The sequence below is a fragment of the Pseudomonas salomonii genome, assembly GCF_900107155.1.
Classification (GTDB): Bacteria; Pseudomonadota; Gammaproteobacteria; order Pseudomonadales; family Pseudomonadaceae; genus Aquipseudomonas; species Aquipseudomonas salomonii.
The window spans coordinates 1-89,574 of the sequence record NZ_FNOX01000018.1 but is presented as its reverse complement, the minus strand read 5'-3'; the positions used below and the strand labels follow the sequence as shown (position 1 = coordinate 89,574).

At 59.3% G+C, this 89,574-nt stretch carries 71 protein-coding genes, 1 tRNA gene and 1 pseudogene; 41 read left to right on the top strand and 32 right to left on the bottom strand.

Features of this window, described 5'->3' with window-relative positions; translation table 11 throughout:
• Positions 1–9 precede the first annotated feature (9 nt).
• On the bottom strand, positions 10–1,395 hold the full coding sequence (locus tag BLV67_RS30050; protein ID WP_069786347.1) for an IS4 family transposase: 1,386 nt from the start codon (positions 1,393–1,395) through the stop codon (positions 10–12).
• A gap of 169 nt (positions 1,396–1,564) precedes the next feature.
• On the opposite strand from BLV67_RS30050, the gene BLV67_RS30045 reads away from it, so the two are divergent.
• From BLV67_RS30045 to BLV67_RS30035, 3 genes are all read left to right on the top strand, one after another.
• On the top strand, positions 1,565–1,984 hold the full coding sequence (locus BLV67_RS30045) for a hypothetical protein (protein ID WP_068931698.1): 420 nt from the start codon (positions 1,565–1,567) through the stop codon (positions 1,982–1,984).
• A gap of 43 nt (positions 1,985–2,027) precedes the next feature.
• Complete coding sequence (locus BLV67_RS30040; RefSeq protein WP_069786423.1) at positions 2,028–2,297, top strand: DUF6966 domain-containing protein; 270 nt, start codon at positions 2,028–2,030, stop codon at positions 2,295–2,297.
• 291 nt (positions 2,298–2,588) lie between these two features.
• The gene (locus BLV67_RS30035; RefSeq protein WP_068932619.1) at positions 2,589–3,146 is read left to right on the top strand and encodes a DUF6990 domain-containing protein; all 558 of its coding nucleotides are present in this window, start codon (positions 2,589–2,591) and stop codon (positions 3,144–3,146) included.
• Between the two features lie 383 nt (positions 3,147–3,529).
• On the opposite strand, the gene BLV67_RS30030 is transcribed toward BLV67_RS30035, so the two are convergent.
• Positions 3,530–3,784, bottom strand: coding sequence for a hypothetical protein (locus BLV67_RS30030; RefSeq protein WP_017136667.1), 255 nt, complete (start codon positions 3,782–3,784; stop codon positions 3,530–3,532).
• 813 nt (positions 3,785–4,597) lie between these two features.
• Between BLV67_RS30030 and BLV67_RS30025 the strand changes: the two genes are divergently transcribed.
• Both BLV67_RS30025 and BLV67_RS30020 read left to right on the top strand, forming a co-directional pair.
• Complete coding sequence (locus tag BLV67_RS30025) at positions 4,598–9,481, top strand: RHS repeat domain-containing protein (RefSeq protein ID WP_069786420.1); 4,884 nt, start codon at positions 4,598–4,600, stop codon at positions 9,479–9,481.
• 953 nt (positions 9,482–10,434) lie between these two features.
• Positions 10,435–12,999 (top strand): autotransporter family protein, encoded by a 2,565-nt coding sequence (locus BLV67_RS30020; RefSeq protein ID WP_069786419.1) that lies wholly within the window; start codon positions 10,435–10,437, stop codon positions 12,997–12,999.
• Between the two features lie 136 nt (positions 13,000–13,135).
• On the opposite strand, the gene BLV67_RS30015 is transcribed toward BLV67_RS30020, so the two are convergent.
• Positions 13,136–13,723, bottom strand: coding sequence for a hypothetical protein (locus BLV67_RS30015; protein WP_069786418.1), 588 nt, complete (start codon positions 13,721–13,723; stop codon positions 13,136–13,138).
• A 16-nt stretch (positions 13,724–13,739) separates the two neighbouring features.
• The gene (locus BLV67_RS30010; protein ID WP_065930912.1) at positions 13,740–14,351 is read right to left on the bottom strand and encodes a hypothetical protein; all 612 of its coding nucleotides are present in this window, start codon (positions 14,349–14,351) and stop codon (positions 13,740–13,742) included.
• A 429-nt stretch (positions 14,352–14,780) separates the two neighbouring features.
• On the opposite strand from BLV67_RS30010, the gene BLV67_RS30005 reads away from it, so the two are divergent.
• Genes BLV67_RS30005 through BLV67_RS29995 form a run of 3 tightly spaced genes read left to right on the top strand, consistent with a single transcriptional unit; the run spans position 14,781 to position 16,500 of the window.
• Complete coding sequence (locus BLV67_RS30005) at positions 14,781–15,461, top strand: CsgG/HfaB family protein (RefSeq protein WP_065930911.1); 681 nt, start codon at positions 14,781–14,783, stop codon at positions 15,459–15,461.
• A 29-nt stretch (positions 15,462–15,490) separates the two neighbouring features.
• Entirely contained in the window at positions 15,491–15,853 is a 363-nt protein-coding gene (locus BLV67_RS30000) for a DUF4810 domain-containing protein (RefSeq protein ID WP_017136673.1), read from the top strand.
• Entirely contained in the window at positions 15,850–16,500 is a 651-nt protein-coding gene (locus BLV67_RS29995; RefSeq protein ID WP_017136674.1) for a DUF799 domain-containing protein, read from the top strand. The genes BLV67_RS30000 and BLV67_RS29995 overlap by 4 nt, the downstream gene beginning before the upstream one ends.
• Positions 16,501–16,581: 81 nt before the next feature.
• Here BLV67_RS29995 and BLV67_RS33055 read toward each other — a convergent pair whose 3' ends face one another.
• The 3 genes from BLV67_RS33055 to BLV67_RS29980 form a co-directional block, all read right to left on the bottom strand.
• Positions 16,582–18,174: a M10 family metallopeptidase C-terminal domain-containing protein gene (locus BLV67_RS33055; protein ID WP_244160798.1), complete on the bottom strand. Its 1,593-nt coding sequence runs from the start codon at positions 18,172–18,174 to the stop codon at positions 16,582–16,584.
• 62 nt (positions 18,175–18,236) lie between these two features.
• Positions 18,237–19,622, bottom strand: a complete 1,386-nt coding sequence (locus BLV67_RS29985; protein ID WP_167365898.1) for a M10 family metallopeptidase C-terminal domain-containing protein — start codon at positions 19,620–19,622, stop codon at positions 18,237–18,239.
• A gap of 101 nt (positions 19,623–19,723) precedes the next feature.
• The gene (locus tag BLV67_RS29980) at positions 19,724–21,640 is read right to left on the bottom strand and encodes a M10 family metallopeptidase C-terminal domain-containing protein (RefSeq protein ID WP_244160797.1); all 1,917 of its coding nucleotides are present in this window, start codon (positions 21,638–21,640) and stop codon (positions 19,724–19,726) included.
• A gap of 515 nt (positions 21,641–22,155) precedes the next feature.
• Here BLV67_RS29980 and BLV67_RS29975 point away from each other — a divergent pair.
• The 3 genes from BLV67_RS29975 (at position 22,156) to BLV67_RS29965 (ending at position 25,092) form a co-directional block, all read left to right on the top strand.
• Positions 22,156–23,784 (top strand): vWA domain-containing protein, encoded by a 1,629-nt coding sequence (locus tag BLV67_RS29975; protein WP_069786416.1) that lies wholly within the window; start codon positions 22,156–22,158, stop codon positions 23,782–23,784.
• A 151-nt stretch (positions 23,785–23,935) separates the two neighbouring features.
• Complete coding sequence (locus tag BLV67_RS29970) at positions 23,936–24,508, top strand: RNA polymerase sigma factor (protein ID WP_069786415.1); 573 nt, start codon at positions 23,936–23,938, stop codon at positions 24,506–24,508.
• Entirely contained in the window at positions 24,505–25,092 is a 588-nt protein-coding gene (locus BLV67_RS29965) for a hypothetical protein (RefSeq protein WP_069786414.1), read from the top strand. Before BLV67_RS29970 ends, BLV67_RS29965 begins: the two co-directional genes overlap by 4 nt.
• A 57-nt stretch (positions 25,093–25,149) precedes the next feature.
• Here BLV67_RS29965 and BLV67_RS29960 read toward each other — a convergent pair.
• Positions 25,150–25,226 (bottom strand) — tRNA-Arg (locus BLV67_RS29960).
• Between the two features lie 371 nt (positions 25,227–25,597).
• Here BLV67_RS29960 and gabD point away from each other — a divergent pair.
• The 3 genes from gabD to BLV67_RS29945 all read left to right on the top strand — a co-directional run bounded on the left by gabD (position 25,598) and on the right by BLV67_RS29945 (position 29,842).
• Positions 25,598–27,040, top strand: a complete 1,443-nt coding sequence (gene gabD, locus BLV67_RS29955; RefSeq protein ID WP_069786413.1) for an NADP-dependent succinate-semialdehyde dehydrogenase — start codon at positions 25,598–25,600, stop codon at positions 27,038–27,040.
• 182 nt (positions 27,041–27,222) lie between these two features.
• The gene (gene gabT / locus BLV67_RS29950; RefSeq protein WP_069786412.1) at positions 27,223–28,500 is read left to right on the top strand and encodes a 4-aminobutyrate--2-oxoglutarate transaminase; all 1,278 of its coding nucleotides are present in this window, start codon (positions 27,223–27,225) and stop codon (positions 28,498–28,500) included.
• A gap of 139 nt (positions 28,501–28,639) precedes the next feature.
• Entirely contained in the window at positions 28,640–29,842 is a 1,203-nt protein-coding gene (locus BLV67_RS29945) for an HDOD domain-containing protein (protein ID WP_065930895.1), read from the top strand.
• 121 nt (positions 29,843–29,963) lie between these two features.
• Here the strand turns inward: BLV67_RS29945 and BLV67_RS29940 are convergent, their stop codons facing one another.
• Positions 29,964–30,965, bottom strand: a complete 1,002-nt coding sequence (locus tag BLV67_RS29940) for a sensor domain-containing diguanylate cyclase (RefSeq protein ID WP_069786411.1) — start codon at positions 30,963–30,965, stop codon at positions 29,964–29,966.
• A gap of 188 nt (positions 30,966–31,153) precedes the next feature.
• Positions 31,154–32,338: a delta-9 fatty acid desaturase DesA gene (gene desA, locus BLV67_RS29935; protein ID WP_017136693.1), complete on the bottom strand. Its 1,185-nt coding sequence runs from the start codon at positions 32,336–32,338 to the stop codon at positions 31,154–31,156.
• Between the two features lie 166 nt (positions 32,339–32,504).
• On the opposite strand from desA, the gene dibA reads away from it, so the two are divergent.
• The 6 genes from dibA (at position 32,505) to BLV67_RS29905 (ending at position 38,751) form a co-directional block, all read left to right on the top strand.
• Positions 32,505–34,418, top strand: coding sequence for a phosphodiesterase DibA (gene dibA / locus BLV67_RS29930; protein WP_069786410.1), 1,914 nt, complete (start codon positions 32,505–32,507; stop codon positions 34,416–34,418).
• 300 nt (positions 34,419–34,718) lie between these two features.
• Positions 34,719–34,901 carry a sulfur starvation response protein OscA gene (oscA, locus tag BLV67_RS29925; protein WP_003170956.1) on the top strand — a complete coding sequence of 61 codons (183 nt, stop codon included), beginning with the start codon at positions 34,719–34,721 and terminating at the stop codon, positions 34,899–34,901.
• 74 nt (positions 34,902–34,975) lie between these two features.
• Positions 34,976–35,986 carry a sulfate ABC transporter substrate-binding protein gene (locus tag BLV67_RS29920; RefSeq protein ID WP_003170959.1) on the top strand — a complete coding sequence of 337 codons (1,011 nt, stop codon included), beginning with the start codon at positions 34,976–34,978 and terminating at the stop codon, positions 35,984–35,986.
• Between the two features lie 76 nt (positions 35,987–36,062).
• Positions 36,063–36,881: a sulfate ABC transporter permease subunit CysT gene (cysT, locus tag BLV67_RS29915; protein WP_056858136.1), complete on the top strand. Its 819-nt coding sequence runs from the start codon at positions 36,063–36,065 to the stop codon at positions 36,879–36,881.
• A 13-nt stretch (positions 36,882–36,894) separates the two neighbouring features.
• Positions 36,895–37,767: a sulfate ABC transporter permease subunit CysW gene (cysW, locus tag BLV67_RS29910; protein WP_017136696.1), complete on the top strand. Its 873-nt coding sequence runs from the start codon at positions 36,895–36,897 to the stop codon at positions 37,765–37,767.
• A 3-nt stretch (positions 37,768–37,770) separates the two neighbouring features.
• A complete protein-coding gene (locus tag BLV67_RS29905) occupies positions 37,771–38,751 on the top strand; it encodes a sulfate/molybdate ABC transporter ATP-binding protein (protein WP_065930891.1) in 981 nt (326 codons plus the stop codon).
• A 131-nt stretch (positions 38,752–38,882) separates the two neighbouring features.
• Here BLV67_RS29905 and BLV67_RS29895 read toward each other — a convergent pair.
• A pseudogene (locus BLV67_RS29895) lies at positions 38,883–39,395 on the bottom strand (Mpo1 family 2-hydroxy fatty acid dioxygenase); the annotation flags it as partial.
• Between the two features lie 83 nt (positions 39,396–39,478).
• On the opposite strand from BLV67_RS29895, the gene BLV67_RS29890 reads away from it, so the two are divergent.
• Positions 39,479–40,165, top strand: a complete 687-nt coding sequence (locus tag BLV67_RS29890) for a Crp/Fnr family transcriptional regulator (protein WP_069786409.1) — start codon at positions 39,479–39,481, stop codon at positions 40,163–40,165.
• 38 nt (positions 40,166–40,203) lie between these two features.
• Positions 40,204–40,563 (top strand): response regulator, encoded by a 360-nt coding sequence (locus tag BLV67_RS29885; protein WP_069786408.1) that lies wholly within the window; start codon positions 40,204–40,206, stop codon positions 40,561–40,563.
• Between the two features lie 84 nt (positions 40,564–40,647).
• Here the strand turns inward: BLV67_RS29885 and BLV67_RS29880 are convergent, their stop codons facing one another.
• Entirely contained in the window at positions 40,648–41,652 is a 1,005-nt protein-coding gene (locus BLV67_RS29880) for an AraC family transcriptional regulator (RefSeq protein WP_065930888.1), read from the bottom strand.
• Positions 41,653–41,753: 101 nt separating this feature from the next.
• Here BLV67_RS29880 and BLV67_RS29875 point away from each other — a divergent pair, with 101 nt between their 5' ends.
• Entirely contained in the window at positions 41,754–42,824 is a 1,071-nt protein-coding gene (locus BLV67_RS29875; protein ID WP_069786407.1) for a fatty acid desaturase, read from the top strand.
• On the opposite strand, the gene BLV67_RS29870 is transcribed toward BLV67_RS29875, so the two are convergent.
• Positions 42,811–43,626, bottom strand: coding sequence for an ABC transporter ATP-binding protein (locus tag BLV67_RS29870; RefSeq protein WP_069786406.1), 816 nt, complete (start codon positions 43,624–43,626; stop codon positions 42,811–42,813). The genes BLV67_RS29875 and BLV67_RS29870 overlap by 14 nt on opposite strands.
• On the bottom strand, positions 43,623–45,209 hold the full coding sequence (locus BLV67_RS29865; RefSeq protein ID WP_069786405.1) for an ABC transporter permease: 1,587 nt from the start codon (positions 45,207–45,209) through the stop codon (positions 43,623–43,625). The genes BLV67_RS29870 and BLV67_RS29865 overlap by 4 nt, the downstream gene beginning before the upstream one ends.
• A gap of 279 nt (positions 45,210–45,488) precedes the next feature.
• On the opposite strand from BLV67_RS29865, the gene BLV67_RS29860 reads away from it, so the two are divergent.
• On the top strand, positions 45,489–46,490 hold the full coding sequence (locus BLV67_RS29860) for an ABC transporter substrate-binding protein (protein ID WP_069786404.1): 1,002 nt from the start codon (positions 45,489–45,491) through the stop codon (positions 46,488–46,490).
• A gap of 100 nt (positions 46,491–46,590) precedes the next feature.
• On the opposite strand, the gene BLV67_RS29855 is transcribed toward BLV67_RS29860, so the two are convergent.
• Complete coding sequence (locus BLV67_RS29855) at positions 46,591–47,511, bottom strand: LysR family transcriptional regulator (protein WP_065930883.1); 921 nt, start codon at positions 47,509–47,511, stop codon at positions 46,591–46,593.
• A 181-nt stretch (positions 47,512–47,692) separates the two neighbouring features.
• Between BLV67_RS29855 and BLV67_RS29850 the strand changes: the two genes are divergently transcribed.
• A complete protein-coding gene (locus tag BLV67_RS29850) occupies positions 47,693–48,598 on the top strand; it encodes a TauD/TfdA dioxygenase family protein (protein ID WP_069786403.1) in 906 nt (301 codons plus the stop codon).
• Positions 48,599–48,723: 125 nt separating this feature from the next.
• On the opposite strand, the gene BLV67_RS29845 is transcribed toward BLV67_RS29850, so the two are convergent.
• The 3 genes from BLV67_RS29845 to BLV67_RS29835 all read right to left on the bottom strand — a co-directional run bounded on the left by BLV67_RS29845 (position 48,724) and on the right by BLV67_RS29835 (position 52,306).
• A complete protein-coding gene (locus BLV67_RS29845) occupies positions 48,724–50,331 on the bottom strand; it encodes an alkaline phosphatase family protein (protein ID WP_069786402.1) in 1,608 nt (535 codons plus the stop codon).
• Positions 50,332–50,484: 153 nt separating this feature from the next.
• Positions 50,485–50,964, bottom strand: a complete 480-nt coding sequence (locus BLV67_RS29840) for an HIT family protein (protein WP_069786401.1) — start codon at positions 50,962–50,964, stop codon at positions 50,485–50,487.
• Positions 50,965–51,361: 397 nt separating this feature from the next.
• Positions 51,362–52,306 (bottom strand): LysR family transcriptional regulator, encoded by a 945-nt coding sequence (locus BLV67_RS29835; protein ID WP_069786400.1) that lies wholly within the window; start codon positions 52,304–52,306, stop codon positions 51,362–51,364.
• Positions 52,307–52,461: 155 nt separating this feature from the next.
• Between BLV67_RS29835 and BLV67_RS29830 the strand changes: the two genes are divergently transcribed.
• Positions 52,462–54,777 carry a TonB-dependent receptor gene (locus BLV67_RS29830; RefSeq protein ID WP_069786399.1) on the top strand — a complete coding sequence of 772 codons (2,316 nt, stop codon included), beginning with the start codon at positions 52,462–52,464 and terminating at the stop codon, positions 54,775–54,777.
• Here BLV67_RS29830 and BLV67_RS29825 read toward each other — a convergent pair.
• A complete protein-coding gene (locus tag BLV67_RS29825; protein ID WP_068932031.1) occupies positions 54,748–55,947 on the bottom strand; it encodes a CynX/NimT family MFS transporter in 1,200 nt (399 codons plus the stop codon). The genes BLV67_RS29830 and BLV67_RS29825 overlap by 30 nt on opposite strands.
• Before the next feature lie 109 nt (positions 55,948–56,056).
• On the opposite strand from BLV67_RS29825, the gene BLV67_RS29820 reads away from it, so the two are divergent.
• From BLV67_RS29820 to BLV67_RS29770, 11 genes are all read left to right on the top strand, one after another.
• On the top strand, positions 56,057–56,908 hold the full coding sequence (locus BLV67_RS29820) for a LysR family transcriptional regulator (protein WP_069786398.1): 852 nt from the start codon (positions 56,057–56,059) through the stop codon (positions 56,906–56,908).
• A 239-nt stretch (positions 56,909–57,147) separates the two neighbouring features.
• Positions 57,148–57,963 carry an energy transducer TonB gene (locus BLV67_RS29815; protein ID WP_069786397.1) on the top strand — a complete coding sequence of 272 codons (816 nt, stop codon included), beginning with the start codon at positions 57,148–57,150 and terminating at the stop codon, positions 57,961–57,963.
• A gap of 54 nt (positions 57,964–58,017) precedes the next feature.
• On the top strand, positions 58,018–58,737 hold the full coding sequence (locus tag BLV67_RS29810) for a MotA/TolQ/ExbB proton channel family protein (protein WP_069786396.1): 720 nt from the start codon (positions 58,018–58,020) through the stop codon (positions 58,735–58,737).
• 1 nt (position 58,738) lies between these two features.
• Positions 58,739–59,140, top strand: coding sequence for an ExbD/TolR family protein (locus BLV67_RS29805; protein WP_017136714.1), 402 nt, complete (start codon positions 58,739–58,741; stop codon positions 59,138–59,140).
• A 255-nt stretch (positions 59,141–59,395) separates the two neighbouring features.
• Positions 59,396–59,977: an alpha/beta hydrolase gene (locus BLV67_RS29800; protein WP_065930873.1), complete on the top strand. Its 582-nt coding sequence runs from the start codon at positions 59,396–59,398 to the stop codon at positions 59,975–59,977.
• 48 nt (positions 59,978–60,025) lie between these two features.
• Positions 60,026–60,964 (top strand): sigma 54-interacting transcriptional regulator, encoded by a 939-nt coding sequence (locus tag BLV67_RS29795; protein WP_069786395.1) that lies wholly within the window; start codon positions 60,026–60,028, stop codon positions 60,962–60,964.
• 124 nt (positions 60,965–61,088) lie between these two features.
• Positions 61,089–61,871, top strand: coding sequence for a MetQ/NlpA family ABC transporter substrate-binding protein (locus BLV67_RS29790; RefSeq protein WP_056858158.1), 783 nt, complete (start codon positions 61,089–61,091; stop codon positions 61,869–61,871).
• A gap of 475 nt (positions 61,872–62,346) precedes the next feature.
• The gene (locus BLV67_RS29785) at positions 62,347–63,012 is read left to right on the top strand and encodes an amino acid ABC transporter permease (protein ID WP_058422589.1); all 666 of its coding nucleotides are present in this window, start codon (positions 62,347–62,349) and stop codon (positions 63,010–63,012) included.
• Positions 62,993–63,652 carry an amino acid ABC transporter permease gene (locus BLV67_RS29780; protein ID WP_065930871.1) on the top strand — a complete coding sequence of 220 codons (660 nt, stop codon included), beginning with the start codon at positions 62,993–62,995 and terminating at the stop codon, positions 63,650–63,652. The genes BLV67_RS29785 and BLV67_RS29780 overlap by 20 nt, the downstream gene beginning before the upstream one ends.
• A complete protein-coding gene (locus tag BLV67_RS29775) occupies positions 63,649–64,425 on the top strand; it encodes an amino acid ABC transporter ATP-binding protein (RefSeq protein WP_065930870.1) in 777 nt (258 codons plus the stop codon). The genes BLV67_RS29780 and BLV67_RS29775 overlap by 4 nt, the downstream gene beginning before the upstream one ends.
• Entirely contained in the window at positions 64,422–65,273 is an 852-nt protein-coding gene (locus BLV67_RS29770; protein ID WP_056858162.1) for a transporter substrate-binding domain-containing protein, read from the top strand. Before BLV67_RS29775 ends, BLV67_RS29770 begins: the two co-directional genes overlap by 4 nt.
• 127 nt (positions 65,274–65,400) lie before the next feature.
• Here BLV67_RS29770 and BLV67_RS29765 read toward each other — a convergent pair whose 3' ends face one another.
• Entirely contained in the window at positions 65,401–66,561 is a 1,161-nt protein-coding gene (locus BLV67_RS29765; RefSeq protein WP_069786394.1) for an AAA family ATPase, read from the bottom strand.
• 120 nt (positions 66,562–66,681) lie between these two features.
• Here BLV67_RS29765 and BLV67_RS29760 point away from each other — a divergent pair, with 120 nt between their 5' ends.
• The 4 genes from BLV67_RS29760 to BLV67_RS29745 all read left to right on the top strand — a co-directional run bounded on the left by BLV67_RS29760 (position 66,682) and on the right by BLV67_RS29745 (position 74,177).
• A complete protein-coding gene (locus tag BLV67_RS29760) occupies positions 66,682–67,764 on the top strand; it encodes an efflux RND transporter periplasmic adaptor subunit (RefSeq protein ID WP_056858164.1) in 1,083 nt (360 codons plus the stop codon).
• Positions 67,761–68,831, top strand: a complete 1,071-nt coding sequence (locus BLV67_RS29755; RefSeq protein ID WP_069786393.1) for an efflux RND transporter periplasmic adaptor subunit — start codon at positions 67,761–67,763, stop codon at positions 68,829–68,831. Before BLV67_RS29760 ends, BLV67_RS29755 begins: the two co-directional genes overlap by 4 nt.
• The gene (locus tag BLV67_RS29750; RefSeq protein WP_065930866.1) at positions 68,828–71,881 is read left to right on the top strand and encodes an efflux RND transporter permease subunit; all 3,054 of its coding nucleotides are present in this window, start codon (positions 68,828–68,830) and stop codon (positions 71,879–71,881) included. Before BLV67_RS29755 ends, BLV67_RS29750 begins: the two co-directional genes overlap by 4 nt.
• Before the next feature lie 115 nt (positions 71,882–71,996).
• A complete protein-coding gene (locus BLV67_RS29745; RefSeq protein ID WP_069786392.1) occupies positions 71,997–74,177 on the top strand; it encodes a glycoside hydrolase in 2,181 nt (726 codons plus the stop codon).
• Between the two features lie 50 nt (positions 74,178–74,227).
• On the opposite strand, the gene BLV67_RS29740 is transcribed toward BLV67_RS29745, so the two are convergent.
• The 12 genes from BLV67_RS29740 to tcyJ form a co-directional block, all read right to left on the bottom strand.
• Positions 74,228–74,854 (bottom strand): class I SAM-dependent methyltransferase, encoded by a 627-nt coding sequence (locus BLV67_RS29740; protein WP_065930864.1) that lies wholly within the window; start codon positions 74,852–74,854, stop codon positions 74,228–74,230.
• A gap of 199 nt (positions 74,855–75,053) precedes the next feature.
• Positions 75,054–78,878 (bottom strand): Ig-like domain-containing protein, encoded by a 3,825-nt coding sequence (locus BLV67_RS29735; RefSeq protein ID WP_069786391.1) that lies wholly within the window; start codon positions 78,876–78,878, stop codon positions 75,054–75,056.
• A gap of 148 nt (positions 78,879–79,026) precedes the next feature.
• Positions 79,027–79,671: a methionine ABC transporter permease gene (locus tag BLV67_RS29730; protein WP_065930862.1), complete on the bottom strand. Its 645-nt coding sequence runs from the start codon at positions 79,669–79,671 to the stop codon at positions 79,027–79,029.
• Positions 79,661–80,773 carry a methionine ABC transporter ATP-binding protein gene (locus tag BLV67_RS29725; RefSeq protein ID WP_069786390.1) on the bottom strand — a complete coding sequence of 371 codons (1,113 nt, stop codon included), beginning with the start codon at positions 80,771–80,773 and terminating at the stop codon, positions 79,661–79,663. The genes BLV67_RS29730 and BLV67_RS29725 overlap by 11 nt, the downstream gene beginning before the upstream one ends.
• Positions 80,770–81,585: a MetQ/NlpA family ABC transporter substrate-binding protein gene (locus BLV67_RS29720; RefSeq protein ID WP_069786389.1), complete on the bottom strand. Its 816-nt coding sequence runs from the start codon at positions 81,583–81,585 to the stop codon at positions 80,770–80,772. Before BLV67_RS29720 ends, BLV67_RS29725 begins: the two co-directional genes overlap by 4 nt.
• A 145-nt stretch (positions 81,586–81,730) precedes the next feature.
• Complete coding sequence (locus BLV67_RS29715) at positions 81,731–83,083, bottom strand: LLM class flavin-dependent oxidoreductase (RefSeq protein ID WP_069786388.1); 1,353 nt, start codon at positions 83,081–83,083, stop codon at positions 81,731–81,733.
• Positions 83,084–84,277 carry an SfnB family sulfur acquisition oxidoreductase gene (locus BLV67_RS29710; protein ID WP_069786387.1) on the bottom strand — a complete coding sequence of 398 codons (1,194 nt, stop codon included), beginning with the start codon at positions 84,275–84,277 and terminating at the stop codon, positions 83,084–83,086.
• Between the two features lie 24 nt (positions 84,278–84,301).
• Positions 84,302–85,543, bottom strand: a complete 1,242-nt coding sequence (locus BLV67_RS29705; protein WP_069786386.1) for an SfnB family sulfur acquisition oxidoreductase — start codon at positions 85,541–85,543, stop codon at positions 84,302–84,304.
• Positions 85,544–85,730: 187 nt separating this feature from the next.
• Complete coding sequence (locus tag BLV67_RS29700; protein ID WP_065930856.1) at positions 85,731–86,516, bottom strand: hypothetical protein; 786 nt, start codon at positions 86,514–86,516, stop codon at positions 85,731–85,733.
• Positions 86,517–86,829: 313 nt separating this feature from the next.
• Positions 86,830–87,576 (bottom strand): L-cystine ABC transporter ATP-binding protein TcyN, encoded by a 747-nt coding sequence (tcyN, locus tag BLV67_RS29695; protein ID WP_069786385.1) that lies wholly within the window; start codon positions 87,574–87,576, stop codon positions 86,830–86,832.
• Between the two features lie 2 nt (positions 87,577–87,578).
• A complete protein-coding gene (gene tcyL, locus BLV67_RS29690) occupies positions 87,579–88,244 on the bottom strand; it encodes a cystine ABC transporter permease (RefSeq protein ID WP_069786384.1) in 666 nt (221 codons plus the stop codon).
• The gene (gene tcyJ, locus BLV67_RS29685) at positions 88,244–89,038 is read right to left on the bottom strand and encodes a cystine ABC transporter substrate-binding protein (protein ID WP_065930854.1); all 795 of its coding nucleotides are present in this window, start codon (positions 89,036–89,038) and stop codon (positions 88,244–88,246) included. Before tcyJ ends, tcyL begins: the two co-directional genes overlap by 1 nt.
• Positions 89,039–89,574: the final 536 nt, after the last annotated feature.

The following is an 89,574-nucleotide window of genomic DNA, read 5'->3' as shown; positions in this document are numbered from 1 at the left end:
GAATGGCACTTACTTAACCTTCTTCGGGTGTCCATTTTTCCTGACCTCGGCCCTTGCCGCCGAGCGCGTCTGCATCAACATCGGGTAAGGCTTGGGCCTTCGTTTTATGGCGCGAGGCTCAATCCGTCCCGGCCGGTTTCCGACACGTTTCCTAGCGATCAACTTGAGTAAATCCTGCACCCTATCGTCTTGTTCGTCGCAGCTGTACTGCCGCATCGCAAGGAATAATTGAAGGCTATGTTTAAAGCTAAGCTCGCGTGGCAAGCAATCAGCTAATAGCGCGGATTTGGCCATGATCATCCGAATCAAATTATGCGCCAGCAGATACACCCATAACTCTTTTACAGCCATGCCAGGCGTCTTGCAGCTCAACGTTTCAAGCCCCAGCGTTGTCTTGATATTGCGCAGATCCAGCTCAACATGCCAACGGTCTTTGTACAGTGATTTGAGCCCAGCTTTGGGTACTTGCTGCGGGCAGTTCAAGGTGGTTACCAGGATTTTTCCGCCGGTTTTCAGCTCACGTACTGTCAGTGTTTCAGGCGCATCGTCGTAATAAGTTTGGCTCATCCAGGAAGGTCGATTCCTAGGTTTTGTCAGCTCAACCAAATGATCTTCCGGCCCCAGCGATTGCCCGAGCCGAAAGTCGGTACTGCGTCGCCTAGCGCCATATTGTTCGAAAACACCGTCGATCCCACGACGTTGCAGTTCGCACAGCAAAAAGTACGTTGCGTAGTAGGCATCGCCCAACACAATGTCGCCTTGATTCAGAGTGTCGAGCATCGTCCTGAGCAACGTCTGCTCATCGCCACCTTTGCCTCGAAAACGTCCCAGCGAGGCATCTAAAACAGCACCGCTGGCCAGGCAAATGATTCCTACCAAACGGCAGATGGGGAAACCCAGTCCTGCTTTCTGACCACGCGATTGCGGATAGGCAGCTTGGTTCGCCGCAGTGTCTGGCAGGGTCACCGTGGTGCCATCTACGAGGCGCACCGGACGCCCCATCCAGCGCCAGGATGGTGACGCGTTGTTACTCATCGTTGATCCCGTGGAGCGCAACAATGTTGAAACCATCTCTACCGGTAACCGCGCCCGTGCTTTGCAATAAGCGCCGGTGTACACGCTGCTGGGGCTTAGCCCATCACAGCAGCGTTTGATCGAAAAATCATTCACGGCCTTCTGACAAGAACGGTCGGCATTCATGGCTTGAGCCAGAAACATCGACAGCGTTTCAGTCGGCGGGAACAACCGTTGACGATGCTTGGGCATCACTGACTCGACACGCTGTAGCAGCGCCGGATCGGCTAGCAGCTTAAAGAACGCATGGGCATTGCTGTTTTTTGCGTGCTGCTGAATGCGCTGCTGTTGATGCCTGACGATTTGACGTCTACGATTCACGCGGGCTGTCCTTGTTCTAGTGGTGTGTGTTCGCAACTATCACCGTAGACCAAGGGCGGCCTTTTTTCATTTTTTTGTAGTCAGATCAGCCGGTTAGCCGTTAAGTAAGTGCCATTCGGGGCAGACCACGTTTTTTGAATGAGCCGGCGCATATCGGTACGAGGTTCCCATGACACGTGAGGTTCAGATGGCAGGTTTAGCGGTAGTCGGATGGCGGTTGGTGCAGGGGTTGTGCCTGCTGCTGATGTTCGTCAGTGCAAGCGTTTGTATGTTGGCGTGGGGCTCCTTCGACAGCTCTACCGCCGGTGCTTTCGGAGCGGCGCTGGGCGGTTTCCTGATGTGTGGCATTGGGCTGCTGTTCGCATTTGTGTTCGAGCGCTTGCGCACGCCTCGGGCCACGGCGCGCTACATGGCGACGCGTGTGGCTGTGGTTCTGCTGCTGGCAGCGGGCGCGGTGTACTTGGCCGACGCGGTATGGCTTGCGCCTGAGCGCGACGCGCTCGACGCGAATTTGGAAGGGGCGACCTGTGGCAAGTACACCGGCACCATCGTGAAAGGCTGGGAGCAGATTTGCGCCAGGAGGAAATAGGGGGCGATTGAAGGAGTAAAGGTTTTGGACGAGAGGCCGTAAAATGAATAACTATGAGAGTGCTGTACTGGTTCTTGAGGAGATGGCTACCCTGCTCGATATGGCGGGAATTCGAGACTGGGCCGAAGGCCTGCGACGAGTCGGTAGCTATAGTGAGTCTGAAGCGACTGTTTTATATAGTGCGGTACTAAGGATGTATGGTGGTAGTGGTTCCTTAAGCGATATTGTGCTTTATCACGATGGTAAACTTCTAAAGGCAGAGAATGACAGATTTGATGAGTTGCGCTCTAAGCTGTATCTAATTTGCCGTTGAGTAGAGAAAAGATAAAATAGGGATAAGATCCTGAAAATAGTGAGAATAGGGGGCAGGCCCTGAGGGATTCCCAATTCTTCTTACGAAAAATCAAGAAGTTGGAATTATTGAAGGTAGTGCGGATCTAAGTATTCGTCAGTCCGAAATTTTCCGTCAAATTAAAGATGGGAGTTCGATTCCTAGGGGTAAAGTGGCTGAAAGCTTTGGCCTGAAGCCGGGTGTGCTGTTAAAGGAGCAAGGGTATCCTAATGGCATTCCTATTGAAGTTATGAAGTTTCCGGGTGCCAAGTAATGAAAGAAAAAGATGTGGTTTCAATCTTGAAGGAGCAGGGATGGACTTGTAGCAAAGATGAAGTTGGTGATTATTTTTGCGTCACTGACGTCGGAGGGGCTAAACTTCAGGTCATCCCATCGGTTAGTAAGCGCTCGGACCATTTTCGGGTTTCGCTTATGCCCTCCATTTCCTCAAAGGAATTCTCGGAGGCCGCTTCTTTTATAATGGGTAATGACGGTAGTAATGCACCGATCATAGTCAGCAATGAAGCTCCGGAGAAATTGTCTATTTTTTCTGGCGATGATGTTATTAGACTGTCCGAGAAGGCGTTGTCTTGGGCTCGCTCTCAGAGTATTGACGAGGGGTTGAGAGCTTATAGAGTGCTCCCAACAGATGCTAAAGGTGCAATGCCAGTTCGCCATTTGGCGGCTCTAGCACTGGCTGGTGATACGGTACGTTTGGATGAATATAAACAGAGCTTTGGGAAGGGCGACAGGCTCGGATTTGTGCCTTACATTACCTCCGATATGATTGATCGAGCACTGATGATAGCTAAAAAAATAAATAGGAAATAGGGGGCAGACCGGGCTTTTGCTTTTTCTAGTTCGGCGGAGTTGATCTTTAAAAATATGATTTATTTTTGAAATGTTTTTTCCGAGTGGTCGACAGCTAAGCTGTAATCTCTTATCAAGTTAGGGGTTTATATGGCTCGCCGTCCTAGGATTTTACCGCCGGTTATCCTGTTGCATATTATACTGCGGGGAAACAATCAGTAGAGGAAGGGGAAGGATTCATTTAATTCTCCGAGTCCTTTGTTAGTTAAATAAATCCGTCCCTTTTCCGCCCTTTTCACGCCAAAGTTGCATAGGCGACAGGCCACTTTTACTGCCCAAGCGTGGCCCGCACCTATTCACTGCCTCACCATTAACAGGGCAACTCGTCAGCCGCTCTGTCGTGGTCAGTTGACGCTGTTAAGCCTGCGAATGATGACATCCAGCAAATCACACCCATCGCGCAGCGGTATAGCCAGTAGTTGGGCGAAGTCTTGAAGCACCACAGCATCGCTGCTGAGCTGTTCGCGGAAGGCCAGGTTTTCCAATAGTTGGGTGACGGCGCGAATCCGGTACGCGGCGGCGTCGTGGAGCACGTCGAGGGGGGCGCTGGTGTCGATAAGCAGAGCAGGGACGGTGCAGTCGTGGCCCGTTAGGGGCATGTATTGGTTCATGGTGAAACCTCGGTCAGTAGAGTGAAGCTGTCACCTCTCGTCGCCAAACGAATGGGTGACAGCTGTACGCAGGTTGGCGAACCGGGACCGAGTTCCGGCAGACCCGAAGGTCTCCCGCGCACAGCTGCCATAAAGCAGCGATGCGGGTACGGAAGCCCCTGCAAGCAAGCAGAAAGCTTTCGCATACGGTCAACGGATCGCCAAATCCGATCGCCCTTGTTGGGCGATGGGCCGGACTATAAGCCCCCCACCCAAACCCACGCAAGGCACCAACGCCCTGACTCAACCCCTTTTCGCCTATCCCCAACCCCACCATTTCCAACGCATTCTGCCGTCTGCTCACGGATATCAGGCAAATCCCCAATAGTTTGGGGAAGCTTCCTGCCGCAAAAGGAACCATTTCCCTCAAGCCCGGGCCTTTAACCCGCCCGCCCGCCCGCCACCACCTGCGGTGCGATTGCTCGCGCCTGTGGTTCAGCAAGGCGCCTTGAGGGAGTGCATTCGGATCATCTGATCTTTCGCTCAGCAGGATCCCTCAGGGCCTGCCCCCTTTTTTGTGCTTTTGCCTACGCTGTATTCCGCGACCGTGCCCAACGATTTTCCTACTGCAGGAAATTTATTGCCGAACCCATTGTATGAAGTGGACGGTTAGGTTGATGGAAGTAAAAGCATCCTGGTTAGAACCAATAAATATAAACTACCTGTGAGAACTGACAGTTATCTCGTGATGTGGGGCAGTGTAGATTCGAGGTGGAAATAGACCCTCTTAAAAAGAGGCTGACATATTTATAGGAGATGAATATGAACAATCCTTACAATGTAATGGGCACGGACGCCAGCGATAGTGAAACAGACCCGATCTTCAATGCCACCACGCAAGAGCGCAATGCAGTGGACCCCCGCACTGGCCTGTTTGAACTTTACCTTCCACTGTGCACGGTTACCGGAAATGACGGCAACGGGCCAGCCGTTAAAGTCGATATCCTGTATACCCCCACTATCAACAATGAAGCAGCTTTAGGAGATGGTTGGTGCCCACGGATGAGCAGCTGGCGAGCAGCCCATGAGAAATTGACACTACACTCTGGGGAAACGATTGAACTCAAAAAAAATAAGAATATGAAGAACACTGCGGTTGCTGCAACATGGTCTGATGGCAAACTTACAGTGGCGCGCAAGGACGGCAGAACAGAAGTACTGGTGTTGCAGAGTGATTCTGGGGTTTACATGCCTGAGTCGTTGACCATGGATGGTAAAAACTTTGTATATTTTACGTGGGCGACAATACCTCACGTTATAAGTGGAAAAACTTATTATCAAGTTAAGTTGACCGGTATTAAAGATGGTCGAAGTCGCAGGCTGCTCGAGGTTGTCTACGTTCCCGCTGTGATGGGCTCTAATTATAAGCCCGAAATGGTCTACTTCGCTTTTTGGCCGGGTAGCCCGGAGACAATCACTTATACCCTGAGCATCGATGATTTTGCCTTGCGATCCGTGAGTCTTGAAGATGGCAGCAAAACCACCTTCAACTACTTGGACCATCCGGTGTGTGGTCGACTGCTGAACGAGACTGTCAACTTTGATGGCCTTACGGAAAGCGTCGAGTACAAAGACAATGGTCTGAAATTTCCGGACAATCCAAAGTTATCCGCATTGCCCTGTGTCAGCAGTCACACCTTGACGCCGACTGGCACGGGAACCCCGGTTATCACGACCTACGAGTATATGCGCGACGGAGAAAATTCGAAAAATTACGTGACTATTAAACGCGAAGGTGTCCCGGCTATTCGCTCAACCCATTATCGTTACGATGCACAGCACAATGTTAAGTCGGAAACAGTCACGCAAGGTGGGGGCGAGGTCGCAACAATTTATGATTATGTAAAAGGGAAGCCGATTGGTCTTGGTACCCGTTTTGGCTCTAGTATCGCTACCACCACGTACAAAAAAGAAGCAAAAGAAAATTCAATAGTTATTAAAAACTTTTTAAATGACGATGGCGGACTCATCAGGACTATACAGGATGGAGTGACTCATGAAGTAGGTTATGTCGATGAAACTCTCCCCTTAAATGAAACGTTATGGTATCCGCTATTCATTTGGCTGCGGAAAGAAATACCTAATCCCCTTTTGTTGGAAGAAAGTGCTCTCAAAAGCATATTTCCCTCAAGCAGAGTTAACGTCGATGCGATCTATGACAGTAATTTGTTCCCGGTAGGGATATGCGATGGCGATCAGTCCAACCTGTGGAATATAGCTCAGTGTAGCCTGTATCAATATGGAAGTATTGAAGGCCTGAGCGAAACAAAACTTACGAGCACTCTGCGCGTTACTTTCGCAGGCGATGATGCCAAGGAGGGTGCCTACGTGATTCAACAGAACAGCTATTTCGAGGGTCGAGACTTTCGCACCGGGCGCCCAAAAAGCATCAGCCAAGCGACCGTAAGGCCCGGTCACTTCACTGGCGAACCCGCACGCTATTTCGATTACACGCTGGGCGGCGTTGATGAAACCGAACTGACCACCACCACTACCGATACCGATGAACGGGGCAACCAACGCACCTCTTCAGAGACTCACAGTACCCTCAGTGGGCGCCTCATTCGCCAGGTCGACGTCGATGGCAACCGCACCGACTATGGTTATGACGCTTACGGCAAGTTGGCGACGTTAACCACCTGCGCACAAAGTCCGACCTATAGGCAAACGACGACTTATACCTACCCGGCGCCAGGGCAAGTGCAGGTCACCGGCCCTGAGGGGCTCACCCATCTGAGCCAGTACGATGGCCAAGGCCGCTTGGTCAGTGAATACCGGGTTGAACAGGGAAACAAGATACTCATCAAGGCCGTAAGCTATGACGCTCTGGGGCGGGAACTGCGTACCACCCACCATAAGCACACCAATAATCAGCTCAGCGAATGGGAGGAGTTGGAATACGACGAGTGGGGCCAAGTGCGCTGCCGTACGTACAGCGATGGCCGAAAAGTCTTCGATGTTTACGATCCCGTAGCGTTGACGCGCACGCATTGGGCCGGAAAAGACACTGACAAACACGCCATCGTCACTCACTACAACGCGAATAAGACCATCCGTAAGGTCGAATGGAAAAACCAGCAGGGCCATGTTTACCAAACCCAGACCGCCACGTACAACCGTGTCCGGCAGGTCAAAACACTCTACACCGAGGGCGAACGCGGGATCACTACCGTGGAGTACAGCTACGATGCATTCGGCCGCTTGCTCCGCGAAACCCACAGTGAAAAGGGCAAAGGGGCAACGGATGTGGCCACGGTCTACACCTACCGCTATACCCGCTCCAAACACTGGCTGCAGCCCGAAGCGGAGCAAGTGGACATCGAGTTCGACAATAAAACCTACACCCTGGGTAAACGCAGCTTCGACAGTTGGGGTCGCGTCACCTCCATCACCCGCGGGGCCAGCACCGAAACCTTCACTTACACAGGCGCCAGCGGGGTGCCGGCAAAAACGGTGACCGCGCAAGGCAGCATCCTTGAGCACGAATATATCAAGGAGCTGGGCAATCGCCTGGCCAGGACCCGAACCGCTAATGCAGGCGAAGAGAAGACATTTACTTACGCCTATGGGACTCAGGGTATTTCAACCGCCTCGGAAGGGGAGCACCTGCTGAGTTATTCCCATGACCTCTCACTGCGTGTCACCGAGCAGAGCGTACAAGCTGAGCCTGGTGTGACTAAAACAATAAAGTCTGATTATTCGCCGCAAGGGCGCCTGCTCAGCGTTACTAGCCCCTTGGATTTAAAAGCCGAATTCGAGTACGACTCGCCAAAGGGGTTGCCTTACACAACTACGGGAGCAGACGTTTTAACAAAACACCTAACAGACGACCAAGGTCGACTTAGGGAGGAGTCCGTTCACAAAAAAGATAGCTACGATGTGCTGTGTACGGTGAACTACGCCTACGATGGGAGCCTGGGTGAAGTCAGTCGCATTTTTTACGGCCCGAAAGACGTGGATTTTAAAGTGGCCAGTGCCTTTGAAAACGATGGAAAATTGAAATCAGTCGAACTTAGGCAGGGAAACGCCGACAACGCATCGAAATTACCCGAATCAAAAACATATGACACCGTATTGGGTCGGCGCGAATACATCTATACCCCGGGCGGGCGACTCGGGGCCTGCCTCACGACGGGCGTATGGTGCCCAAAGAACCCTAAGGGCAAAGACATCTCCAAACAAGTGTTCACTTATGATGCCCTGGGCAATGTCACCACCTGCGTCACGACGTTCAGTGATGGGGAGAACACCGCAACCTATACCTACGATGGCCTGAAGGGGTTTTGTCTGACTCAAGTGGACAATAGCCATGTGGACTACACATCGACGGCCAGTTTGAGTTATGACCCCGCCGGGCGCGTGACGCAGGACCAGACAGGTAAAAAGTATGAATATGATTGGCTAGGGCGACTGATAAAAGCCGGGAGCACCCGCTATACCTACGACCCGACTGATCGTTTGATGACCCGCGATCACGACGGCAAAAAGACCCAGCTTATGTATGACGGCAACAATGTCACGGGTGAGTATAAGTTGGACGGCAGCGGCGACGCCCGTGAGCTGCTTCCCGCAAGCAGCGCCTGTATCGTGCAACGATCCAGGATGTCCGGTGTGAACAGAACCCTGTATTTACTCTGCGATGCCAATGGCACCGTGATATATACCTACGACTCAACAGCGGGCACCGGCCAGCACCACGCGTATACGGCTTACGGCGAGCATTTTTCGCAAGATACTGACTCAATGCTGAGCTTTAAGGGCGAACATCGCGACCCTTCAACTGGCCATTTTGCGCTGGGCATGGGCTACCGTTTTTATGACCCGAGCGCCATGTGTTTTAACGCGATGGACGACTTAAGCCCCTTCGACCGAAGAGCTGGTCGTAACGTCTATGCCTATTGCGCAGAAGACGATCCCATCAACCATCACGACCCCAGCGGTCACTTCTCGGTGAGTGCGCGCTTGCGTGCCGAGTGGGGTGACCGTCTCCCGGGGCCTATGAGTCTCAAAGGCGCTGGGCAGCTGATCAATAACATACTTTGGGGGGGCATCGGCGTAATGGTGGCCATCATGAGTGGCGGCTTGGCATTACCGTTGTATGCCGCATTGATTGGGCTCGCGGTGATCTCATTAGGGGCAGGCGTTGCTTCAGTGCTCCTCAGCGAGACCCATCCAGAGTTGTCCAATGTTCTGGCATGGGTATCCTTGGGGGCGGGCGCGGCAGGCGGAGCGAAGGCGCTCGCTGGCAAGGTATTCAAGCTGGCGAGTTTCCTGGGGCGTACAGGGCTTGCAACTGCCAGCAGAGTTTTGGTTAAAGCGGCCCCCAGTCTGATAAACCCACTGAGACGAATGGGGCAGTTCAAGGACTATGGCAATCTATATGGCCAGTTCGCTACTCGTGGGGCTTCGCGTCTGATTCCAGCTATTCCTCGCAAAATAGGATCAGTGTTGGAGCAAGCCAAAGGTGCCACAAGACTCTTCGGCCTGGGTGACGCCAATACAATCGTGTTTGTTACCACGGGTGTTTTGGGAAATCTGGGCGTTCCTGAGGGCAGCGCTGACTTCGCCAATACTGCTGTCGGGGATGCCACGTGGTTACCTTGGGGCAGTTGGGGCAAATATTGGAGTAAGGTTCGATTCCGTTGAGTGAGTGCCAATATCAGCGCTTTAAAACCGCAGTCTATACCCGTTAAAACCAATGCCCCGACATGTCGGGGCATTGGTTTTTCGTGCCGGTTGAAAATTAAGGGGCTTTGCAGCCCACCCCCGTCGTCGTCCGGTTAGTCAGCGCTGTTAAGCCTGCGAATGATGACATCCAGCAAATCACACCCATCACGCAGCGGTACAGCCAGTAGTTGGGCGAAGTCTTGAAGCACCGCAGAGCGGGGACGGTGCAGTCGTGGCCCGTTAGGGGCATGTATTGGTTCATTTTCAGTACTCTGTTGGTGGATTAAGCCACCACGCATTCGTCGCCAAACGAATGGGTGGCAGCTGTACGCAGGTTGGCGAACCGGAACAGAGTAACCGGCAGACCCGGAGGTCTCCCGCGCACAGCCGCCATAACATTCACAGCTTTGCGGGTGCAAAAACACCTGCATGGACGCGGGTTGTTTTTGCACTCTGTCGTCAGGTCGCCAAACCTGATCGCCATATGGGCGACGGGCCGGACTATAAAAGCTCCCCACCCAAACCCACGCAAGGCACCAACGCCCTGACTCAACCCCCTTTCGCCTATCCCCAGCCCCTCCATCCCCAACGCATTCCGCCGTCCGCTCACGGATATCAGGCAAACCCTCGGTAGTTTGGGGAAGTTTCCTACCGCAAAAGGAACCATTTCCCTCAAACCCGGGTCTTTACCCCGCCCACCCGCAACCGGTCGGGCTGCATGGACTGCAGCGTTTTAAAACGACATTAAGGATTAATGTGAACTTCGCCTCCCCATTCCCTTGTCTGCCACCACCGGCTGCGGTGCGATTGCCCGCGCCTGTGGTTCAGCAAAGTGCCTTGGGGAGTGCATTCGGATCATCTGATCCCTCGCTCAGCACACCTACAGCCGCCGGGCGTATTGGCGGCTTTGACTGTAGTTCATGGAGTTTGAAATGAAGCGTAAGCCGTTCCAGAAAACCCTGTTGGCCCTGATGGTCAGCGCAGGCGCCGCGCATGTTGCTGCGGTGGAATTCGACGTGAGCAGCGGCCAGAACAAGTGGAAAGGCCAGGTGTTCAACGAGCCTGTCACCTTGGTCGGGTCGCGCAATGTGGTGGCCACCCAGCGCAATGTCGATGGGGCCAGTGTTGCCGAAACCAATGTTCAGGGTTCGCTGATCAACCGCGCCGACTACACCATTGATGGCAGTGGCCTCAACATCCGTGGTTTTGTGGTGGATGGCGCGCTGGACTCTGATCTGCGCGCCCGTGGCGGCACGATCACCGGTGATGTCATCCAGGCTGGTACGATCAGGCTTACCAACCAGACCTGGGCCGAAGGTTTTGAGGTGGGCGCCGCGAACATCGGCGGCAGCGTGATCAACTCCGGAACTATCGTCGCCGTTGACGTGCCGGGGTCGGACAGTGACGGCGAGGGCATGTACCTCAATGGTACGACCGTTGGTGGTGACGTGATCAACTCCGGCCTGATTGATGTCACTTCCATCTACGGCTACGGCCTGATCCTGGATACCCATAACAACATGCCGGTGACCGTGGGCGGCAAAATCCTCAACTCCGGCACCATCCGCGTCACGGGTGAAGAGGCGTTGGGCATTGAAGTTGAAACCGACACCAGTGACCTGCGTATAGAAAACAGCGGTGTGGTGACGGTCAACGGTGGCATGGCCAGGGCCGTACAGTTCAACTCCGGTACCTTCGATTACGTGCTCAACACCGGCACGATTGAAGCCAACGGCGCCAATGCGGTGGCTGTGCATCTGACTGGGGCGACCTTTACCCAGAACCCGCAGCCGGGTGCGCGCGGCGTTATCAACCGTGGCCTGATCAGTGCCGACAGCACCGCGATCCTGGTCGATGCCCGCGACCAGACTTCGCCGTTCGAGATCAACCAGCAAGCAGGCGAGATCCGCAGCAAATCCGGCACGGCCATCGACGCCGCCAACCTTGCCACGCTGAACTGGACGGGCGGCAAAATCACCGGCGACCTGCTCAACTTGAGTGCAGTGAATGTCGCTGGCCAAGCTGATTTTGTCGGCAATCGCATTATCGCGCCGGTATCGATCAATTCCGGCTCGTTGAACCTGGCCGCGCCCGGTACCACGATCAGCGGCAACCTTAACGTCGCCAGCGGTGCGGGCATTGATATGCACTTGGCCGACAGCGTGGTGCCGACCACGCCGTATCTGTCGGTCAACGGTACGGCCAATTTCGCCCAGGCGTCGAAGCTTACGGTGAGTGCGCAGCCAGGCGACTTTGCGCGCACCAATAACGGCACTCAATACACCCTGTTGCAGGCCACCAGTGTGCAGAACAACGGTCTGTCGGTTGCCAGTTCGTCGTCGCTGCTCAACGTGCTGAGCTACTCGGCGGATGCGCAAACGGTCAAGGCTGTTGTCGCAGTTAAAGACAACCAGCAAGTGCAGCAGGAACTTGCCGGTGCAGGTGCCAGCGCCGCAGCGGCCACGGCGGTGAATACGTTCAAGAACGATGTGCTCGGCGGGCTCAACCAGAACGACCCAGTGTTCCAGTCCCTCGCCAACGCCGGGACTGCGCAACAGCTTGCTCAGGTGAGTGAACAGCTCAAGCCGGATGTGAACCGTGGCGCGCTGGATGTAGCGTTGTCGGGGCAGACTGTTATCAATGGCGCGATCTTCAACCGCCTTACCGACCAGCGCGAAGGCCATCAAACCGGCGGCGTGTGGGTGCAGGGTTTGAGCAGCAACATGGACCAGGATGGGCGCGGCGGTAACAACGGTTACTCGGCCAACAGCAGCGGCATGGCCGTGGGTGTGGACGGGCGTTTGAACGACACCACCACCCTGGGCGTGGCTTACAGCTACCTTAATTCCAACATCCATTCGGACCTTGGCAACAAGACCGATGTGGAGGGCCACGCGCTGTCGCTGTATGGCAACTGGGCGCTGCAAAACTGGTTTGTCGATGGCAGCCTCAGCTACGGTCATAACGACAACGACAGCAAGCGCCATGTGGCGGGCACCACGGCCAAGGGCAGTTACGACAGTAATGTGTTGTCGGCCAGCGTGATCGGCGGCTACAGCTTCAAGCCATCGCAGGCGGTGGTGATCGAGCCGCGCGTGGCGGCGCGTTATGCCAACGTGCGCATGGACAGTTTTGACGAGAAGGGCTCGGCCGCCGCGTTGAGCACGCGTTCGCAGCGCTATGAAGTGGGTGAGCTGGGCGCGGGTGTGCGTTTGGCCGGCAACTTGCCGATGGGCGCAGGCAGCCTGCAACCGGAAGCGACTTTGATGGCGTATCACGACCTGATGGGTGATCGCGTCGCGCAAACCTCCAACTTCGTGGCGGGTGGTGCAGCGTTCACCACCACTGGCGCGTCGGTGGCGCGTGACAGCTACGAGGCGAGTGTGGGCGTGAACTACCAGGTGTCGGACTTCACCGTGGGCGCCAGCTACACCCGCCAAGCGCGCAGTGGCTTTGACGCCGATGGCGTGATGCTCAAAGCGCGTTACGCGTTCTAAGCCCCAGCGCTGATCGTTCCCACGCTCTGCGTGGGAATGCCGCCCTGGACGCTCTGCGTCTGCCCTTAAGGCCGTGACGCAGAGCGTCACCGTATGCATTCCCACGCGGAGCGTGGGAACGATCAGCTTCCTGATGTCAGAACAACTTGCGCTGCACGGCCTCATCCAGCGTGCTGCGTGTCAGGGCTTCAACCACTTCAGCGGTATTGGCCTGGAACGGAATGCCCACGATCAGCACCAGGTGCATCCAGGTGCGCACGGATTCGCTTTTCTTCACGCGGCCCAACTCTTTGCCGTCCTTGTCCTTGAACACGGTTTCCAGGGTGAAGGTGTTCTTCGCCGTGGACGGGATGATGAAGAACGTGGCGCCGGTGATGATCGCCGAGGCCATGCTGAACTGTTCGTTGTTGTACAGCGTGGCATCGGCATAGATGTCCGAGTCGACCTTGTCGGTGCTCACCCGTGCAAAGCGGTTGGACTGGCGGAACCCATCGGCCACGGTTTTTTCCCACAGCGCCGCCGGTGCGCCGGCCGTGGTATTGCCGGGGCCGCCGTTGACCTGGCTCAGCGCCGTGGTGCGCACGTAGGCGGTGGGTTTCTGTGCCGGTGTGCTGGCGGTCGGCGGCCAGGTTTGCACGGCTGGCAATTCGTGTTGCGAGTAGGACACGCAACCGGTCAACAAGACGGCGGCGAGGACCAGGCTGTGTTTGATCAACCCTTTCATGTGTTGCTCCCTGAAATTACGGTTTGGCCAGTTTGGCAGTGGCGGTATCGAGCAGTTGCGCGACCAGTTCGTTCAACTGTTTGGCGCCCATGGTCGGGGCCCAGTATTCGCGGCCGTAGAGGCCCACGTTGCGTTCAAACTTGACCTCTTGCTTGGCGCTCGCCAGTTCCTTGCCGTCGCGGTCGACAATCACCAGGTCGCCGGCCACGTCGAAGGTGTCGACGAAAATCGGGCCGTTGACCCAGATCCAGATCGTCAGCGTCAACAGCGCGCCAGGCACGTAGGCGGGGTGAACGCCACGGTGGCCCTTGAGGGAGGTCATGTTGAATTTCAGCGCGACGTCGTTTTCGCCAAGGCGCACCGGGTACTCAGTGACCTGCTTGAAGTAGCCCGCCGTACGCACGTACTGATTGAGCTGGGCCGTGAGCGAACGGCTGATCGCGGTTTTGTTGGCGTCGTTGACGTCGGCGGCGCTCACTGTCACATCAGCGACTTGCGCACTGCGTGGGCTGCTGATGGGGGCCGGGTGGAGCGGGGCGCCAATGGGGCCGCTGACGGTGTAGGAGACGCAGCCGGTCATCGACAGCGTCGCGAGCAGGGCCGCAGCCCGAAGGAGGGTTTTCAACACGCAATATCCCTATTTAATGAACAAGCCAAGCCAATGTCTCGACCGATGGCTGTGTAACTTGAGGCGGGCGCGCAACGTAACAGAATGCCGTTGAGCGGGGAACGCTTGCGAAGCGGTGAAACCGCTTGAGTACACAGGGCAACCCCGTAAAATACCGCGCACTGGATACACGGCATTTTTCAAGGACGAATCAAGCAATGCGCCTCTCTGCTTTTCTCCCTGCCACCCGCCTCACCGCGGGCCGCATGTTTCAACCGCACTGCTGCATGGCAGTCACTCTTCCTGATACCGCTATTGGCGGGCTCGACATTATCGATGTTGAGGCCGTGTGTAAACGCGCGCGCTTTTTCAGCAAAATCTGATCGCCGCGACTTCGTTGATAACGTACACCACAGCCCTTTCCGTTGGTTTCACCCCTAGGAGCACCCTGTGAAAACACTGTCCAAAATTCTGCTGTCGGGCCTCACCGCCGCAGCGTTGCTGAACGTGGCCGGTTGCGCCACCGAGAGCAACCGCGCGATGCCGGTGGAGCAAGTTGCCAGCGCCCACGTCGCTTATTCCGGCGTGCGTGTGCCAATTGCCGTGGGCAAGTTCGATAACCGCTCCAGCTACATGCGCGGCATCTTCTCCGACGGCGTTGACCGCCTGGGCGGCCAGGCCAAGACCATCCTGATCACCCACCTGCAGCAGACCAACCGCTTCAGCGTGCTGGACCGCGACAACATGGGCGAAATCTCCCAGGAAGCCGCGATCAAAGGCGCCGTGCAGAAGCTTAAAGGCGCTGACTACGTGGTGACGGGCGACGTGACCGAGTTCGGCCGCAAAGAGACCGGCGACCGCCAGTTGTTCGGCATTCTCGGCCGTGGCAAAACCCAGGTGGCCTACGCCAAGGTTGCGCTGAATATCGTCAACATCAGCACCTCCGAAGTGGTGTATTCCACCCAGGGCGCTGGTGAATACGCGCTGTCCAACCGCGAAGTCATCGGTTTTGGCGGCACTGCCAGCTACGACTCCACCCTCAATGGCAAGGTTCTGGACCTGGCCATGCGCGAAGCGATCAACCGCCTGGTAGACGGCATCAACGCCGGCGCCTGGAACCCGCGTAACTGATAACAAGAACGCCAAGGAGCACTACACGGATGAGCAAGGCAGTTAAGTTGGCGCTGATGCTGACAGCAATCGCGACGGTCGCCGGGTGCCACACGGCGCCCCAACCCCTGTATCAGTGGGAAAGCTACCAGCCGCAGGTTTACGAGTACTTCAAGGGCGAGCCCAAGGAAGCGCAAGTGGAAGCCCTGGAGCGTGATCTGCAAAAGATCAACGCCAGTGGCCGCAAGGCCCCGCCGGGTTACCACGCGCACCTGGGCATGCTGTACCTGAGCATGGGCAAGGATGACCAGATGGTGCAGGAATTCCGTACCGAGAAGGCGTTGTTCCCTGAGTCCGCCGCGTACATGGATTTTCTGCTTAAAAACGCCAAGGCTGGAGTCGCCACTAAATGAACCTGTTAAAACTCACCGGCGCCTTGCTGGCCCTGGCGTTGCTCGGCGGTTGCGCGGCGCCCAAAACCATTGATTACACGGCCTTCAAACAGGCTCGGCCGAAGTCGATCCTGGTACTGCCCCCCATCAATGAATCGCCGGAAGTGCAGGCGTCCTACAGCCTGGTTTCGCAGGTCACCTACCCGTTGGCCGAAGCCGGTTACTACGTGCTGCCGATTGCCCTGGTGGACGAGACCTTCCGCCAGAACGGCCTGACCACCGCCAACGATATCCAGGGCGTGGCGCCGGGCAAGCTGCATGACATTTTTGGTGCGGACGCGGCGCTGTACATCACCATCAGCGACTACGGCACCAAGTACATGCTGATCTCCAGCGACACCTCCGTGACGGCCTCGGCCAAGCTGGTGGACCTGCGCACCGGCACCACGTTGTGGACCGGCTCGGCACGCGCTTCCAGCGAGGAAGGCAACAACAATGGCGGCGGCCTGGTGGGCATGCTGGTCTCGGCAGCGGTGAAGCAGGTGATCAACAGCTCCACCGATGCGGCGCACCCGATTGCCGGTATTGCCAGTGTCCGCCTGCTGTCGGCGGGGCAGCGCACCGGCATTTTGTATGGCCCGCGCAACCCAAAATACGGCACCGACTGAGTGCCTGTTCAACCGTGAACAGCCTTTGCTGGCCGCTTCGGTCCGCAAAGGCTTCGCGGGTTTGGTGCTCACGCGTTGCAGTCAGTTCACAAGTACATCCTGTGGCCTGATCACTTGCGTACTGGTCACCAGGAAGTCTGCTGTGCGGTTGCCGGTCAAGTCGATGGCGATGAAATGGCGCTGGGTCTGTGGGTTGAAACCCACGATCGCGTCGCCAATGCGCCCGCTGAATGCCTTGACGGGCTTGAATTGCGCCTTGGTTCTTCGCTCCAGCCCGCGCAGGTCAACCTTGTCGGTGCCGCTGGTGAAGTCCATGATGACGTCGGGGTTGGCAGGTGTGGAGTCGCTGGCGTAGTTGTAGACGAAACTGTCGGCGCCGCCACCGCCGCGCATGCGGTCCGCACCCGCCCCACCGGTGAGCCGGTTATCGGCCTCGTTGCCGATCATCACATCGTGGCCTGAGCCACCGATAGCGTTTTCGATGAGGCAGTTGCGGGCGATAGAAACGTTGCCTTTGCCGTTGCCTACATCAGAGAACGAGCCCGCCCTGAGGTTAATGACCTGGTTGGTGTGGTAACCCGATACGTCCAGTGTGTCGTTGCCGGCGCCGTCCCATACGCAGAAATTCGCCGCATCCTGTGGGTTTCTCAGGGAGTAATAGTCCCTGCCGGTATTGGAGTTGAAGCCATAGGTGTTGTTTTCTCTGCGGGTTTGGTAATTGGCGCCGTATTTGTGTTGGATGGCACTGATGTCATCCATCATGGGCGCGATGGGGGTGCCGTTGATCGCTTTGCCACTGTTTTGCGCACCGAAGTAGCTCATGACGGTATGGGCTTTAGAGTCTTGGGCATACACCCGTTTATTATCGTCCGCTAGACCGTCATAGGTGCCTGGGTGCGACAGGCCGAGGCTGTGACCGATTTCGTGGGTGAACGTGTGACGGTTCACATGTCTTGGGTTGTAGCGAGTATCACCGCTGAAACTGTCTTTGTATTGACCGTAAGGGTAGGTACCGTCGGCAGACCTGATGGTATCGGTAATGCGAAAGGTCAACCGTCCTTCTGCCGGGGCGCCATTTTCAGTGAAGTCCAGCTTGGCCACGTCACCCCAGGACTGGATGGAACGGCGGGCCTCTTGTTTCTGGTAGTCGTTAAACCCCAGACCCTTTTCGTTAAGGAAGTTGTAAGAAATTTCAATCTGCTTGTTTTGGTTCAAGTCTCGCCATGTTGTTGTATATCGCGTGAGCTGCTCAATGGCCTGTTGCTTATTAAAGGACTGCCTGTTGGCTTTGTGTATGTAAGGGTCGTCAGGGCGTAGAGTGGCGTCATAGTTGCCCCCAGTGCTGCTCGCAGAACGGACAGCGGGGGCGTCCCAGCGGCGGTATGCAGGGTTTCGGGTCGATTGAGCGCTGCTTGAATTTGGGTTGTACATCGGCGTTACAGGATTAATTCTCAAGGTCGTTATTCTCACAGGGTATTGGCAATTTTCCTTCTTGGTGAGGCAGGCAAGTTCCATTTTGCTGAGTAGAAAGTTGACAGCGTTGGCGTCACTTTCCAAAGCCTGATGTGTGTCCGAGTAAGTCGTTTTTCTTGTAGGTAAAGTGTTCCTACACAGCGTTAAGCCAATGCCCGGTCCTGGGCTGAATTTTCGCCCTGCATCAGAAAAAACGGCCATCGCCGATGACCGTTTTTCACACGCGTTCAGGTACAACCTTGAGCCCTGGCGCGACCGCGAGCTTATCCGGAGGCATACCGTGAGGTGGTCAGCCCACTGATATCCTGGGGCCTTATCAACCGCGTGCTTTTCAGCAGAAAGTCCGTCTGGCCGTTGCCGGTCAGGTCAATGGCGACAAAGTACCGATTACGGTAGGCGTTGAACCTCACCAGCGTGTCGCCCGCGCGGCCGGTGTAGGTGTGCACCCGTTGCAGTTGAGTACGGGTGTCCTGGCTCAACCCGGTAAGGTCGATCCTGTCTCGGCCACTGACAAAGTCGGTGATCAGGTCGGCGCTCGCCGGGGTGGAGTCGCTCGCCTTGTCGTACACAAAAACATCCGCGCCCCCGCCGCCCCTCAAGGTATCTGCGCCGCCCCCGCCCTTGAGGCGGTTGTTTGCGCGGTTGCCGATCAACGTATCGTCATGGCTGCCGCCAATGGCATTTTCGATGGTCACGCCCTTGGCAATGGAAACATTGCCTTTCATACCGCCCACATCAGAGAAGGCTTCGGCGTTCAAGTTGATGGTTTGTTTCTGATTGAAACCGGAGCAGTCCAACGTATCGTTGCCGCCGCCATCCCATATGCAAAAAACCGGCGCGTCCTGTGAGGACGTCAGGCTGAAATAGTCGCGTTCGGTGTTGGAGTTGAAACCGTAAACGGTATCGCCGCTACGGGTTTGATAGTTGGCGCCGTAGGCGGCCTGTATCGCGGCAATGTCATGCATCAGTGGCGCTACCGAGTAGTGGGTCCACTGTGCGTTTTTTGCGAAGTTTTGCCCGCTGCTGATTTCGGGGTTATAGCTCATCAGGCTGTAGGCTTGAGAGTCTTCAATGTATCCGCGCTTGGCCGGTTGCCGGTTATAGTCACCGGTATGGTCAAGGCCCAGCGTATGCCCAATTTCGTGGGCCATGACATGTTGGTCGTAACGGTCAGTCCTCGGCCGTGCATGTTCTGAGTCCAGCCATGCCTCACCGCCTTTTTTAAAGCTTTTGGGAAAGGGCAGGGTCGCATAGGATTCCTCGTTGCCTTCGTAAACACCCAAGGTCAGCCGCCCCTCGTTACTGGCGCTTTTATGCGAGAACTTTATACGGGCGACATCCGCCCAGGCTTGCATCGACGTAAGCGCCCGTTTCTTTTGTTGTTCATTCAACTCACGGGCCCCCTTGGGCACATGACTGACCCGGTGCGACTCATCCGGCGTAAAGAATTCAGAGGCAATATCAATGACGCCGTCGTGGTTATGGTCTTGCCATTTCAATCCCATTTCCCGGCTGGCGCGTAGCAGGTGCCTGGCGGCTTGGGCGGTGGTGTAGGACACCAATGGCGTGTCCTTGACGGCACCGGGTTGTTGATGCGCAGGCTCAAATAATGCAAACGTCCTATAAAGCTTGTTATTAACGGAGAGCATCTACCTGAATCCTTTTAGTAGGCGAGCGTAAGTGTGAACGTTGAAGCTCATGAGCAATGGGGTTTCTCTGGGTGGCTGAAAGGGTTAAATGTTTTGAGTTTCTACCGGCGTGGAAATACCTTGGCGTGGCTTTCAATGTTTTCAGTCAAACCCATAATATCCCTGGGGTCTAATAGCTGAGTGCTTTTTATCAGGAAGTCGGTCCGGCGATTACCCGTCAAATCCACCCCCACAAAGTATCGACCACTGTGTGAGTTAAACTTAACTACGGTATCGCCAACGCGGCCCGAATAGTTGTCGACCAGCCGCAGTGGTATACCGGTATTCTTTACCAGGTCGGCGAGATTGATCTTGTCTTTGCCACTGACAAAGTTCTCAATCAAGTCGGCATTGTGATAGGGCGAGTCGCTGACCTTTTCGTAAGCGTGTGTTATCGAGCGGTGGGGTGGTCGGGCCGGCGTGATTGCGGAGCGAATGCTCGGGGCTTCAAGCCGTTGATGTTGGGGCTCGGCGCTTGCGGAGGCGACAATATCTTCTGCTTTGACTTTCCCATAGGTGCGGATCAGCAGGTCGGCCTTGCCGTCGCCCGTCAGGTCAATCGCCAGGCTGCCCTTGCCGCTTTGCTCATCGTAGGTGAGCACCGTCTGACCGGCCTTGCCTGTCATCTCACTGACGAAGGCAAGTGCGCCGACTTTGGCATTCTTCATGGCCACGGACACATTGATTTTGTCCGTGCCGCTGACAAAATCCATGATCGTATCGGGGTTGTCGGGCGTGGAGTCACTGGCACTGTTGTAGTCAAACGTATCCGCGCCGCCGCCGCCGCGCAGCCGGTCACCACCCGCGCCGCCGGTGAGCCGGTTATCGGCATCGTTGCCAATCATCGCGTCGTCGCCTGAGCCGCCTATGGCGTTTTCCATGACGACACCGCGCGCGATGGAAACGTTGCCCTTGAGCCCGCCGACATCGGAATACGAGCCGGCCTTGAGGTTAATGGTCTGGTTGGAACGGTAGCCGGAAACGTCCAGGGTATCTTTGCCGTCCCCGTCCCAAATGCAGAACACCGCTTTATCCTGATTGGAATTGAGGGTGTAGTAGTCGCGCTGGCTATTGGAGTTGAAACCGTAGGTGGTGTCGTCATGACGGATTTTGCGGTTGACGCCATAGAGCGCCTGGATGGCGGAAATATCGTCCATCATTGCTGATGTTGGTTTGGCGCCGCCATGGTTTTTGCCGCTCAGTGACGCCCCGAAATAGCTCATGACGCTATGAGCCTGGGAATCCTGTACGTGGCTCCTTCGGTTCTCGTTATAGCCGCCATTGTAGTTGCCGGTATGGTACAGCCCCAAGGCGTGACCCGTTTCATGAATCAGGTCGTGGCGCGTGACCCTGTTGGGGTTATACAGGGTGGCGCCTCCTTGGTAATGGTTGCTTGGGTAATAGCCTACGGCGGTGCTGACGGCGTTCGATATGCCAAATGACATTTTGCCCTCTGTGCGTGGCCCATTCTCTTCAAAGGAAAGCTTGGACACATCGCTCCATGACTGCATGGCGCGTCGTGCCATTTCTCTCTGGCGACCATCGAATTGCCAGGCGTCGCTGTTGAACGAGTAGGAAACAGAGACCTTGCCATCGCCATTTTTGTCATGCCACTTATGGTTTCCCCGCGTGAGATTGTCGGTTGCCTGGCGTTCATCGAAAGAGCGCATTCTGACGTTAGCCGCATAGGGATCGTTGGGGCGCAGGGTCGGATCTTTACCGTCCCAGTTGCGTTTAGTGGCGGTGTCGAATGTCGTGGAACGGGTTGTTGTGGTTGGATTAAATGGTCGCCGTGTCGATGGCTGAACAGAGGGCTGTACGAACTTACGTACGAACGGGTGTTTAAAGAAGGGTTGCACGAAAGGCCGGAAGACCGGGTTTTTGAAAAAAGGCTGGGTAAACGACTGAACAAACGATCCAATAGTACTTTGGCTGTAGTCTGGTTGCGGGAAGACAGGCGGGCGAAAGTCGACTCTCATAAAATAAATCCATATTCTTGTTGAGGGATATTCATTTTGTAGGGAAGAGCATGTCTGTGTGCTGGAAATACCTTCGCATCCTATAAGTTGTTTTCCAATAGGGTATTTGTTTCTAGGGTGTGTCAATACGCGGGTATGAAATTGTTTGAAATGGGTGTTATGTTTATTTGTTTTTAAACGTTATGTCGACGGGGCGGGTTTTCTAAGCGTTGCTGGTCTTTTTGAAAGATGATCTTTTCAATCGTGTTTAATATGTTTTTTTTGGAAATATAGAATTGCTTACATTGTTGTTTTTTTTGTTCGGGCCATTATAGGTTTCGCGCGTAACAGTAACTTATTTCGGACGCTGCACTGTTTAGTGAACTACAGCGCTCGGTGGTTTTAGCTGACGAGCAATGGCGCAGTGCTCGGTAGGCCAAGCGTGTTGGACGCTTAAATTTTGAGCGTTAACCCGAATCCGCAGTGTTTTGCGTCTGAGCCTATGAACGGATTATTTACGGTTGAGGTTCTGCGCCATGTCACATGCTCGTTTAGTGCTGCATCCCCTTATCTGCAGCGTTGCGGTTGCCGTACTGGCTTCGCTGGCCGGCTGTGGGCTTTCATCGTCTCGAGAGGCGGCCAAGCCTCCCGTGCCAGCGGCCGCCGTGCCTCAGGCCGAGGGTGCCTTGAGCAAGCAGGCAGCGATGCCTGTGCTGATGGCCGCACCAATGGCCATGCGCGAAGCCGTGGCCCTGGCATATCGGGCCGAGCCTCAAGAACGCTATCAGGACCTGCCCGACAATCCGGTCTACAGCGTTGCACAAACCCCGGTCTCGACCTTCAGCGCCGATGTCGACACCGGCAGCTACGCCAACGTGAGACGTTTCCTTAACCAAGGGCGGCTGCCGCCTGACGGCGCCGTTCGACTGGAGGAAATGCTCAACTACTTTCCTTATGACTACGCGCTGCCCACTGACAGCTCGCCTTTCGGCGTGACCACCGAAGTTGCCGCCACACCCTGGAACCCGCACACACGACTGCTGCGCATCGGCATCAAGGCCTCCGACCGTGCAGTGGCAGACCTGGCACCGGCCAACCTGGTGTTCCTGGTGGATGTGTCGGGCTCCATGGACCGCCGTGAAGGTTTGCCGCTGGTGAAAAGCACGCTGAAATTGCTGGTGGACCAGTTGCGCGATCAAGACCGCGTATCGTTGGTGGTCTACGCCGGTGAATCGCGTGTGGTGCTTGAACCCACCAGCGGGCGCGACAAAACCAGGATCCGCAACGCCATCGACCAACTCACCGCCGGCGGCTCAACGGCAGGCGCCTCCGGCATCGAGCTGGCTTACCAGATGGCCCGTGCCGGCTTTATAGAGAAGGGCATCAACCGCATCCTGCTGGCCACCGACGGTGACTTCAATGTGGGCGTCAGCGACTTCGACAGCCTCAAGCAGATGGCTGTCGACCAGCGCAAAAGCGGCGTGTCCCTGACTACCCTGGGTTTCGGTGTGGATAACTACAACGAGCACCTGATGGAGCAGTTGGCCGACGCCGGCGACGGCAACTACGCCTACATCGACAACCTGCGTGAAGCCCGCAAAGTCCTGGTGGACCAGCTCAGCTCGACCCTGGCGGTAGTGGCGCGGGACGTAAAAATACAGGTGGAATTCAACCCGGCCCAAGTCAGCGAATACCGCTTGCTGGGTTATGAAAACCGCGCACTCAAACGTGAGGATTTCAACAACGACAAGGTCGACGCCGCAGAGATCGGCGCAGGGCACACCGTGACCGCCCTGTACGAAATTGTGCTCAAGGGCGAAAAGGGCTGGTTGGAGCCGTTGCGTTACGCCGCGGCGCCCGCGGCCGAAAACACCTCCGCTGAGCTGGCCATGCTGCGCGTACGCTACAAACCGGCGGCGGGCGGTGCCAGCCAACTGATTGAACGGCCTATCCGCAACGAAACCGCCCCGGCCAGCGCCGACCTGCGTTTTGCGGCAGCGGTGGCCGCCTTCGCCCAACAGCTCAAGGGCGATGGCCGCTACACTGGCAGCATGAGCTTAAAGGACACCGCCGCATTGGCCCGCTCGGCACGCGGTGATGACCCGTTCGGGTTGCGCAACGAGTTCGTGCAACTGGTGGAAGTGGCGCAGAGCCTCAAACGCTGATCCCGAACATGGCACCAATCAACTGTGGGAGCTGACTTGCCTGCGATGGCAGCCACGCGGTGTACAGGATGTACCGAATTGTCTGCATCGCAGGCAAGCCAGCTCCCACAGTCAATGTGCATCGATCCATCGAAAGGAGTTCGCGACCTACATGGCCGTAACAGATGACTCACCCAGCGACGAATCGCTGCTGGCCCGCTACCGAACCGGCGACGCTGCCGCGTTCGAAGTGTTGTACGCGCGTCACCGCCAAGGGCTTTACCGATTCCTGGTATCACTGAGCAACAAGGCCGAACTGGCTGAAGAGGTGTACCAGGAAACCTGGCTCAGCCTGATCCGCAGCGCTACCCAGCCACAGGGCCGGGCGAGTTTTCGTACATGGCTGTTCCAGATTGCCCGCAACCGCTTGATCGACCACTGGCGCAAGCATGGCATCCACAACCCCTTGCACGACAGCTACGACGAACACCTGCACGCCCAGGCCGACGACAGCGCCGGCCCTGAGCAGCAACTGGGCCTGAGCCGCGACCAGGCCCGCCTCGACGCAGCATTGCAAGACCTGCCCGAAGACCAGCGCGAAGTCTTCCTGCTACGCCTGCACGGCGACCTCGAAGTGCCGCAAATCGCCGCCCTCACCGGCGCCCCGCTGGAAACCGTAAAAAGCCGCCTGCGTTACGCCCAGCAGAAACTGCGCCGCCTGCTGGCCGAGGAGATACTCGTATGACCCACGACCCACACACCCCCGACGACGAACTGATCCAGCATTTTCGTCAACACAGCACCGGCGAGCCGCCCGCGTCCCTCGACGCCTTCATCCTCGCCACTGCCCGCCGCGAAGCCCCGGCGCCGCAACCCAGCCTGTGGCAACGCTGGCTGCAAGCCTGCCGCCAACCGCGCTGGCAAATGGCATTCGCCACCGTCGCCGGTGTGGCACTGATGATCGGCGTAGTGATGCGCGTGCCCGAGTCGCAGCCGGAGATATCCACCGCAACGTTTTCCGCGGCGCCGGCGCCCCAGATGTATGCCGCGCCTGCGGCTGCGCCCATGGCGCGGATGGCGATTGCGCCGAGGGCAGAGTCCGCGCCGGTTCAGGCTGAAATCGCTGGTGCGATGGCGGATGCGCCAATGGCAAAACTCAGCAAGCGCGCACCGCTGGCGTTGCCTTCGTTGGAGGAAGGGTTGCAGGAGATTTTGAACCTGCGCCTGGCGGGGCAAGCCAAAGCGGCGGATGAAAAGCTGTTGGCGCTGCATGAGCGCTTTCCCGAGGAGGATTTGCCGGCGCGGTTGGAGGCGTTGCAGAAGCGGTAAATCGGCAGGCACAAAAAAGCCCCAGGTCTTTCGACCTGGGGCTTTTTCATCTGTATCTGGTGCACCCGGCGGGATTCGAACCCACGACCCCTGCCTTCGGAGGGCAGTACTCTATCCAGCTGAGCTACGGATGCTTGTGCGGGCGACATCATACCCATGTCGACCTTGGGCGTCCATGCTGGTCTTTGGCCGTTTATGGGTAGGAATTTGCTGCCAAGAGGCTCTACACCGGCTACCAGTGATCAATACGTTGGAACCCGGCCGAAACACGTTGATCAGAAATATTCGGCAAATGCGCCGTTTTCGTTCTTTTTTTCGAACAGACTATTGCCCTGTACCCCCATTGATCCTAGGATTCGTTTGAGATTTCAAACGCTCTGTCTCCCGTGCGCTATTTCACTTATCTCGCGTGCTGGGGCTGATTTCCCTGACGGCAGCCCACAAGGCGCCTTTCAACAACTCTAATTCGCTCCGCGTGCGCGCGGTGCTGTTAAGGAAAGCCGACATGCAGCTCAAAGATACCCAGTTGTTCCGCCAACAAGCCTTTATCGATGGCGCTTGGGTCGATGCGGACAACGGTCAAACCATCAAGGTCAATAACCCGGCCACGGGCGAAATTCTCGGCACCGTGCCGAAGATGGGCGCGGCTGAAACCCGCCGTGCCATCGAAGCCGCCGACAAGGCCCTGCCGGCCTGGCGTGCACTCACCGCCAAGGACCGCGCCAACAAGCTGCGTCGCTGGTTCGAGCTGATCATCGAGAACCAGGACGACCTGGCGCGCCTGATGACCCTGGAGCAGGGCAAGCCGTTGGCCGAAGCCAAAGGCGAAATCGTCTATGCCGCTTCCTTTATCGAGTGGTTCGCCGAAGAGGCCAAGCGCGTCTACGGTGATGTGATTCCTGGCCACCAGCCGGACAAGCGCCTGATCGTGATCAAGCAACCGATCGGCGTTACCGCGGCCATCACGCCGTGGAACTTCCCGGCTGCGATGATCACCCGTAAAGCCGGCCCGGCCCTGGCCGCCGGTTGCACCATGGTGCTCAAGCCGGCTTCGCAAACGCCGTTTTCGGCGTTCGCCCTGGCTGAACTGGCCCAGCGTGCGGGCATTCCAAACGGCGTGTTCAGCGTGGTTTCCGGCAGCGCCGGTGATATTGGCAGCGAGCTGACCAGCAACCCGATCGTGCGTAAATTGTCCTTCACCGGCTCCACCGAAATCGGGCGCCAGTTGATGGCCGAATGCGCCAAGGACATCAAGAAAGTCTCGCTGGAACTGGGCGGCAACGCGCCGTTTATCGTGTTCGACGACGCCGACCTGGATAAGGCCGTCGAAGGCGCGATCATCTCCAAGTACCGCAACAACGGCCAGACCTGCGTGTGTGCCAACCGCCTGTACATCCAGGATTCGGTGTACGACGCGTTCGCCGAAAAACTCAAAGTGGCCGTGGCCAAACTCAAGATCGGCAACGGTCTGGAAGAAGGCACCACCACTGGCCCGCTGATCGACGAAAAAGCCGTGGCCAAGGTTCAGGAACACATCGCCGATGCCCTGAGCAAAGGCGCCAAGCTGCTGGCCGGTGGCAAGGTGATGGAAGGCAACTTCTTTGAGCCGACCATCCTGGTCAACGTGCCCAAAGATGCTGCGGTCGCCAAGGAAGAAACCTTCGGGCCATTGGCGCCGCTGTTCCGCTTCAAAGATGAAGCCGAAGTGATCGCGATGTCCAACGACACCGAGTTCGGCCTGGCTTCCTATTTCTATGCCCGCGACCTGGGCCGTGTGTTCCGTGTGGCTGAAGCGCTGGAATACGGCATGGTTGGCGTCAATACCGGGTTGATCTCCAACGAAGTGGCGCCATTCGGCGGCATCAAGGCTTCGGGCCTGGGCCGTGAAGGCTCCAAGTACGGGATCGAGGATTACCTGGAAATCAAATACCTCTGCCTGGGCATCTAAGCTCGGCACGAGATTGCAGCAAACGCAGAGGGCACGAGAGCGCTGACCCTTTGCGTGTTTCAAGACGTTATTCGTAGTGGCCGGGAAAGCTGTGGCAGTCGATCATCGCATGCTGCCGTAGTTGCCTCCCCTCCACGTATTCCTTGGACCACGCCACCCGATGAGTGGCGAATGAGGACTTTATGAGCAAGACCAACGCATCCCTGATGAAACGCCGCGAGGCCGCTGTGCCGCGCGGTGTTGGCCAGATTCACCCGATCTTCGCCGAATCCGCGAAGAACGCCACCGTGACCGACGTTGAAGGTCGCGAGTTCATCGACTTCGCCGGCGGTATCGCCGTGTTGAACACCGGCCACGTGCACCCGAAAATCATCGCGGCCGTGACCGAGCAACTGAACAAGCTGACTCACACCTGCTTCCAGGTACTGGCCTACGAGCCGTACGTGGAGCTGTGCGAAAAAATCAATGCCAAGGTGCCAGGTGATTTCGCCAAGAAAACCCTGCTGGTCACCACCGGTTCCGAAGCGGTCGAAAACGCCGTGAAAATCGCCCGCGCCGCCACTGGCCGTGCTGGCGTAATCGCGTTTACCGGCGCTTACCACGGCCGCACCATGATGACCTTGGGCCTGACCGGTAAAGTCGTGCCGTACTCGGCCGGCATGGGCCTGATGCCAGGCGGCGTATTCCGCGCACTGTTCCCGAACGAACTGCACGGCGTGAGCGATGACGATGCCATCGCCAGCATCGAGCGCATCTTCAAGAACGATGCCGAGCCGCGTGATATCGCTGCCATCATCATCGAGCCGGTGCAGGGCGAAGGCGGTTTCTACGTCGCGCCTAAATCCTTCATGGAGCGCCTGCGCGAACTGTGCGACAAGCACGGCATCCTGCTGATCGCCGACGAAGTGCAAACCGGTGCCGGCCGTACCGGTACGTTCTTTGCCATGGAACAGATGGGCGTGGCTGCCGACCTGACCACTTTCGCCAAATCCATCGCTGGCGGCTTCCCGCTGGCCGGTGTGTGCGGCAAGGCTGAATACATGGACGCCATTGCGCCAGGCGGCCTGGGCGGCACTTATGCCGGTAGCCCGATTGCTTGCGCGGCTGCGCTGGCGGTGATGGAAGTGTTCGAAGAAGAGCACCTGCTGGACCGCTGCAAGGCGGTTGGCGAGCGCTTGGTGACGGGCCTCAAAGCCATTCAAGCCAAGTACCCGGTGATCGGTGAAGTGCGTGCCCTGGGCGCGATGATCGCGGTGGAGCTGTTCGAAGATGGCGACAGCCACAAGCCGAACGCGGCTGCCGTGGCTTCCGTGGTGGCCAAGGCGCGTGACAAGGGCCTGATCCTGCTGTCTTGCGGCACCTACGGCAACGTGTTGCGCGTACTGGTGCCGCTGACCTCGCCGGACGAGCAGTTGGACAAAGGTTTGGCGATCATCGAAGAGTGCTTCTCCGAGCTGTAAGCGGCGCTTGATCTGATCGACAGAAAAAACCCGCCTCGGCGGGTTTTTTTGTGCCCGCTGCAGCACATTCAGGCCATGTTCATTGTACGCAGGCGGGGTGATTGACTAAGGTGCAAGCATTGCCGATGGAGCGTGCTGGATGACTGCTGTTGATTTACCCGCTGTACCCCGCGTGTTAATTGCCGAGGCGGACCCTTGGTCGCGGGACCTGCTCAAGCAAGTGTTGTTGAATGTGCGCTGTGACGCGCGGCTGGATGTGTGTGCCGATGGCCAGGAAGCGGCCACGCTGTTGCGAGACAAAACCTACGACCTGATCCTGGCCGATTGGGAGTTGCCGGGCATCGACGGCTTGAGCCTGCTGCGCAGCGTGCGCCAGAAGCACCGTTCGCTGCCGTTTATTCTGCTGAGCAGTCGCAATGACAGCGCCAGCGTGCGCGAAGCCTTGCCCCTGGCGCCCACGGCATATCTGACCAAACCCCTGAACATGGAAGGCCTGACCCAGCGCCTGCAAGACCTGCTGCTCAATGAAGGCGAAAGTGTGTATTGCGAGATACCGCCGCTCGCCCCGGGCATGGCCTTGCCAATGTTCCTGGAACGCCGCCGCGACGTCTGCGATGGCGCGCCGCTGCGGGTCGATGTGAAGGCCGCCGTGCAACACAGCCTGGCGCCGGACGGCCTGGACCTCAGGCAACTTGAAGAACAGGTAAAAACCGACCCGCAAATCACTGCTGTACTGATCGCCGCCGCCAACAGCGCCGGGCATCACGGCACGCCGGTGCAGACCCTGGCCGCGGCACTGCAAAAGCTCGCCGCCGGGCAGAGCATGAATCTGATTCTGGGCCTGGCGCTCAAGCACAACGTGGTGCTGGGTGACCCGGCGCTGGTGGCCTACGCCGAGCGCCACTGGCAGTTGTCCCAGGACACCGCCGACTATGGGCGCCGCCTGGCGCGCATGTTGGAGCTGGATCACGAACGCTGTTACTGCGCCGGCATCCTGCATCGGCTGGGTGATTTGGCGTTGTTGCGCTGCCTGGAAGACTGGCGCCTGGGTGGCGGGGCGCTGGATGACGAAGTGATTGGCGAATCCCTGTTCACCTTCGGCGCCGCTTACGGCTCGGCGTTGCGCACGCGGTGGCGCTTGCCGCTGGAGTTGCGGCAGTTGATTGCGGCGACCTACTCACTTGAAGGCGGGGTGTATTCGCGCGACGCGCTGGTGGTGAACCTGGCGGCGCAGATGGCGCGCCTGACTGAGCATGAGGGGCTGGAAGCGCTGGCCAAGGGCAAGACCGCGCGGCTGCTCAAGGTGGGCTTGTCGGAGCTGATGCGGGTGCGCAAAACCTAGCGGGCAGCGAGGAACCCATGTGGGAGCAGGCTTGCTCGCGAATGCGGTGGATCAGTCAATATTTTCGGTGGCTGGCACACCGCATTCGCGAGCAAGCCTGCTCCCACATTTTGATCGAGTGCTAGCCTTCTATGACGCGGTTCTTGCCTTGGCGCTTGGCTTCGTACATCGCGGCGTCGGCCCGTGCGAACAGGCTGTCCAGGGTTGAGTCGTCTTCGCGCAGGTTGGCCAGGCCTTGGCTGACGGTCACGGTAAAGTCTCGGCCTTCAAAGCTGAAACTCAGGCCCTGGATTTCCTTGCCCAGCCGCTCGGCCACCTGTAACGCCATCTGCGGGGCACAGCCAGGCAGTACGGCGGCGAACTCTTCGCCGCCAATGCGTCCGAACAGGTCGCCACGGCGCAGTACGCCGCGACCGCTCTCGGCGATCCGCCGCAACACCTGATCGCCTTCCAGGTGGCCGTAGCTGTCGTTGACGTCTTTGAAGTCATCGATGTCCAGCAGCAGGAACGCCAGTGGGGCGCCTTGGGCGCAGGCGCTGTCGAACGCCTGGTTGGCGCACTCGAAAAAGTGCCTGCGGTTGCTGCTTTGGGTCAGCACATCAGTGGTGGCGAGTCGGTGCAGCTCCAACTCCATGTGCTTTTTTTCGGTGATGTCTTCGGCCATGCCGACCACAATCACCGGCTTGCCGGGTTCGACCTGTTGGTTGATGTAGCACTTGTCGCTCAACCAGCGAATCTGACCGTCGGCAGTGATGATGCGGTACTCGCGGTCCTCCACGGCGCCGTCTTCCATCACGCGGGCCAGGCTGTGTTCGGCGTAGTCGAGGTCTTCGGGGTGAATGCTGTTACGCCATTCGCGGTAATCGGCAAGCAACAAACCGGCGGATCGGCCAAACACCCGCTCGTACGCTGGGCTCACGTAAAGCACACGCCGGGTTTCCCAGTCGATGGCCCACAGCACGGCATTCACGCTGACCAGCAGTGAACTGAGCAGTTGTTCGCGCTCACTCAGCCGTTCGACTTCACCCTGGGCATGCATCAGCGCCAGCAGGGTGGCCGCCGCAGCCGGGCGTGGGTGCTCAGCGACAGGGGCATCGGTTGAATAGGGCTTTTCGGGAACCATCGGCACAACTCTCTCTGGGCTCGCCGCAGGATGGAGCAGCGGTCAGTACAAGGGCCACCATGATGGCGAAGTGTTCCTTGAGAGAGGGGATTTGCAGTGAAGTTCCGTGAACGGGCTGACTAAGAAATGGCGTCAGAAACCAGTATGTAGTGAGCGGGCGTGCCCGCTCACTACAACAAGCCGGCCTGTCAGACCGCTGCAGGGCGCAGCGAGTAGGTCTTCAACTGGTGGGCAAAATCGCGCAGGGACTGAATGCCGCTGGCCTCAGCCTCATGCACCCATTCCTTGATTGCCGCCAACATGTCGTGGCCATTGGTGCTGGTCTTCAGCCAGATCTGTTGCAGCGCCAGGCGCTTCTCGTAGATCACGGTCAACGCGTGGCTGTGTTCGAGCATGCTCTGGATGCGCACGTGATGGCGGTCATCCAGCAGGCTGGTTTCACGCGACAGCAGGCGCTTGGCACGGTGGAACTGGTGGCGTACCGAATGATCGACCTTTTCCAGCTCCTGCTTGACCAGTGGGCCGATCACCAACTTGCGGTACTGGGCCATGATCTGGAAGCGGTTGTTGAGGATCGCCATGGCGGTGTCCATGTCCAGGTGGCCTTTGCCCTCGACGCGGTGGGCAATCGGTGCAACGCGTTGCACCTTGGCCAGGCGCAGGAAGCTGAACACTTTGATCCATGCCCAACCCAGGTCGAATTCCCACTTTTTCACCGACAGCTTGGCCGAGTTCGGGTAGGTGTGGTGGTTGTTGTGCAGCTCTTCGCCGCCCACGATGATGCCCCACGGCACCAGGTTGGTGGCGGCGTCACGGCACTCGAAGTTGCGATAACCGACCGCATGGCCCAGGCCGTTGATGACGCCGGCAGCCCAGAACGGGATCCACATCATCTGGATCGCCCAGATGGTGATGCCGATGGTGCCGAACAGCAGCAGGTCGATGACGCCCATGATCGCCACGCCCAGCAGCGGGTAAGGCGTGTAGATTTTGCGTTCGATCCAGTCGTCCGGGCAGTTTTTGCCGTAGATGCGCAGGGTCTCGGGGTTCTCGGCCTCGGCGCGGTATAGCTCGGCGCCTTTGCGCAGCACGGTGGACAAACCCTTGATCACCGGACTGTGCGGGTCGTCGACGGTTTCGCACTTGGCGTGGTGTTTGCGGTGGATGGCGGTCCACTCGCGGGTGTTCTGCGCCGTGGTCAGCCACAGCCAGAAGCGGAAGAAGTGTTTCAGGCCGGCATTGAGCTCCAGGGAGCGATGGGCTGAATAACGGTGCAGATAGACCGTGACCCCAACAATGGTCACGTGGGTCATCAACAGCGTGACTGCCACCAGTTGCCAGGCTGACAGGTCAAGAAAACCGTTGTACCACATAGGCTGTATGGCCCTCAGATAAAGAAAAAAACAGCTCACGCATTATCACTAAGCCTACAGAGAAAACCAGCCGCCCTTTCAGATAGGAGTGACTGGATGTTTCTTATTCTATAATCCGCAGCCTTTGTAGGGCGATTTTGTTTTTTGGGTAAGGATTACTGACCATATGCTGTTTTCATACCGAGGCGCCCTGCGTGCGGGGCTGGTATACCTGCTGATTTCCATTGTGTGGCTCCAGCTCAGCAATCACCTATTGATCAACTTTCTCGATGACCCATGGCAGTTAGGGCACTGGCTGCAGGTGCGCGGCTATGTATGGGTGGCCCTCAGCGCGCTGGTCATTTACCTGATCTGTGCCCGTTTTGCCCGCACCCACCGGCTGCAGCAACCCTTGAAAGAAAACCGCGAACGCCTGCAACAGGCCGCCGCCGTGTTCGATTGCACCCGTGAAGGCGTGCTGGTCACCGACGCCCAGGGGCTGATCGTGCATGTGAACCGCGCGTTCATGGAGATCACCGGTTACAGCCGTGAGGACGTAATGGGCCAACGGCCGAGCCTGTTCAAGTCCGGGCGCCATTCGTCGAATTTTTATCAACAGGTGTTCCAGACCCTCGAGCGCACAGGCGAATGGAGCGGCGAAATCTGGAACCGGCGCAAAAGCGGCGAGATTTATCCACAGTGGCAAACCATCCGGGTTATCCACAATGACCAGGGCCAGGTCAGCCATTATGTTGCGGTGTTTTCCGACATCAGCGCCATCAAAGACTCCGAGCACGAACTGGCGCACCTGGCCCACCACGACCCGCTCACCGACCTGCCCAACCGCCTGCTCTTTACCGATCGTGCCGAGCAGGCGCTGGCCTCGGCGCAAGTGCACAAGCGCGGCTGCGCGTTGCTGTTGATGGACCTGGACCACTTCAAAATCATCAACGACAGCCTTGGCCATAACGTCGGTGACCAGTTGCTCAAGGCCGTCGGCGAGCGGCTGAAAGGCCTGTTCGGCCCCGGCGTGACCCTGGCGCGCCTCGGCGGCGATGAGTTCGCCGTGCTGGCGGAAAGTTGTCCACAGGTGGTTCAGGCTGCCGCGCTGGCGCAGCGTATGCTCGATGCGATGAAAGAGCCGTTTGTGTTCGACGGCAACCAGTTGTTTATCAGCGCCAGCATCGGCATCAGCCTGTTTCCCAGTGATGCCCTGAGCGCCGAACAACTGCTGCGCAATGCCGACTCCGCACTGTTCAAAGCCAAGAGCGCCGGTCGTGAAGGTTATGCGCTGTACACCGAAGAACTGACCGCCCACGCCCAGCACCGCGTGGAAATCGCCAGCGAATTGCGCCGCGCCCTAGATCAGCAAGAGCTGCGTGTGTATTACCAGCCCGTGCACGACCTGCAAGGCAGCCGCCTGGTCGGCGTCGAAGCCCTGGTGCGCTGGCAACACCCGGAACGCGGCCTGGTGCCGCCGGGCGAATTTATCCCGATTGCCGAGCGCACCGGGCTGATTGCCGATATCGATGCCTGGGTGATGGACCAGGCCTGCCGCCAGATGGGCCAATGGCTGGCCGATGGCGCGCCGTTGAGCTTTATTGCGGTGAACGTCTCCAGCCGTTTGTTTGCCCGGCGTGAGCTGTATGAGCAAGTCGCCCAGGTGCTGCACACCACCGGCCTGGATCCGGCTTATCTGGAACTTGAAGTCACCGAAAGCGCGGTGATGGAAGACCCGGAAGTGGCCCTTGAACAACTGCACCGCCTGCGCGAGCTGGGCTTGCGCCTGGCGATCGACGACTTTGGCACCGGTTATTCGTCACTGCTGCGCCTCAAGCGCCTGCCGGTGCAGAAGCTCAAGATCGACCAGGGTTTTGTCGCCGGGTTGCCGTGGGATGAGGACGACGCCGCGATTGTGCGCGTGGTGATCGCCTTGGCAAAAAGCATGGGCATGCAGGTTCACGCCGAAGGCATTGAACAGGTGGAGCAGGCGCGGTTTTTGTTGGAGCAGGAGTGTGATTTGGGCCAAGGGTATTGGTTTGGCCGGCCGGTGCCGGCGCAAGAAATGGATTGGGCCAGGTCACCGACCATCATGACTTGAAATACAGGCCAATGTGGGAGCGGGCTTGCTCGCGAAAGCGGACTGTCAGTCAATAAATGTGTAGCTGATTCACCGCATTCGCGAGCAAGCCCGCTCCCACATTTGGATCTCGGCATGCCTTATTTTCTGCGCTGAACTCGTAAATACCCGCGCAACCCCACGTCCTGTCAGAAAATTCTTTCTGGTTATATAAACATTCTTAAATAGTATTTTTAAGAATATCCGCGCTTATCTACTATCGCCCTCACGCCGCAAGCAGTGCCGCCACTGCCGGGCACTATTCATTTCAGGAGCGAGACCATGAGCGCATCTCTACGTAGCGTCGACGGCCAGGACGAAGCAGCCATTTTGCGTGAGATCCAGAGCGCCTTGCGCGACCTGCGGTTTGGCGCGGTGGAAATCACGGTGCATAACGCCCAAGTGGTGCAGATCGAACGCAAGGAAAAATTCCGTTTGCAGAACCCCGGTAACAAACCGAGCTAAGCACCGACGGCGATTCGCATGCTGGACCCGCAACTATAAGAAAAAGCCAACACCCAAGAATTTCAGGAGCTTCTATGTCGTCGATTCGCCGTTACGCCCTGGCCGCACTGGCCAGCGCCGTGTTTGCCGGTTCCGCCGTTGCCAAGGACTACGAGTTGCTCAATGTCTCGTATGACCCGACCCGTGAGCTGTACCAGGACTACAACGCTGAGTTCACCAGCTACTGGAAACAGTCCCACCCTGGCGACAACGTCAAGATCCAGCAATCCCATGGCGGCTCGGGCAAGCAAGGCCGGGCGGTGATCGACGGTCTGCGCGCCGACGTAGTGACCCTGGCCCTGGCCGGCGACATCGACGAAATCGCCAAACTGGGCAAGACCCTGCCGGAAAACTGGCAAACCCGCCTGCCGGATGCGAGCACCCCGTACACCTCGACCATCGTGTTCCTGGTGCGCAAGGGCAACCCAAAAGGCATCAAGGACTGGGGCGACCTGATCAAGAAAGACGTTTCCGTGATCACGCCTAACCCGAAAACCTCCGGCGGTGCGCGCTGGAACTTCCTCGCCGCGTGGGCCTACGGCCTCAAATCCGGCGGCAGCGAAGCCAAGGCCCAGGAATACGTAAAAGAGCTGTTCAAGCACGTGCCGATCCTCGACACCGGCGCTCGCGGTTCGACCATCACCTTCGTCAACAACGGTCAGGGTGACGTGTTGCTGGCCTGGGAAAACGAGGCGTTCCTGGCACTTAAAGAAGACGGTGGCGCCGACAAGTTCGATATCGTCGTGCCATCCCTGTCGATCCTCGCCGAGCCGCCGGTTGCCGTGGTCGACAAAAACGCCGAGAAAAAGGGCAATACCGAGATCGCCACCGAATACCTCAAACACCTGTACAGCCCGGCGGGTCAGGAGATTGCGGCGAAGAACTTCTACCGCCCACGCGATGCAAAAGTTGCCGCCAAATACGCCCAGCAGTTCCCGAAACTGGACCTGGTGACTATCGACAAAGACTTCGGCGGCTGGAAAACTGCCCAGCCGAAATTCTTTAACGACGGTGGCGTGTTCGACCAGATCTACACGGCGCAGTAAGCCGAGAAACACACACTCACGAAGCCCGCATTCACCTGCGGGTTTTGTGTGTCAGTTCCGCTAACCAAGGACTCTTATGTCGCGTCGTATTTCCCCCGTCATACCCGGCTTCGGGCTGACGCTGGGCTACACCGTGGTGTACCTCAGCCTGATCGTACTCATCCCCCTGGCGGCGATGTTTGTACATGCCGCTCAACTCACTTGGGATCAGTTCTGGGCCATCATTACCGCACCGAGGGTGCTGGCGGCGTTGAAACTGAGCTTCGGCACCGCGTTCGTCGCGGCGATCATCAACGGCGTGATCGGCACACTGCTGGCCTGGGTGCTGGTGCGTTACACCTTCCCCGGTCGCAAGATCATCGATGCAATGATCGACTTGCCGTTTGCCCTGCCCACCGCCGTGGCCGGTATCGCGCTCACCGCGCTATACGCTCCGGCCGGTCTGGTCGGGCAGTTCGCAACCGACCTGGGCTTTAAAATCGCCTACACCCCACTCGGCATCACCCTGGCACTGACCTTCGTTACCTTGCCCTTCGTGGTGCGCACGGTGCAGCCGGTGCTGGCCGATATCCCGCGTGAGATCGAAGAAGCCGCCGCCTGCCTGGGCGCCAAGCCTTTGCAGGTGTTCCGCTACATTCTCGTACCCGCATTGCTGCCCGCCTGGCTGACCGGCTTCGCGCTGGCGTTTGCCCGAGGCGTGGGTGAGTACGGTTCGGTGATCTTCATCGCCGGCAACATGCCGATGAAAACCGAGATTCTGCCGTTGCTGATCATGGTCAAGCTCGACCAATACGACTACACCGGCGCCACCGCCATCGGCGTGATGATGCTGGTGGTTTCCTTTGTCCTGCTGCTGCTGATCAACTTGCTGCAGCGACGCATTGAAACCCCATAAGGAGGCGCGGAACATGTCCCAATCGTCTATTTCCGCCGCGTCCTCGGCCAACGCTGCCCGTCGTGGCAGCGCGGTGTCGCGGCGCATCCTGATCACACTGGGCTGGCTGGTGTTCGCGCTGTTTCTACTGCTGCCGCTGTTTATCGTGGTGTCCCAGGGCTTGAAGAACGGCCTCGGCGCGTTCTTCACCGCGATCCTTGAACCCGACGCACTGTCGGCACTCAAGCTCACGGTGATCGCCGTGGTGATCTCGGTGCCGCTCAACCTGGTGTTTGGCGTCAGCGCCGCGTGGTGTGTGAGCAAGTACTCGTTCCGTGGCAAGAGCATTCTGGTCACGTTGATCGACCTGCCGTTTTCGGTGTCGCCGGTGATCGCGGGCCTGGTCTACGTGCTGATGTTCGGCGCCCAGGGCTTCTTCGGCCCGTGGCTGCAAGACCATGACATCCAGATCGTGTTTGCCCTGCCGGGCATTGTGCTGGCGACCATCTTCGTGACGGTGCCGTTCGTGGCTCGTGAGCTGATCCCGCTGATGCAGGAGCAGGGCACCCAGGAAGAAGAAGCCGCACGCCTGCTGGGCGCGAACGGCTGGCAGATGTTCTGGCACGTGACCGTGCCGAACATCAAGTGGGGCCTGATCTACGGCGTGGTGCTGTGTACCGCGCGGGCCATGGGTGAGTTCGGCGCGGTGTCGGTGGTGTCCGGCCACATTCGCGGCGTGACCAACACCTTGCCGCTGCACGTCGAGATCCTCTACAACGAATACAACCATGTCGCCGCGTTTGCCGTCGCGAGCCTGTTGCTGATCCTGGCGCTCTTCATCCTGCTGCTCAAGCAGTGGAGCGAGAACCGTATCAACCGCCTGCGCAACAGCGCCGGTGAGGAATAAGTCATGTCGATCGAAGTCCGTAATGTCAGCAAGAACTTCAACGCCTTCAAGGCCCTGAACAGCATCAATCTGGACATCCAGAGTGGCGAGCTGGTGGCGTTGCTGGGCCCGTCCGGCTGCGGCAAGACCACCTTGTTGCGCATCATCGCGGGTCTTGAAACCCCGGATGACGGCAGCATCGTGTTCCACGGTGAAGACGTGTCCGGCCACGACGTGCGGGATCGCAACGTCGGCTTTGTGTTCCAGCACTACGCGTTGTTCCGCCACATGACCGTGTTCGACAACGTTGCCTTCGGCCTGCGCATGAAGCCGAAAAACCAGCGCCCGAGCGAAAGCCAGATTGCGGTCAAGGTTCACGAGTTGCTGAACATGGTGCAGCTTGATTGGCTGTCGGATCGCTACCCGGAACAACTCTCCGGCGGCCAGCGCCAGCGTATCGCCCTGGCCCGCGCCCTGGCGGTAGAACCCAAAGTGCTGCTGCTCGACGAACCCTTCGGCGCCCTCGACGCCAAGGTGCGTAAAGAGCTGCGCCGCTGGCTGGCGCGCCTGCACGAAGACATCAACCTCACCTCGGTGTTCGTGACCCACGACCAGGAAGAGGCCATGGAAGTCGCCGACCGTATCGTGGTGATGAACAAGGGCGTGATCGAGCAGATCGGCTCACCGGGCGAAGTCTACGAAAACCCGGCCAGCGATTTTGTCTATCACTTCCTCGGTGATTCCAACCGTCTGCACCTGGGCGAAGACAAGCACGTGCTGTTCCGCCCGCATGAAGTGTCGCTGTCACGCCATGAGCTGGAAGACCACCACGCGGCGCAAGTACGCGATATTCGCCCACTCGGCGCCACCACACGGGTAACGCTGAAGGTCGAAGGCCAAAGCGAGCTGATCGAGGCCGAAGTGGTCAAAGACCACGACAGCCTGACGGGTTTGGCGCGTGGCGAGACCTTGTTCTTCAAGCCCAAGGTCTGGCAAAAAGCCTGACCCTCCGATCGTTCCCACGCTCTGCGTGGGAACGCCTCTTGTGACGCTCTGCGTCACGCTTTGGGACGCGGAGCGTCCTGGGCTGCATTCCCACGCAGAGCGTGGGAACGATCATGTGGGAGCTGGCTCGACTTAAGGTCGCGGCGTTCTACCGGGCCGGACCGCGCCTCAATCTGCTCTTTAAGTTCATGCCGCAACCCCAGCAAAAACGCCAGCTCCGCCACCACAAACAACGGCCCCACAATCAGCCCCGACACGTCATCCACAAACGCTGGCTTCTTGCCTTCGTAGTAGTGCCCGACAAACTGAATCACCCAGCCCACCACAAACAGGCCGATGCCGCTGCTCAGCCACACCAGTGTGCTCTGCGCCGCCAGCGCATGCCCGGCCCACACCGACAAGCCCATCAGTACCGTCATCAGCACGCCCAACGCCAGTTCCAGGCGCAGGTAAAACCACGCCGACAACAACGCGAGCACCACCGCCGGAGATATCCACAGGCTGCCGACGGCCCATTCGGGGCGCGACAACAGCACCGCCACGGCGACGACGATCAGCGGAATGCCGATAAAGTGGCTGGCGATATTGCGCGGGTCGCGGTGGTAGGCGGCGTATTGGCTGAGGTGGTCGACGAGGCTTTTCATTGTTGTTCCTCCTGTAGGATGCTTGATCATGCCCTGCCAGCCTGGGATTGACTGTCAACTGGGCGACAATCTTCGGAGTGCTCATGGACACAGAGAAATGGCGTACTCGCTTGGCCAACGGGCATTGGTTCAGCCACTTGCCCGCGCCCTTTCAGCATAGCCTGCTGGCCCACGCCCGGCAGCGGCAGCTGGCGGCCGGGCAATACCTGTTCAAGCGTGGCGACCCGCCCTGTGGCCTGTACGCGGTGCTCGACGGCGCCTTGCGCATCAACGCGGTGAATGAGCACGGCAAGGAAGCCCTGTTGAGCCTGGTGGAATCACCGTTTTGGCTGGGTGAAATTTGCCTGTTCGATGGCCTGCCCCGCACCCACGACGCCTGCGCAGTCGGCCCGTGCACGCTGCTGCAGGTGCCGCAACAGGCGCTGCTGAACATCCTCAATGAAAGCCCGCAGTACTGGCGTGATCTGGCGTTATTGATGAGCCAGAAGCTGCGCCTGAGTTTTATCAATATCGAGCAACTGAGCCTGATGCCGGCCTCGGTGCGCCTGGCGCATCGGTTGTTGATGATCGTCGAGGGTTACGGCGAGGCCGAGTCTTCAAAAAGCGTGCTGCAACTGCCCCAGGAAGACCTGGCCGCCATGTTGAGCTTGTCACGCCAGACCACCAACGCCTTGCTCAAGGACCTGCAGGCCCAAGGCATCGTGCGCCTGGGTTACGGCGAGATCGAAATCCTCGATGCCCGGCGACTGCGTGAGGCGGCGCACACCTGAGGGTGTTAGCCTGCAAGCCTGATTAATCGAGGTGTGTTATGCGCGTGCTGTTAGTGGAACATGAATCCGAAGAGGCACAGCGGATGGCCCAGGGCTTGAACGAGGCCAGTTACAGCGTCGAAGTCGCGGCCAATGGCATGGCGGCGTTGCGCCTGGTTGAAAGCACTGAGTACGACCTGGTGATCCTGGATGTGATGCTGCCGGGCCTGAATGCCTGGAAGTTGCAGCAGGCGATCCGGTTGAAGGGTGAGACGCCGATGTTGTTCCTGACCACACCGGGCGGGATTGAAGACCGCTTGCGTGGGTTGGAACTGCATGAGGATGATTATTTGCTCAAGCCGTTTGATGCCAAGGTGCTTGTCGCGCGGGTGAAAAAACTCTTGCGGCGTGGTCGCTGAGCCACCGCTCTCGCAGGCAAGCCAGCTCCCACAGTTGGAATGCATTCCCCTGTGGGAGCTGGCTTGCCTGCGATGAGGCCCGACCTAACGCAACCCATCGCGAAACTGCCCCGGCGTCATCCCCGTCCAGCGTTTGAACGCGCGGCTGAAACTGCTGGTATCGGCAAACCCAAGCAAATAACCGATCTCGGCCAATGAGCAGTGCGGATCGCGCAAGTGCAGCAGTGCCAGGTTCTCGCGGCACTCGTTGAGCAACGCATCAAACCGACAGCCTTCATCCGCCAGATGCCGCTGCAGGCTGCGCAGGCTCAGGTGCAACGCCTGGGCGATGCGCTCGGCGCTCGGCTCACCCTCGGGCAGTTGGGCCTCGATGGCCGCGCGCACCTTGCGCTCCCACGTCAGCGGTTGCAGTTGGGCCAGGGTGCGCTTGAGTACGGTTTCATTGTGCTCGGCCAACTCCGGGTTGGCGTCGTCCAGGTGGCTGTCGAAGTCCTGGGCGGAAAATTCAAGGCGGTCTTCCTCGGCATCGAAAAACACCGGTGCGCGAAATACCGTGTGCCAGGGTTTTGGATCCGCCGGTTCCGGCCGCCGCAGGTACACCGCCAACGGCGCGTAGTCACGGCCCAGGCGATTACGGCAGGTGCGCACATAGATCGCTGCAAACGCATCAATCGCTTCCAGCGCGGGTGCCGGACTGTCCGCAGGTTGCAGCAGACGAAAGCGGTAACGCTCGCCATCTCCGCTAAGCTCCAGGGTCAGGGCATCGCTGACCACCTGGTGATACCGCACGATGCGCTCGAACACCTCACGCAGGCTGCCGCTGGCCACCAGTGCATAACCCAGCGCATGGAAGGTGGTCGGGCTCACAAACCGCGACACGCGCAAGCCGATCGCCGGGTCGCCGCTGGCCTGCACTGCCAGCGCCCACAGGCGCGTGGTGGCCGACAGCGGGTAACGCGCATTGGGGTCGTCCATCTGCTGCGGGTCGAGCCCGGCCTCGATGCACAGCGCGGCGCTGTCCAGGTTCAGGGCGTCGAGCTGCTTGCGCAGGGCGCGGGTCCAGCTGGCGAGGGAGGTGGGTTCAGTCATGGTGATTGGCGCTTGCGGTCAACAGGTTGGCGTCCGGGGCTAGCGTCCCGCCCGATCGCGTAGGGCAGGATGGACGTATCACTTAACAAGAGGATGGGAGCATGGACGGTACTTCTGCAAGTCCCCAACAGATGAACGCGCAACAGCGCTCGGCAAAAATCCGCGAAGTGGTGCTCGCCGAAGGCGTGCGGTTGCGCCAACAGCACCCCTGGCTATTGCATCAGGACGCGTTGGGCGCGGGTATCCTGGCCTTTGCCTTGCTCGGCATGCTCGGCTCGGCGGCGCTCTACATCACCGGCCATATGGCTTGGTGGGCGTGCCTGCTGCTCAATGCCTTCCTCGCTTCGCTGACCCACGAGCTGGAACATGACCTGATCCACAGCATGTATTTTCGCAAGCAACGCGTGCCGCACAACCTGATGATGGGCCTGGTGTGGCTGGCGCGGCCGAGCACCATCAACCCGTGGATACGCCGGCATTTGCACCTTAACCACCACAAGGTGTCCGGCACCGAAACCGATATGGAAGAGCGCGCCATTACCAATGGCGAGCCGTGGGGGTTCGCGCGGTTGCTGATGGTGGGCGATAACGTGATGTCGGCGTTTATCCGCATGCTGCGGGCCAAAACCTGGAGCCACAAACTCAAGATCCTCAAACGCGCGCTGCTGGTCTACGCACCGCTGGCGCTGCTGCATTGGGGCGCGTGGTATGTGTTCCTGGGCTTTCATGCCGCCAATGGCATCGCCAGCCTGATGGGCGTGCCAATCCAGTGGTCCGCCGGTACCTTGCAGATGATGCAGGTGATTGATATCGCCGCCGTGGTGATCATCGGCCCTAACGTGCTGCGCACCTTTTGCCTGCATTTTGTCAGTTCCAACATGCACTATTACGGTGATGTGGAACTGGGCAACGTGATCCAGCAAACCCAGGTGCTCAACCCGTGGTGGATGTGGCCGTTGCAGGCGTTCTGCTTCAACTTCGGCAGCACTCACGGCATCCACCATTTTGTGGTGAAGGAGCCGTTCTACATCCGCCAGATGACCGCCAAGGTCGCCCACCCGGTGATGCGCGAGATGGGCGTGCGCTTCAATGATATCGGTACGTTTACCCGCGCCAACCGGCTTGAACGCCAGGAACGGCCGGACGCCGAACTGGCGTTCAGCAAGCAATAAACGCCAGCGGCAGGTCGCGAATCTGTTCGCGCAACGGCGGCTGATAGTGGTCGTCGCTGATCAGCTCATGCAGCAGCTCTTCGCGCAGTTGGTGGAACTCGAAGCTGCTGCGCTGGCGCGGATGGGGCAGGGCGATGTCCACCACCTGCTTGATCCGCCCGGGTCGCGGCTCCATCACCACCACGCGGTCGGCGAGGAAGATCGCTTCTTCCACATCGTGGGTCACCAGCACCGTGGTGATTTGAGCGCGGGCGCGGATCGCCAATAGCTCGTCCTGCATCTGCTGGCGGGTCAACGCATCGAGGGCGCCGAACGGCTCGTCGAGCAACAGAATGCGCGGGCTGGCCACCAGACCTCGGGCGATAGCCACACGTTGCGCCATGCCGCCGGACAGCTGATGCGGGTAAGCGCGGGTAAAGTCGGTAAGGCCCACCAATTCGATAAAGTCACCGATGCGCCGGTTGCGCTCGGCCTCGCTCAACGGCTCGTTGACCAGGCCCAGGCCGATGTTTTCTGCGACGGTCAGCCAGGGGAACAAACGATGCTCCTGGAACACGATGCCCCGCTCGCCGCCGATGCCGCTGACAGCTTTGCCATCCACCCGGATCTCGCCACGAAACTGCGTATCCAGCCCCACCAGCAGGCGCAGCAGGGTGGATTTTCCGCAGCCGCTGGAACCCACAATCGCCAAAAACTCGCCTTCGGCAATGTCCAGGTTGAATTCGCGAATCGCCTCCAGCTCAAAGCCGTCGACGTCAAAGGTCTTGCCCACATGGTTGAAGCTGACGATAGGTGCGTTCATGCGTGTCTCCAGCGCGTGGCGCGGGTTTCGATGCGTTGGCCGATAAGGTTGAGCGTGGCGCCGGTGAGGCCGACCAGCAACATGCCGCCCATGATCAGGTCCATGCGCAGCAGCTGTTGGGCGCCGATCATCAGGCTGCCGATGCCGCCATTGGACGGCATGAAATATTCCGCGCCGATGGTGCCCAGCCAGGCATAGATCAGGCTCAGGCGCAGGCCGGCGAAGATCCCCGCCGCCGCGCCCGGCAGCACCAGGCGGCGCAGGCGCTGGAACAGATTCAGGCGCAGCACGTGCGCGGCTTCGCGCAGCTGTGGCGACAGGTTCAACACGCTGCGCTGGGTGGCGATAAACAGCGGAAAAAACGCCGCCAGGGCGATAAACACCCACTTGGCCAATTCACCCAGGCCGAACCAGGCGGTGAGTAATGGCACCCAGGCGAAAATTGCGATCTGGCGCAGTGCGGCCAGGGTGGGCCCGAGCACTCGCTCGCTGCGTCGCGACAAACCCAGCCACAAACCCATGGCAAACCCCAGGCTGCCGCCGAGCAACAAGCCTCCCAGCGTGCGGCCGAGACTTTTGCCCAAGGCGCCGGACAGGCTGCCATCCAGCACGCCGGCGGCGGTGGTTTGCAGCACGGCCCATGGGCTGACCAGAATATTCGGGTCTACCCAAGCCTGATCCGTCGCCAGCTGCCACAACGCTAGCAACAGCAGCGGCAACAACCACGGTTGCAGGCGTTGCCACCCCTCATAACGCGGGCCGCGGCGAATCTGCGCAGTGGCCGGGTGCGGCCAGTGCACCCATTTGCGGTCCAGCCAGCCGATGCCGCGATCCATCACCACGCCCAGCACCCCGATGACCACGATGCACACGAAGACACTATCGAGCATGAACAACTGGCGCGCCCAAACCATCAGGTAGCCGATGCCTTCGCTGGACGCCAGCAGCTCCACGGCCAGCAACGAGGTCCAGCCCGCCGCCAGCGCCAGGCGCACACCGGCCATGAAGGCCGGCAATGCAGCGGGCAGTATCAACCGACGAATCAGCAGATGGGTAGGCAGGCGCAGTACGCGGGCGGCTTCACGCAGAGTGGGTTGCGCGTCACGCACGCCGACCAGTGTGTGCAGGGTGACGGGCACCACAATCGCCTTCACCAGCACCACCAGTTTCAAGGTTTCGCCGATGCCGAAAAACACCATGAACAACGGGATCCAGGCCAGGGTCGGCACTTGTGATAACGCGCTGAACGTGGGGAATACCAGGCGTTCGGCGCGAGCGCTGAAACCCAATAGCGCACCCAATACGGCCCCCGCGCCGATACCGGCCAGCAGCCCCCAGAACAAACGCTGCAAGCTGATCGCCAGGTTGCTCCATAACTCACCGCCGGCCAGTTCCACAGCACTGCTCCACACCAGCGACGGCGCGGGCAAAATTTGTTCGCTCATCCACTGATGACGGCTGGCCAACCACCACAGCGCAAACAGCGCCAGCGGCAACAGCCAGGGCAGCAGACGCTCACCGAGCAAGGGCCAGCGCGGCATGGAGGCTGAAAGCGGCAGGCTCAACTGTGAAGTGCGGGCCATGGCTGACCTCCGTCGGCGTTATGTGATTTCGATCTTATAAAAATGGAATCAAGATGATTGTGAGATAAGAAAAATCATTTAAAGCCTCTGCCCGGCACGCATCCAATGCATTCGAAGAATATTTTTGATGCTGTTTATGCATACGCCGCTGGAGCCAGCGTTTTAGCTCGCATAGTCCAAAAAGCTATTAAATTGTGAATTTATAGTATTTAAAGTTTTGCTCGGGCTATGCCTACTTTCTGCTCCCCAGGCGACCGTCGCCCACCAGGAGCTGCGCTTATGAAACTGCCCTTCAAACGTCTGATCAGCCTGTTCGCGGGCACCGCCCTGGCCGGGTTGGTGCACGCTGCCGACCTCAAGGAAATCCGCATCGCCGTGCCTGACCTGAGTGCCGGCAGCCAGCACAGCGGCGGCGGTATAACGGATGTGTTGCGCGAGCAGCAGATCTTCGAAAAAGCCTTTGCCGATCAAGGCATCAAGATTCAGTGGAATTACTTCAAGGGCGCCGGTCCCGTGATCAATGAAGCCTTCGCCAATGGCCAGGTAGACCTGGCCTACCTGGGCGATCTGGCGGCGATCATCGGTCGCTCCAATGGGCTGGACACACGTTTGCTCAGCGCCAGCGCGCGTGACATCAAACAGTACCTGGGCGTGGTGCCGGGCTCGGGGATCAAAAGCTTGCAAGACCTCAAGGGCAAGCGTGTGGCGGTGTTCCGTGGCACGGCCAGCCAGTTGTCGTTCGACAGCGCATTGGCCAGCCAGGGCTTGAATGAAAAGGACCTGAAAGTCATCAACCTGGATTTCAACGCGGCGGGCGCGGCATTGGCCGCCAAGCAGATTGATGCGACCTGGGGCGGTTCGAACCTGACGGCGTTGCAGGCTAAAGGGCTGGCGGAAATACCGCTCACCACCAAGGACCTCGGCGGTGCCGGCAGCGTCCAGGCGGTGCTGGTAGGCAGCAAACAATTTGTCGACGAACACCCTGATGCGGTGGCCAAGTTGCTCAAGGCCCAGCAGCAAGCGGTGCAGTGGTTGACCACCGACAGCAACAAGCAGGCCTATATCGAGCTGGTGTCGGGGCGTGCCAGTTATCCGCCGGTAATCCTGACCAACGACTTGAAAGACCAGCAGCTCAGCGAGATTTTCCCGGCGACCCTGGATCCGGTGTTCCTGGGCAAGTTGCAGGGCGCGGTGGACTTGGCGTCCAAGGAACGGCTGATTCGCAAGTCGTTTCAGGTGAGTGACTGGGTGGCGCCGAACCTGGCCGCTGCGGGCCTCTGACAGAGGTGGTGTCTGGGCTGCCGTCTTCGCGAGCAAGCCCGCTCCCACATTTGGAATGCATTCCAATCTGTGGGAGCGGGCTTGCTCGCGAAGAGGCCCATCAAACCGCCACACTCACCTCCTGCCTATCTACCTCCACCAGCGTCTCAATCATCGCCTTCGCCGCCGGCGACAACCTCGACCCCGTGCGGCTGACAATCCCGCAGCGCGCGCTCATGGTCTCCATGTTCTGCGGCAGGTTGCGCCAGTGCAGCAGCACCAGCGAACCCTGTGCGATGTCCTCGGCAAAGGCTTCCTCGGTGCCCACACCGATGGCATTCGATTGCAGCACGATTTTTACCAGCGCCGGGAAGTGTTCAGTCTGAATGCTGGGTGAAAAATCCATGCGCCCACTCAGGTTCGCCAGCAGTTTGCGAATGCCCTGGGAGATCAGCGGCGAGGCCAGCGGGTAGTCGAACATGTCGTTGGTCGACAGGCTGTCCTTGGCCAGCAACGGGTGCCCTGGGCGGCAGAAAAACACGCCGCGCTTGGGCGTCAATGCGCGGGTCTGGAAGTTCGGGTCGGCCTCGAACTGGCGGATGTCGGCGATAAAAAATTCGATCTCTTCGCGGCTCAAGGCGCGGCTGAGTTTCTCCCAGTTATCCACCTGGAAACGGGTGCGGATTTTCGGGTGCGCGCCGATAAAACGCGCCACTGCGTCCGGCACCAGTTTTACCGCTGGCGCCGGGCCGCAACCGAAGCGCAGGTCGCCGGCGTCGAGCTTGGTCATGCGCGTGACTTCACTGCTCAGCAGCGCGGCGCCGTGCACCAGGGTCAAGGCATGTTGCAGCACTACCTGGCCCTCTGGCGTGGGGCGCAAGTCCTTGTGGCCACGGTCGACCAGCACGCAGCCGAACTCCTGTTCCAGCCCCTGGATGCTGCGGCTGAACGCCGGTTGGGTGATGCCCATGGCGTCGGCTGCACGCACGAAACTGCGGTGTTCGTTGAGGGCGATGAAGTACCGAAGTTGGCGAAGATCCATATGCTTTCCCGGCATTTGAAAAATAGGTCGAAGGCATTTGCGACCGTGGGAGCTGAGGTTTTAAATGCAAGCTCTTATTCCGTCAACGAAGCATTGATTCATTTGCTAGATCTAAATTGCATATGAATAGAGCGTTGCAGGAAAGCATCCCACCATCAGCAGGCACATGAGGGGCATCACAATGAGCAACGCCGCATTAGCTGTTCAACCCGTCGCCCAGACGCTCGACATCCACCCGGTGGCCGGCCGCATCGGCGCCGAGATCCGTGGCATCAAACTCTCCGGTGACCTGGATGCCGCCACCGTCGAGGCCCTCCAGCAAGCGCTGGTGCAGTACAAAGTGATCTTCTTCCGCGAACAAAACCACCTCGATGATCAGAGCCAGGAAGCCTTCGCGCACCTGCTCGGCGAGCCGATCGCACACCCGACGGTGCCGGTGCGCGACGGTACGCGCTTCCTATTGGAGCTGGACGGTGCCCGTGGCCAGCGCGCCAATTCCTGGCACACCGACGTGACCTTTGTTGATGCCTACCCGAAAGCCTCGATCCTGCGGTCGGTGCTGGCACCAAAGTCTGGTGGCGACACGGTGTGGGCCAACACGGCCGCCGCCTACAACGACCTCAGCGCCGACCTGCGCGCACTCGCCGATAACCTGTGGGCCGTGCACAGCAACGAGTACGACTACGCCGGGCGCAAGCCGGATGTGTCGCTGGAAAAGCTTGAGGAATACCGCAAAATCTTTACTTCCACCGTGTATGAAACCGAGCACCCAGTGGTGCGTGTACACCCGGTCAGCGGCGAAAAAACCTTGCTGCTGGGCCACTTCGTCAAACGCCTCAAAGGCTACTCCCAGACCGAATCTGCGCAGCTGTTCAACCTGCTGCAAGGCCACGTCACCCGCCTGGAAAACACCGTGCGCTGGCGCTGGAACACCGGCGACGTGGCGATCTGGGACAACCGCGCGACTCAGCATTACGCGGTGGACGATTACGGCACCCAGGAGCGCATCGTGCGTCGGGTGACGCTCAAGGGCGATGTGCCGGTGAGTGTGCAAGGGCAGCGCAGCCAGACCACAAAGGGATTATGAGCTAAGTCGCAGATCAAAAATGTGGGAGCCGACTTGCTCGCGAATGCGGTGGATCAGTCAGTATATTTGCAACTGACAGACCGTATTCGCGAGCAAGTCGGCTCCCACATTAGTTTTTTGTATGTTTACCAGACGCCGATTTTCACCACCTTTTCCGCTTCCGGCTCACCGTACCGGAACCACTGGCCACGCGAATCAACCTCCGCATGGCTGATGGTGGTACGCCGCTTCAACCCACGCAGCCATTCGAACAAATACCCCAAGTGCGTCTCGCGCACCGCCGCGTAGGCCGGGTCGGCGCCCAGGTCGTGTAACTCCTGCGGGTCATTCAGCAGGTCAAACAGCTGTGGACGAAAACCGTCATAGGCCAGGTATTTCCAACGTTCACTGCGCACCATGGTCATGCGGCAACGGTCGATGGGCTGCGCCAAACGCTCGCGCGCCGGGGCCTGGAAGGCATAGTCGTATTCAGCGATGGCGTAATTGCGCCAGCTGATCGGTTCGCCGTGCAGCAGCGGGATCAGCGAGCGGCCTTCCAGGCGATGGTCTGCGGCAGGCAAGCCCAGGGCATCGAGGAACGTTGGCAGGGCGTCGATGGTTTCCACCAGGCGCTCATCCACCGTGCCACGGCTGATATCGGCACTGGCCCGCGGGTCGCGCACGATCAGCGGAATGCCCACCGCAGGCTCCAGCAGAAACTCTTTTTCGCCCAGGAAGTGGTCACCGAGGAAGTCGCCATGGTCGCTGGTGAACACGATCAGCGTGTCGTCCCAGCGGCCGTTGCTTTGCAGAACGTCGAACAGCCGCCCGAGTTGATCATCGACCTGTTTGATCAGGCCCATGTAGGTCGGGATCACCGTGAGCCGCACTTCATCACGGGAAAAATTTACGCTTTCCTGATGCTGACGGAAAGCCTGGTAAACCGGATGATCACTGGTGTGCGCAGGCTGAATCGGGGCCTGGATATGCGCGGCGCCATAAAGCGCGTGATACGGCGCCGGGGCAATGTAGGGCCAGTGCGGCTTGATGTATGACAGGTGCAAACACCACGGCTGCTCGCCTTGTTCAGCGATAAAGTCGATGGCGCGGTCGGTGGTGTAGACGGTCTCCGAATGCTGCTCGGCTACCCGCGCCGGCAGCCCGGCGTTGCGCATATGCCAGCCGCTGAGTACCTCACCGTTTTCACCGGCGGCGGCGTTGGCCCATTCATGCCAAGGGTTGGTGCCGTCGTAGCCGTGCTCGCGCAGGTACTGGGTGTAGGGCGCGGACTCGCGTTTTTCTGCGAACAGCGGGCTGTCGGGGTAGATGCCGTCGTGGCGCAAATACGCGTCGAAACCCACCTCATTGAAGGGCTCGGCCTGCGGGCTTTCAGGGTCGATATTCAGGCGCTGCAACGCCTCCAGGTTCGGCGTGGCGTGGGTCTTGCCCACCAGTGCGGTGCGGATGCCATGGGGGCGCAGGTAGTCGCCGATGGTCAGCTCTTCCAAGGGCAGCGGCACCGCGTTCCAGGCCACCTGATGGCTGCTGACATAGCGCCCGGTGTACGCCGACATCCGCGACGGCCCGCAAATGGTGCCCTGGGTGTAGGCGCGGCTGAAGCGCACGCCGGCAGCGGCGAGGCGGTCGATATTTGGCGTGTGCAAATGCGCGTGGCCGTAGCACGACAGGTAATCGCGGCGCAGTTGATCGCACATGATGTAGAGCACATTGCGCACGGGGTTGGGTTGGGACATGGGGCTTCACCGGACTGAGGACAGGTGAAGGTTTTCGCTGTTCGGGTGGTGGGCTGGCAAGTGCATTTGAGGACTGGGTTTTATGCAGGGAATGCATGGGTGTTGCTTCTGGCGCCTTCGCGAGCAAGCCCGCTCCCACAGGGGGAATGCATTTCAAGTATGGGAGCTGCCTTGCCTGGCGAAAGATCTGATATGAACAGCCAGTTCTGCCAGCCCTTTATCGTCTGCCCGGGCTGCGTCATGGGAGGAGATATAGCCTTCATAACGCTCAAAATATTTGTTCACGTTCGAGCTGATTTTTTTGAAGGCGCTGTCTTCCCCGGTCCCGTGCATTGGGAATAATTTAGCGTGCAGGTGATCGACGCCATAACCCTCCAGAATCATTCCCGTTCTCGCCACACCTTCCAGCGCTTGGTCCAAAAGATTCGCAGTTTTTTTGGCCGCGATGACCAAGTCGCAAAGCACTCTGTCGGACTCGGCAAACGCATAGCTGCCGTGATGGGCTTTGGGTATAACGACACTGAACCCCGGTGTATTGGGAAATATGGAGAGAAACGCCATGTGGGTCTGATCTTCCCATAGGAGATGAGTGGGAGCAGCCCCGCGGGCAATGCTGCAGAAAATACAGTCCATTAAACACCTGCCTGATTGTCATCAAAATAGTGGGTGCTATATCCCAAAGGCCACTGGGCGGCATCCCACTCAATATAAAGCGATCGTTGTTCGCCGAAGAGATTGGACGCGATGGACGTTATTATTCCGGAGGCCATAAGCGCAGCAATATTGAAATTTAACGGGCCGAAGCTCGGCATGATTGACTGAGGGAGTCTCAGCCAGTGTGTGGTGCTATTCGGGCTGAGCGTCGAATACCGTCTTTCAGCTTGAGGAATTACTCGGTATTTAGTGATTAAAAAGGATATGAATGAGTTGTGAGGTGTTTATTTATTCTTTATTAATTTTTTGTTGCTGGCATGGATTCTATATTTTTTGAGGCTTTTGCTTGGGGGGAAATCGAGCTCGATTGTTCCGTTCAAACCGCAATATTTTCCAACGCGTAAGCATCCTCGTCTCTTTCATCGATCTGCTTGATCTGCTCAATCATCGCCTCCGCCAACGGCGACAACCGATACCCCGCCCGACTGACAATCCCGTAGCGGGTATAGCGCTCTTCCAAGTCCTCAGCCAGCCCATCAATCTTCAAACACACCAACTCACCCCGCGCCATGTGCAGCACATCGCTGTTGGCGCTGACGATGCCGATCGCGTCCGAGCGCAACACCACACCCATCAGGCTGTAGCCGTTTTCACACTCCACATTGGGCAGGTAATCCGGCCGGCCGCTGAGGTCGACGATGACTTTGCGCAGGTTCGGCGGGCGAATCGTCACCGCCAGTGGGTAGCTCATCAGCTCGGCGGCGCTGACGCTTTCGCGCTCGGCCAGCGGGTGCCCGGCGCGGCAGCAGAAGTACCAGCGCCGCGCGCGCAGGCGGTGGGTGTGGTAGTCCGGGTTGGCTTCGAAGTGGCGGGTGTCGGCGACGAAAAACTCGAACTCTTCGCTGAGCAGGCGTTTGCTCAAACTTTGCCAGTCATCCACCTGGAACTGCACGCGGGCCTTGGGGTAGCGCCCGATAAAACTGCCGATGGCACGCGGGATCAACCCGGCAGCGGGCGCCGGGCCGCAGCCGAAGCGCAGTTCACCGGCTTCCAGGCCATTGAACTGGCTGATCTCGTTGGCCAGCGCCTGCGCGCCGCTGACCAGGCGCCGTGCATGTTCGAGCAGCACCTGGCCTTGCTTGGTCGGCGCCAGGTCTTTGCGGCCACGGTCTACCAGTTGGCAACCGGCACTGTGTTCCAGCGCCTGGATGCTGCGACTGAACGCCGACTGCGACAGGTTCACGGCCAGCGCCGCCGCGACAAAACTGCGTTGTTCGGCAAGGGCAATGAAGTGGCGAAGTTGGCGTAAGTCGATATGCATTTTTCACATCAAAAATATCCGGGAAATGCATTGGCTATGCATTAGGTCGACTCCTTATAAAGGCTATCTCTTATGCAGTAAATGTTCGATAAAACATAAATAAATAACCTTTTGGAATATCTGATAGTTGATATTTCCGGGTTTCGGAGCCGCTTATGAGTCTGTTGAAGTCCTTGCCCCTGGCCATGTTGGTGGCCGGCAGCACCAGTTGGTCGCCGACCCAGGCCGCCGAAACACCTGCGCCTGCCGGCAAGGGCGAAAACGCCAGCGGCCAGCTTGAGACCGTCACTGTGACCGCACGGCGGCGTACCGAAAGCGCCCAGGCAGTGCCGACGCCCATGAGTGTCATCGGCGGCCAGGCGCTGGAGAGCCAGCGGGTCTACCGCATTCAGGATTTGCAGCAACTGGTGCCCAGCGTCAACGTCGCTTACATGCATGCGCGTCAGTCCAGCGTGTCGATTCGCGGGTTGGGCAACAACCCGGCCAGCGACGGCCTGGAAGGCAGCGTGGGGCTGTATATCGACAACGTGTACCTTGGGCGGCCGGGCATGGCGGTGTTCGACTTGATGGACATCGAGCAGCTCGAAGTCTTGCGCGGCCCGCAAGGCACCTTGTTCGGCAAGAACACCACGGCAGGTGTGATCAATATCAGCACGCGCGCGCCGAGTTTTACGCCGGAGCGCAGCATTGAAACCTCGTTGGGCGAGGACGGTTATTTCCAGACCAAGGGCACGATTTCCGGCCCGCTCACCGACGAGTTGGCGGGGCGTTTTTCCGCCTATCGCACACGCAGCGATGGCGACATCAAGAACGAATACGACGGCCATGACCTTAACGGCGGCTCACGCCAGGGCTTTCGTGGGCAGTTGCTGTACAAGCCCAGCGACACCTTCAACCTGCGCTGGATCGGTGACTACAACGAGGAGGATTCCAGCGCCGGCACCCGCGTGCTGTACAGCACGGGGCCGACCATCAATGGCACCAACCTCTATCAGTCTCGGGCCGCAGCGGCGGGCGCGAGCCTGGTGGACGGCACCCATCGCAAGGTCAATCTGGACAACGACCAGCATGTCACCGTGTTCCAGGGCGGCACTTCATTGGAGGCCAACTGGACGTTGCCGAGTGACTTCACCCTGACTTCGGTCAGCGCCTATCGCTGGTGGAATTTCACCCCGCGCAATGACGACGGCCTCAACGTGCCGGCGTCGTATAACGCCGGTGTGTCGGTGGAAGATAAGCAGTGGTCCCAGGAATTCCGCCTGGCCTCGCCCACCGGCGGTTTCTTCGACTATGTGCTGGGCGCCTATTACTTCGGCAACTCGCTGGATAACAAATCCTTCGCCTATTACGGGCCCAAGGCGGATATCTGGAATGGCACGCCAACCGGCGCCTTGAATGATGTGAGCAGCGTCGGCAACGGGCATATTCGCACCGACAGTTTTGCCCTGTTTGCCCAGGGCACCTGGCACCTCACGGAGCGCCTGGATTTCACCGCCGGTGTGCGCGGCACCTACGAAGAAAAAAGCGCCTGGGTCAGCCGCAATGCGCCTTTGGGTGGCGCTGCGGTCACCGGCGCCGCTGCCACGGCGCGGCGTGGGCGCACCGGCGCGTATGACTCCGGCGATCTCAACCAGTACAGCGCCACGCCGTCGGGGCTGCTCAACCTGAGCTATCACTTCAACGACAACCTGCTCGGCTACGCCACGTTGTCCCATGGCGAGAAGTCCGGCGGGGTCAATTTGGTGGTGGGCTCTGCGCCGACGGCCGGGGCGGATTCGCTGCTGGTGGGCACCGAGCGCGCCAACAACGCCGAGTTGGGGTTTAAAAGCACGCTGTGGGACCGCCGCCTGCAACTCAATGCCAACCTGTTCTGGACCCAGGTCAACGGCTACCAGACCAACGCCTACGACCAGGAAAACCGCGTGCAATACCTGACCAACGCAGGTTCCGTGCGCTCGCGCGGCGTGGAAGTGGAAAGCACGCTGGTGCCGATCCGGGGCCTGACGTTGAATATCAATGGCTCGTTCAACGATGTGAGTTACCTGTCTTACAAAGATGCGCCGTGCCCACCGGAAGTCAGCTTGCGCCCGGGTGCGCCGGCCTCCTGCGACCTGAGCGGCCACCAAGTGGTGGGCGCGTCCAAGTGGATCGCCAACGCCAACGGCGAGTACAAGTGGAACCTGGATAACGGCTTCGAACCTTACGTGACCGCCAGCTACGCATTTCGCTCCAAAGCGGTGGGCACGGTGGAGGATTCCGACTATGGGCAGATTCCGGCCTACGCGGTGGTCAACCTCTCTACCGGCCTGCGCGGCAACTACCAGCAAGGGCAGTGGGATGTGTCGTTGTGGCTGAAAAACGCCTTCGACAAAACCTACTACACCACCCTGTGGACCGGAGGCAACGGCGGCTACGAAGGCTTGCTGGGCACGCCGCGCACCCTAGGCGTGACGGGCCGCTACGACTTCTGAGCCAGTGCGGTAGGTGGCCGGGCTGAACACCCGCGTCACCGCCAGCATCGCCAGCACCGTGACCGTCAGCACCACCCAGGCGCTGACAAAGTTGCCGGTGAGTTCGCGCAGCCAGCCGGTCAGCCAGGGTGAAACCGCGTTGATCAAAAAGCCCACGCCCTGCACGAAGGCCGCCAGTTGCCCGGCTTGGCGTGGGTCGCGGTGGTGGTCGAGGGTCAGCAGCAGGCTCAGGGCGAAACACGCGCCCAGACCAAAACCGCACAAGGCTACCCACAGGTGCGGGTACTCCAGCGGTGCGAGGATCAGGCCGAGGTAGCCGACAGTCTGTGCCAACAGGCTGATGCCGAGCAGCGGGCGACGGTCGATACCGCGCTGGGCCAACACCGGCATCAGCAGCGCGGCGATCACCTGGAAAATGGTCATGAACGCCAGCAACGAACCGCTGGGCAACACGCCCCAGCCCAGTTGCTGATAGTAGGCCGGCAGCCACGCCACCATGCTCATGTAGCCGCAATTCACCAGCCCGAAATACAACGCCAGCAGCCAGGCCCGACGATTGCGCAGCCCCTTGAATGCCGGCGCGATTTGCAGGTTTCTCGCCGCGCCCAACGGCAGCCAGGCCCACAGCAGCAATGCCCCCAGCGCAGGTAACAGCCACACGCCAAGCCCCGCCTGCCATTGCTGAAAATGCGTAGCCACCAGCGGGCTGAGCAACGCCGCCAGGCCACCGCCCGCCATCAACGAGGCCGAGTACACACCCATCGCCACCGGCACGCGGTGATGAAATTCGCGCTTGATCATCGCCGGCACCAACGCCTGGATCAACGCCACACCGGCGCCGCCCAGCAACGCGGTAACCAGCAGCGCCGACGCCTGGCCCATCAACCAGCGCGCCAGGCAGGCCAGCAGAATCATCATCAGGCCCAATGCGATGCCGCGTCGTTCGCCCAGGCGCGCTTCCACGCGCACACCGACCAGCGCCACCAGGCCCATGCACACCACCGGCAGGCTGGTGAGCAGGGCGCTGCTTTGGAAACTCAGGCCGGTGGCTTGGCGGATCTCGCCGAGCAAGGGGCTGATAGAGCTGAGGATGGGGCGCAGGTTCAGGCCCAGTACGACCAAAAGGCCCCAGCCGGCGAGTTTTCCCGCGAATGAATGGTTGAGCGTCATGCACGGCCTGTCGTCTGCGCAAAAGAGGCGTGAAGTATGCCCAGCCGCCAGAGTATTCTGAAATTAAATATAACCATGCCAATCAGTGGCAAACGCAATGGTGACGAGCATGTTTGATCCCGTGTTATTGCGCAGTTTTGTCGCCGTGGTGGATTGCGGCAATTTCACCCGCGCCGCCGAGCGCCTGCACTTGACCCAATCCACCGTCAGCCAGCAGATCCGCCGTCTGGAAGACACGGTGGCGTGCCAGTTGCTCGACCGTGACCAGCGCCGCGTGGTGGCCACGGCGGAGGGCGAGCGTTTGCTGGCCTACGCGCGGCGCATCCTCGCGTTGCATGAAGAAGCCGCCGATGTGTTGATCAACCAGCAAAGCGACGGGGTACTGCGCCTGGGTGTGCCGGAGGACTTTGCCGCCGAGCGCCTGATGCCGCTGCTGTCGGCCTTCGTGGTGGCCTATCCGCGGGTGCGTCTTGAGGTGACCAGCGGCCTGGGCCCCGAGTTGCAGCGCCAATACCGTGCCGGCGAGTTCGACGTGTTGCTGGTCAAGCAGATGGGCGACAGCGAGGACTGCGTGGCCTCGTGGCCGGAACCCTTGTGCTGGGTCGACAGCCGCGACATGCCGTCCCTGGGGCGCGACCCGCTGCCCCTGGTGGCGTTTCCGGTAGGCGGTTTGTACCGCAATGAAATGCTCCACCACCTGGAAGTCGGCGGCTGGCGTTGGCGTATCGGCTATTCCAGCGCCAGTTTGGCCAGCGTGTGTTCGGCGGTGGCGGCGGGGCTGGGCATCAGCTTGTTGCCACGGCGGGTGGTACAGCCTGGGCATGTGGTGCTCGGCGATGACAGTGGTCTGCCGATGGTGCAGGGCGTGCACCTGGCGCTGTATGGCCGCAGTGGGTTGGGCGCGGCCGGGCAGACATTACAGCGACAATTGCTCGATTTATGTGCAAATAACCCGCACTGAATCATGCCTTTATTGAATATTTTGCATGCCTTAAATGCATTGCAAAACAGCACCTTGCTGCCAGACCTCGAAAGACGTGGCCTTGGCGTTTCAGGATGTTCGTTTATTCAATTTGGGTCTATGTATAACTTCAAAGATTACTTTAAGAGATAAGCGTCTAGCCCCGATGATTCAGCCCTCGACGGCCGCGTTGGCAGGCCTGTCGGTTTTTTTGTGTGAAAACCGTAGGGAGTGAATCAATGGGCAATGTCCAGACCGCCGCCAGTGCACCCGAGGCGCAGTGGCGCCAGGCACCGGGTGGTGAGTTGGTCGACCTTGGCCGGCCGCACCGCGCGCCGTTGGGGCAATTGCGTTTGCAGCAAACCCCTAAGCGTTTTTCGAGCCGTCGCGAAGGGATTCTGCTCGGGTTGCTGGTGCTGGCCCTGCACGGCGCGGTGATCTATTGGGTGAGCCAGAAGCCCACGCCGGTGCTGCCGATTGTGCCGCCGGAAATCCCGCCGATGACCATCGAATTTTCCCGGCCCGCGCCGCCGGTGGTCGAGCCACCGCCTGTGCCGCCACCACCGCCGCCACCTGTGGTCGAGCCACCGCCGCCGGTTGTCGATGAGTTGGCCGCCAAGCCTGCACCGCCAAAACCTGTTCCAAAACCCAAACCAAAGCCGGTACCGAAACCAGCACCCAAGCCCGTGCCGAAGGCAGTCGAGCAGCCGCCCGCGCCACCGATACCCGCGCCTCCGGCGCCCGCAGCGCCACCGTCGCCGTCACCTGCACCGGTGACACCGGCTTCGGCCAACGCTGCGTACCTGAAGAACCCGGCGCCGGAGTACCCGTCACTGGCCCAACGCCGTGGCTGGGAAGGCACGGTGTTGTTGCGCGTGCATGTGTTGGCCAGCGGCAAGCCGGGTGAGATCCAGATTCAGAAAAGCAGCGGTCGCCAGCAACTCGACGACGCCGCACTGGCCGCCGTGAAGCGTTGGAGCTTTGTGCCGGCCAAGCAGGGCGATGTGGCTCAGGACGGCTGGGTCAGCGTCCCGATCGATTTCAAGATTCACTAACTATTCGGCAGCGGTGTGTTGGACACGCCGCCACCTGCACAGAGGGGAAACATCATGGCATTAGCATCTCCACTTGAATCCATCGAAAGCGCGGTGATCTGGCTGCTGGTGGTTTTTTCGGTCGCCACCTGGGGCCTGGCGTTGTTGAAGGGCGTGCAGTTCGGGCGCCTCAAGGCGCAGGATCGCAAGTTTCACAAACGGTTCTGGGCGGCGTCGAGCCTCGATGCCGCCGCCGAATTGGCCGAAACCCAGCCCGGCGCCGCTGCCCGTGTGGCCCAGGCCGGTTATGCCGCGATCCAGGTCGGTGATGCACCGCACGCGGCAGACTTGAGCCAGGCCATCAATCACCAGGACCGCCTTGAACGCGCCTTGCGCCAGCAGATCGTGCGTGAGCGCCGCTCTCTGGAAACCGGCCTGGCCGTGGTTGCCAGTATCGGCAGCACCTCGCCGTTTATCGGCCTGTTCGGCACCGTGTGGGGCATCATGGAAGCCCTCAAGGGCATCAGCGCTGCCGGCTCGGCCAGCCTGGAAACCGTGGCCGGCCCGATTGGTGCGGCCCTGGTCGCCACCGGTGTGGGTATCGCCGTCGCCGTGCCGGCGGTGCTGGTCTACAACTACTTCCTGCGTCGCCTGAAACTCACGGCGGCGGACCTGGATGACTTCGCCCACGATTTCTACAGCCTGGCGCAGAAGAATGCCTTCCGTGTGCTGCTGCACCCGAGCTTGAGCAAAGCCACGGCCGGCAACCCGCAAAAAGTGAAGGAGGCATCCTGATATGGCCTTCTCCACGCAAGACAGTGATGAGGTGCTGAGCGAGATCAACGTGACGCCGCTGGTGGACGTGATGCTGGTGCTGCTGGTGGTGTTTATCGTCACCGCGCCGTTATTGACCAATTCGATCCCGATCAACCTGCCCAAGACCCAGGCCGTAGCCCCGGTGGAACAGAAAGACCCGCTGGTGGTGAGCATCGACGGTGCCGGCAAATTGTTTATCAACAAGGACGAAATCCAGCCCGACCTGCTGGAGTTCAACCTGCAGGCGGCCAAGGCCAAAGACCCGGAAGTGCGGGTGCAGCTGCAGGCCGATGATGGTGTGAATTACGGCGAAGTGGCGCGAGCCATGGCGTCTATCGAGCGCGCAGGCATTACCAAGCTGTCGGTGATTACTGCACGTTAAGTTTCAAAAGCCTCGACAATTTTTTGGCCGTCTCCTTGGCAGGGTGCGGCCTTTTTTTGCCTGCAATTTAGGCTCTGACACGAGTCTCGATGTGCAACAGGGTCCAGTGTGGGAGCAGGCAAGCCAGCTCCCACATTTTTAAGTATCGTGCGATTGATATTTTGGTTATTAATAAATAGCTTCTTATTCCTTAACGAATATAACCCTCGTCCCTATACTGACCAGCAACGTTAAACGCTGCAGGAGGGCACACCCATGCACAGCGAGTCGATTCGTTATCTGATCGTGCCGGGCTGGCAAGGATCGCCAGAAGATCATTGGCAAAGTCATTGGCAGAACAGCCTGCCCAACAGTGCGCGCGTGGAGCAGGCCGATTGGCTTACTCCCCGTCGCGAAGATTGGGTAGCCGCACTGGCCGAGGCCATCGCCGCCGACAGCACGCCGGTGATTCTCATTGCCCATAGCCTGGGTTGCATCACCGTGGCCCACTGGGCCGCGACGGCGCCGGTGAATTTTCTGCGGCAGGTGCGCGGCGCCTTGCTGGTGGCGCCGGCCGATGTCGAACGCCCAGCCTGTGCCCCCGCCCTGCGTAACTTTGCACCGATTCCCACGCACCTGCTGCCGTTTCCCAGCCAAGTGGTCAGCTCCGACAATGACAGCGCCGTCAGCGCCACCCGCGCCTTGGAGCTGGCCCGCAACTGGGGCGCCGAGGCCGGCATTTTGTCCGGTGCCGGGCATATCAACGTGAAGTCCGGTCACCAACGCTGGGAACAGGGTTTCGCCTACCTCTATCGCTTGCAAAACCGCCTTGAGCATCACGCCCGGCGCCGTGCATAAATTTTTTCAACGCCCCGTCCCTGAGCGGATTTGGGGCGGGAGCCTGCCATGAGTCATGACACCTTTGGCCAGCCGTTGCTGACCTTTCCCGATGCTGAAAAAAGCCCGCTGAGTATCCGCGCCAAGGCGCTGGTGTTTGTCGACCCGCGTTCACGCCAACTGCGTGAAGAGCTGGAAAGCCTCGCGCCGCGTGCATTGCCGGTGTTGATTCGCGGCGAGACCGGCAGTGGTAAAGAGCTGCTCGCGCGGCATATTCACCGGGGCAGCGATCGCACGGGTTTGTTTGTGTCGGTCAATTGCGGTGCCATCAGCCCCACCTACGCCGACGCCGAATTGTTCGGTTATGCCGCCGGCAGCCACAGCGGCGCGGCCAGCAGCCGCGCCGGCTGGTTTGGCTCGGCCAATGGCGGCACCCTGTACCTGGACGAGATCGGCGACTTGCCGCTGCCGATCCAGGTGAAATTGCTCGCCGCCCTGGAAAACCATGAAGTCACCCGTGTCGGCGCTCATCAGCCAAGCCCGGTGGATGTGCGCCTGGTCGCCGCCACCAGCATCGACCTGGCCCAGGCCGTGGCCGCCGGCAAGTTTCATGAACGCCTGTTCCATTACCTGAGCGAAGGCCAACTCGACCTGCCGGCCCTGCGTGAGCGGGTAGGCGACATTTTGTCCCTGGCGGAATATTTCCTCGGCATCTACAGCCAGCGCCTGGACCTGCCGGTGCCGCTGATCAGTGATGCCGCCCAGCGTGTGCTCGAGCATCACAGCTGGCCGGGCAATACCCGCGAGCTGGAAAACGTTATTCACTTTGCGCTGTTGGTAAGCAGTGGCGATGAGATTTTGCCCGAGCATTTGAACCTGCCCGCCGCCGGTTCGCCGTTGGAACAACTGCGGCGGATCTTCGCGAGTGCCAGCGCCGCCGAACAGCAAACCTTGCTCAGCTTTCTAAATGAACAGCCGCAACATGAGCAAAATGGAATATCAACGTGAATAAAAGATATTGTTCGGGAATAAAAAATATAGGTATTGTCCACCCCACGCCGCGATAGCACTTCGCTGGCACACCATAAAAACGGTCGTCAGAGACGCCCCGGAATTTCGATAAGGACACTGCATGAAAAAGGTTCTGTTGTTTACCGCACTGGCGGCTGCCCTGACTGCAAGCTTCGCCCAGGCCAACGAGAAACTGGTGGTAGCGGCTACCCCGATCCCGCACGCGGAGATCCTTGAGTTGGTCAAGCCGACCCTGGCTAAAGAAGGCGTGGACCTGGAAATCAAAGTCTTCACTGACTACGTACAGCCCAACACCCAGGTTGCCGAGAAACGTCTGGACGCCAACTACTTCCAGACCCTGCCGTACCTGGAAAACTTCAACAAGGGCAAGGGCACCAACCTGGTCACCGTGATTGGTGTGCACGTTGAGCCCATCGGCGGTTACTCGAAAAAGATCAAGAATATTTCTGAACTCAAAGATGGCGCCACCGTGGCCATCCCGAATGAAGGCTCCAACGCCGGCCGTGCCCTGTTGCTGCTGCAAAAGAACGGTCTGATTACGCTCAAAGACCCGACCAATGCACTGGCTACGCCGAAAGACATCGCCAGCAACCCGAAAAACCTGAAATTCAAAGAGCTGGAATCGGCGCTGCTGCCACGCGTGCTGGACCAGGTTGACCTGGACGTGATCAACACCAACTACGCCCTGGAAGCCGGCCTGAACCCAGCCAAGGACGCACTGATCATCGAAGACGCCAAGTCGCCGTACGTGAACTTCCTGGTGGCCCGCCCGGACAACAAGGACAGCGATGCCATCCAGAAGCTGGCCAAAGCCCTGACCAGCCCGGAAGTCAAAGCTTTCATCGAGAAGAAGTACAACGGCGCGGTAGTGCCTGCGTTCTGATGTAAATAAAACCCCTTTCAAGGTTTGAACGCCGACGGCTACTGCAGCGTCGGCGTTTTTTTGATTGTTCCCACGCTCCGCGTGGGAATGCCTCCTGTGACGCTCCGCGTCACGAGCGGACGCAGAGCGTCCCGCGCTGCATTACCACGCAGAGCGTGGGAACGATCAGGGCAGTGGCTCAGAGCTCGCGGCTATTGATCGCCCGACGCAACGCCACCAGCCACTTCACCAACTCCTGCGGATCAATCGGTTTCGCTTCGTTCATCAGTCATTCCCTCGAAACACAGACCCAGCAACCATAGCCGTCACCCGCCCAACCCGCGAATCCGCCGGTTATCTTTTTGGGTGATATCAATATGCTATTTTGGTATTTAAATTTTACTTTTTATGCCTTTAAAGTTCGCGCTACCCGACGTTACCCTCGTCGGAACGGACAGCGCCCGCCGCATTACCCCTGCGGCGTCATGGACCCAAAATGACTTTCGATTTTGCTTTTATCCTCAGCACCTTGCCGGCGTTTCTAAAAGCCGTGGGGGTCACACTGCAAGTGGGTTTGATCGCCATTGCCACCTCGTTGCTGGTGGCGGTGATCAACGCGGCGCTGCTGGTATTTCGCACGCCCTACCTGTCACGCCTGGTGGCGCTGTATGTGGAGCTGGCGCGTAACACGCCGCTGCTGATCCAGCTGTTCTTCGTGTACTTCGCACTGCCGGCCCTGGGTTTCAATATCTCCGGGTTCTGGGCGGCGATCATCACCATGACCTTCCTCGGCGGCGCCTACCTCACCGAAGTGCTGCGCGCCGGCGTGGAAGCGGTGCCGCTGGCGCAGATCGAGTCGGGTAAATCCATCGGCCTGTCGGACTGGCAACTGCTGCGCCATGTGATCCTGCCCCAGGCCGGCATCCTCAGCCTGCCGGCGTTGTTCGCCAATTTCATCTTTTTGCTCAAAGAGACCACCGTGGTGTCCGCGGTGGCGGTGCCGGAGATTCTCTACACCACCAAGAGCTACATCGCGCTCTACTACAAGACCTACGAAATGCTCGCCGTGTTGACGCTGATTTGCGTGCTGCTGTTCTTGCCGCTGTCGCTGTTGCTCAGCCGCCTGGAAAGGAGGCTCCAGCATGGCCAGTTCGGGTCTTGAGTTGTTGTGGGTGTCACTGCCGCAACTGGGCAAGGGCGCTGCGCAAACCCTGTCGATTTCTTTTTTGAGTATCGCCTTCAGCACGGTCGGCGGCGTGTTGTATGGCGTGCTGCGCACCTTGAATAACAAGGTGATCAACGCGGTGCTGCGGGTGTACCTGGAGCTGTTTCGCGCGATCCCGGTGCTGGTGTGGTTGTACCTGCTGTTTTTCGGGCTGCCGATTTTCTTTGGCCTGAGCATTCCCAGTTTCTGGTGCGCGGTGCTGGTGCTGTCGCTCTGGGGCGCCAGCGAGGTCGGCGAGGTGGTACGCGGCGCGCTGCATTCGCTGCCACGTGGCCAGCGCGAGGCGGGGTTGTCGATTGGTTTATCCGACCCGCAACTGTACGGCTACGTATTGCTGCCCCAGGCCCTGAAACGCATGACGCCGCCGACCATCAACGTCTACACGCGGATCATCAAGACCAGCTCGCTGGCGGTGCTGATCGGCGTGGTGGATGTGATCAAGGTCGGCCAGCAAATCATCGAACGCACCTACGAGTCGGTACTGATCTACGGCGTGCTGTTCCTGTTTTTCTTCTTTATCTGCTACCCGTTGTCGGCCGCCTCCAAGGTGCTGGAACGGCGCTGGGGCCAGGCATGAGCGCATTGATCGAGTTCCAGGGTTTCAACAAATTTTTCGGCGAGACGCAGGTGCTCAAGGGCATCGACCTGAGCGTGCAGAGCGGCGAAGTGGTGGTGATCCTCGGCCCCAGTGGCTGCGGCAAAAGCACCTTGCTGCGCTGCCTCAATGGGCTGGAAGTCGCCCACAGCGGCAGCCTGCGGTTTGCCGGCAAGGAGTTGCTGGACAAAAACACCGACTGGCGTCAGGTGCGCCAGGACGTGGGCATGGTGTTCCAGAGCTACCACCTGTTCCCGCACATGAGCGTGCTCGACAACATCCTGCTCGGCCCGCTGAAAGTGCAAAAACGCGACCCGCGTGAAGCCCGTGAGCAAGCAGAGAAACTGCTGGCGCGCGTGGGGCTCGCCGACAAACGCGACGCCTTCCCGCGCCAGCTCTCCGGCGGCCAGCAGCAACGCATCGCCATCGTCCGTTCGCTGTGCATGAACCCGCAGGTCATGCTGTTTGATGAAGTCACCGCCGCCCTCGACCCGGAGATGGTCAAGGAAGTGCTGGAAGTGATCCAGGGCCTGGCCCGCGATGGCATGACCCTGTTGATCGTCACCCACGAAATGGCCTTCGCCCGCGCCGTCGCTGACCGCGTGGTGTTCATGGAGGCCGGCCGCATCCTCGAACACAACACCCCCGAGGCATTCTTTACGAACCCGCAAACCGCACGCGCGCAGCAGTTTCTGGAGAAGTTCTCCTTTGTTTCAACACTGCCCAAAAAGACCAAGGAACTGGAGCTGATATGAAAAAACTACTGCTGCCACTGTTTGCCGTTGCCTTACTGGCCGGCTGCGATAAAAAAGCCGAAGAGCCTGCCAAACCCGTCGCGGCTGCCAGCTACATCGACAAGATCAAAGCGCGGGACAAGCTGATCGTCGGCGTGTTTACCGACAAGCCACCCTTTGGTTTCGTCAACGAAGCGGGCCGTTATGTGGGGTTTGATACCGACATCGGCCGCCAATTCGCCAAGGACCTGCTGGGCGATGAAAACAAGGTTGAGTTCGTTGCGGTGGAACCGGCCAGCCGTATTCCGTTCCTGCAAAGCGACAAGGTCGACCTGATCCTCGCCAACATGACCGTGACGCCGGAGCGCAAGGAAGCGGTGGACTTCACCAACCCCAACCTCAAAGTTGCGGTACAGGCGCTGGTGCCGAATGACAGCGCGGTGAAAAGCCTGGATGACCTGGCGACCCGCACTACCATCGTCACTACCGGCACCACCGCCGATATCTGGCTGACCAAGAACCACCCGGACTGGAAACTGCTCAAGTTCGAGAAAAACTCCGAGTCACTGCAAGCCCTGTCGGCCGGCCGTGGCGATGCCTACGCGCAAGACAACCTGGTGCTGTTCAGCTGGGCCAAGCAGAACCCTGGCTACCGCGTGCTGGAAGAGAAACTCGGTGATGAAGCGCCGATTGCTCCGGCGGTGAAGAAGGGCAACATCGAACTGCGCGACTGGGTGAACGCGGAGCTGGCGAAGTTGGGTGAGGAGAAGTTTTTGCTCAAGCTGTATGACCAGTATGTGCGTAAAGAGCTGAGCGATGACACCAAGCCTGAGAGTGTGATTGTTGAAGGCGGTAAGTGGCAGGGCTGATGATGATGATCGTTCCCACGCTCTGCGTGGGAATGCCGCTCAGGACGCTCTGCGTCCGCTCTTGGAGTCGTGACGCAGAGCATCACAGGAGGCGTTCCCACGCAGAGCGTGGGAACGATCTTTATCTCTACTCAGGCCAATGCCAGGCCGGCCCATCCAGAACCCCCTGGCCCACAATCTGAGTCTGCCCCAGTACCTTCTCCAGCACGATGCAATTGCATTCTTCATCCTGCTGCAACGCCGCAATCAAGCGGCTGGCATGGGACACCACCCACACCTGGCACTGCTTCGAGGCCTGGATAATCAAGCGCGCCAACGCCGGCAATAAATCCGGGTGCAGGCTGGTTTCCGGTTCGTTCAGCACCATCATGGTCGGCGGCCGTGGCGTCAGCAGCGCCGCGATCAGCAGCAGGTAGCGCAAGGTGCCGTCTGACAATTCCGCTGCCGACAATGGCCGCAGCAAACCTTCCTGATAAAACTCAATCGCAAAACGCCCACCTTGCAACGGCTCGATATTCAGCCGTGCACCGGGGAACGCGTCACTGACGGCGCGCTGCAACGCTTCGGGGTCGCCGATTTCGCGGATGGTCTGCAATGCCGCCGCCAAATCGCGGCCGTCGTGATGCAACACTGGCGTGCGCGTGCCCAGTTGCGGCTGGCGCACGGGGGCGTCCACATCGCTGCGAAAATGATCATAAAAACGCCAGCCACGGATGCTTTCGCGCAGCAGCAACACCTCCGGCGAGCTGCGCAGGCTGCCGACCTGATCGAACAGGCTGTGATAGTTGGGCGTGTGCTGGGCCAGTACGTCCCAGGCGCGGCCGTCACGGGCGCGCACCATCGGCCCGGAGCGCTGCACCAGCAGGCTGGCCGGGCGGTAGATGTGCCCGGCCCAGATGCATTCCTTTTTCACTTCCGGGTCCAGGGAGAAATACGACGAGGTTTTTTCCGGCAGCCCCAAGGAAATCGCGTAGCTGAAATCCTCTCCGGCAAACCCCAGGCGCAAGCGCCTGACGCCTTGGCGCACGACAGGCTCCACCGCCACCTCACCGCTGCGCATGCTTCGGCTGATGGTTTCCGGCCCGGCCCAGAAGGTCGAATCCAGCCCGCCTTCACGCGCCAATGCATTGATCACCCCGCCTTGGGCGGTTTCCGCCAGCAAGCGCAAAGCGCGGTACAGGTTGGACTTGCCGCTGCCATTGGGGCCGGTGACCAGGTTCAAGCGGGCCAGCGGTACCACCAGTTTATTGATCGAGCGGTAGTTGGCCACCGCGAGGGTTTTGAGCATGTGTATTTAGTCGGCGTGGGAACCCTTGGAGTATGGGATGCTCCATGCAGATAAGGAACCCTGATCTAAGCTCACAGTCGCATACTCACTGTCACATCGCGTCACGCAAAAGGAGCCTGCATGGGCGGTCGTATTTACACCTGTATTTTCGGACTTGGCCTGCTGACGCTGCTGAGCGGCTGTGGCCAGGAAAAGGCCGAACCCAAGGAGCATTCGCGGGTGTTTGTGCAGACCGTGCAGCCCGCGGATTTTGCCGCCGCCGTGACCCTGACCGGCGATATCCAGGCTCGCGTGCAAACCGACTTGTCCTTTCGCGTGGGTGGCAAAATCATCCAGCGCATGGTCGACGTCGGCGACCGCGTAACCGCCAGGCAAGTGCTGGCCAAGCTCGACCCCAAGGATTTGCAGACCAACGTCGACTCCGCCCAGGCCCAGGTCGTGGCCGAACAGGCGCGGGTCAAGCAGACCGCTGCGGCCTTTGTGCGCCAGGAAAAGCTCTTGCCCAAGGGTTACACCAGTCGCAGCGAATACGATGCCGCTCAAGCCGCGCTACGTAGCAGCCAAAGTGCCTTGGCCGCTGCCCAGGCGCAGTTGGCCAATGCCCGCGAACAACTCGGCTACACCGCGCTGGTCGCTGATGCCCCGGGCGTGATCACGGCGCGCCAGGCTGAAGTCGGCCAGGTGGTGCAGGCCACCGTGCCGATTTTCAGCCTGGCCACCGATGGCGAGCGCGATGCCGTGTTCAACGTTTATGAATCCTTGCTGGTGGAGCCGCCGCCCGATGCGCCGATCACCGTGAGCCTGCTGGATAACCCGAGCATCAAGGCCGTGGGTAAAGTTCGCGAAGTCACGCCCGCCGTGGCGGCCAATACCGGCACCGTGCAAGTGAAAATTGCCTTGCAATCGCTGCCTAAAGGCATGCAGTTGGGCTCAGTGGTCAGCGCCACGGCCAATGGCCCGGCCAAGGCCAGTGTGGAACTGCCGTGGTCGGCGCTGACCAAAGACCTCAACGAACCCGCCGTGTGGCTGATTGACGGCGACGGCAAGGCGCAACTGCACAAAGTCACGGTAGCGCGCTACCTGACCGGCAAAGTGATTATTGGCGACGGCCTTAAAGGCGGCGAAAAAGTCGTGGTGGCCGGCGGGCAGTTGCTGCACCCCGGCATGTTGGTCGAGATCGCCCAGCAAGGAGTCCAGCCATGAAGCGCCTGACGGCATTGCTTGCCGCCAGCCTGTTGCTGGTCGCCTGCTCCAAAGAGGAAACGCCGCCCGAGCCTGTGCGGCCGGTGCTGTCGATGCAAGTGAGGTCCGAAGACCAGGAAACCCTTGGCCGTTTCGCCGGCACCATCCAGGCCCGCTACGAAAGCAACCTGGGTTTCCGCGTGCCCGGCCGTATCGCCCGCCGTGCCGTGGATGTCGGCGCCGAAGTGGAGAAGGGCGCCTTGCTCGCCGTGCTTGACCCCACCGACCAGCAGAACCAGTTGCGCGCCGCCCAAGGCGACCTGGCCCGCGTGCAGGCGCAGTTCATCAATGCCCAGGCCAACGCCCGGCGCCAGCAGGAACTGTTCAATCGCGGCGTCGGTGCCCAGGCCCAGCTGGATGTGGCCCAGACCGACCTGAAAACCACCCGGGCGACCCTTGACCAAGCCAAAGCCTCGGTCAACCAGGCCAAGGACCAACTCAACTACGCCGAACTGCGTACCGACCACGCCGGGATCGTCACCGCCTGGAATGCCGAGGCCGGCCAAGTGGTCAGCGCCGGCCAGCAAGTGGTCACGCTGGCGCGCCCGGACATCAAGGAAGCGGTGATCGACCTGCCCGCCGGGCTCGCCGAGCGCCTGCCGCCGGACGTGGTATTCCTGGTCGCCGGGCAGCTCGACCCGAGCGTCAACACCACCGCCATCGTGCGCGAGATCGAACCCCAGGCCCAAAGCGCCACACGCACCCGCCGCGCGCGCCTGACCCTGGCCGAAACGCCACCTGCGTTTCGTCTTGGCACGGCCATCAGCGTGACCTTGAGCAGCGCCATCGCACCGCGTATCGAAGTGCCGTTGACCGCCTTGCAGGAAGTCGACGGCAAGTCCCGCATCTGGCTACTCGACACTCAAAGCCAGACCGTGCAGCCACGTGACATCACGGTGATCAGCCGCGATGCCAACAGCGCCTTGCTCAACGGCGGCGTCAAACCCGGCGAACGCATCGTCACCGCTGGCGTGAACAGCCTGAAACCCGGGCAAAAAGTCAAAATCGACGAGGACAGCCCGCGATGAAAGGGAGCTTCAACTTATCCGACTGGGCCCTCAAGCATCAGTCCTTCGTCTGGTACCTGATGTTCGTCGCGCTGCTGATGGGCGTGTTCTCCTACATGAACCTGGGCCGCGAGGAAGACCCGTCGTTCACCATCAAGACCATGGTGATCCAGACCCGCTGGCCGGGCGCGACCCAGGAAGAAACCCTCAAGCAAGTCACTGACCGTATCGAGAAAAAACTCGAAGAACTCGACTCCCTCGACTACGTGAAAAGCTACACGCGGCCGGGTGAATCCACAGTATTCGTGTTCCTCAAGGACACCACCAGCGCCAAGGCTATCCCGGAGATCTGGTACCAGGTGCGCAAGAAGATCGACGATATTCGCGGCACCTTCCCCCAGGGTTTGCAGGGGCCGTCATTCAACGATGAGTTCGGTGACGTGTTCGGCTCGGTCTACGCCTTTACCGGCGACGGCCTGTCGATGCGCCAACTGCGCGATTATGTAGAACAGGTGCGCGCCGAGATCCGTTCGGTGCCGGGGCTGGGCAAGGTCGAGATGATCGGCCAGCAGGACGAAGTGATTTACCTGAACTTCTCCACGCGCAAACTCGCGGCGCTGGGCATTGATCAGCGCCAAGTGGTGCAAAGCCTGCAATCACAGAACGCCGTGACCCCTGCCGGGGTGATCGAGGCCGGGCCGGAGCGGATTTCCGTGCGTACGTCCGGGCAATTCGCTTCGGAAAAAGACCTGGCCAACGTCAACCTGCGGCTCAATGACCGCTTCTATCGGCTGGCGGACATTGCCGATATCAGCCGTGGCTACGTCGACCCGGCGCGGCCGATGTTCCGCTTCAATGGCAAGCCGGCGATCGGCTTGGCCATTGCCATGCAGAAGGGCGGCAATATCCAGTCGTTCGGCAAGGCGCTGCACACGCGCATGGACGAACTGACCGCCGACTTGCCGGTAGGCGTCGGCGTGCATAAGGTTTCCGACCAGGCCGAAGTGGTGGAAGAAGCCGTCGGCGGCTTTACCAGCGCTTTGTTTGAAGCGGTGATTATCGTGTTGGTGGTGAGCTTTATCAGCCTCGGCATGCGTGCTGGCCTGGTGGTGGCGTGCTCGATTCCACTGGTGCTGGCGCTGGTGTTCGTGTTCATGGAATACAGCGGCATCACCATGCAGCGGGTGTCATTGGGCGCCTTGATTATTGCCCTCGGCCTGTTGGTGGACGATGCGATGATCACCGTGGAGATGATGATCACGCGCCTGGAAAAAGGCGAAACCAAGGAGCAGGCGGCGACTTACGCCTACACCTCCACAGCCTTTCCGATGCTCACCGGTACGCTGGTGACCGTGGCCGGTTTTGTACCGATTGGCCTCAACGCCAGTTCGGCGGGTGAATACACCTTTACCCTGTTCGCAGTAATTGCCGTGGCGATGTTGGTGTCGTGGGTGGTGGCGGTGCTGTTTGCGCCGGTGATCGGCGTGCATATCCTCAGCGCCAACGTGAAACCGCATGATGCCGAACCTGGGCGCATCGGCCGCGCCTTCAATGGCGGCATGCTTTGGGCCATGCGCAACCGCTGGTGGGCCATCGGCATTACCGTGGGCCTGTTTGTGGCCTCGGTGTTCTCCATGCAGTTTGTGCAGAACCAGTTTTTCCCGTCCTCGGACCGTCCGGAAATCCTCGTCGACCTCAACCTGCCGCAAAACGCCTCGATCAACGAAACGCGCAAGGCCGTCGACCGCCTCGAAGCGATCATCAAGGACGACCCGGACATTGCGCGCTGGAGCACCTACATTGGCCAGGGCGCGATTCGTTTCTACCTGCCCCTCGACCAGCAACTGGAAAACCCCTACTACGCGCAGCTGGTCATCGTGAGCAAGGGCCTGGAAGAGCGCGGCGCCTTGATTGCGCGCCTGCAAAAGCGCCTGCGCGATGATTTTGTCGGCATCGGCAGTTATGTGCAGCCGCTGGAAATGGGCCCGCCGGTGGGGCGACCGATTCAATATCGTGTGTCGGGTAAAGACATCGACCAGGTGCGCAAACACGCTATCGAACTGGCAACGTTGCTGGATCAAAACACCCACCTGGGCGAGATCATCTACGACTGGAACGAACCGGGCAAAGTGCTGCGGGTGGACATTGCCCAGGACAAGGCGCGACAACTGGGGCTGTCGTCGGAAGACGTGGCGCAGTTGATGAACAGCGTGGTCAGCGGCGCCTCGGTGACCCAGGTACATGACGATATCTATCTGATCAATGTGGTCGGCCGCGCCGAGGATGCCGAGCGTGGCACCCCGGAAACCTTGCAGAACCTGCAGATCGTCACACCCAATGGCACCTCGATTCCGCTGCTGGCCTTCGCCACCGTGCGTTATGAGCTGGAGCAGCCGCTGGTGTGGCGTCGCGACCGCAAGCCGACGATCACCATCAAGGCCTCGGTGCGTGACGAGATGCAGCCCACGGACCTGGTGAAGCAGCTGGCGCCGACCATCGATAAATTCAGCGCCGGCTTGCCGGTGGGTTACAAGGTGGCCACCGGCGGCACCGTCGAAGAAAGCGGCAAGGCCCAGGGCCCGATCGCCAAGGTGGTGCCGCTGATGCTGTTCCTGATGGCGACCTTCCTGATGATCCAGCTGCACAGCGTGCAGAAGATGTTCCTGGTGGCCAGTGTCGCGCCGCTGGGCCTTATCGGCGTGGTGCTGGCGCTGATTCCCACCGGCACGCCCATGGGCTTTGTGGCGATCCTCGGGATTCTGGCGCTGATCGGCATCATCATCCGCAACTCGGTGATTCTGGTGACGCAGATCCACGAATATGAAGTGGCCGGTTACACACCGTGGGACGCGGTGGTGGAAGCCACCGAGCACCGGCGCCGACCGATCCTGCTCACTGCAGCGGCGGCCAGCCTGGGCATGATCCCGATTGCGCGTGAAGTGTTCTGGGGGCCGATGGCCTACGCGATGATTGGCGGGATCATCATTGCGACCTTGCTGACGCTGCTGTTTTTGCCGGCGCTGTACGTGGCTTGGTACAAGATTCGCGAGCCGAAAAAAGAACAAGCCTGACCATCGGAGCCTTCCTGCAAGGATGTGGGAAGGTTCTTTGAAACAGTTTTCGAACACTTTCTGAGGGTTATGTGCATTACCCTCCGGGCCTGATCTTGTCTGGAAGGCCCGTGCCATGCGTCATTTTTTGCTGGTTGTCAGCCTGTTGTTGTCGCCACTGGCATTCGCCGGCACCGTGTTGGAAAACGCCCTGTGGCGTGTCGAACTCGACCCCGCCACGCTCGCGCTGCGCGTTACGCCCGCAGGCGAGGCCCCGGTGCAGGCGTCCAGCGGTGTGGCTGCCCATGCTGTCAGTGGTATGCAAGCGGGTGCCGAGCAGGCTGCCTGGCAGTGGGACAACGGCGCGTATCGCCTGATGGCTCGCCTTGAGCAGCGCGACCTGTCCCTGACCCTCAGCGCCCGCGAGCCGGGTGAATTGCCGCTGCTGCGCCAACCCGCTGCGGCCATGGGCAAGGGGTTGATCTGGCCCTTGGCCGAAGGGCATTACATACCGGCCGGTAACGCCGTGTGGAAAGCGTTTTTGCTGGAGCAGGGCGAACTCAATACCACTCAGGACCTCAGCCTGCCGTTATGGGGCATGGATCACGGCCGCTTCACATTGAACTGGTTGCTGACCAACCCCTACAACAATCAGTTGAAATGGCAGGCCGACGCCAAGGGCCTGGCACTCTCGGTGGTTCACGAATTTACCCGTCTTGATCCTACGGCGCCGATGACCTTGCGCTTGCACCTGGGCGACGCCGACCCATTGGCCGGTGCCAAGCGCTATCGGCAATGGCTGGTAGAGCAGGGCCGCTACGAGCCGCTGGCGGGCAAGCTGCAACAAACCCCCGAAGCCAAAAAACTGCTGGGCGCCAGCCATGTCTACCTGTGGGGCAACAGCCTGCTGGCCCCCGCTGATGTGCGTGATTGGCCGCTGCTGGTCAAACGCTTGCGCGGTCATGCACTCAAGGGGTTGATGGACAAACAGACGACTCAGGTTCTGACGCGGGCCAAGGCTTTGAACCGTTATGAGCAAGGCGTTTTGCTGCGGGGCCTGAATGCGGCGATCAATCAGCAAGCCCGGCAGGCTTGGCAAGTCGAAGACCCGGACATGACCCGACTCGCCGCCCGCTATGGTGAGCTGCGCAGCGAGCTGGCCAAGGACTTTGCCGGGGCCTTGACCGATACCCCCGAGACCTGGGGCAACCAGACGATTCAATCCCTGCGCGACGCCGGGCTGCCGCGCCTGTTGCTGACCCTGGGCGAAGGCTGGGAAGGCGGCCTGTGGCATCCCGAAGCGATTCGCGCCGGTGTCGAAGCCGGTTACCTGATGGCGCCCTACGACTCCTATGAAACCGCCTTGTCCGCCAGTGAAAACCCGGACTGGACCACCGCGCACCTGGGCGCCAGGGCCTACCGCGACTGCGCAATTGTGCTCAAGGACGGCAAGCTGAAAACCGGCTTCCAGCAATCGGGCCACTACATCGACCCGCGCTGTATACGGCCTTTGCTGGAAGCACGGGTGAAGGCGGTGCAGGCCAGGGCCGGTTTTAACGCCTGGTTCCTGGATGCCTACGCCACCGGCATGGTGTTCGACAGCTACCGAGACAGTGCGCCGATGACTCAGGCGCAGAATGCCCAAGGCAATATCGACGCCTCCCGCTGGATCAACACGGTACTCAAGCTGCCGGCGGGCTCCGAAGACGGCAATGCCAGCACCGCCCAAGGCACTCTGTTCGCCCACGGCATGCAGACACCGGTGATCGGCTGGGGCGATCGACAGATGACCCAGGACAAGCAATCGCCCTATTACGTCGGCAATTGGTACCCGCCGGAGCAGCCGGCAGTGTTCTTCAAGCCTGTGCCGTTAAAAGAGCCGTTTCGCACACTGTACTTCGACCCGACCATGCGCCTGCCGCTGTACCAGGCGGTGTTCCACGGTTCGGTGATCACCACCCACCATTGGCTGTTCGACAACCTGAAGTTGAGCAATGTGCGGGCCGAGAACGAACTGACCCAGTTGCTCTACAACGTGCCGCCGCTGTATCACCTCACAGATGCGACGCTTAAGCAGCGGCTGCCAGTGATTCAGCGTCAGGACCGTTTTTTCAGGCCGTTGCATCAGCGTTTGGCGGCTCAGGCGTTGACCGATTTTCGTTGGCTGACGGCGGACAAACAGGTGCAGCAGACCACGTTTGCCGATGGCACGCGGTTGGTGGTGAATTTTTCTGCGCAGGAGCAAGCGGGGTATGTGGGGCGTAGCGTGACGGCGTTGGTGGTGGGTGAAAAACCGGTGGTGTATCAGGTGCAATGACCGCGCCGCAGAGACCTTCGCGAGCAAGCGTCTGACCAGGCAACCGAGTTCTAAAGCTTGCGCCACACACTCGCCAACCAAGGCTGCTGCTCGCGCGGCAACCCGGCCGGCCGGTAGTAATGCTCCAACTCCACAAACCCTGCCGCCGTCAGCAAACCTTGCCACGTCTCCAGGTCGTGGTAAGACCCGTACCGAGGCCCATTCCAGCCTTCCTGATTCTCACCCCGAGGGTTGGAACTGAACAACACACCACCCGGCTTCAGCGCCCCATGCAGCTGCTTGAGCACCCGTGGCAGTTCCTGTTTGGGAATATGAAACAGCACCGCATTGGCAAATACCCCATCAAAACGCGCGGCAGGTAAATCCAGCTTCAGGAAGTCCTGCTGCAACACCTCACAACCACTGTCTTCACGCGCCATCTGTGCAAAGCGCTCTGAGCCATCGAGCCCCACGGCAATATGGCCCATGCGCGTAAATGTGCGCAAATCCCGCCCTGGGCCGCAGCCGAAATCCAGCACGGTAAACGGCGCCGGGCCGTGGATATGCCGCAGCAAGGCGTCGATGTTCTGGCTCACGTCGTGGTCGCGGGTGCCTTCGCGGAAGTCTTCGGCGACTTTGTTGTAGTGGCCGAGGGTGGCGGTGGTGATCTGGTTGAGGTCGTCGGGGGCGAGTTTCATGGCGCAGGCTTCGAGCGGTTTGAAGAGAGGTGACTATACCCTATGAGTTGCCGCACCAGTGCGCGCAGAAATGACGGGGAATGCGGATGCGTATGCCGGCGGTTGACCAAGACGCAGAGTGAACGACGGATTTAATAGAGGTTAGAAAGTGACAGCCTACGGTTAAGTAGAGCTGCCCCTTTCTTAGGACTTACCGCGGTTAGTAAACTGGCTGCAAACACATTACAGGGTGCGTTTCAGTTAAATACCTGCAATAAATTCCGTTAGCATTATCGTAGTAAGTTACCCAGTAGGCCGGGCATCCCCCGCCCGAGTAAGCCCATCGCCCCACTAGAAAATTTGTTCCATTGATATAGTTGCGAGCGATATCATAAATGGCCGCGTCAAACATATACGCCCCCCCGACTGAGGCAGCCCAGGCCCACGCTTGTCCAAAGTTCAACGGAGTATTAGTGTACAGGAGGCGGTACACGTTACTTACATACACAGCGTAGGAGGTTTTTGTTCCGTTTCTGTCCAAGGCGGTTATCGTAGCAGAACCATTTGCATTTCCGGTCACCTTACCGCTCGCATCTACTGATGCGACTCTTGGGTTATTGGAGCTATAGGCATAGCCACCTGCCCCACCGGAGGCAACGCGGTACTGTACATTGCCAAAGGATTCGGCGGTCGTTCTGGCTGCCGGAAACTCTTTAATAGAGACCCCGTTCAAATACATCGCCTGTTGCGCAATTCTCAGTTGCCCCTTGACTGTATAGTCCGTAAGCCGAAACGCAACAGCATTTTCTATATTGGTGCTCTTGTCCAGCGTGACCAACACCTCTACTTTGAAGTTGTTGGTCAAGCCTTCAAGCCATGGCCTTGATACCGGAATATTTACCAGCCCCTTGGTTACATCGGCGGAGGTTACTTCATAGGCTGTCAGTACAGCAAGTTGTGCTGTCCCAACACTTCTGCACGTAATCCATACTTTTTGGCCTGCGAAGATCAAGAGCCATTTGGCCAGCGTCAACGTGGCATTGCCGGCAAACGTCGCAAGGTTCTGTTCGCCTTTGTCCGGAGCGACATTAATCAGTGCCATCGGAAAGTTTTCTGCGGGGATAGTGCCGACAGTCAGTATTTGCGGTTCTGACCAGACTTCCTTGGTGCCGGTTGTGACCTTGTATCGTAATGTGGCGGTTTTATTCACCAGCATGGCAATGACTTGCGCGCTGATCGTCACGTCGACTCGTCCGGCGGCTACCCCTTTCTGCGGAGCAATATCGGCGACAGTCCCGTCCGGATACAGCAACTCACAAGTGATAGTTTGCGCCGTGGTCATGCCGGAATATTTCACGCTTATGAAGGACCCTTGCAGGTAGTTCAACGGCGAAACAGAGAGTGTGGCCCCAGGTTTATTGTCGAAAGCCGGAGCAGGAAGGCTTGCCGGCACGGCCAGGACTCGGTACTCACGCTTGCCAAAGGGCACCGCGGTCTCCGGTTCGTCGCGTTGCGCATAACTTACGCCAAACATAACTCTCAGAACCGAGTCCTCCTTGAGTGCTCTCAGCGTATCTCCCGCCAGGGTGAACGCAACCCCGTTTGCTACTTCGTCGTCGGTGACGTTGTCGGCCAGATAGACGGTTTCCCGGAGTGCAGTGCCATCAGCGTTGGTACCCTCGATGGTCAAAAACTTGCGTTGGTTTCTCTGAATCAGGATCCACCGATCAACTTCGATCTTCACCTCGTTGCCCAATGCCAGCAAGGGGAAGAGTGCGTCCTTGATACCGTTTATCGTCGGTGCGGGCAGTGCCGTCACCAGCTTCAGTCGGATGGCTAGAGGTTTGGATGTATAAGTCCTGTTCCCCCGACTGAAACGATACTGCACGGTGATGTTGTTGCCGCCCTCCCGGATACCCAAGGCAATGATATGAGGCGGGATACGCACGTCAACGCTATTGGTCAGCGGGTTGCCCTTTGCGTGAACCTCAATGATGCTGATACCAAATTCACCTGCCCAACTGACAATAATGTCATCAGTCTTGCGCATGGAGGAGTAGTTAACTCGCACTGTGGCGCCGTTCAAGACGTCTTTGGGATGAACTTCATCCTGCAAGAGTTTATCGGCCTCCACGACGATGGGTGTGTCCATCACTACTTTGGGGCCAACGGTGAGGTTGAGTACTTCGGAGCGCGTATAGACTTTCGGCTTGTTGGCCGCGCCGGCCCGCTGCACGCTGTAGCTGAACGAGACTTCGCCATCGACATTCCCGAGTACTACTTCCTTTTTCAACTCAACCAAAAGCTCTGGTAAAAGGTGACCTTCGGTCGATGAGTCGATGAGAATACTGCCGCTGTCTGACCTATCGTAGTCGGCCCCGATGGCATTCCAAACCAGTGTGCAGCCAGGGGTCGCGCCAATGTAGGGAAACGACATCAGCAAAATGGAGCGTTTCACATTTTTAGGATCGATGTTGCCGTCTTCGGCATATGTAACGACCGGCGCAGGTATTTCGACTGCGCGAACCCCCAGTTCGGCCGAGCGCTTTTCTGAATGGCGGATGGAGGAGCGAAGATTCATCCCGTTGTTGACGATGTAATGTACTTGGAAAAGACCTTTGTCTTGAAATATCTTCAGGTTTTCCTTGAGCACGTCACGTACGCCGCCCTGCTCTCCCGCCAGACGGGTGTCAGTATAGAGCAAGCCACCTTCACCGGGCTCTCCCTGTGCGAACACCACCATTTCCCTTCCCGTTTTATAGAAGGGGAAATATTCAGGAATTTTGACGATAGCATCCTTGTCGAGGGGCATGAGCGTGCCTTCGATCGGACTGATGTCAGGCGCTGGCATGTGTGTTGCTGTGCCCAGAACCCTGACAAAGGTGCTCCCCGATGTCTTCGTCCCGGCGGCGTTGGAAACGGTATAGAACGCCGTAAACCGGCCCCCCGCTGCTTTCGCAACGTGCTCATAGGCAACATTGAACGTTTCAACCCCCCCGTTCGTATCAGGAATCTCTCCCAAATCAACGGACTCAATTAATACGTTGTCTTCGCTGAAGATTCTTAAGCTGGCCTTGACCTTGTTGAGTGGCACGGGTTTTTTGGCGGCCCGAGGTGGGAAGGTAGTCAGCTGAAACAGCGGCCTTTCCTGCTGATCAAGATCAGCTTCAAACTCATCCAGGCCGTTCACTTTAAAACTTGGAGCGGGGAGCAGTTTGGGGTCCAGATTCGAGAGTAATGGAAAGCCTTTGGAAAAATGGTACTTGCCCCCGGACGTGTTCCCCACTACATCCACGACCTTGAATCTGACTTCGAACGGCCCACGCTGCGGACCTTCGTTGAGTACGTTCTTAAGTGCGGGGTTGGCTGTGCCGTCTTCGTTTTTGCCATCTGGGACCCTGATTCTGAGCGCTTTAGTCCCGCTCGCTTCTAAGGGACTTACCGTATATTCGAAGGTTATGCCGCCCCAATCGATGGTGATGACATCGTTCCGGCTGCGGTTTTCATAATTTTCGATTAAGCAATATATACCGCCACTAAATGTATCGGCGTCAATGATCGAGCCCGGTTCCAGGCCTTCTACCGACAGCCTCAACTCGCTGTGCCACGGTTCCCATTCTTTTCGGTCTTCACCGCCCGGCCGTGTGGTCTTGATCAACACCCATTGTGTGGCAGAGCGACTCTCATTCCTGCTGCCCGCCCGCACGACCCGACAAAACATCGGAGAGATGCCCTCCGGCAGTTTCTTTCCGTCAATAAACAGGTGGTAGCGGGGTAGTAACTCTTTGACGAAGTCCGAGGCTATAGGATTGTTCAGATCACGCCAGCGACAGCCGTAATAGTCGCCGATATTTAGGTCATTCCAAGCCTCTATCGCTATGCCCACGGGGAATAATCTCTCGATACCCAGGCCCCACGTGGCACGAGGACTGTTGGGAGAGTTGTCGAGAGTTTCAGGGTACTTGACTTTAGTCAGGTCGACCGGGGGATAAGCCGAATAGGGGTCAGTCGGCAGATCATCATAGGGAACGGGCATAGTAGACATAGCCATCACCTTGCTGGATTAAGGGCGCGCTCAAATGGCGCTTTGGGGAAGGTAAATAAGGCACGTCGGGCAGCATTCGATTCTACTGTGAGAACTGACAGTCCCGATGAGCGGTACCCCCCCTCATCCATGCAGCTACGAAGGCGCCTCAGCGCTTGTTCAAACCCCGCGCCAACCGATCCCCACCCAACTGAATCACGGCCACCAACACCACCAGCAGCACAATCACGGTCAGCATGATCTGCGTATCAAACCGCTGGTAGCCATACCGATACGCAATGTCCCCCAAGCCTCCAGCCCCAATCGCCCCGGCCATGGCCGATGAATTGATCATGGTCACCAGGGTAATCGTAAAACCACCCACAATTCCCGGCAGCGCTTCGGGCAACAACACATGCCAGATAATGTGCCAGCGGCGGCAGCCCATGGCCTGTGCGGCCTCGATCAAACCGTGATCGACCTCACGCAAACTCACTTCGGCAATCCGCGCAAAGAACGGCGTGGCGGCGATGGTCAGCGGTACAACGGCGGCCCACACGCCATAGGTGGTGCCGACGATCAGCCGGGTGAACGGGATCAGCGCCACCATCAGAATCAAAAACGGAATGGAGCGGAACAAATTGACGAACGCCCCCAGCACGCGGTTCAGCGCCGGAGCCTGATAGATGCCGCCCTTGTCGCTGGTGACCAGAAACACCGCCAGCGGAATCCCCACCAGCAACGCGATCAGCGATGACACGCCGACCATCAACAAGGTGTCGATGGCGCCCTGTAATAAACGGTCAAACCACATAGCCCAGCACCTCCACCTGTTGTGCCCAGTGTCCGGCACGGTTGCGCAACGCTTCGGCGTTGTGGGGCGAGTCATTCACGGCCAGCAACAATTGCCCCAGGGCATGCCCCTGAATGCGTTCCACGCCGCCTTGCAGCAAGCGCACGCGCCCGCCGAGGGCGCTGAACAATGCGGCCAGGTCCGGTTCGTCTGCGGTGCTGCCGGTAAATTGCAACCGCAACACCACCGCCGCCGTCGACGAAGGTTCAGCCTGCAAGCGACTTTGCAGTTCGTCCGGCAGCCCGTGTTGCAACGGCGCCAGCAGGGTTTTGCTGACCTCGTGCTGCGGATTGCCGAACACCTGCCACACCGGGCCTTGCTCGACGATGCGCCCGTGTTCCAATACCACCACGCGGTCGCAGATGTCGCGAATCACCGCCATCTCGTGGGTGATCAACACGATGGTCAGGCCCAGGCGCTGGTTGATCTCGCGCAACAGGCCGAGGATCGACTGGGTGGTTTCCGGGTCGAGGGCCGAAGTGGCCTCGTCGCACAACAGAATCTGCGGGTCATGCACCAGCGAGCGGGCGATGCCCACGCGCTGCTTCTGCCCGCCGGAAAGTTGCGCCGGGTAGGCTGTGTGCTTGTCCTTGAGGCCGACCAGTTCCAACAGTTCCCGCACCTTTTGCTCACGCTGCGGCTTGGGCACACCGGCGACTTTCAGCGGCAGTTCGACGTTCTGCCACACGGTCTTGGCCGACATCAGGTTGAAGTGCTGGAAGATCATGCCGATGCGCCGCCGCAGCGCCACCAGGCGGTCTTCGTCGAACTCACCGATGTCCACCTGATCAATCAATACACGCCCGCTGCTCGGTTGCTCCAGGCGGTTGATGGTGCGGATCAGCGACGACTTGCCCGCGCCGCTGCGGCCGATAATGCCGAACACTTCACCGTGCTGGATCGCAAGATCAATGCCTTGCAGGGCATGCACGGCGCCGTCATAGGTTTTGCCCAGGTTGATAAAACGCACATGGGCGCGGTTCAGGTCCGGGTGCAGCTCTGTCTGCTCGGCGTCCCTGGGCGGTGTGCCCAGGTCGCGCAGTAGGGCGTTGGCGGCGGTCATTTTTTATCTTCCCAGCCGACCTGATAGAGCTTGCCGAGGGATTTATCCAGCGCCGCACGTACCACTGGCGAGTGCTGGTAAATGTCGACGAACTTGATCACGCGCGGGTCGGTTTTGCTCTTGGGCTGGATCACAAACTGAATCACGTATTCCGGGTGATCGAGGCCGTCGAACAGCAGCGCCGACTCGGCATCGAAGGTCTTGGACAGGCGGATATAGGCCGGGTAACCCTGCACCAGATCGGCGTCGTCATAGGCGCGCACCAGCTGCACGGCCTCGACTTGCAGGATCTTGAGCTTTTTCGGGTTGGCGATGATGTCTTCTTCGGTGGCCTTGTAGCCCACGCCCGGCTTGAGGGTGATCAGCCCGGCCTTGGCCAGTAGTTGCAGGCCGCGACCGCTGTTGATCGGGTCGTTGGCAATCGCCACGCTGGCGCCTTGGGGCAGGTCGTTGATGGTTTTGTACTTCTTGGAATACAGCCCGACGTTATTGATGATGCCCGGCGCGTATGGCACCAGGTCAAAACCGGCGGCGGCCTTGGCGTTTTCCAGGAACGGAATGTGCTGGAAGTAGTTCACGTCGATATCGCCGGCGGCCAGGCTGACATTGGGCGCGATCCAGTCGGTGAACTCCACCAGCTCGACTTTCAGGCCCTGCTTGCCGGCTTCAGCGACGGCGGCTTCAAGGGGAATCGCGAAGGCGGCGGTGGTGCCGATTTTCAGCGGTGCGTCGGCGGCAAATACGGCCGAGCTGAACAAGCCGAAGGCCAGGGCCAGTGCTTTGACTGGGTGGGAGAGCCGTGTTTTTTTCATAATCGATTTCCAGTCATAAGAGATTCGAGCAAACGATGAGGATCTAATGTGGGAGCGGGCTTGCTCGCGAATGCGGTGAATCAGTCACCAGATACATTTGCTGACACACCGCTTTCGCGAGCAAGCCCGCTCCCACAGTTTTGGTTCAGTGTCGGTAGGTTGATCCGGTGTGTTGTTCGGGCAGGCGAGCGCCGGCGTGGAAGACCTTTTCGCGCAGTGTTCCCTGCTCATAAGCCGTCTTGTACGACCCACGTTTCTGCAACTGCGGCACCACCAAATCGATAAAGTCGACATAGCTTTCCGGCGTCACAATCCGCGTCAAATTGAAGCCATCCAGGCCCGTCTCGCTGATCCAGGATTCCAGCTCATCAGCCACCTGCTCGGGCGAGCCGACCAAGGTGATATAGCGCCCACCCAAGGCGTGCTGTTCGAGCAATTTGCGCCGGGTCCAGTCGTTGTTCTGCAGGTTCTTGGTGGCCGACTGAATCGCGTTGCTTTTCACGTACTGGATCGGTTCGTCGATCCCGTATTGAGAAAAATCAATCGCCGTGGACGCCGAAAAATGCGCCACGCCGGCCTCCGGGCTGGCGTAGCTCAAGTACTCGGCGTGCTTGGCCCAGGCCAGCGCTTCAGTGGCGCCAACGATCACGTTAAGCCCCATGAATACCTTGATGTCCTCCGGGTTGCGCCCGGCCTCGACGGCACTGGCGCGCACCTTGTCCACCTGGGCTTTGGTCGCGGCCTTGTTCTGGCCGCTGATAAACACGCACTCGGCATGGCGCCCGGCAAACAGCAGGCCACGGTCCGAACTGCCGGCCTGGAACAATACTGGCGTGCGCTGTGGCGAGGGTTCGCACAGGTGATAACCCTCGACCTGATAGAACTCGCCGTGATGCTCGACCTTGTGCACCTTGCCCGGCTGCGCGTAGACCCGTTGCCTGGGGTCATTGAGCACCGCGTCGTCCTCCCAGCTGCCTTCCCAGAGTTTGTACAGCACCTGCAGGTACTCATCGGCCTGGTCATAGCGCCGGTCATGCTCGACCTGCTCGGTCAGGCCCATGGCCTTGGCCGCGCTGTCGAGGTAGCCGGTGACGATGTTCCAGCCGACCCGACCACGGCTCAGGTGATCGAGCGTGGACATGCGCCGGGCGAACAGGTACGGCGGCTCGTAGGTGAGGTTGGCGGTGAGGCCGAAACCGAGGTTTTTGGTCACGGCGGCCATGGCCGATACCAGCAGCAACGGGTCATTGACCGGCAGTTGGATCGACTCTTTGAGCGGCACGTCGATAGCGTTCTGGTACACGTCGTAGACGCCGACGATATCCGCGATGAACAAGCCGTCGAACAGCCCGCGCTCCAGGGTTTGCGCCAGATCGGTCCAGTATTCGACGGTTTTGTATTGCGTCGAGGTGTCCCGTGGGTGGGTCCACAGGCCGTGGTTGATATGCCCGATGCAGTTCATGTTGAAGGCATTGAGCAGGATTTTTTTCTTGGCCATTCAGAGGGTCCCCCGCAGTGGCGGGTTTTCATCATTGAGGTAGTAATTGCCCACCGCGTGGTACTTCCAGCGCACCGGGTCGTGCAGGGTGTGCACCCGGGCGTTGCGCCAGTGACGGTCGAGGCCATGCTCGGCCAGAGTGGCCTGGCTGCCGGCCAACTCGAACAAGGTGCTGCCGGCGGCCAGGGAGATTTCCGTGCTCAATGCGCGCACTTCAGCGACAGCAATGGAGGCTGCTGCGACGGTCTGGGCATTGCTGTCGGCCTGGGCGCGGTCGAGGTATTCACCTGCGCGCTCCAGCAAGGCTTCGGCGGCGTGCAGGCGGATGCTCAAGTGGCCGAAGCTCTTGAGCGTCAGTGGGTCTTCGCTGGCCTTGTCGTTGCCGGCGTCGATCCATGGGCGGGTCTTGGTGCGTACAAAGTGCAGCGCGTCTTCAAAGGCGGCGCGGGCGATGCCGGTGTCGATGGCGGCGTGAAGAATCTGCGCCAGCGGGCCGACGGTGGTCGGGCGCTCGAAGGCGCTCTGGAACGGGATCACGTCCTGGGCGGCCACCCACACGTTGTCGAACACCACCGAGCCGCTGCCAGTGGTGCGCTGGCCGAAACCACTCCAGTCGTCGATCACGCTCAAGCCCTCGCTGTCGCGGGGCACAAACGCCAGTTGCTGCACGCCGTGTTCATCCACCACCGAAGTAGGGATGCGCTGGGCGTAGATCGCGCCGGTGGAGTAGAACTTGCGGCCGCTGATGCGAAAACCATCGCCGTCGCGGCTGATGGAGGTGACGCGGTCGTGGGCGGTTTTGGTGCCCAGTTCCGCCAAGGCGTTGCCGAAACGTTGCCCGGCGAGTACTTCGGCGTACAGGCGTTTTTGCTGGGCCGGGCTGCCATTCACACGCAGCACTTCCAGCGCATAAAAATGGTTTTGCGGGATCTGGCCCAGTGAGGCGTCGGCCTGAGCGATCAGGGCGATGACCTTGGCCAGAGTGACGTTGGACACACCGGCGCCGCCATATTCCTTGGGTACGCTGATGCCCCACAGGCCGGAGCGCGAAAACACGTCCAGTTCGGGCAGCGGCAAACGGCGTTCGCGGTCACGCTGGGCGCTGTCACGGGCAAAGTCTTCGGCCAGGTCGCTGGCGACAACAAGGGCTTGTTCGTCGCTGGTGATAACCGCGACGTTAGGGGAAAAAGTCATGGGTTTCTCCAGATGTCTGGTCGGTCAGATCCAGGAATGTCGAGCAGGCAAAGTGCCGTTCAGTCGATACGCGCCGATGGCGTGATACTTCCAGCGCACCGGGTCGTGCAGGGTGTGCACGCGGGCGTTGCGCCAGTGGCGGTCGAGGTTGAATTCGGCGAGGGTGGCGCGGCTGCCGGCCAGTTCGAAGAGTTTTTCGCTGACCAGCAACGACACTTCGGTGGTCAGCACCTTGGCCTCGGCCACGGCGATCGAGGCGCGGGCGGCCGAGTGCGCGGTGATCGGTGCGGCGCTGACTTCGTCCAGCAGCTTGCCGGCCTTGCGCAGCAGGGCCTCGGCGGCGTGCAGTTCGATTTTCAGTTTGCCGATATCGGCGATCACGTACAGGTCATCGCTGGCGCGTTCGACCTTGGCGTCGATCCACGGGCGCGAACGTTCGCGCACGAAGGCGATGGTGTCATCCAGCGCCCCACGGGCGATGCCGGCATCGATGGCGGCCTGGATCAGTTGCGAGACGGCGCCCTGGATATTCGGGCGTTCGCCGAGGCGCCAGTTGTCGACGATCAACTCTGCGTCCACCGGCACCTGATCGAGCAATACCGTGCCGCTGGCGGTGGTGCGTTGGCCAAAGCCCGACCAATCGTCAACGATGCGCAGCCCTGGCGTGCCACGGCGCACAAATGCCATGACTTGCTTGCCGTCATCGTTCAGTGCTTTTACCGCGACCCAATGGGCGAACAAGGCGCCGGTGGAGTAGAACTTCTGGCCGCTGATCACATGGCCGTCACCCTTGGCAGTGAGGCGCGCCTTGAGTTCCAGGGTGTTTTTGGTGCCGCGTTCCGGGCCGCCATTGCCGATGCGCCAACCGTCGAGCACGCTCTGGAACAGCTGCTTTTTCTGGCGCTCGGTGGCGGTGCTTTGCAGCAAGTGCAGAATGCCGAAATGGTTCTGCGGGATTTGTCCGAGGGCCGGGTCTGCTGCGCTGATGATCGCGAACACTTCGGCCAGGGTCACGAATGACACCTGGGGGCCGCCGTATTCACGGGGAATGGAAATACTGCCCAGCCCGCTGCGGGTGAACTGTTCAAGCTGCGCCCAGGGCAGCTTGCGCTGCTGGTCGCGTTTGGCCGCTTGCAGGCGCGCGGCCTGAGCCAGCTCGTGGGCCGCGCTTAACGTTTGGGCGTCGTTGCGCAGCACCGTGGCCGGCAACAGCAGTGGGGCTACGTCCAGATCACTCTGGGGGGGTGTTAGAGCCAAGTTAGACATCAGCGCCGCTCCTTGGCTGCACGTAATGCCCTGGCGTTATGCACCGGGGTAATTCTGACCATACCGACCTCGCATTCAATGAAATAAAAACAGAAAAATCAGAGATGTCCGGTGGTCCGGTGCATATACCCTAAGCGTGTTAAATTTTTAAATAAACTAACTTATTGGAATATGCATAGAAGGGCTGTCACCCGGGCTCGCAGGGCGAGCCGGGCTGGCGCGGTTGATAGGTCGTCGCGGCCCTGACGGGGCGGGCTGGCGGCTGTGGCGCGCAAGTAGCGATGTTCAAGGTGCGTACCGGTGCCCAGCGCGAATTATTGCCGACCCGATCGAGAATGCAGTAGGTCACGTCCAGCCGGCTGTCGTCGCCCGCTTCGATAATCACTGTGGAAGGCACCCACACCTGCACCGGCAGGCCGACGCCTTTGGCCTGGATTCTCGGCAGGTCCAGGCGCACATCGCCCCAGCGCAGGGTGATGGCGTCGCCCGTGGCCATGTTCAGGTAGGGCTGGATGGTCAGCGGGATGCCGCGCCGCACCTGGCTGCCGTTGACACCGTAGCGGCGGATGGTCTCGGGCAGGCCCACGGGGGCGAGGTTCTGGTTTTCATCGTCCAGCAGTGCGCAGGGGTGGCCACCCGGATAGCAGGTCTTCACGGGCACCTGAGTGAGGTCTGAACGTGCCGGGCCGTGGCCGACTTGCATGACCTGGTAGTGAACCCGTGCGGTGCCATCCTGAATAAAACTTTCGGGTACACGCAGGCGGGTCAGCGTGCCGACCTTGCACGCGGTAATCCGACGCGAGTCGGCAAAGCAGTTGTTCCAGAACAGTTCGATCAGGTCGCCCTCGTCCATGCCAGGGTAAGGCGCGATATCCACCTGCAATTGGGTCGCGGCGAGGGCATTGATGCCGTGTCGGTTTGCCTGGGGCAGGGTTGGGGCGGTGAACGTGGCCTGAGGTGCGGTGCGCGTCATAAGTAATCTCCTTGATGCAGCCAGCAGCAATCGTTCCGGCGCCCGTGGCGCGTTTGCGCGTAAGGTGCCGAAAGGAACGATTCAGTGAGTAGCCGGGATAGGATCCAATCCTCTGTGCGCTAGATAAGAGGGTTGGCCAGCGGGCGTCAATGGCGGCAAAAGGCTAAACGGCGAGTTGGAGCAGATTCAGAAAAGGCTGACGCGGCGGGGGATTTTAAGGCGGGTTTGGCGGGGTGTTTTACTGATGGGAACGAGGATTTTGTGTAGGAACGCTGTTAGGTGGGAGCTGGCAAGCCAGCTCCCACAAAAACTGTCAGTGGGCTAGAAACTTGCTCAAAAACTGCTTGGTCCGCTCTTCCTTGGGGTTGGCAAACAGCGCCTTGGCTTCGCCTTGCTCGACGATCACGCCTTTGTCGAAGAAGATCACCCGGTTGGCCACATCGCGGGCAAAGCTCATTTCGTGGGTGACGATAACCATGGTGCGGTTTTCTTCGGCCAGGCTGCGGATGGTCGCCAGCACTTCGCCGACCAGCTCCGGGTCGAGCGCCGAGGTGGGTTCGTCAAACAGAATCACCTCCGGCTCCATGGCCAAGGCACGCGCAATCGCCACGCGCTGTTGCTGGCCGCCGGACAGCCGCCGTGGGTACGCGTCTTCCTTGCCTGCCAGGCCGACCCTGGCCAAGAGCTTGCGACCGAGTGCGGTCGCCGCCTCGCGCGGCATCTTCTTGACCACGATCGGGCCTTCGATGACGTTTTCAAGCGCGGTGCGGTGCGGGAACAGGTTGAAGTTCTGGAACACAAAACCCACATGCTGGCGCAAGCGCCGCACCAGGCCTTGTTGCTGGTTGAGCGGTTTGCTGCTGTCGATCTCGATATCACCAACCTTGATACGGCCGCTGGTGGGTTCTTCGAGGAGGTTCAGGCAGCGCAGGAAGGTGGTCTTGCCGGAGCCGCTGGGGCCAATGATGGCGACCACTTCGCCTTCCTTGACCTCCAGGTCGATGCCGTTGAGTACCACCTGAGCGTTGAATTGTTTGGTCAGTTTTTCAACCACGATCATGCTCAGGACTCCAGGTCATGCCGGTTGACCCGGTCTTCCAGGCGATTTTGAAAGTGCGCCAGGATGCTTGCCAGGATCCAGTAGATCAGGGCGGCGGACAGGTACATGGTGAAGATTTCGAAGGTGCGCGCCGACACCAGCTGTGCCTGACGGAACAACTCCGGCACCTGAATGGTGGCGGCCAGCGCCGTGTCCTTGACCAGCGAAATAAAGCTGTTGCCCAGCGGCGGCAGGGCCGTGCGCATGGCCTGCGGCAGGATGGCCCGGCGCAGGGTCTGCGCGCGTGTCATGCCGATGCTGGCGGCAGCTTCCCATTGGCCGCGCTCGATGGAGCTGATCGCGGCGCGCAGGATTTCACAGGCGTAAGCGGCCATGTTCAGCGAAAAGCCGATCATGGCCGCCGGAATCGGATCCAGCTCGATGCCCACTTGCGGCAAGCCGTAGTAGATCAAAAACAGCTGTACCAGCAAGGGCGTGCCGCGAAAGAACGACACGTAGACTCGGGCGGTCCAGCTGAGAAGCTTGAAGCGCGACAAACGCATCAAGGCCAGGCCGAAGCCCAGCAGCAAGCCGAAAAACATCCCGCCGAGGCTAAGAATCACCGTGTAGTACGCGCCCTTGAGCAGAAAGGGCACGGAGTCCAGCGCGAGTTGGAAACCTGCTTCCATTATTCAGTGACGTCAGCGTTGAAGTACTTCTCGGACAGCTTTTTCAAGGTGCCATCGGCGCGCAGCTTGTCGAGGGCCTTGTTCACCGCGTCGAGCAGTTCCGGCTCGCCTTTGCGCAGGGCAATACCGGCTTCCTGACGAGAGAAGGCATCACCGGCCGCAGCAGTGTCCGGCGCCTTCTTGGCGTACTCCAGCGCGGCCAGGCGGTCGATCAGGATGGCGTCGATACGGCCGATGCGCAGGTCCTGGAACTTGGTCGGGTCATCGTTATAGGTCTTGATGATGGCTTTGGGTTGGTTGTCCTTGAGCCATTGTTCGTAGTTGGTGCCCAGGCCCACACCAACTTTCTTGCCGGCCAGGTCGTCGGCGGTCTTGATGCTGTCGACGTTTTTCTTCAGCACCAGCGCCTGGATACCAGACACGGTGTAAGGCTTGGAGAAGTCATACTTCTTCTTGCGCTCCTCGGAGATGGTCACCTGGTTGACCACCGCGTCCAGGCGCTTGGATTCCAGGGCGGCGAGGATGCCGTCCCACGGCGTGGCCTGCAGCTTGACCTTGACGCCCAGCTCTTTGGCCAGCGCTTCGGACAGCTCGACTTCAAAGCCGCTGAGCTTGCCGCTTTCATCGACAAAGCTGAACGGCGGGTAGGTGCCTTCCAGGCCGATCTTGATTTCGCCGGCTTTCTTGATGTTGTCCAGCTGCTCGCCCGCGATGGCTTGGCCCATCAGACCAGCCCCGAGTGCCAAGCCCAAAGTGCCAACCAGCAACGTGCGACGCAATACAGAAATAGTCATGAACAGCCCCTGTGTTTTTATGTTGAGCGAAGCAGGTGACGCAGTAGTCGTATCCTGCCTTAAAGCGCGGTGCGCGTCTTCGCCTGCGGCGCGACTATAAAGCCAGTTTTTAAGACTTGAAAATAATATAAAATTAATTTGATATTTCTTTATGGAATATTAAGTTGATCCAATGTGGGAGGACCCGCCACCTCTTCGATGTAGCGCTGTCGCGCATCAAACTGGTTCATCGTAAGGTTGAAGAACGCGGGCGGGGCAAAGGCCGTAACCAGCACTGGTGTGTCAGCACCCGAGTGGGAGAGTGGCCTGCACGGTATCGGCGTGGAGTCATTGTCGGCACAGCAAGCTGTGACCACGTATAAGAGAGTGAATCCGCTCGCCACCGTGTACCCCGCCCGCGTCATTCAATCCTGCGAGGAATTGTCATGACGCGCAAGAACCAAAAACGTTTTGAGGTCATCCACCCTGACTGCGCTGCCGTTGATGTTGGAGGCGGTGAACATTTGGCCGCCGTTGATCCGACCAAATGCGCTGAC

Excerpts from the sequence above, each read along its gene's own strand:
- BLV67_RS29850 (WP_069786403.1), top strand. The coding sequence starts at position 47,693 with ATGAGCAACGCCGCATTAGCTGTTCAACCCGTCGCCCAGACGCTCGAC.
- BLV67_RS29720 (WP_069786389.1), bottom strand. The coding sequence starts at position 81,585 with ATGAAAAAAACACGGCTCTCCCACCCAGTCAAAGCACTGGCCCTGGCC.
- cysW (WP_017136696.1), top strand. The coding sequence starts at position 36,895 with ATGTCCCAATCGTCTATTTCCGCCGCGTCCTCGGCCAACGCTGCCCGT.
- BLV67_RS29985 (WP_167365898.1), bottom strand. The coding sequence starts at position 19,622 with ATGCTCTCCGTTAATAACAAGCTTTATAGGACGTTTGCATTATTTGAG.
- BLV67_RS29980 (WP_244160797.1), bottom strand. The coding sequence starts at position 21,640 with ATGAGAGTCGACTTTCGCCCGCCTGTCTTCCCGCAACCAGACTACAGC.
- BLV67_RS29800 (WP_065930873.1), top strand. The coding sequence starts at position 59,396 with ATGCACAGCGAGTCGATTCGTTATCTGATCGTGCCGGGCTGGCAAGGA.
- BLV67_RS29820 (WP_069786398.1), top strand. The coding sequence starts at position 56,057 with ATGTTTGATCCCGTGTTATTGCGCAGTTTTGTCGCCGTGGTGGATTGC.
- BLV67_RS29750 (WP_065930866.1), top strand. The coding sequence starts at position 68,828 with ATGAAAGGGAGCTTCAACTTATCCGACTGGGCCCTCAAGCATCAGTCC.
- BLV67_RS29875 (WP_069786407.1), top strand. The coding sequence starts at position 41,754 with ATGGACGGTACTTCTGCAAGTCCCCAACAGATGAACGCGCAACAGCGC.
- gabT (WP_069786412.1), top strand. The coding sequence starts at position 27,223 with ATGAGCAAGACCAACGCATCCCTGATGAAACGCCGCGAGGCCGCTGTG.
- BLV67_RS30045 (WP_068931698.1), top strand. The coding sequence starts at position 1,565 with ATGACACGTGAGGTTCAGATGGCAGGTTTAGCGGTAGTCGGATGGCGG.
- BLV67_RS29715 (WP_069786388.1), bottom strand. The coding sequence starts at position 83,083 with ATGGCCAAGAAAAAAATCCTGCTCAATGCCTTCAACATGAACTGCATC.
- BLV67_RS30000 (WP_017136673.1), top strand. The coding sequence starts at position 15,491 with ATGAGCAAGGCAGTTAAGTTGGCGCTGATGCTGACAGCAATCGCGACG.
- BLV67_RS29905 (WP_065930891.1), top strand. The coding sequence starts at position 37,771 with ATGTCGATCGAAGTCCGTAATGTCAGCAAGAACTTCAACGCCTTCAAG.
- BLV67_RS29770 (WP_056858162.1), top strand. The coding sequence starts at position 64,422 with ATGAAAAAACTACTGCTGCCACTGTTTGCCGTTGCCTTACTGGCCGGC.
- BLV67_RS29940 (WP_069786411.1), bottom strand. The coding sequence starts at position 30,965 with ATGGTTCCCGAAAAGCCCTATTCAACCGATGCCCCTGTCGCTGAGCAC.
- BLV67_RS29760 (WP_056858164.1), top strand. The coding sequence starts at position 66,682 with ATGGGCGGTCGTATTTACACCTGTATTTTCGGACTTGGCCTGCTGACG.
- tcyN (WP_069786385.1), bottom strand. The coding sequence starts at position 87,576 with ATGATCGTGGTTGAAAAACTGACCAAACAATTCAACGCTCAGGTGGTA.
- BLV67_RS29870 (WP_069786406.1), bottom strand. The coding sequence starts at position 43,626 with ATGAACGCACCTATCGTCAGCTTCAACCATGTGGGCAAGACCTTTGAC.
- BLV67_RS29965 (WP_069786414.1), top strand. The coding sequence starts at position 24,505 with ATGACCCACGACCCACACACCCCCGACGACGAACTGATCCAGCATTTT.
- BLV67_RS30040 (WP_069786423.1), top strand. The coding sequence starts at position 2,028 with ATGAATAACTATGAGAGTGCTGTACTGGTTCTTGAGGAGATGGCTACC.
- BLV67_RS29745 (WP_069786392.1), top strand. The coding sequence starts at position 71,997 with ATGCGTCATTTTTTGCTGGTTGTCAGCCTGTTGTTGTCGCCACTGGCA.
- BLV67_RS29945 (WP_065930895.1), top strand. The coding sequence starts at position 28,640 with ATGACTGCTGTTGATTTACCCGCTGTACCCCGCGTGTTAATTGCCGAG.
- BLV67_RS29710 (WP_069786387.1), bottom strand. The coding sequence starts at position 84,277 with ATGACTTTTTCCCCTAACGTCGCGGTTATCACCAGCGACGAACAAGCC.
- BLV67_RS29785 (WP_058422589.1), top strand. The coding sequence starts at position 62,347 with ATGACTTTCGATTTTGCTTTTATCCTCAGCACCTTGCCGGCGTTTCTA.
- desA (WP_017136693.1), bottom strand. The coding sequence starts at position 32,338 with ATGTGGTACAACGGTTTTCTTGACCTGTCAGCCTGGCAACTGGTGGCA.
- oscA (WP_003170956.1), top strand. The coding sequence starts at position 34,719 with ATGAGCGCATCTCTACGTAGCGTCGACGGCCAGGACGAAGCAGCCATT.
- gabD (WP_069786413.1), top strand. The coding sequence starts at position 25,598 with ATGCAGCTCAAAGATACCCAGTTGTTCCGCCAACAAGCCTTTATCGAT.
- BLV67_RS29735 (WP_069786391.1), bottom strand. The coding sequence starts at position 78,878 with ATGTCTACTATGCCCGTTCCCTATGATGATCTGCCGACTGACCCCTAT.
- BLV67_RS29740 (WP_065930864.1), bottom strand. The coding sequence starts at position 74,854 with ATGAAACTCGCCCCCGACGACCTCAACCAGATCACCACCGCCACCCTC.
- BLV67_RS29970 (WP_069786415.1), top strand. The coding sequence starts at position 23,936 with ATGGCCGTAACAGATGACTCACCCAGCGACGAATCGCTGCTGGCCCGC.
- cysT (WP_056858136.1), top strand. The coding sequence starts at position 36,063 with ATGTCGCGTCGTATTTCCCCCGTCATACCCGGCTTCGGGCTGACGCTG.
- tcyJ (WP_065930854.1), bottom strand. The coding sequence starts at position 89,038 with ATGACTATTTCTGTATTGCGTCGCACGTTGCTGGTTGGCACTTTGGGC.
- BLV67_RS29795 (WP_069786395.1), top strand. The coding sequence starts at position 60,026 with ATGAGTCATGACACCTTTGGCCAGCCGTTGCTGACCTTTCCCGATGCT.
- BLV67_RS29860 (WP_069786404.1), top strand. The coding sequence starts at position 45,489 with ATGAAACTGCCCTTCAAACGTCTGATCAGCCTGTTCGCGGGCACCGCC.
- BLV67_RS29775 (WP_065930870.1), top strand. The coding sequence starts at position 63,649 with ATGAGCGCATTGATCGAGTTCCAGGGTTTCAACAAATTTTTCGGCGAG.
- BLV67_RS29830 (WP_069786399.1), top strand. The coding sequence starts at position 52,462 with ATGAGTCTGTTGAAGTCCTTGCCCCTGGCCATGTTGGTGGCCGGCAGC.
- BLV67_RS30020 (WP_069786419.1), top strand. The coding sequence starts at position 10,435 with ATGAAGCGTAAGCCGTTCCAGAAAACCCTGTTGGCCCTGATGGTCAGC.
- BLV67_RS30030 (WP_017136667.1), bottom strand. The coding sequence starts at position 3,784 with ATGCCCCTAACGGGCCACGACTGCACCGTCCCTGCTCTGCTTATCGAC.
- BLV67_RS29790 (WP_056858158.1), top strand. The coding sequence starts at position 61,089 with ATGAAAAAGGTTCTGTTGTTTACCGCACTGGCGGCTGCCCTGACTGCA.
- BLV67_RS29885 (WP_069786408.1), top strand. The coding sequence starts at position 40,204 with ATGCGCGTGCTGTTAGTGGAACATGAATCCGAAGAGGCACAGCGGATG.
- BLV67_RS29975 (WP_069786416.1), top strand. The coding sequence starts at position 22,156 with ATGTCACATGCTCGTTTAGTGCTGCATCCCCTTATCTGCAGCGTTGCG.
- BLV67_RS29755 (WP_069786393.1), top strand. The coding sequence starts at position 67,761 with ATGAAGCGCCTGACGGCATTGCTTGCCGCCAGCCTGTTGCTGGTCGCC.
- BLV67_RS29890 (WP_069786409.1), top strand. The coding sequence starts at position 39,479 with ATGGACACAGAGAAATGGCGTACTCGCTTGGCCAACGGGCATTGGTTC.
- BLV67_RS29835 (WP_069786400.1), bottom strand. The coding sequence starts at position 52,306 with ATGCATATCGACTTACGCCAACTTCGCCACTTCATTGCCCTTGCCGAA.
- tcyL (WP_069786384.1), bottom strand. The coding sequence starts at position 88,244 with ATGGAAGCAGGTTTCCAACTCGCGCTGGACTCCGTGCCCTTTCTGCTC.
- BLV67_RS29855 (WP_065930883.1), bottom strand. The coding sequence starts at position 47,511 with ATGGATCTTCGCCAACTTCGGTACTTCATCGCCCTCAACGAACACCGC.
- BLV67_RS30015 (WP_069786418.1), bottom strand. The coding sequence starts at position 13,723 with ATGAAAGGGTTGATCAAACACAGCCTGGTCCTCGCCGCCGTCTTGTTG.
- BLV67_RS29865 (WP_069786405.1), bottom strand. The coding sequence starts at position 45,209 with ATGGCCCGCACTTCACAGTTGAGCCTGCCGCTTTCAGCCTCCATGCCG.
- BLV67_RS29780 (WP_065930871.1), top strand. The coding sequence starts at position 62,993 with ATGGCCAGTTCGGGTCTTGAGTTGTTGTGGGTGTCACTGCCGCAACTG.
- BLV67_RS29700 (WP_065930856.1), bottom strand. The coding sequence starts at position 86,516 with ATGACGCGCACCGCACCTCAGGCCACGTTCACCGCCCCAACCCTGCCC.
- BLV67_RS29705 (WP_069786386.1), bottom strand. The coding sequence starts at position 85,543 with ATGTCTAACTTGGCTCTAACACCCCCCCAGAGTGATCTGGACGTAGCC.
- BLV67_RS30025 (WP_069786420.1), top strand. The coding sequence starts at position 4,598 with ATGAACAATCCTTACAATGTAATGGGCACGGACGCCAGCGATAGTGAA.
- dibA (WP_069786410.1), top strand. The coding sequence starts at position 32,505 with ATGCTGTTTTCATACCGAGGCGCCCTGCGTGCGGGGCTGGTATACCTG.
- BLV67_RS29805 (WP_017136714.1), top strand. The coding sequence starts at position 58,739 with ATGGCCTTCTCCACGCAAGACAGTGATGAGGTGCTGAGCGAGATCAAC.
- BLV67_RS29920 (WP_003170959.1), top strand. The coding sequence starts at position 34,976 with ATGTCGTCGATTCGCCGTTACGCCCTGGCCGCACTGGCCAGCGCCGTG.
- BLV67_RS30035 (WP_068932619.1), top strand. The coding sequence starts at position 2,589 with ATGAAAGAAAAAGATGTGGTTTCAATCTTGAAGGAGCAGGGATGGACT.
- BLV67_RS29765 (WP_069786394.1), bottom strand. The coding sequence starts at position 66,561 with ATGCTCAAAACCCTCGCGGTGGCCAACTACCGCTCGATCAATAAACTG.
- BLV67_RS29810 (WP_069786396.1), top strand. The coding sequence starts at position 58,018 with ATGGCATTAGCATCTCCACTTGAATCCATCGAAAGCGCGGTGATCTGG.
- BLV67_RS33055 (WP_244160798.1), bottom strand. The coding sequence starts at position 18,174 with ATGGCCGTTTTTTCTGATGCAGGGCGAAAATTCAGCCCAGGACCGGGC.
- BLV67_RS29845 (WP_069786402.1), bottom strand. The coding sequence starts at position 50,331 with ATGTCCCAACCCAACCCCGTGCGCAATGTGCTCTACATCATGTGCGAT.
- BLV67_RS29730 (WP_065930862.1), bottom strand. The coding sequence starts at position 79,671 with ATGTGGTTTGACCGTTTATTACAGGGCGCCATCGACACCTTGTTGATG.
- BLV67_RS29880 (WP_065930888.1), bottom strand. The coding sequence starts at position 41,652 with ATGACTGAACCCACCTCCCTCGCCAGCTGGACCCGCGCCCTGCGCAAG.
- BLV67_RS29725 (WP_069786390.1), bottom strand. The coding sequence starts at position 80,773 with ATGACCGCCGCCAACGCCCTACTGCGCGACCTGGGCACACCGCCCAGG.
- BLV67_RS29840 (WP_069786401.1), bottom strand. The coding sequence starts at position 50,964 with ATGGACTGTATTTTCTGCAGCATTGCCCGCGGGGCTGCTCCCACTCAT.
- BLV67_RS29995 (WP_017136674.1), top strand. The coding sequence starts at position 15,850 with ATGAACCTGTTAAAACTCACCGGCGCCTTGCTGGCCCTGGCGTTGCTC.
- BLV67_RS29825 (WP_068932031.1), bottom strand. The coding sequence starts at position 55,947 with ATGACGCTCAACCATTCATTCGCGGGAAAACTCGCCGGCTGGGGCCTT.
- BLV67_RS29815 (WP_069786397.1), top strand. The coding sequence starts at position 57,148 with ATGGGCAATGTCCAGACCGCCGCCAGTGCACCCGAGGCGCAGTGGCGC.